Below are 114,997 nucleotides of genomic sequence, written 5' to 3' on the forward strand. Positions count from 1 at the left end.
TCAGCTTGGGCGCTGCGTTGACCATGTCCTGCATGGCAGCGTTTTTGGTATCGAGCACGCGCAGCGGGTTGCTGTACATGCGGCGCTTGGCCTCTTCGTCCATCACATCGGTGTGCTGCTCGAAGTAGGCAATCAGCGCTTCGCGGTGGGCCTTGCGCTCTTCGGGCTGACCCAGGCTGTTGAGTTCCAGACGCACGTCGTCAATGCCCAGCTCTTTCCACAGTTGCGCAGCCAGCAGAATGACTTCGGCGTCCAGCTCGGGGCCGGCGAAGCCCATGGCCTCCACCCCCACTTGGTGGAACTGGCGATAGCGGCCACGCTGAGGGCGCTCGTGGCGGAACATGGGGCCGATGTAGAACAGGCGCTTGCCGCCGTCATACAGCAGATTGTTTTCGACAATCGCACGCACCACGCCCGCCGTGCCTTCGGGGCGAATGGTCAGGTGTTCTCCGTTGAGCTTGTCTTCAAAGGAATACATTTCCTTTTCAACAATATCGGTCACCTCACCCAGACCGCGCACGAACAGGGCCGTGGGCTCGACGATAGGCGTGCGGATATTGCGATAGGCAAAGCGCCCCATCAGATTGCGAACCTTGTCCTCAAACCATTCCCAGCGGGCCGAGTCCGGCGGGAGGATGTCGTTCATGCCTTTGATGGCGGTCAGTTTTTCGTTCTTGGCCACGTAAAAGTCTCTTACTGGGTTACTAGCAAAATAAGAGCGTGCAGCACACCATCTCTCTATTTATTAACTAGAAACCTTGTTCAAATCCATACAGATAGTGCGAAGGCAGCTATCAATTCTCATTCTCGCTTGATGGCATTGTGCCAGCAAGCCACCTGACAGCCCACTCGCGCAGGCTATCTTTACTTAGCTTGCAGAGCCGTAGCGGCGCTGCACATATTGCAGCACCAGCGTCTGGAACTCTTCGGCAATGTGCTCGCCGCGCAGCGTCAGGGCTTTTTCACCATCAATGAACACAGGCGCAGCAGGTGCTTCACCATTGCCAGGCAGGCTGATGCCGATGTCGGCATGCTTGCTCTCGCCAGGGCCGTTGACGATGCAACCCATCACGGCCACTTTCATGGCTTCCACACCGGGGTACTGGGTGCGCCACACGGGCATTTCACCGCGCAGAAAGTCGTCAATCTTCTTGGCCAGCTCCTGGAAAGTGGTGCTGGTCGTGCGGCCGCAACCCGGGCAAGCGGTGACGCTGGGCACAAACACGCGCAGACCCAGGGCCTGCAGAATCTCGGACGCGACCACCACTTCCTGCGTGCGAGCCTCGCCGGGCTGGGGCGTGAGCGAGACGCGAATCGTGTCGCCAATGCCTTCCTGCAGCAGCACGGACAGCGCGGCGGTGGATGCCACCGTGCCCTTGGTACCCATACCCGCCTCGGTCAGACCCAGGTGCAGCGCATAGTCGCAGCGGCGGGCCAGTTCGCGGTAGACGGAGATCAAATCCTGCACACCGCTGACCTTGCACGACAAGATGATGTTGTCGGGGTTCAGGCCGATGTTCTTGGCCAGCTCAGCCGAGGTAATGGCCGAGGTAATCAATGCCTCGTACATGACCTGACGCGTTTCCCAGGGCTTGGCACGCTTGCTGTTCTGATCCATCAGCTCGGCCATGATTTCCTGGTCCATCGAGCCCCAGTTCACGCCAATGCGCACGGCTTTGTCGTACTTGGCGGCAATCTCGATCATCTGGCCGAACTGCTTGTCCTTTTTGTCGCCCTTGCCCACGTTGCCGGGGTTGATGCGGTACTTGGACAGCGCCTGGGCGCACTCGGGATAGTCGGTCAGCAAACGGTGGCCGTTGTAGTGAAAGTCCCCCACCAGCGGCACATACTCGCCCATGCGGTCGAGTTGCTCACGGATATAGGGCACAGCAGCCGCAGCCTCGGGCGTGTTGACGGTGATGCGCACCATCTCCGAGCCAGCCTGCGCCAGCTGACGCACCTGAATCGCCGTTTCCACGGCATCCACGGTGTCGGTATTGGTCATGGACTGCACACGCACAGGCGCATCGCCACCCACGGTCACCACGTTGTTGCGCCACACCACCTTGGCCTGACGCGATTTGCGCGGCAGCGGGCTGGCGATGTCAATGGCTTTCTCTGAATCTTGCACTGTCATATTTCAATTATCCAAGTGCTGCGCGCAAACCTGGCGCACGCCAAAGGCAGGCAGCCAAGCAAGGGCCGCCCCGCACAGAGGCTGTCGCTCCCCTCCCCCTAGCACGCAGCGCGTAGAGAGAGGGCGCCGTGCACACGGGGAAGGCGCGAAGCGACTCAGGGGGAGCTTCATTTATTTCACTTCGAAGCGGGCCACGTTGTCACGCGTAGTCGAAATATCAAAAGGCTCGCCACGCACCATCACCTGGGTGCCCTTGGCGTTACCCACGATCACGGACAGAGGCAGCGTGCCCTCGGCGGTCACAGACTCATCCTTGGCCAGCGTCTTTTCCAGAACCACCTTGCCCGATGCATCCTTGACTTTGACCCAGGATTGCGTCACGGCTTTGAATTCCAGCACCGATCCCTTGGTTGCAGCAGAGGGACTGCCTGTCGCAGCCTCAGGCACAGCCGCAGCGGCCACCGCAGGTGCGGCAGGCGCTACAGGTGACTCTGGGGCGGCAGGAGCCGCAGTAGTTGCTGGAGCAGCGGGGGCTGTTTCATTCGCAGCCAGCGCAGATGGCAAAGGCGCAGCACCTTCGGCAGGCGTCTCCGAAGGCGTCACCACCGAACCGGACTCCACCACCACACCAGTGGCGGGAGGCTGGGCGCCAGACTGCGCGGCTTCCTGGCTGGCACTACCACCTTCAGCAGACTGCTGCAAAGGCACAAAGTACACGGCAGCAGCAGCGGCCAGCAGCAACAGAACACCAGCGATGATCTTACGCGAGCTGCCCTCACGCGAGTCCAGCGGGGTTCCCGAAGACTTGAAGTGGCTGCGCTCCTTGACTGTTTCGTTGATGCCGCCGCCCGCATTGCTCAGACTTTTGAGCGCTGTGCGTGGCAGCAAGGCCAGAACGGACTCTGCATCAATATGCAGATTGCGGCACATGCCCATGGCCAGAGCGCGCATGAACACATGATCGGGGAAGGCTTCGTATTGATCGGCCTCCAGTGCCTCCAGCTTGTGCTGGGGCACCTTGAGCATTGCTGCCATCGTTGGCAATTGCATGCGGGCTGCTTCCCGCGCCTGACGCAAGATGGCGCCGGCGGTTGTCTGGGTTTGCGCCTGCTCTTCGCTTTGCATAGTCACCTCTTTCACCACACCGTCACTCATTGAAGGCTCCACGCTCATAGGCCAGCCACTGGCGTGACTGCGGGTAGCGATCACGCAGCTGGTTGGCCAGCTGACGCACTCCAATATCGTCGTGCAATGCCCTGTTTATTTTGATTCCCAGCCACAGGCTTTCTGCGCTGGCTTGGTTGCTATTGTTATTCAGACGGCGGATGTAGAACTGCGCCTTGTTCAGATCACCCTTGAGCCACAGTACATTGGCCAGGTTGTAGCCTGCTGCCGCATTGCCCAGGTCCATCTCATAGGCGCGCAGCATGCTCTCATAGGCCTGATCGAGCTGACCTGCCTGCTGATAGCACATGCCCTTGGCCAACAGGGTTTTGGGCTGCTCGCGGTAGCCGGGGGCTGCCAGCGCCTTGTCAAACCAGGGCTGCGCCACATCGAAGCGTTTTTGCTGGCACAGCATCCAGCCGTAGTTGTGAATCTGGTTGCCGTCTTTGGGGTTCAGGTCAATGGCTTTGCGCATGGCAACGTCAGCCTGCGTCCAGTCCTGGTTCTGCATCAGGATCAAGCCCAGCAGACCGTAGGCGTCGGCATAGTCAGGTTTGGCCGTCAGTGCCTGCCCCACCTCTTCCATGGCCACATCCAGACGACCTGCCTGGTAGTAGTTGGCCGCCAGTTCCAGACGAATCTGCGCACGCCGGCTGGCATCCGCAATTGAGGGCGTACCGGTACCCATGACCGAAGTCTGCGGCACCGAGGTGGAAGAAGTTGTCGTGGTGGTCGTGCTGGTGCAGCCAACCAACGCGGCAGCAACAACCGGAACGCCCCACCGGGCCAGCAGACCCCAATGCTTCAAAACCGGCTGGCTTACCACTGCCCTCATGTAGTGTCCTTTATTCAAAACTCCGTCAAGACACCTGCTTGAGCGGGATAGTGCGCTGCTTGGCCATACGCTCGGCAGCGCGCGTTCTGTCCTTCACATCCCCTGCAAGCTGACCGCAGGCGGCATCGATATCGTCACCCCGGGTCTTGCGCACCGTGGTCACAATGCCAGCATTGCTCAACAAGGTTGCGAACTCGGTCACGCGGGCCGAAGGCGAGCGCAACAGACCCGATGCGGGGAAGGGATTGAACGGAATCAGATTGAACTTGCACCAGCTCTTGCCATCCCCCCGGGCGCGCACCAACTCTATCAGCTGGCGTGCGTGCTCAGGCTGATCGTTAACGCCGTCCAGCATGCAATATTCAAACGTGATGAAGTCGCGTGGCGCGAACTCCAGATAGCGCTCGCAGGCATCCAGCAACTCAGCAATCGGGTACTTCTTGTTCAGCGGCACCAGGTTGTCACGTAGCGGATCGTTGGGCGCGTGCAGCGACACAGCCAGCGCCACGGCGCAGTCCTGCGACAGGCGATCCATCATGGGCACCACGCCCGAGGTGGATACCGTCACGCGGCGGCGCGACAGGCCGTAGCCATGGTCGTCCAGCATCACACGCAAGGCAGGCACCAGCGCGCTGTAGTTCTGCAGCGGCTCGCCCATGCCCATCATCACCACGTTGGAGATGATGCGGTCCTCCGTGCCAAAACGCTTGCGCAGCGAGTGCTCGGCATACCAGAGCTGGGCCAGAATTTCACCAGTATTGAGGTTGCGGCTGAAGCCCTGATGCCCGGTCGAGCAAAAGCGGCAGCCCACGGCGCAACCTGCCTGGGACGAGACACACAGCGTGCCACGGTCGTCCTCAGGAATAAAAACAGATTCAACGGCATTGCCGTCACCCACATCAAACAGCCACTTCACGGTGCCATCAGCGGAGACATGTTCTGTCACCACGGGCAAAGCGGTAATGTGGGCCCGGCTTTTGAGCTTTTCGCGCAGGGACTTGGCCAGATCAGTCATCTGGTCAAAATCGGATGCGCCACGCTGGTGAATCCAGCGGAACAGCTGCGTCGCACGGAAACGCTTCTCCCCGAGCTGCTCGCAATAAGCGGTCAGTCCTTCGAGGTCAAAATCAAGCAAATTCGTTGTCATATCGGCAAGTGGTAACGACGTAACCACGCCGTCGCCTGCATTCGCTCAAAGGCTGATGCCGGAAACCAGTCCCGGGCATCAGCAACCAAGCATGCGGCTAAAGCCCAGCGTGGATTAACGCGAGTAAACGTTCATGCCGGGGAAGAAGAAGGCAACTTCCACAGCAGCAGTTTCAGCCGCGTCAGAGCCGTGCACGGCGTTGGCGTCGATGCTGTCGGCGAAGTCGGCGCGGATGGTGCCCTTCTCAGCCTTCTTGGGGTCGGTAGCGCCCATCAGTTCGCGGTTCTTCAGGATGGCGTTTTCGCCTTCCAGAGCTTGAATCATCACGGGGCCGGAGATCATGAAGTCCACCAGGTCCTTGAAGAAAGGACGAGCAGCGTGCACAGCGTAGAACTGTTCAGCTTCAACGCGCGACAGGTGCACCAGCTTGGCAGCCACGATCTTCAGGCCAGCAGCTTCGAAGCGGGCGTAGATTTGGCCGATCACGTTCTTGGCAACTGCGTCGGGCTTGATGATGGAGAGGGTACGTTCGATAGCCATGATGATTATTTCCTAATCAGGGTTACTATGGGTTTTTGCCGAAAAAGCAAAACAGTTGATTTTAGCGGTGCCGCCAGAGACCTTGAAGTCCTGACAGCACTCAAATCCTTACGAACGCCTTTTTAACGACCGCCGCGGCGGCCACCACCGCCGCCACCAGGGCGACGCTTGGCATTCTGTCGGGCACGCGACAGACTGTCGCTGCCGATGTAGCCCACTGAAGTGCGCATGGGATCGGGCTGACCGCCTTGCGAGCGACCGGTGTTGTTACCGCCACGATTGACACCGGGGCTGCGCTGCGCGCCACGCGGGTTGTCGCCCAGCATGCCGCTGGGTGCGGGGCGGTTGCCATCCCACTCACCACGGCGCTGACCACCGCCTTCACGGCGACCTTGCGGCGCGCGGTTGGGATTGGCACCTTCACCGCGAGCGATGCTGCGGCCGGTTGCACGAGGGGCACCACCGCGGTTGTTGGCACCACGGGTGCCGCCGTTATTGCGCTCGACAGGCGCACGCTCCTTGACGCCCGCTGCCGACATCAGGGCCTGAATATCAGCCTGATCCAGCTCCACCCAGGCACCGCGCTTCAAGCCACGGGGCAGCATCATGGCGCCGTAGCGAATACGAATCAGGCGGCTGACGGCGTGGCCCACGGCCTCGAACATGCGGCGCACTTCGCGGTTACGGCCTTCGGAGATGGTGACGCGGTACCAGTGGTTGGCACCTTCGCCGCCGCCGTCTTCCACAGCGCCAAAGCTGGCTTCGCCGTCTTCCAGCTGCACGCCATCCAGCAGGCGTTGCTTTTCTTCCTTGCTCAGCGCGCCCAGCACGCGGGCAGCGTACTCACGCTCCAGACCGAAACGGGGGTGCATCAGGCTGTTGGCCAGCTCGCCCGAGCTGGTGAACAGCAGCAGACCTTCGGTGTTCAAGTCCAGACGGCCGACCGACTGCCACTTGCCGTGCTGCAGCTTGGGCAGCTTGCGGAACACGGTGGGGCGGTTCTGGGGGTCGTCATGCGTCACCACCTCACCCACAGGCTTGTGATAGGCAATCACGCGCGCGGGTGGTGGGTCGATACGGAAGCGAATGGGCTGGCCGTTGACCTTGACGATGTCGCCAAACTGAATGCGCTGGCCGACGTGGGCGGGCTCGTTGTTGACCGAGATACGGCCTTCCAGAATCAGCTGCTCCATCTCCAGACGCGAGCCCATGCCGGCCTGGGCCAGTACCTTGTGCAGCTTGGGCGAATCGACCTGAGGCGCCAGCACGCGCTTGGCGGGCATGACACTGCCGTTTTCTTCTTCGTCGTCAAAGTCGCCCGAGATCACATCGGCAAAGTCGATGTTCTGACCTTTGGGGGACTTTGGAGATTTTTGGGGCTCAGCGCTTTGTGCATCTGCGCTGTCAGCTACCAAATCTGCAGCATCCTGCTTTGGCTCATCTGCTGCTTCAAGCGTTTCAGCAGCTTGTGCTTCTTCAGCGCGGGCTTCGGCACGCTTGCGGGCCAGCTTGGCCTCGGCAGCAGCCGTCTTCTTCACGCCTTGCTTGCGCGTTGCGCCGGGCTTGGGGGCTTCGGCGGCGGGCTTAGCCACGCGGGGCTTACGTACTTTCTTGGTCGGCTCGGCTTCGGGCGAAGCAGCTGCGGACTCTGGCATCGGGTTCGATGTCTCGTTGTTCATTCCGGTTTTCCTTCGGGGATGACGCCATCGTCATCCTCCACAATTCGCTCGTTTGCGGGGCCACTGTGCATTGCATCATCGGCCAGCGCAGTGTTCTTATCGTCCACGACTTCTTCTTCGTCGTCGTAGTCATCTTCGAGAAACGCTTTCAAGCCCACCCATTCCGCACGACCTGACTTCTTGGCCGCCGGTTTGACTTCAGGCTCGCTCGCCTTCGCCAATGGCTTGGCAGCTTTCGCAGGCTTTACAGGCCTGGGTCGGCTGACGGGTTCTGGCAAAGGCTCTGGCAAAAGCTCTGGTTCGTGCGCGGACTTTTGCGCTGACTCCAGCACCGACGCTTGCACCTCAGCCTCTTCAATTTCAATAGCATCCTGCGCTTGATCTGCCTTGGCTCCCACCTGATTGGGCTCAGATTCTGGCAAATCCAGCTGCGGCTGCAGTTCCTGAGGCTCCGCCGCAGGCTCAGCAATAGTTACTGCCTCGGCTGCTTGCGCAGGCAACTGTGCTTGCAGCGCTGCCAAATCCTGTGCAGAAGCATCGGCTTGCACCTCGGCCTGCGCCGGTTCTGGCTCTGCGGCCTGAGCGGAAGCATCCTGCACTTCACCCTGCCCAGCCAGCTCTGCATCAGCCCCCTCCTCTGCAGGCACTTCTGCGGACACTTCTGCGACCTGCCCCTCCACCGCAGGCGCTTCAGCGCCCTCTTCCCCATCCAGCGCCTTGAACAGGCTTTGCTGGGCCTGGGTTTCTTCCAACATAGGCAACTGATCCAGCGACTGCAGGCCCAGATCGTCCAGAAACTGGCGCGTGGTGGCAAACAGTGCCGGGCGGCCCACGGTTTCCCGGTGGCCAATGACTTCAATCCAGCCGCGATCTTCAAGCTGCTTGATGATCAGACTGTTCACGGTCACGCCGCGAATGTCTTCAATATCACCCCGCGTGACGGGCTGACGGTAGGCAATGATGGCCAGCGTCTCCAGCGTGGCACGCGTGTATTTGGGTGGCTTTTCGGGGTGCAGCTTATCCAGATACACCCGCATTTCGGGGCGGCTTTGAAAACGCCAGCCCGAAGCCACCTGCACCAGTTCCACGCCCTTGAGGGCCCAGTCCTTTTGCAAGTCCAGCAGCAAATCCTTGATCGTGTCCGAGCCCAGCACATCATCAAAAAGTGAGCGCAATTCCCGCAGCGTGGCGGGCTGCGGGGCACAAATCAATGCTGTTTCAAGAACCCGCTTGGCATCTACCGTATTCATGGGCGCAGCGTTTCGGGAGCGGCTGTCGCACCAGGTGTGGTGGGACGCCAGATTCTAAGAAGTGAGAGAAGCGCCCCAGAGATGCCATGCGAGTGATGGTCAGAGGCTTTCGGGGGGATTGTAACGCAGACCCCATAAATCCAGCGCTGCAGCCATGTCTTGTGGCAATGGCGCGTAGTGAACCAGCGGCTTTTTGGTCACAGGATGCTCAAAGGCCAGCCTGAACGCATGCAAAGCCTGTCGCTCCAGCCCGCCTTCCGGATGACCTCCGTACAGCGCATCGGCCACCAGCGGGTGCCCCAGCGAAGCCATGTGCACGCGAATCTGGTGCGTGCGCCCAGTGTGCAGCGTGCAGCGCACCAAGCTGTGCGTGGCATCCCCATCCAGCAAATCAAAGTCTGTCTGCGCAGCCTTGCCGGGGTGCAGATTCAGGTCCACCACCGCCATGCGCAGGCGGTTGCGCGGGTCGCGACCAATGGGCGCGCTGACTTCGCGGTGCTTGCGTGCGCCCCAGTCCTTGTGGGCAATGGCCAGGTACTGGCGGCTCACATCTCGCGCGGCAATCATTTTGATGAGCGCATCCATGGTGCTACGGTTGCGCGCCACCACCATCAGGCCGCTGGTGTCTTTATCCAGACGGTGAACAATGCCCGCGCGCGGCACCTGGCGCGCTTTTTCGTCGCGCGCCAGCAGGCCGTTGAGCAGCGTGCCCGTCCAGTTACCGGGCGCAGGGTGCACCACCAGACCGGCAGGCTTGTTGATGACGAGCAGGTCATCATCTTCATAGACCACCTGCAAATCCATGGCTTCGGGCTGGAAGGCCATGCTCTGCTGGGTGGGGCGCATTTCCACGCACAGCTTGTCGCCCACCGCCACTTTGGCCGAAGGCTTGGCCAGCACCTTGCCGTTGAGCGTGACCGCGCCATCGGCCAGCAGTTGCTGCAGATAGCTGCGCGAGAACTCGGATACGCCCAGCGCCAGCACCTTGTCGGCGCGCTGGCCATGGTGTTCAGTGGTGGCGACCAGCTCGCGCCGCTCGACTTCAGGACCGCCAATCGAGTCTTCAGCCGATTCATCCCAGCTGGATTCAGCGGTGTCTGTCATGTTCTGCGCCTCAGAAGACACAAGCCCCTGCGGGGCAGGGGCTTGTGTCGCTTGCGAGGCTTTTTTACCTTGCGATGCCATGCTTAGCGCGAAGGCAGATAGCGCGATGGATCGACAGGCTTGCCCTGGCGACGCACTTCAAAGTGCAGCTTGACGCGGTCCGCATCGGTGCTGCCCATTTCGGCAATCTTCTGGCCCTTCTTGACCGACTGGTCTTCCTTGACCAGCAGCGACTGGTTGTGGGCGTAGGCCGTCAGATAGGTGTTGTTGTGCTTGAGGATGATGAGGTTGCCATAGCCACGCAGGCCGGCACCGGCATACACCACACGGCCGTCGGCCGCTGCAACCACGGGGTCACCCGCCTTGCCGCTGATGTCATAACCCTTGTTGCGGGCTTCATCAAAGCCTGCAATCAGCGAGCCGCTGGCAGGCCAGATGAAGTTCACATCATCAGCACCCTTTGCCACTGGCGCGGAAGGCGCAGCAGGCGTCGATGTCACAGGCGCTGTCGTTGCAGCCGTGCCACCACCCACCACCACAGGCGCTACCGTGCGACCGGAGCCGCCCGACGAGGACGAAGCCATATCACGTCCTGGTGGCACCACGCGCACCACCTGACCGACTTCGATCACATTGGGGTTGTCCAGATTGCTCCAGCGAGCAATGTCTTTCCAGCTCTGACCGTGCTCCAGGCCGACCTTGATCAGCGTGTCACCGGGCTTGATGGTGTAGTAACCGGGCTTGCCCGCGTTTTCGGCACCGGGCAGCGATTTGACGTCCACAGTGGACGATGAGGAGGCCGACTGTCCGCGATCCTCCACAGGAGCCCTGTTTGCCTGGGTGGAGCAACCGGCCAGGATGACACCTGCCAGCACAGCCGTTCCCAATGCACCAAGACTTCGCGATACCAACATAAGCTATTCCCTTCTAGGCGATCCCCGATTTTAGAGGGACAAAGTTGACTGCTTCCAAAACTGTCTGTTTTAAACCGTGTGAACTCTTGTCAATCACCAGTAGTGCCTGCTTACCTGCACCGACAACTACTGGCGCAACAAGACGCCCACCGACAGCCAGCTGGTCACACCATGCCTGCGGAACGGTTTCTCCGCCCGCGGCCGAAATAATGCCTGCATACGGCGCACCACTGGCAAAGCCCACCATGCCGTCCCCCAGAATCAGGTGGACATTGGGCAACCGCATGGGCCGCAGATTGCTGCGCGCCTTTTCATGCAGGCCGCGCAGGCGCTCTATCGAATACACCTCTTTGGCCACCATGGCCAGCACGGCTGCCTGATAGCCGCAGCCCGTGCCAATTTCCAGCACGCGCCCCAGCCCCGCCTTGCCCGCATCCGAGTTCAGCAGCAGCTCAATCATGCGCGCCACCACGCTGGGCTTGGAGATGGTCTGGCCCAACCCGATAGGCAGGCTGGTGTCTTCATAGGCCTGATTGACCAGGGCGCTATCGACAAAACGGTGACGCTCCACCGTGGCCATGGCCTGCAGCACAGCGGCATGGCTGACACCGGCCGCGCCAATGCGCTGGGCCATGCGGGCACGCACGGTCGAAGAATCCAGCCCCACCCCCACGGGCGAAGCCGCTACATGCAAAGGGTTGATAGGCTTGGGCGCTGCGGGCGCACGCGCCGCGCTGGAGCCGGTCTGCACAGAGCGTGCGATCCAGCCCGGAACCTGTGGCGAGCGACGTTCGCTCACGATGCTGCCGCCACGGTTGCGGGCTGGCCAGCCAGCTTGCTGGCAGTCTGCGCCCAGTAGCCCAGATTGTCGTGATCGGTCAGATCGACCTTCAGCGGCGTCATGGCCACATGGCCGTGGGCCGTGGCGTGGAAATCCGTGCCTTCGGAGTCATCCTTGGCGGCACCTGCACTGCCAATCCAGTACATGGTCTCGCCACGCGGGCTTTGCTGAACAATGGCCTGCTCTGCCGAATGACGGCGCCCGAGACGGCAGAGCTTGACGCTCTTGAGCGCATCCAGCGGCATATTGGGAATGTTGACGTTCAGCAGCCAGGGCGCAGTGCCAATCAGCTGCTGGGCTTGCATGTCCTGCACCAGCTGGCGGGCAGTGGCGGCAGCAGCCTCCAGCTCGGCCCAGCCCTTGTCCACCTGGGAAAAGGCAATCGAAGGAATGCCGAACAGATAGCCTTCCATGGCCGCGCCTACGGTGCCCGAGTAAATCGTGTCGTCGCCCATATTGGCGCCGTTGTTGATGCCCGAGACCACCAGATCGGGCCGGTAGCCCAGCAAACCGGTCAGCGCGATATGCACGCAGTCGGCCGGGGTGCCGTTCACATAGCGAAAACCGTTGTAGGCCTTGTGCACATACAGCGGCGCATTCAGCGTCAGCGCGTTCGACTTGGCACTGTTGTTGTGCTCAGGCGCCACCACTTCAACGTCTGCCACGGTGCGCAGCGCATCGTGCAAAGCCACGATGCCGGGGGCCTGAAAGCCGTCGTCATTGCAAATAAGAATCTTCATGGATGAGGCGGATTGTAGGCGTGCCGAAGGTCACGACAGAGACACGCGGCATTCGCACCACACTTCTATCATCTGCTGCGCATTTCCCAACCGCTGAAGATCAGGAGACCCTTTTATGCACGCTTGGCTCTGCACCACGCCTACCGGTGTTGAAACCCTGAACTGGACCGAACTTCCCACCCCGCAGCCCGGCCCCGGCCAGGTGTTGCTGGAAGTGAAGGCGGCCAGCCTGAACTTTCCTGATCTGCTCATCGTGCAGAACAAATACCAGATCAAGCCGCCCCTGCCCTTTGTGCCCGGCTCCGAGTACGCGGGCGTGGTGCAGGCGGTGGGTGAAGGCGTCAAGCATCTCAAGGTTGGCCAGCACGTGGCCTGCCTGTCTGGCACCGGCGGCTTTGCTACGCATACGCTAGCGCCTGCCGCTTTATGCATGCCGCTTCCTGCGGCTTTTCCCTTTGTGGATGCCGCCGCATTCATCATGACCTATGCCACCAGCCACCACGCGCTGATTGATCGCGGCCAGCTCAAGGCGGGCGAGACCGTGCTGGTGCTGGGCGCAGCAGGCGGCGTGGGCACGGCAGCCATTCAGATTGCCAAGGCCGCTGGCGCACGCGTGATTGCCGCTGCATCCACCGACGAAAAATGCGCGCTGTGCAAGGAGCAAGGGGCTGATGCCACCATCAACTACAGCCAGGGCGATCTGCGTGAAGCCATCAAGGCCGCAACGGATGGCAAAGGCCCGGACGTGATCTACGACCCCGTGGGCGGCGACTTTGCCGAACCCGCGTTCCGCTCCATCGCCTGGCGCGGCCGCTATCTGATCATCGGCTTTGCCTCTGGCCCCATTCCTGCGCTGCCGCTGAACCTGCCGCTGCTCAAGGGCGCATCGCTGGTCGGCGTGTTCTGGGGTGACTTCGCCAAGCGCGAGCCACAGAACAATGCCGCCATGATGCAGGAGCTGGCCCAGTGGTATGGCCAGGGCAAGATCAAGCCCGTGATTGACCGCACCATGCCCATGAGCGAGCTGTTTGCCGCCTACGAACGCATGGGCTCACGCCAAGTGCAGGGCAAGCTGGTGATGGTCAACGACTGAGACCCATCAGGCGGCGTTAAAGCGAACGTACAGGCATGGCGATGCTGAATAGTCAATGGTCCATTGCTCAGGGCCATACTGAGCTCTGGCCTTCAGCATCACAACCACAGCATCGCCATGTTTGCAGACCTCTCCACTCCTGCGCCAGAACGCCGCCGCTTTCTGATCGCCTCCAGCCTGGCGACAGCGCTGGGCGCCCTGCCCGTCTGGGCCCGGGCCGATGAAACGCTGGCTCACAACCCTTTCACGCTGGGTGTGGCCAGCGGCGACCCGCAGCCCGACAACATTCTGATCTGGACCCGGCTGACCGCGCCGCTGGACTATCTGGGCGGCGATGCCCCGCCAGACTTGCCGCCGCGGCCTGTGCGCTGGGAAGTGGCCCATGACGCGCAATTTCGGCGCATCGTGGCCCAGGGTGAAAGCGTGGCACGCGCCGAATCCGGCCACGCGCTGCACATACAGGTCAACGGTCTGGCCCCGGACCGCTGGTATTTCTACCGTTTCAGCCATGGCAATGCCCAGAGTGCCACGGGCCGCTGCCGCACGGCCCCGGCTGCAGAGGCAAGGCCGCAAAAGCTGCGCATGGCCGTGGCTTCCTGCCAGCGCTGGGAACATGGCTTCTACACCGCCTGGGCCGATGCAGCGCAGGCCGCGCCCGATCTGGTGCTGTTTCTGGGCGACTACATCTATGAATACGCCCAGCCCGCCAAACCCGAGGGACTGGCCCGGCCCCAGCCACTGCGCACCGCCCAGACCCTGCAGGACTACCGCGACCGCTATGCGCTGCACAAAAGCGATGCCCATCTGCAAGCCGCCCATGCAGCCTGCAACTGGTCCGTCATCTGGGACGACCATGAAGTAGAAAACGACTATGCAGGCCAGTATGGGCGTGGGGATAGCGCTCACTTTTTGGTAAAGCGCACCGCCGCCTGGCAAGCCTTCTACGAAAACATGCCGCTGCGCGCCAGCGCTTTGCAGCGCGGCTTTCAGGGTCTAGGCCTGTATCGCAGCCTGCAATGGGGCAATCTGGCGCGGCTGCACTTGCTCGACGGCCGCCAGTACCGTGATCTACAGGCCTGCCGTCCCGAAGGCAAGGCCAGCACCGGTACGGTGGACCCGCAGCAGTGCGCCGCTTTGCACGACCCGGCCCGCAGCTTTCTGGGCTGGGAACAAGAGCGCTGGCTGGGCCAGCAACTGCAGGCAGACGCTGCCAGCGCCAGCAATGCCCCGCGCTGGAGCCAGCTGGTGCAGACCACGCTGTTCGCCGCCCGCAAACACCCCAACGGCAAGCAATCCACCGACAGCTGGGACGGCTACCCCGAAGCCCGCCAGCGGCTGGTGCGCCAGATCAGCGAAACCCGCCCGCGCAACGCCGTGCTACTGGGCGGCGATATTCACCAGAACTATGTCTGCAGCATTCCGGCGCTGAGCGACGAGGCTCCCGGCCAAGACAACCCGGTCGTTGCCAGCGAGTTCTGCGGCACCTCCATCAGCTCGCACAGCGGCACCACTCAGGCCAAGGCAGATGCCATCGCCCGCAACAGCCCGCAGGTGGTCTATGCCCGCAGCGAGGAACGCGGCTACAGCCTGGTGGAGATCACACCGCAGCGCATGACCACAGAGCTGCGCGCCGTGCAGGACCCGCTCAAGGCCGACAGCAGCCTCTACACCCTGGCGCGCTTTGTGGTTGAAGACCGCAAGCCGGGGCCCGTCCAGATCGGCTGAGGCGAGAGGTCAGAAGCCGGAGGCAGGAGTCCGGAGGCAGGAAGCGGTCGGGCATACTTCCTCACCATGCAGTCATGCCCTTGTCTTTGCCCTCCACAGAATCTGCTGCGCCGCCCTCTGCTGGTCGTCACCCTGGCCGCAAGCACCTTGCTCACTGCCTGCAGCCTGCCGCCCATGCCTCAGCGCTCGCCCTCAGAGGCGCTGAGCACCGAGGCCGCCAGCGCCACCCTGCTGGGTCAGGCTCTGGCCCCGCTGCAGCAGGAAAACCCCAAACTCAGCGGCATCTACCCCCTGACGGATGCCTACGCTGCCTATGCCGCCCGGGCACTGCTGGCCCGTGCGGCCCAGCGCACGCTGGATGTGCAGTACTACATCTGGCGCAATGACACGACCGGGCACCTGCTGCTCAACGAGCTGCTGCAGGCCGCAGACCGCGGCGTGCGCGTGCGCCTGCTGCTGGACGACGGCGGCACATCCGGCATGGATGCCGTGCTGGCCGCGCTGGACCAGCACCCGCACATTGAAGTGCGCCTGTTCAACCCCTTTGCCGTGCGCACCCCCAAGGCGCTGGGTTATGTCACGGAATTCAGCCGCACCCAGCGGCGCATGCACAACAAAGGCTTCACGGCGGACAACCGGGCCTCCATCGTGGGGGGGCGCAATATCGGTGACGAGTACTTTGCCGCCACCGATGGCGTGCTGTTTGCCGACCTGGATGTGGTTGCCGTGGGCACCGTGGTTCCCGATATCGGCCATGATTTCGACCGTTACTGGAACAGCCCCTCGGCCTACCCCGCCTCCAGCCTGCTGCCGCCCATGCCCGAGCAGGCGGTCAACAAAATCTACAGCAGCCTGCAGACCGATGCGCAGCGCCCGGAATCTCAGGCCTATATCCAGGCCGTGCAGCAAAGCCGCTTCAGCCAGGAATTGCTCTCAGGCCAGTTGCCGCTGCAATGGGCCGCAACCACACTGGTCAGCGACGACCCCGCCAAGGTGCTGAGCCAGGCCGAGCAGCAGGCTTTGATGCTGGCCCAGCTGCATCCGGTGATTGGCGAGCCCGCCAAATCGCTGGACCTGGTTTCGCCCTACTTTGTTCCCACGCAAGCGGGGGTGGATGCCTTCGCCCACATGCGCAAGCAAGGGGTGCGCGTGCGCATTCTGACCAATAGCCTCGAAGCGACTGACGTTGCCGCCGTCCACGCAGGCTATGAAAGCTATCGCAAGCCTTTGCTGGAGCTGGGTGTGGAGCTGTATGAAATGCGCCGCCAGATCAATCTGCGCCCGCATGCGCCAGCGCCCGTTGCCTCGCCAGCCAGCAGTGCCCAGGGTGCACCCCCATCCCCCGCCGCCTTCAGCGGCAGCAAGGGCGGTCTTACCGGCAGCTCTGGCGCCAGCCTGCACGCCAAGACCTTTGCGGTGGACGGACAGCGCCTGTTTGTCGGCTCGTTCAACTTCGATCCGCGCTCGGCCCTGCTCAATACCGAGCAAGGTCTGGTCATCAAGCACCCGGGCATGGCTTCCGAGGTCACGAAGTCTCTGAACCAGTACCTGCCCATGCTGGCCTATCAGGTGCAGCTCGACGACAAGGGCAAGCTGCGCTGGTCTGCCGAGATCCCGGAGCAGCCCGGCCAGACCCAAACCTTCAGCCAGGACCCCGGCACCAGTTGGTTCAAGCGCGCCATGGTGCGGGTGCTGAGCTGGCTGCCCATCGAAGGACTTTTGTAAGCTCAGTCCAGACGAATCGAAGGGCGCAGGCGCGAATTCATCAGGTCAATCAGCCACAGCAAACCGCCGCGCCAGAAGCCGTACAGCCGCGCCTGGTGCGACCGGTACAGCATGATGTGACTGAGCATGGCCAGGCGCCCGCGAATCACGCCGCCGTTGAACAGGCCAAACTTGCCCAGCGAGCCATAGGCGTCATAGTGGGCCAGCGAAACCAGCGCGCCAAAGTCTCGGTAGGCAAAGCCCACAGGCTTGGCGCCGGGCCGCTCCAGCACATGGGGCAGGGTCTCGATCAGATAGCGGGCCTGCTGGTGCGCCACCTGTGCGGTGGGCGGCAGCGGCTCTTCCTTGCCCGGCAGGGTGTAGCTGGCGCAGTCGCCCAGAGCGTAAATGTCGGGGTCGCTGGTTTGCAGCGCATCGTTGACCAGCAGCTGGTTGTTGCGCGTGGTCTGCAAACCCAGCTGGGTCAGAAACTCTGGCGCTTTCACGCCCGCCGCCCATACCCGCAGGCTGGCAGGAATCAACTCACCATTGGCCAGCTCAAAACCCTGCTCCGTTGCCCGGCTGACACGCCCGCCCACAATGACAGACACCCCCAGCGCCTGCAGGCGCACGCGGGTGGCTTCGGCAATTTCTTCCGGAAAGCTGGGCAGCAGGCGGGCACCGGCCTCTATCAGCACGATACGGAACTTGGCGGCCTCGCCCAATGCACCGTAAGCAGTAGCACTTTCCGCAAGCTGCACAAGCTCTGCAGCCAGTTCCACGCCCGTAGCGCCACCACCCACAATGGCCACCTGCAGCGGCTCGCCGCTGGCCATGCAGCGCACCATGCGCAGGCGAATTTCCTGGTTGAAGGCGTCGGCCTTGCGACGGGAGTCAATCATGAAGCAATGCTCGTTGACGCCCTGGGTTCCAAAGTCGTTGGCCCCGCTACCCACGGCGATGACCAGCTTGTCATAAGGCAGGCGGCGGCCCGCAACCAGCTCACGGCCATCAGGGGCATGAATGGGTGCCAGCAAAATCTCGCGGGCCTCGCGGTCCAGGCCGCACATCTCTCCGGGCTGGTAGGCAAACTGCGCATCGCTGGCCTGCGCCAGATACGTGGTCTGCTGCTGAGCCAGGTCACGCGTGCCCGCCGCAATGGTGTGCAGCATGGGCTTCCAGACATGGGCCGAGTCGCTGTCCACCAGCATCACGCTTTCTATGCAATCGCTGCCCAGCTTGCCCAGCGCCGTGGCCACCTCCAGCCCGGCCACTCCACCGCCCACCACCACAACGCGCGCCGCATGAGAGGACGCATGGGATGCATGGGGTTTAGGCGCTGCAGGAGTTACCTGAACATCACTGGAATGGGGGTGATCGACGATGTTTTCCATGAATCGCTGCCTGCTTGGTTGCCTGAAGGTTTGCACGCTGTGCCCCGGACTCGAAACAGCCGGGGCTATTTCCAATTTTTCTTTCAATTTGATAGCAGGAAACGCAAAAGGGGCATAGGAAATTCAGATGAAATATATCTTTTATAAGACTTGAAGATCTCTGCGCTCTTGCCCCAGCCATCAGTCTTGCAGAGAACAATGCATAAACCGCATCAAGCCCTTGATAAACATAGGATTCCAGCTATCAAAATTATTCTTAACTTGGCAGTTTTCTGACAAATTTCTTGCACCCGAGGATGCAAGACCTGTCATCCCCTGAAAAATCCGTGCGCGCATTGGTGCAATTGCCAGTTGTCAATATATGAAACGTATATCACCAGTATGATCGCGCCCCATGGGAATCGTCAAAATTTCAGACCAGCTGCACGATCAGGTGCGGTTGTCCAGCGCGGCACTTGGCCGCTCCATCAACGCCCAGGCTGAGCACTGGCTGCGTGTCGGCCAGATGGCCGAGCACCACCCCCAGCTGAACTACGAGGGCATTTGCGCACTGCTGCTGCAGCAAGCCGAGCACGAGTTGCAAATCGGCGCCTCCCGCCAGGACGCAGCCGACGCACACACCGAAATGCGCCGCCCCCGCCCCGTACGTCTGGTCGGAGGCATGCAATGAAGCGCGGAAAGCAAAAAGTCGTTCCTATCAACGACGCATCGGACATCTACCTCTCGCGCAAGGCCGGTGGTCTGGCTGCCAAGGTGCTGGCCATGCTGACGCCGCATGTGCAACCCGGCGTCAGCACGGGAGAGCTGGACAAGCTGTGCCATGACTACATCGTGGACGAGCTCCAATGCGTGCCGACCAATGTGGGCTATTACGGCTTTCCCAAGACGGTGTGCACCTCGGTCAACCATGTGATCTGCCACGGCATTCCCGACGACAAGCAAATCCTCAAGGAAGGCGACATCGTTAACGTGGATGTGGCCGTGACCACGCCCGAGGGCTGGATTGGCGACACGAGCCGCATGTATTACGTGGGCCAGCCCAGCAACCTGGCCAAGCGTCTGGTCAACACCACCTACGAAGCGCTGGTGGCTGGCATTCACGCCGTCAAGCCCGGCGCCACGCTGGGCGATGTGGGCCACGCCATTCAAACCGTAGCCCAGCGCGAGCGCTTTTCCATCGTGCGTGAGTACTGCGGTCACGGCATTGGCAAGGTCTATCACGACGAGCCCCAGGTGCTGCACTACGGCACGCCCGGCCAGGGCCTGGTGCTGCAGCCCGGCATGATCTTCACCATCGAACCCATGCTCAACGCGGGCAAGGCCGCCACGCGCGAGCTGGCCGACGGCTGGACGGTGATTACCAACGACAAGTCGCTGTCTGCCCAGTGGGAGCATATGGTGGTGGTGACCGAAACCGGTTTTGATGTGCTCACGCCCTGGCCCGAAGGCACGGGCGACTATCCCGCGATCTAAGCCGCCGCAGACCTGCCCATCATGAGCAATTACCTGTATCTGGGTCTGGCCATCATCAGCGAGGTGATTGCCACCTCGTTTCTGGCCAAATCCAACGGCTTTACCAATCTGGCGCCCACCGCCATTGCGCTGGTGGGCTACACCATCTCGTTTTTTCTGCTGTCGCTGACGCTGCGCACCGTGCCCACGGGCGTGGCCTACGCCATCTGGTCGGGCGTGGGCATTGTGCTGGTGTCTGCCGTGGCCTATTTCTGGCAGGGCCAGAAGCTGGATATGCCCGCCATCGTTGGCATGGGCATGATTGTGTGCGGCGTGCTGGTGATCAATCTGTTTTCAAAGACCGCCGGTCACTGATCGACATCTGCTGCAGGTTTGGTCAAGTCCTGCAGCCACTGCATGCTGGCCTTGAGTTCCTCGGGGCGAATTTCATGCGCACCGGGGTACTCGTGATAGACCAGACTTAGCGGCAGCGCACCCAGCTTGTCACGAATGGCGTGGGCGCTGGTCAGTGGAATCACGTTGTCATAAGTGCCGTGGCTGACCCACGCGCTTTTGCCCTCAAACGCCTGCGCAGGTGCATGCAGCGATGCGATCTCGGGCAGCAAGCGGCTGTGCCAGACCAGCGCGCCACGCAGCGTCTGCGGCTGGGTCAGCAACTGGCTCAGCGCCATGATGCCGCCCTGGCTGAAGCCCCCCAGCACAATGCGCTCTGGCGCAATGCCCAGTTGCGCGGCCTTGTCGGCCACCGTCTGCTGCACCAGGGCGCGGGCCTGCTGCTCCTGCGGCACATGAATATGGCGCGTGCCATCGGCATCCACCGTGAACTGAAACCAGGCATACGCCCCCTGCCCCATGGCAAATGGCGCACGCAGGCTGATGACGTGAAACTGCGGCGGCACATAGGGCGCTAGGCCAAACAGGTCTTGCTCATTGCTGCCCACGCCGTGCATCAGCACCAGCAGCCAAGGCTGCTGCCCCGCAGCGGGCTGGGCGGGGCGCTCCAGAAAGCCCAGAGATGGTGAATTCATGACAAAACTCCTTCAACCCTTTATGGGTCAAGCGCTAGCAGCTATATATTTGTGAGGAATGAAGTGCAGCAGCCTTGCCGCTGAACCGCTTCCATATTGTCGATCAATATTATTTTGATAGCAGTCAGCGCCTGTGTGCGTAGGTTTGATGCCACAAAAGGCACTAATCCCTGTCCGCAGGCCGCTGGCGCAACTGTTTGATGCCGCTGCGCAGGCTTTTGCCCTGCAAACGCCGCTGCTGCGAAGACCAGGTGGGCTTGGTTGCCTTGCGCAGCGTGGGTGGCTTGGCCACGCTGGCCACCAGTGCATTCAGGCGCTGCAAACCATCCCACAGATTGTGTTCCTGCGTGCGGTATTTCTGCGCCTTGATGACCACCACGCCTTCGGTGGTGATGCGTGAGTCGCCCTGTGCCAGCAGCCGCTGCTGCACATCCTCGGGCAGGCGCGAGCTGCGCACATCAAAGCGCAGATGCACAGCGCTGGCGACCTTGTTGACGTTCTGACCGCCGGGCCCCTGCGAGCGCACGGCTGTCCATTCGATATCCTGCTCGAACAGTTCAAAGGCGGCGGGCTTTGTCATGCCAGCACTTTCAGCAGCGCTGCCGTGGTGACAGCCGGGTCTTCGTGCTGCACCCAGTGACCCAGCCCGTCCAGCATCTGCCAGTTCACACCGGCAGGGTGACTGCGCTGCAGCGCCGCCTGCAACTCATCCAGGCGGCCAATATAAAGCGGGTCAAACTCGCCATAAATCGCCGCAACACGGGCTTTCACCTTGGGCAGCGCCTGCGCCAGGATGTCTGTGCGCGACAGGCGGCGGCGTGGCAGCCGATCTCGCGCAACGTTCAGCGCATGCAGGGCCAGGGTTTCTTCGTCAATACGACTGGCGTCATGCAGCATCAGCTCCGCCAGATTGTGGTGATGTGCCTGCATCTGCGCGGGCAGCCCCTGCAAATGGCGCCAGCCCTTGAGCCTGACCACGCGCCCTTCGGTAATGCCCATGGCCGGAGCGCCAACGAGCACCAGTTGGCGGATATGCACAGGAAACTGCGCTGCCAGCAAACCGGCAGCCATGCCGCCAAAGGAAAAACCGATGAGATCACAGACGGACGAGCCGCTTTGCTGCGCCAGAAGTTGCGCCAGGCCATGGGCCAGCGGCGCGATGAGCGTATCCACATCCATGCCGCCGGGCACGCCGTCCGATTCGCCAAAACCCGGCAAATCTGCAATCCAGATGCTGTAGCCCGCTTGCGTCAGCGGCTCAATCACGCGCAACCAGTGCGTCCAGCTGCCGCTGCCGCCGTGCAGCAGCACCAGCGGAACAGGCTTGCGCGCCACCCCCGCGGCTGGCTCCCAACCATGCCACACCATGCGGCCAGCGCCTGGCTGCTCGCTCAGCGGCGTGGTAACCCGCTGGCTGCGGGCCTGCAGCTCTTGAATGCTGGCGGGCACAGCCAGCCCCAGCGCATCGGCCACGGCCTGCAAGGACTGTGGCTGATCAGCCGTGGTTACCACTGAGCCACCGCCTCAATTGCCAGGCCGTAGCCAGCCACCCCCAGGCCGCACATCACAGCGCGTGCTGTGGCAGACAGGTAGGAGTGGTGGCGAAAGCTCTCACGCGCATGAACATTGCTGATGTGCAGCTCCAGCAGCGGCACGCCCGTGCCTTTGACAGCATCCAGAATTGCCACGCTGGTGTGGGTGTAGGCCGCAGCATTCATCACCACCGCAGCCAGCTCACCCTTGGCGTGCACACGGCCCGCTTCGTGCACCCAATCCACCATCTCGCCTTCGTGGTTGGTCTGGCGAAACACCAGCGCCAAGCCGTTGCGGGCGCAAGCCTCTTCGCAGAGCTTTTGCACATCCGCCAGTGTGGACGAGCCGTAAATCGCAGGTTCGCGCATGCCCAGCAGATTGAGGTTGGGGCCATTGAGGACGTAAACGGTTTTCACGGACTAGCTCTCCTTGTTCTGAAACTGCCCCGGATTATGCGAGTGTCCAGACTGGGCGCAGGCATAAAAAAACGGCTGCCGAAGCAGCCGCGCACTTAAATTTTCACAACACAGAGCCTGATCCCGGCTCAGGCCTCAGCGGCGGTGGCCGTAACCATGGCCATGACCGTGGCGATAGCCGTGACCATGCCAGCGCGGGCCGCCACCGTAGTAGCCGTAGCCCGGTGCCACATACACGGGTGCAGGGCGGTAAATGGGGCGAGGTTCGTAATAAACCGGTGCGGGAGGTGCGTAGTACACGGGACGGGGAGGCGCCACATACACGGGAGGGGGAGGCATGTACACAGGGGCCGGTGTACCTACCACAACGCCTGGCACACCCACGCCGATGGACAGGCTCACACCACCATGGGCCTGTGCGGACACGGCTGCCATCAAACCAGCGGCGGCCACCGCAGCGGCAGCCAGAAACTTTGTCATCTTGGGGGAAGTTGTCTTGAACATCACAATCTCCTCTTTCTCATTGAACGGACAGGCCTGCCAAAGCATGCAAAACCTGCGGCCCTGCCTATACAACGCATGAGAATACGATTTGGATGTCAAGGTTCCTCAAAAACATTGTGTCCGCAGGTAAATGCGAGGTCATGAGGCTCGTCCTAAAATGGCGCGATGAGCTCTGCTGACGCATCCAAATCCAATAACGCTGCCCCCGAGGCAGTCAAGCCCACCAACTTCCTGCGCCAGATCATCGAATCTGATCTGGAAAAGGGTACGCATTCCCAGCGCCGCTGGGGCGGCACCCCTGGCGACGCCCAGCATCACAAGCAGGGCCAGCCCGATCCCGCCAAGATCCGCACCCGCTTTCCCCCAGAGCCCAATGGCTATCTGCACGTAGGTCACGCCAAGAGCATTTGCGTGAACTTCGGTCTGGCGCGCGACTTTGCCGGCACCTGCCACCTGCGCTTTGACGACACCAACCCCGTCAAGGAAGACCAGGAGTACGTGGACGCCATCATTGAAGCCGTGCGCTGGCTGGGCTTTGACTGGAAAGATGCAGACGGGCACGAAAACCTTTACTTCGCCAGCAATTACTTCGACTTCATGTACCGCGCCGCCGTGTACCTGATCGAACAAGGTCTGGCCTATGTGGACGAGCAATCTGCTGACGACATGAAGGCCAACCGTGGCGACTTCACCCGTCCCGGCGTGAACAGCCCCTTCCGCGATCGCTCTGTGGCCGAGAACCTGCAGCGCTTTGCCGACATGAAGGACGGCAAGCTCGAAGACGGCGCTGCCGTGCTGCGTGCCAAGATCGACATGAGCGCGCCCAATATCAATTTGCGCGACCCTGCTATCTACCGCGTGCGCCATGCAGAGCACCACAACACAGGTGACAAGTGGTGCATCTACCCGATGTACACCTTTGCGCACCCCATTGAAGATGCGCTGGAGCACATCACCCACTCCTTGTGCACCCTGGAGTTTGAAGACCAGCGCCCCTTCTACGACTGGCTGCTGGACCACCTGCGCGAGGGCGGCCTGATCGATGCGCCCCAGCCTCGTCAGTATGAGTTCGCCCGCCTGAACCTGACCTATGTGGTCACCAGCAAGCGCAAGCTCAAGCATCTGGTGGACAGCGGCCTGCTGAGCGGCTGGGACGACCCCCGCATGCCCACCATCTTCGGCCTGCGCCGCCGCGGCTACACGCCCGCATCGATCCGTAACTTCTGCGAACGCATTGGCGTGACCAAGGATTACAGCTGGATTGACTACGGCACGCTGGACGGCTGCCTGCGAGAAGACCTGGAAAATCAGGCCCATCGCGCCATGGTGGTGCTGGATCCCATCAAGCTCGAACTCACCAACTGGGCCGAAGTGTTTGGCAGCGCCGATCATCTGGAAGCCTGCTCTCTGCCCGCCTTGCCTCACCATGCAGAAGGTGAAGTGGTGCCAGAGCGCCACTTCACACTGGGCCGCGAAGTCTGGATCGAGCGCGAAGACTTTGCCGAAGTGCCGCCCAAGGGCTACAAGCGCCTGTTCCCCGGCAACAAGGTGCGCCTCAAGGGCGGCTACGTGATTGAGTGCACCGGTGCCGAAAAAGATGCCGATGGCAATGTGACCAAGGTGCTGGCCACCGTGGTGCCAGACACCAAGAGCGGCACCCCGGGCGCCGACAGCGTCAAGGTCAAGGCTGCCATCACCTGGGTGGGTGCAGTTGATGGCGTAGAGGCTGAAGTGCGCCTGTACGACCGTCTGTTCACCGATGCCCAGCCCGATGCCGGTGGCAAGGACTATCTGGCCCTGATGAATCCGGACAGCCTGAAAGTGATCACCGCCTATGTGGAGCCATCGCTCAAGGCGGCCCAGCGCGACGACAAGTTCCAGTTCGAGCGCTTTGGCTACTTTGTGGCCGATCGCAAGGACCACAGTGCCGAAAAGCCGGTGTTCAACAAAATCACGGGCCTCAAGGACAGCTGGGGCAAGTAAGCTGCCCCACCGCTGACTCCAGCCCCAAGGCTGCCCTTTTCACAAGGGCAGCCTTTTTTCTTGGCCGTTCATTCCTGATGTCATCAAGATGCCCCGCTTTGGCATCACAACAGAGCCAGGGCCTCTGCGAACTTGCCACAGATGCCCCCAAAGCGCTGGGCAGTATCGCCTTGCACCGCCTGGAGTTGCATCAGCCGCTACTTTTGAAGGACAAAGAGCCGTCCAGCATCAAAAAGCGTGATTCGACTCGTTTTCTTTCTACAATTGATCGTAAAGAATCGCTATCGAACGTTATTTATCAACTGTTTTATTCAATATTCAAGGGACACAATGAGCAAGAAAGTGGGCATCGGTATTGCGGCAGTGGTCGTCGTCGTGGCGGCAGGCGCCATGGGCACCAGCTATTACATGGGTGGCAAGCTGGAGCAGGAGTTCACCAGCAACATTCCCAAGCTGGAGATGCAGGGCGTATCCGTCAAGGTCGTCAGCTATGAGCGCGGTGCTTTCTCGTCCACCGCCAAGACCAGCTGGACCATTGAAGGCACGGATGAGCCTACACAGTTCACCGCTGAACACAAAATCTCGCACGGCCCCCTGCCCATGGGGCATGCTGCTCAGATTCACACCAGCTTCCAGCTGCCAGACAATGCCGATGAGGGGCTCAAGACCGCGCTCAATGGGCGCTCGCCACTGGAAATTGACACCAAGCTTGGCTGGAGCCGCAGCAGCTCCAACGTCATGACGTCGCCCGCCATCACCGCCCGCATCAAGAACAGTGATATGAACTGGGGCGGCATGAAGGCCGAGTGGGATATGCCCGCCGGAATGAAGGGCGCCAAGGGCACTGCCAATTTCGCCGCCCTGCACTTCAAGGATGAAGAAGGCAGCGCGGGTATGGACAAGGCCGTCATGCGCTTTGATATCAAGCAGCCTGAAGGCCAGAAGTTCTGGATTGGCCCATTCGCCATGACCATTGACAAGGTCACAGCCCTCAAAAAGGAAGAAGAAGGCAAGACCTCGGCCTCCAGCTTTGAAGGCATCAGCATGGACAGCGACACCAAGCTCAGCGGCGATGTGGTGGAGATGACGCTCAAAAGCGGCATCAAGAGCCTCAAGCTGGAAGACGCCAAAGCCGACGATCTGCTGCTGGATGTCAGCTTTCACAACATTGACTCAAACTGGGTCAACGATGTCATCGACATGAGCCGCCGCAAATCTGCCGAACCTGCGGAAGGCGAAAGCGACGAGGCTGAAGACAGCCTGTCCGACCTGCGCACCAGGCTGATGCAGAACCTGCCCCAGGCGCTGGCCCGCAAGCCATCCATGGAAATCAACCGCATTTCCATGCGTACCAACGATGGCGTCAGCGAGTTTGGAGCCTCTCTGGCCTATATCGGCGACGGCCAGAACAGGCGTAATCTGCTGGAAGACATCAAGCTCAGCTTCAAGGCGGATGTGCCATCCAAGGCACTGGACACCTTCCTGATCTCCCGCAAGAAAAGCGCCATGCTGGCGCTCTTCGAGGACGACAGCGACTACAAGCCTGAAGAAATCGCAGCAGCTGCCAAGGAGCAGGCACAGGCCAGCGTGCATGCCCTGAAGGAACAAGGCATTTTGGTGGAAAAAGACGGCAAGCTGAACACGCAGATCGTTTATACCAACGGTGAAATTCAGGTCAACGGCAAGACGCTGGATGCAGACGGCACAGCGGTGCTGATGAGCGAAGCCCTTTAATCAAGGAAGAAAGGAGATGAGCGTGACATTCATACTGGCTGTGGTGGTCGTGGTCGCCATCGTGGTGTGGCTCATCATGCGCTGAGTCCTCTCACCCACCTTTCTTACTCTTTCGCACTCAAGCCCAGGTAACGCCTGGGCTTTTTGCTATCAAAAGCAGTGTTTCATTACTCAGCTTTTGCTTACAAACTCCTGTCAACAACAAGCACATGATGGCGTTGAAAAGAACATACGGTTCCAGGAGAGTTTCATGTCTCATCCATACGCCAGCCGCAGCAGCCATCGCACACAGTCCTGGCCCATTGCTGCAATTGCCTGTGCAGCGCTGCTGTCTCTGAGCGCCTGCAATGACAAGGACAGCCCCAAAGCCAGCGATGCAGCGCCACCGCCAGCCAACGCAGCCGCAGACACATTGCCTGCCCCTGTGGCCCAGCCTGTTGCATACAGCCCGCCTTCCGCCGATGTGCTCTACCAGATGGTGGCGCCGATTGCCCTGTACCCCGACAAGCTGATTGCCCAGATACTGGCCGGTGCAACCTACCCCGATCAGGTCACCGCTGCTGAAGCCTGGCTGGGACAGAACCCCGCGCTGCCCAAGACTGCCATGGTCAACGCCATCAATGCTCAGAGCTGGGATCCCTCCATCAAATCGCTGACCCAGTTCCCCAATGTTCTGGAACAGATGGCATCCAACCTGCCGTGGACCAAGGCACTGGGCAAGGCGTACTACAACGACCCCGCAGATGTGCTCAACGCCATCCAGGTCATGCGCAACCGCGCGTACAAGGCTGGCTCGCTCAAAAGCTCAAAGCAGCTCAACGTCAAGGCCAGCAGCACGCCAAGCCAGATCAATTACGCCCCCGCTGACGCCATGGTCACGCCCATCCCGCAGGCCGTGATTGCGCCGCCCACGCAGTACATCGAAATTGCCCCGCCAGACATGAACGCGGTTTACGTGCCCCAGTACAACCCCGCTGTCGTCTATGGGCAACCCCTGCCTGTCTACCATGGCTACAGCTATATGTCCGCCCCGCCGGTAGTGGGCGTAGGTGTGCCTATTGCCGCGGGCGTACTGGGCTTTGGCGCCGGAATTTTGCTGGCCCAGGCAACCGAACGTCACCCCTCCTGGGGCTGGCATTCCTGGGATATGCACTGGGGTGATGGCGAGCGTCGTGAATGGCGCCCCGGCACGCCTCCGCCGCCCCCCATGGCCCGACCTGCCGTGGTTTACAACCAGCAAACCTATATCTCGCAGTCACGCACCGTGGTGCAGAACATTCAGCGCACAGACAACGTACGGGTCACCAACGTCTATAACAACAGCCCACGCGATGCGGGTGCACCGACTGGCGGCATGCCTGCGCAAATTATGGGCGCCGAGCCCCATCACGGACTGCCACCGGCCGCCGTGGCAGCAGGTATTGCAGGAGCAGGCATTGCCGCTGCCACTGTGGCGGGCCCCCACCGAGGTGACCCTGCCCAGAACCACCGCCCCGATGCCAATCCGGGTATGCGCCCTGCGCCCGCCGCCGCACCGCCCGAGATGCGTGCCATGCTGACGCAGCATCAGGCTGACGCCCAGCGGCAGCAACAGATGCAACAGGCACAGCAGGCACAACAACAGGCCCTGCAGCAACAGCATCGCCAGCAGCAAGCACAGATGCAGAGCCAGCAGCAGGCCCAGCGAGAAGCTGCGCAGCAACAGCGCCAGCAGCAACTGGCCCAGCAACAGCACGATGCCCAGCAGGCACAGATGCAGCAGCGTCAGCAACAAGCTCAACGAGACGCAGCACAGCAACAACGCCAGCAGCAAATGGCTCAGCAACAACAACGCGAGGCACAACAGGCGCAGATACAGCAACAAATGCAGCAGCGCCAGCAGCAAGCACAAAGAGAAGCCGCGCAGCAACAGGCGGCCCAGCAGCATCAAGAGCAACAGCGCCAGCAGGCGCAGATGCAGGCCCAGCAGCAAGCACAGCAAAATGCCCAGCGCCAGCAAATGCAGGCGCAAAGAGAAGCCGCACAGCAGCAGCGCCAGCAGCAAATGGCACAGATGCACGCTGCCCAGATGCAGCAGCGCCCTCAGGCCCATGCAGATGCACACCCCCATGGCGGACGCGAGGAACACCCGCATCGCTGATGCACACGCCCCAATCGCCATCCGGTTTAGCATGGGCGGTCAAGATGCTTTTTTCCACCGCTCATGTATCTGCCCAGTCACTTTGAAGTCAACGACCAGCCAGCCTTGCTCGCGCTGATACGCCAGCACCCGCTAGGCTGCCTGGTCATGCACACTCAGGAAGGACTGGACGCGAACCACCTGCCTTTCGAGCTATTGCAGCAAGACGATGGAAGCCTGCGCCTGCTGGCCCATGTGGCCCGTGCCAACCCGCTGTGGCAGCAACTGGCCAGTGGCGATCGGGTGCTGGTGATCTTCAAGGCGGCCGACGGCTATATCTCGCCCAACTGGTACCCCAGCAAGCACCAGACACATGAGCAGGTACCCACCTGGAATTACCAGGTGGTTCACGCCCATGGTCACATTCAGATACGGGACGACGAGAAGTTTGTGCGCGGCGTCATCGGGCGACTTACACGCACGCATGAAGCCCGTGCCAGCCAACTGCCTGGCAATGCTTTTGCGCCCTGGAAAATGAACGATGCGCCCGCGCCCTATCTGCAGAAAATGCTGGGCGCCATCGTGGGACTGGAGATTGAAGTTGAGCGTCTGGAAGGCAAGTTCAAGCTCAGCCAGAACAAGCAGGCCAGCGATCGTCAGGCATTGATGAACACGCTCGAATCCACGGGACAGCCTGCAATGGCTCAGGCCATGAAGAATTCAGATTGAAATTTAGATGAAAAATACTTGAAGCGCTTATCTATCAAACGCTTCAAGCTATCAATTCAGAACTTCATGCCCTGCCACAGGCACCGCATTTACTGCAGCAGCCCCGCCAGAAAATCGCTGGCCCGGTTGAAACGATAGCGCTCATAAGCGCGTTGCCTGTAGGTCAGCACCGTGGCGGGCTTGATGGAAAGCGCTGCCCCGATCTCCGCCGCACTCTCACCCAGCAGCGTCAGCGCCACAATGCTGCGCTCACGCTCGGTCAGCTGGGGAAAGCTGCGCTGCAATCGCTGCAGCAGTAGCTGCCTGGCATCTGTCGGCGCAGCCTGCACCGGGGCCATTGCCGGGGATGAATGGGCCTGCGCATGCAGATTCAGCGCCGCCATGGCCAGTTGCCCCAGTGACCAGAGCTGGCTGGCCGATTCGCCCTGTGCATGCAGGCCCCGGTAAAAGCTCAATACCATCAGCTTGCCGGGCTCGTGCCAGCCAAAGCTGACCTTGTCCAGAAACCCTGGTTGATCAAAACACAGCTCGCGGTATTCGCCCTTGGGAATATCGGCGGCGCGCACACGGCGGCTAAAGCCCAGAGCCTTGCCTGGGTGGGCACCGGCCAGCAGCGGATCTTTGGCATGAAAGCGGCGCGCATATTCACCCGTGCGCTCGGCAATGCCTTTGCGCTCACCCGATGCCAGCAAGGTCTGCACATCGCCCTTGCCGGTATCAACCTGATAGGCAAAGACCTCGTCGATGCACTCAAACTGCCGCGCAGTCCCCAGCAATACGGTGGCGAAATGAGGGGTCGCAGCAGCTTCGATCAGCGCCTGCCCAAGGCTGGGGCTGAGCAAAGCGGGTTGAGAAGAGCTTGCGGCCATGGCTTGTCTCGCTGTGAGAAGAGAGGCAAGAATAGCGCATCAGCCCCAAACTGCTGCGAGGTGTTTCCCCCGTTTCTGGCGCACCAAGTCAGGCCGCAGAAGCCACACCAGTGCCCCTGCCCTGCGCCAGAGCGATGGCCTCCAGCACCACGGCGCTGCTGCCGATATGGTTGGACAGTGCCAGTATCAGCCGAGCGCAGACCTTGAGGCTTTGCGCCTCGTCCAGCCCCTCGTGCATCTGCAGCAGTTGCTGATACACATCATCGACATGGTCCAGATTGGGCTCGCGAATCAGTTGCGTCATTGCTGCACTCCTTTGGCGCGGGCCACGCTGGCCTGCACAGCGGCGGCAGACACCGGCGACTGCCAGCGCGCTGCCACATAGTGGTCGGGGCGAATCAGATACCCGCAGCCGCTTTGCAGCGCATAGCGCGACTGCAGCAAGCGGTGCTCACCCGGCCATTGGGCAATATCGATCAGATCGACATCGGCAGGCACGCTCTGCGTCCAGCCATTGGCCAGCAGCACAAACCGGCCTCCCAGATGCGGCAGCAGCCATGCTCCGTTTGCAGGAGCATCCAGCGCAGGCGAACCGGGCGCCACGCCCCCATTCCATAGCTGAGAATCCGGGGTATTGAGCCGGCTTTGCGGGTAGTGAACCGCGGTGGACAAGCGCCCCGAATTGACAAAGGGGCGCGCGAAGGCCTCGGTACTTGCCAGCTCCAGCACCGCATCGCGCAATGCCTTGCTGACCGTGGTCTTGGGCGTGAGAAAGTCGGTCGATCGTGTGGAGTTGAGGATGTTCTCATCCGCCGTGGCAATGGCCTCGTCGTTATAGCTCTCCAGCAGCGGCTCGCCCGCCTCGCCGCGCAAGACCAGATCCAGCTTCCAGCCCAGGTTGTCGATGTCGGCAAAGCCGCCATTGCAGCCCCGCGCGCCAAAGGGCGAGACCAGATGTGCACTGTCACCGGCAAACAGCACCCGGCCGTGAACAAAGCGCTTCATGCGGCGGCACTGGAAGGTATAGACGCTGTACCACTCTTCGCTGAACTGCACATCCGGGCCCAGCATGGCGCGCACATAGCGCTCCACATTTTCGGGCTGGGCAAAGGCCTGACGATCAATGCCCCAGCCCAGCTGAAAGTCCAGACGCCACACCCCATCGGGCTGACGGTGCATGAGCGCAGACTGACCGGGGTTGAACGGCGGATCAAACCAGAACCAGCGCTCTGCAGGGCGCTCCTGCTCCATGCGGATATCGGCAATGAGGAAGTTTTCCTCGAACACACGGCCATCAAAATCCAGGCCCATGAGGTTGCGCACTGCGGACTTATTGCCATCGCAGGCAATCAGCCAGTCCGTCTTGATCTCGTAATGCACATCCCCTGCGGCAATCTCCAGCTCGACATGGCCGGGCAGATTGCGCACGGACTCGATCTGCTGGCCCATGCGCAACTCCACATTGGGCAGACGCTCGACCGCGCGCAGCAAGGCGTCTTCCACGTAGTACTGCTGCAGATTGATGAAGCCGGGGTATTGCTGGTCCTTCACGGGCAGCATGTCGAACTGATAGACCGGCTCTTCGCTATTGCCCCAGAAGACCTTGCCCACATTCCAGGTCACGCCTTTTTCCAGCAGTTCCTGGCCCACGCCCAGCCTGTCAAGGATGTCCAGTGAGCGTTTGGAAAAGCAGATGGCCTTGGAGCCACCGGGAATGAAGTCAAACTTGCTGATCACCAGCACCTGGTGACCGCGCAGACCCAGATCCAGCGCCATGGCCAGACCTACGGGGCCAGCGCCCACCACAACCACCGGCACATGTTCTACAGCCCCGGCAGCGGGGGCTGCCTTGGCACCGATGTGACGCCAGACTGGCACGCCCCGGTGATGGGTGACGGGCTGCGGGGCCAATCCTGCACTGCTTGTGTTTGCTGTATTGGCCATGATGCTTACCCTTGCAGTTGCGCCCAGACGGCCTGATCACGCTCGGCCGTCCAGATGCGGGGCCAGTCAATGCCGTCAAACTCATCCCACAGGCGCTGCACATCAAACGGCAGGCAGTGCTCAAAAATGGGCCAGCGCCCAAACTTGGGCGCCAGCGCCTTGTGTGTGGCCTCAAACGCTTCCTTGAGCGTGCCGCCGCGCTTGTGCACCGCCCCCACGTTGTCGATCATGCCGTTGAGGAATGCGCGTGTCTGCTCGATGGCGGCATCGGTAGCCTCCGTGCCCTTGGCCACGGCGCCGCGGCCGCCCACGATGAACTCGGCACGGTACTTCTTCAGGTTATCCAGCGTCTTGCTGGCCCATTCCATGTGAAAGGCATCGCCCGTGTACAGCGCGGCCTCGGCCTCTACCAGGTCACCGGCAAACATAGTCTTGGTCTTGTCGTGCCAGACGATGATGTCGCCCGCCGTGTGACCACGGCCTTCAAAGCGCAGATCCAGCTTGCCGCGATTGCCGCCCAGATCAATTTCAAAATGGGTATCAAAGGTCTGGGTGGGCCATGTCAGGCCAGGAATGCCCTCAGGCTCCTTGAACAGGCGCGGCATGCGGCCGTATTCGCTGTCCCAGTCCTGCTTGCCGCGCTCCTCGATCAGCTTGCGCGTGGCTTCGCTGGTGATGATGTGCTCGGCATCAAACGCCGAGGCACCCAGCACGCGCACCGCGTGGTAGTGGGTCAGGATCAGATATTTGACGGGCTTTTGCGTGTGCTCGCGCAGCTTGACCAGCCAGTCACGCGCCGCCGCAGGGGTGGCCCTTGCCTCGACCGCGACGATGAAGTCTTCGCCTTCGAAGGCTCCCACATTGGGGTCGCCCTCGGCGGTAAGCGCATAAACGCCATCCGCCAGAATTTCCAGCGTTTCTTTTTTGACTGCCGTGTCGGCCGACGATGCAAAAGGCTTTGCCATGGTGTATTGCTCCTTGAATCCAGATGAAACGAATCAGCCAGCCGGTCTTGTTGCCAGACCTGTTCTTGATTCGCGACAAACCTAGTTTGGGCAAAGACGGCCCGGGTGTCTGTCCATAGATCTATGGACAAAATCGCTTTTCCTGCGCGGTCCCTGCTGCACGGTTCGTGCTATGGTTCCTGTATCAGCAAGCGCTTGATACACCTGCGCTTCGCAGCCTTTTTCACTGCAGGATTTTTGAATGAAAACAGCTTTTGACAGGCGCCATCTGCTGCAATGGATGACTCTGGCAGCCGGTGCCAGTGCACTGCCCTCCTGGGCGGCCAGACCTGCCGCCGATCCCTGGCCCGATGACAGCCGCGTGCCCGGCGGCATAGCACGCCTGTCGCTGGGCCCCGCCTCGGCACGCCCTACCCTCAGCTTCAACGATGCACCCGTACTGGTGCTGGGTGACATGATCGAGTGGACGGCCATCATCGGCATTCCCCTGTCCACCACGCCGGGCCAGTACCCATTGCAGGTGCAGGCCGACGGCCAGACACGCGAGAAATCCTTCACTGTCACCGACAAGAAGTATGTGGAGCAGAGCCTCAAGGTCTCGCCCAAGACCGTGGACCTTTCGCCCGAGGACAACGCCCGCTATGAACGCGAGGCCGCCCACCTCAAGACGGTAATGGCCACCCTGTCTCAGCCCCTGCCCATGACGTCCAGCCTGCGCATGCAGGTGCCCGTGCCGGGCCGTCGCTCCAGCAGCTTTGGCCTGCGCCGCGTCTTCAACGGCCAGTCCCGCAATCCTCACAGCGGCATGGACATTGCCTCCCCGACCGGCACCCCGGTCAAGGCGCCGCTGCCAGGCAAGGTGATTGACGTCGGCGAATATTTCTTCAACGGCGGCACCGTCTGGCTGGACCATGGCGGCGGCCTGCTCACCATGTACTGCCACCTGAGCCAGATGGACTGCAAGGTGGGCGACATGATTCAAGCCGGTCAGGCTTTCTGCAAGGTGGGCGCCACAGGCCGCGTCACCGGCCCGCACCTGCACTGGAGCGTGATGCTCAACCGCGCCATGGTGGACCCCGCGCTGTTCATCTGAGCACGATTCGCGCACACAAAAAAGCGGCACTCAATGCCGCTTTTGCTATGAATTTCAAAGTCCCTGCGCTTGCTCATCAAGCGCTGCGGGCTGATTTCCTTCAAACCCAACCCATTCAGGGTGTGTCCCTGTCCTGCTTCAGATAGCTCTCCACCAGCTCAAAAAAACTGTCGTAGAAACTGCGCACCGCAATGGTTTCACTGCCCACCTTGACCAGCGAATCATTGCTGGAAGAAAACGGCAGAGACAGCGACCCCAGAGCCCCTACGCCCACGCTGGCCGAGCTGGCACTTTTCTTGAGCGCGTAACGATCCTGCAAGGCCGTCGCAAAGCCCAGACTGACCTGGCCATCGCTGGTCTGCGGCACGCAAACCACGCGAAAGTTGATCTCCAGATTCGTCTCCATATTGGGCTGAAAGCTCTTGCGCCCCTCGATCAGCTCCTGCGTCTTGGACGTGGCGATATAGCCCTGGCTCAGCAGCGCCCTGCGTGCAGCCTCACAGGTCTGGGAAGGCGTGGCATCAAAGCCGCGCGAGAACGTGGAGCTGGAGTCGAACGTCTCCTGCATGACCACAGGGCTCGGGGCATGAGATGCGCATGCGCTCAACACCAGCGCCAGCATGCCCGCCAGCGCCAGACGCGGCGCTCTTCTTTCTGACATAGCCACTCCACTTGCGCGCACAAAACCTCCTTGAATGCTAACTTCACCAAGCGTAGCAGCTTGGCAAGCGGCCACTGGACCAACACCTGCAAGCCTACGTATTTTTTCGATCTTTACATGCCAGATAAAGTGAGGTTCTGCATAAGCTGACACTCTTTGCAGATCCTTGATATTCAGTGCCAGCTTCGTCGGTTATGGTTAGGTGTGCCCGAGTCCCGCTTGTAAGACCATGCAGACATCCGAGATGCTGCAGGGAACTGTTGGCAAGTCATGGACTCCTAAACCGCACAACTCTTTTTTATTCATCTTGAAGGAACACTTATGAAATCTCGCTGGACTTGGTGCCTCCCCCTCATCGCTTCCGTGACGCTGGCTGCCTGCGGCACCACTGGCGGTGGCGGCACCAGCAAGCCCGGCCCCAGTGGCCCTGCAGGAGATGCAAGCTCCCTGACCGCCTACCACTGGAAACTGCAGCAGGCGTTCACGCCCGCCGGTACCGAAGACCAGTCCTGGTTCGTGGATTCGACCCACGCACCGATCGAGCTGAACTTCATCGAGCAGCGCGCACTGGTCAAAAACCTGTGCAACACCATGTCTGCGGCTTACAGCGTGGAAGGCCAGCGCCTGAACCTGCAAAAGCCCATGAGCACGCTGATGGCCTGCAACAACAACCAGCTGATGATGCTGGAGCAAAAAGTGGCGCGCATTCTGCCCACCACCAAGCAATGGAATGTGCAACTGGGTGCAAGCACCAGCGAACAGCCTCGCCTGACCATTCAGTTCATTGACGGCACACGCTGGCAGCTGGAAGGCCGCCCCACCGCACAGACCAAGTATGGCGGCGCCCCCGAACGCATCTTTCTGGAAGTCGGCCCCCAGCGCAAGACATGCAGCGCAGGTGCAGGCCGTCAGGAATGCCTGCAAGTGCGTGAGTTGCGCTACGCAGACACGGGTGTGAAGACCTACACCGGTCAGTGGGAGAACTTCTACAGCGAAATTGAAGGCTACAAGCATGTGGCCGGAACCAGTAATATTCTGCGCATTGATCGCTACAAGCACCAGAACGTGCCCGCCGATGCATCCAGCTACGCCTATGTGCTGGACATGGTGATTGGCACCAGCATCGAGAGCCCTGGCAAATAAGCCTGTGGGTGCAAAAAATGAAGCCGACCCAAGGGTCGGCTTTTTTCATCTGTCACCAATGTTTCACGAACTTGGCATAGCGCATGAACAAGCGCTCTTACTGACACAGCATTCAGCAAATACCCTTTTCCGACAGCGACTTGCCTACACAAGAGAAGAAAAAAAGCTGCGATAGGCACTTTGTAAAGTTATACCCATCTGCTGTGGGCGGTCCTGTGGACAAGCGGCGCCAGCACCTCGCAAACCCGCATGAAACCTAGGGCGAGGTTCAACGATCAAAAAATATGCAGTGCATTGCTGCACTTGGTAATGTTTCACGGAATGATGTGAAGCAAAAAAAAGCCGGCACCTTTCGGATGCCGGCATAGAGGAGAGACACTGACCTAACACTCAAAACACAGGGTTACAGCAACTGCCTCCGGCCACCAAACCAGAGCAATTACCGAAATTCATATCAGCGCAGGCTGAAGCGACCTTCCACAAACATGGAAGATCGATGACCGGAATCACACTGCTCGTCTGCATAAGACCAGAAAGCCTGCACGGTTCCCTGCGAAGAGTCGATAACCTGGCTGACGGTAAAGCCGGTTTTTTCGATCCAGTTCAGGAAATGCAGATGGTCACTGAGCTGCAGATAGCTCAGGCGTTCGCAACCTTCAGAGACATGGCCTTGGGAATCCACCACGCGCCAGCGCATTTGTCCTTTTGCTGTGTAACGAACTTCAGCGCGGCTATCGGGGAATTCGATAACCGCTTCGCGACCCAGCAGCGTTCCGGCGTATTGCATGGAAAGCATGGACATGATGACGACTCCTTAGCGCTGCACTGTCTGTGCCAGCAAGATTTATTAATTAACTTGCAGCTATGGTGGCTTGCCACTGCAAACCAGCGTGTGGGAATGAACCGCATGCAACCGTCGGCAAACATTTTTTAACAAATAGGGTGTATGCAGCAGTGGCCGTCAGCGCCCGCCGCATTGCTGTCACTCTGGCCCTACAGCACAGATTCGATAGATCACTGATACTTGCAGCCTCTTCCGACCGCCATCACCGCTATCACTGCGCCCGTTCGCACTGCTTTGGCAAGCCCTGCTACGCAGCGAATCTGAATTCCACCGTGTCCAGCATCACCTCCAGACCTCCTTTGCGCGATAGCGCTTTCATCTCTTTCGTCCTGGCGCGCATGCTGGCCATGTTTGGCCAGCAGATGCAGGCGGTGGTGGTGGCCTGGCAGGTGTACGACATCACGCGCGACCCGCTATCTCTGGCCTATGTCGGCTTGGCCCAGTTTCTGCCCATGATGGGTCTGCTGATTCCGGCCGGTGATTTGAGCGACCGCATGAGCCGCAAGCGCCTGCTGGGCATGAGCTGGCTGCTGGCCACGGTGTGCTCTGGCCTGCTGTGGCTGCTGGCGGAAACCGGCGCTCACAATGTGCAGTGGATTTATGCGGTGCTGGTGCTGTTTGGCTGCAGCCGCGCCTTCAGCGGGCCTGCGCTGCAAAGCCTGCTGCCGCAGATTGTGGCCCGCGACCAGTTGGCCAAGGCGCTGGCCACCAACAGCATGCTGATGCGCATCTCTGCCATTGCCGCGCCTGTGCTGGGCGGCGTGCTGTATGCGCTGGGCGGCGGTGTGCTGACCTATGCCATCTGCGGGCTGGGCTTGCTGCTGGGCACGGCACTGCTGAGCCAGGTGCCCGTGCGTTTTGCCGATGTGAAGCAGCCTGCTGAGGACGATCAAAGCTCGATGTGGCAGCGCTTTGCCGAGGGCATTCACTTCATGCGCACGCGGCCCATCATTCTGGGCACGATTTCGCTGGATCTGTTTGCCGTGCTGCTGGGCGGTGTGGTGGCGCTGCTGCCCGTGTATGCGCACGAGGTGCTCAAGGTCGGGCCGCAGGGCCTGGGCCTGCTGCGTTCATCCATGGCGGTGGGCGAGGTCTGCATGGGCCTGTGGCTGGCGTCGCGCCCCATCAACCGCCATGTGGGCAAAGTGATGTTTGCCGCCGTGGCCGTGTTCGGTCTGGCGAATATGGTGTTTGCGCTGTCGCACTGGTTTGTGCTGTCCATGCTGGCACTGGCGCTGGCCGGTGCGGCCGATATGGTCAGCGTTTATATCCGCGGCGCGCTGGTGCAGTTTTCCACGCCCGACCATATGCGGGGCCGTGTGAATGCGGTGAATATGCTGTTCATCGGCTCATCCAATGAACTGGGCGAGTTTCGCGCGGGCAGCAGTGCATCGTGGTTTGGCGCAGTGCCTGCCGCCATTCTGGGCAGCCTGTGCACGCTGGGCGTGGTGGGCGGGTGGATGACGCTGTTCAAGCCACTGCGTGATGTGGACCGGCTGGAAGATGCGGCACGTGTGGGAACGGGCAAAAGCGAAGTCAGTAATTCCTGATTTGATAGCTTTCTGCGCTTGATAGATAAGCGCTGCAAGCCTGTTCGATACAAAAAAAGCCTCATCAATCGATGAGGCTTTTTGCATGAACGCTGCAGGTTTACAGCAGCTCTGCACGCAGCTCGGCTGCGCTCTTGGGCGACAGCATGCCGGGGGCCACGTCAAACACGGTCTTGCAGCCGAACTGACCGGCCTGGGCCATGCGGTGCACAGCGCGGGCATAGGCCACGAGCACGCTGGAGGTGAACTCGGGGTTGCTGTCCAGCTGCAGGCGGTATTCGATGACCTGCTTGTTCTCGGCACTGGTGTTGCCGCTGCGAATCACAAAACCGCCGTGGGGCATGGCGGCGTGGTCGCGGGCCAGTTCTTCGGCAGTGATGAAGTTCACCGTAGTGTCGTACTGGTCGAAGTAGTGGGGCATTTCCACAATGGTCTTGCGCACGGCTTCGGCGTCGGCACCGGCTTTCAGCACCACATGGCATTCACGCTTGTGCTTTTCGCGGGTGGACAGTTCGGGACGCACGCCAGAGCGCACCTTGTTGACGGCATCTTCCACCGGGATGGTGTACTGCACGCCACCGGCCACGCCTTCAACGCGGCGAATCGCGTCGGAGTGACCCTGGCTCAGGCCCTTGCCCCAGAAGGTGTAGGTAGCGCCGTCGGGCAGCAGGGCTTCGCCCATCACGCGGTTGATGGAGAACATGCCGGGGTCCCAGCCCGCCGAGATCAGCGCCGTGCACTGGCCACCCTGGGCCGCCTTGTCCACGTTGGCAAAGTGCTCGGGAATGCGGGCGTGCGTGTCAAAGCTGTCGATCAGGTTGAAGTGCGCTGCCAGCTCGGGGGCCTGCTTGGGCAGATCGTCCTTGGAGCCGCCACACAGAATCAGCACATCGACCTGGCCCTTGTGCGAGAGCAGGCTGTCCATGGCGTGCACGGGCGTGCCAGCGTGCAGGGGCGTGAGCTGGGAGGGATCGCGGCGTGTGTAAATCCCCGTCAGCTGCATATCGGGGTTCTTGGCGATAGCGGCTTCTACGCCACGGCCCAGATTACCGTAACCGACGATAGCAACTCGAATAGGGGATGAGGTCGATGCCATGACAAGCAATTCCTTCAAAAAGACAAAAAAGCAATTATTGCCGCCCGATGCACCAATACCGGGCAAATGCGCACCAATTCAGTGAATCCTCTTTGGCAAGCGCCCTCGCCATAAATGCCATAAGCCATCGCAGATCAGCAACCCCACCGCCGCGAAGATCAATCCATAAGTCAGCACTTGCTGCGGCGCAATACTTTCGCCCAGCAGCCAGGCCACCACCACCAAAAGCGCAGGCTCTACATAGGACAGCAGCCCAAACAGGCCCAGAGGCAACCAGCGGCTGGCAATCATGTACATGGCCAGTGCCACTGCGCTGACCACGCCCAGCACCACCAGCAGCACCCACAATTCAGAATGCCCCACCACCAGCGGCCAGCTGTTCGGTGCGCGCAGCGTGAAAGCAATCGCTGCAGGAACCAGCAAAGCCATATCCATCCAGTGGCCCGCCAGCGTGTCCGTCTTCATCCAGCGGCGCAGCGAGAAATACACCGTATAGCCCAGCGCCACCACCCAGGTCTCCCACGACATGCCACCGGCCTGCCAGAACTCATGACCCACGCCAGCCGCTGCCACCAGCGTGGCCAGGGTCTGGCCGGGTGTCAGCCTCTCGGCAAACCACAGCCGCCCTGCGACCACCATCACCAGCGGCAGCAGAAAATAGCCCAGCGACACCGGCAGCGCCCGCCCATTCATCGGCGCCCACATGAAAATCCATAGCTGCACGCCCAGCAGTGCGGCGCTCAGCAGCAGTTGCAGGCCAAACAGCGGCTGCCGCAGGGCACGCAGCAGCAAGGTGCGCACCGCTGCCGCTTCCTTGAGCGCAAACAGCAGGGCCGTGGTGAAAGGCAGTGTGACCAGCACGCGCCAGCCAAAGATCTGCTCACCATCCAGCGGAGCCAGAAATGGAGAGAGGTAATACAGGGAAGCGAACAGCACGGACGCCAGAACCGAAACAACAACGCCCTTGAACATCACGACTGAAATACCAATGAAAAAAGCCTCAGACGCTTATACATAAAGCGCAAGAAGCTATGAATAAAGAAGCATTGCAGCAGGCAAGCACCGCTGCAGACTGAAGCGACATTGTCCGTGAACGCCGCCTGATAAATGCCCGCTGCCACGCATGACAGCCCTGACCGCCAGGAATGCCCAGGCAGGCGCGCACAGGCGCCGCTGCTGGGGTAGAGTGCGCCTCGCCCTGCACCGCTCACCTTGCCCCATGACTGAAATCGCCCTGCCCGACCATCCCCCTTTGCACATCCTCTGGCAGGACGAACACCTGGTGGCCGTTTACAAACCCGCTGGCTGGCTGGTGCACCGCACGGGGCTGGATGCGCATGAAACCCGCTTTGTCATGCAGGCCCTGCGCGACCAGCTGGGTCGCCATGTCTGGCCTGTACACCGGCTGGACAAGGGCACTTGCGGCGTGCTGGTCATGGCCTTGCACAAGGAGGCGGCGCAAGCGCTGGCCGCCAGCTTTGCCGCGCATGAAACCCGCAAGGAATACCGGGCGCTGGTGCGTGGCTGGCTGCCTGATGAGATCGAGGTGGACCACGCACTCAAGCCCGACGATGCCCCGGAAGACGCCCCGGTGCAGGAAGCCCACACCACGCTGCGCTGCCTGGCGCGCCTGTCCTGGCCCGAGAGCTATGACGGCCGCCACCCCGAAACCCGTATCAGCCTGGTGCAGGCCCTGCCCACCACAGGCCGCAGGCACCAGATTCGCCGCCACTTGAAGCATGTAGCTCACCCCATCATTGGCGACGCCACACACGGCAAGGGGCCGCTGAACCGCTGGTGGGCCGGACGTCTGGGCCTGCAGCGGCTGTGGCTGCATGCCCAGTCGCTGGAGATTGCCCACCCCATGAGTGGCGAGCCGCTGCGCTTTGAGGCTGACTGGGCCGCCCTGCCCCACCTGCAGGAAGCGCAGGACTGGCTGCGGATTCTGGCGCTGCCAGGCTGGGCGCCTCTTTCACCAGCGCGCTGACTCACTGCGCAATGATGCGCGCCTGCACATTGAGCATGAGATTGCGGCCCTTGCGCCCTTTGGCCGGAGCCCCCAGACAGGCGCTGTTTTCACCCGCATTGCCCGGCAGGCGGCGCGGGTTGGAGACAACGGCAAACACCTTCCAGCGGCCCCTGGCGTTCTCGCCATAGAAGGCATGGCTGCCCAGCCCGTACTGTTCAAAATCGGCCTCGCCATAGCCCGCAAAATGATCGAGCGGCATTTTCAGCAGCGACATGGTGCCCGCAGGCGATTGCACGGCAATGCCCAGTGCGCCCAGGCAGATGTTCTTGCCATCGAGCCGAACCTGAAAGCTGTCCACCACTGCATCGCTCCCGTTCAGCTCGGCCAGCAGGCTGACTTGCTGGTAGTCAAACTGCTTCAGGCGTGCCAGCTGCACAAATTCTGGAATCTCTTGCACCGCACTTTTGCGCAGCGCTGGCTCAGCCTTGTAGCGCAGCGCCCATTGCACGGCTTTCTCGGCATCTGGCAGGCCAAAGCCGTACCAGTTGGCATAGGCATTGCCCGCTGCATTGGTCTGCCAGCCCAGCTCCAGCGGCACCGCCTGCGCGCCGGGGCGAATATCGCTCACGCGGCCTGAGCGCGGCAGCAGGCTGTTGCTGCGCAGGTCCAACAGCGCGTCATAGGGCTTGTCCAGCTTCTGGCTCACATCATTGCGCCTGCGCTTTTCATAGCCCTGGTCCACTGGGCGCGCAGACAGCCGCAGAATGTCGCGCACATCGCGCCAGCTCAGATCGGGATTGACGCCCAGCAACAGCGCCGCCAGCCCGCTGATGGTGGGCGCAGCCACCGATGTACCGTTCATATAGGAATAGTCGCAGCGGGCGTTATCCAGCACGCCAGCCTCGTTACGGCTCTCGCCGCGCATAAAGGCTGTCGGCGCACCAGCGGCTGCGGGGCCTGCATCGCAGCCCGAAATATCGGTAGAAAACAGCGTGGGCCCATCCCCCGTTTTACCCTGCGCAATATCCTGTGCAGACAAGCCTGAGCTTTCGCCATAGCCGCCATGCAGGCCGCTCTCGCCACCCAGGCCTGTAACCCAGATGACCGAGCCTGCACTGCTGTAGCTGCTGGCCTGTCCCTTGGCATTGAGCGCTGCGGTAACGATGGCATTGGGCTCCAGCGACTGGGCATCATTGGCCGGATTGGTGCAGTCGTAATAGCCTGTGAGCGCACCGCAGAGGTTGATTTTGTCCAGGTCATCAAAGGCATTGCCCGCCGCCTTGACAAAGACCGCCCCTTTGCCGCCCCGCAAGGTTTTGAGGTGCCGCAGCCCCCGCACTTTGACATTGCGTGCGGGGTCGTAATTCTCCGTCTCGTGAATGATGCCGAATGAGGCGTTAATCACATCGGCCTGCGCAGACCATGGCGTGCCACCATAGGCCTGGCGGATGTTTTCCTCGGACTGCACCGCTGCATCCTGCAGTACCAGTGCCACGCCACCAACACGCGCCAGTGGCGCGATGCCCATCATGCCTTTGCCGTTCTGCGCGGCCGCAATAATGCCTGCCACATTGCTGCCATGGGCCTGCTTGTCTGCCGTCAGCATGGGGTTGGGGTCATGGCTGCCGGTGACGAAATTCCACGACATGCCCAGATCAGCGTTGGCCGCCAGGTCTTCATGGGCCAGATCCACGCCGCTGTCTATCACCAGCACCTTCACGCCCTGGCCTTTGAAACCCATGCGGTGCACGGGCGCGACATTCAGGTCATAACCGCCGCCGTAGGCCCCGGCGTCGGAATGCGTCTGGAAATAGCTGTGGGCGTAATCCAGACTCCATTGAAAGCGGTAAAGCGGCTCGGTCTCGCCGGACTGGCAGGCATAAGGGCCCGTTTCCGCGCAATTGCCCGCCACCGCCAAAGTGGCCTGGGTCGGCACAGCCACCGTGCTGCAAGCCTGCAGCGCCAGCAATGCCAGCGCGCAGACCGGAGCCACCACCGCGCGAAACCCAAGCGAGCCGTAGTTTTTCATGATCTTGAACGAACAAAACGCCCGAACTGAATGTTCAAGGCGTTTTGTATCAAACCGCTCCCAAGCGATTATTTCAAGTGCGCGAGGTGCTCACTTTTTTGAAGAATCTGCTCAGGCAGATTTGGGCGTGGCGCGAATCCACTTGCCTTCTTCATCAAACTGCAGGCTGGGCGCGGCCACAAATTCATACTGACCTTCGGGGTCCGCCCTGAGCTCACCCTGCAGCAACTCCACCAGTCGCTCATTGGGCATCTTGAAGCCGCAAGCCTGGGCGTGGCCACCGCCGCCAAAGCTCTCGGCCAGCGGAATGCAGTTGAACTCCGAGCGCGAACGCAGGCCCACCTTGGTGCCCTTGTGATTGGCATGCCACATCAGCGCAAAACTGCCGCTCTGGCGCGCCAGCAGGTCGCCCACCTGGCTGTGGAACATGCCGGGGCAGTTGACCATCAGGCCCTGCTTGCCGTTGAAGACCAGCACCTGCGCGCCATCAGCAATGTCTGCACACAGCTTCTGGAACTTCTCATCCATGGCACCGCCACGGGCCATGTAAACGCCTTCCTGCTCGGGCGTGAAGGCGGCGATTTCGGCCCAGCGTTCAAAGCTGCGCACAGGCTCCATGTCCAGCGCTGCCAGGAAGGCCGCACTTTCAGGGAACTCCCATTTCCAGATATCGCGGTCTTCGATGTAGCGAATCAGGCCAGGCACGGGCTTGTCGGACTGGAAAAACTCCCAGGCCAGACGGGCGCCAGACTTGTGCATATCGAAGTGCACCACACCGCACTGGCACTGGTAGCCGCTGAGCTTTTCAGCCGCGCTCTTGTGGTGGTCCAGCACCACGAGCTTGGCCACGCGTGATTCGATCTCGGCCATCAGCGCGGGCTCGAAAGCAAAGTCCAGCACATAGACGGCACGGCCTGCCAGATCGCCCAGGTCGTCAGCGCTCAGAATTTCGCCATGGTCCAGCCCGCGAAACTCGGCCTGACCTTCGTAGAACAGCCAAGCCGCCAGTGCAGCGCCGTAGCCATCAGGGCAGCGGCGGCCGTGATAGAGGATCAGCGGATTGGGATCATTGCGGTCGGGGCGCACCAGCAGTTGCTGGAACAAAGAAGGTTTGGCGTTCTGTGCGGTCATAGCCTCCTATTCTCGCTTTTTGCGGCGGCGCCCGAAGTCACGTGGGCATTGAGAGAGGCCTCCACCCAGAAATATGCGCGTAGAGATGCCTTCCGCACCTAAAAACCCAGCGGTGAGTCACCGCTTGCTTGCAAACGAGTTAGCACAAGCACTGAAATCCCTGATTTCGGTATCTACCTAATCGCATGTCAGCCGCATGCGCCTATGATGGGGGTCTTGCTATTGAAATGCTGCGGTCACCGGCAGGCCCGCAACGCTTGCCTGCCACGACAGTTTCAGCGCTGGGTGCTCCGCGGCCCCTGTATGCGATCTACTCCCGACATCACTCCTCATCTCGGCACGCTGCTCAATTTCCGCCGCGACCTGCACGCCAACCCTGAGCTCAAATACGAAGAGCATCGCACTGGCGACAAGGTTGCCGCATACCTCACCGCCCTTGGCCTGACCGTTCACCGGGGCCTTGGCCAGACTGGCGTCGTCGCCAGCATCTACGGCAAGGGCCGCAGCAAGGACAACCCCGGCCGCAGCATCGGCATCCGCGCCGATATGGACGCCCTGCCCGTCACGGAAATCAATACCTTTGGCCACATCAGCCAGAACAAGGGTCGCATGCATGCCTGCGGCCACGATGGTCACACCACCATGCTGCTGGGCGCGGCCACCACACTGGCCCAGCACCCCGACTTTGACGGCACAGTGCACCTGATCTTCCAGCCCGGCGAAGAAGGCGGCGCTGGTGCCAAGGCCATGATGGACGACGGCCTGTTCGAGAAATTTCCCTGTGAAGCCGTGTTTGCACTGCACAACTGGCCATCGCTGCCAGCCGGTCAGATGGCCGTGCGCGTGGGGCCCATCATGGCGTCCACCCTGCGCTTTCAGATCAAGGTTATCGGCAAGGGTGGCCATGCCGCCATGCCTCACACCACGCTGGACCCGATTCCCGTGGCCTGCGCCATCGTCAGCCAGTTGCAGACGCTGGTTTCGCGCAGCACCGACCCACTGGATTCCGCCGTGCTGACCGTGGGCAAGATCACCAGTGGCACCGTCGAAAACATCATCCCCGATGAAGCCATCATTGCAGGCACCGTGCGCACCCTGAAAAAGGAAACGCGCGAGATGTTTGTGGAAGGCATCAAGCGCATCAGCAGCCATGTGGCGGCTGCGCACCTGTGCAGCGCAGAATTCACGCTGCGCCCCGGCGCCTACCCCAACACCACCAACCATGCCCGCGAAGCCAAGTTCATGGCTGGCGTGATGCGCGAAGTTGTTGGCAATGACAATGCCTTTGACGACGTACTGCCCGCCATGACCGCTGAAGACTTTGGCTTCATGCTGGAAGCCGTTCCCGGCGCCTATGGCTGGATTGGTAACGGCCCCGCCAACGGTCAACCCGGTGTGAGCCTGCACAACCCGGCCTACGACTTCAACGATGACAACATCAGCCGCGGCTCCCGATTCTGGGACCTGCTGGCCCGCCGCTACTTCGAGCAGCCAGCCACATAAGCCCCCCGGCTGCTGCCCATGAAAAAAGCCCGCCTTCTTTGCAAGTGCGGGCTTTTTCATGGCGGCGGTCACATCAGTCTGAGGCGCTTGGCTGCTCGCCCAGCACCTCCTCCAGCCACTGCTGCTGCGGTATGGGCTTGCCCAGCAGCAAGCCCTGCAGCACGATATCAGGGCTCCACTGCATCAGCTGCTCAGCCTGCTCCTGCAGTTCAACGCCTTCTGCCACCACACGCAGCTTCAGCCGCTTGGCAATCAGCAGCATGGCTTCGACCATCACCGCATCGGTATCGGAACGGTGGCTACCGCGCACAAAGCTCTGATCGATCTTGAGCTCCTGAATCGGCAGGTGCTTCAGGCTGTACATGGAAGAGTAGCCCGTGCCAAAGTCATCCAGCGCAATCTCGATGCCCATGTCCCGCAGCTCCTGCACCAGATTACGCGCCGCGTTCATATCCCGCAGCACCACGCCTTCGGTGATCTCCAGCGTCAGTTGATGCGGGTTGGCGCCTGTCTCACGCAACACGTTCTTGAGCATGGGCATGAACTCCTCATGCCCGAACTGAATGGCGCTGATATTGACTGACAGGCGCAGGCCCCGATCGGCGAATGCAGGCTGGGCCAGCAGCACGCAGGACTGGCGCATCACCCATTCACCCAGACGCAGAATCAGCTCTGACTCTTCGGCAATCGGAATGAACTCCACAGGGCTGACCAGCCCCCACTGGGGATGCTGCCAGCGCACCAGCACCTCAGCCCCCACACAGTGACCACGGGCATCGGCCTGCGTCTGCAGAAACAGGCGCAGCTCACCCAGCGGAATCCCGTTGCGCAAATCCTTGGCAATACGCACGCGCTTGATCATGTCTTCCGCCATGCGCGGCTCGAACAGGCGCACGCTGCCGGGGCCGTTTTGCTTGGCGTCGTGCAGGGCCACACTGGCAAAGCGCAGCACATCGCTGTTGTCCTGCGCATCGGCGTCCGGCTCCATCACAGCACCGCCCATGCAGCAGCTGACGGATTCAGCCTCATTCCAGCCCAGCAGCGAAAAAGGCCGCTGCACGGCTTTTTTCAGTATGCGGGTGTAGTGGTTCAGCTGATCTTCTGCCCCGCTGATGCTGGCGTCCAGATTCTCAAAAAGAATAGCAAACTCCGCAGCAGCAATACGACCTACCCAGACATCCTCTGGCAAAACATCGACCAGGCGCGCACCAATGGCATGCACCAGTTCATCGCTGTGCTGCATGCCGTGCACATCGTTGAACAGGGAAAAACTGTCCATATCCAGCAGCAGCAAGCCGTGGCAGGCGCGCTGCTTGCTATGCGCCAGCGCTCGCAGATGCAGCGCCAGCGAATAACGGTTGGGCAGACCCGTCAGAGAATCCAGATACACCAGATCATGAATGCGGCGAGCCGCCAGCATGCGCTCTGACAGATCGCGCTTGAGTTCTACATAGTTGACGACTTCGCCCTGTGGCGTGCGAATGGGGGCCACGATCACAGACTCGCGCAGCGACGCGCCATCGCGGGTGCTGTTCGTCATCTCGCCGCTCCAGACTTCGCCGGACAGCAGTTGCTCCATCGCCTTTTGCCGGTTGGCGCCCGTCAGGCCCACGGTCGAGACGTTTTCCGTCAGCTGATCCAGCACCTCATCACGGGCATAGCCGGTACGCTTCAAAAAGGCTTCATTGACATAGACGATCTTCTGTTCTGGATCGGTGATGACAATACTTTCGGGGTGCTGCTCCACAGCGCGCTGAAACTTGCGCAGCTCGTGCTGACTGGCTTCCAGCGAAGCCAGCATGTCCAGACTTTTTTGCTCACGACGGCTGAGGCTGGCGCGGGCAATCAAAGTGCTGATCAGCGCCAGCCCCAGCATGCCCAGCACGTAGATCAGTGCCGTCAGCGGAAAAGATCGGCTTTCTGTGACGTTGAAGGTATCAAAGCCCCAGAGCCCCACCAGGGTGAGGGTGGACAGCAGCAGCATGCCCACCACCTGCGATGCCCCCAGCAGCCAGGCTGTGATGACCACCCAGACGGGAAAGGCAATCGTGGCTTTGCTGACCATGCCCCCGGAGGCCAGAATGGTGGCCACGACCAGTACCCAGTTCGTCCAGACAAAAAACAGCGAGGCCATCTGCCAGCGCCGAGCCTTGACCATCAGCCGCGTCACCAGGGCCACGGGCAGCAGCAAAAAGCACAAAACTGCCAGCGCCCAGGAAACCTTGGGGGACAGTAGTGCGGCGGCAGTCAGCACCAAACTCAGCCCGCTCATCCAGAGGCAGGCAAAGCGCAGCACATGCCGCATGGACTGGCGGTTTCTGAACTCTAGTAGATGACCCTGCATGCGAGGTTCGCACCTTTGGTGTTGCTGCCAAGCCTATATGCTAGCCGCAGTCAGGGCAGGAACTCCAGCCCTTCACACAGGGATATATGGGGGATCAGCGCTTGGGGCCAGCCGGCTTGGCGGCGCTTTTCGCGGTGCCCTGAGCACCGGATTTGGCCGCAGTTTTTGCAGCAGCCTTGGCTGGTGCGGGCTTCTTGACCCCGCCATCCTCGCGCGGCGGGCGCGGTGCGCGATTTTTCTTGCGGGCTGCGGCCAGCGCATCTTTCTTGGCCTGGCGCTCAGCATCTTTTTGCTGGCCGGCTGCCAGCCAGACCTCAAACTCGGCCGGTGTCTCCAGCGTGATGCGGCCCAGAATGGCATCACGGAAATCAGTGAGCACCAGCTCTGCCGCCTTTTGCAGATTCACACGGCCACCGCTCATCACTGCGCCGCGCTTTTTGCCAATCAGGGTCAGCAGTTCATCATCATGCAGCGCCGCGATTTCCTCGGCACTCAGGCCCAACTTGTAGCGCGCTTCCAGCATGGGGGCGTAATGCTTTTGCAGATACAGCAGCAGCTCCAGCACCACCAGCTCTTCATCGTAGGCATTGCGGCCCACGGCGCCGCTGGCAGCCAGATTGAAGCCGCTTTTTTCCACAATGATGCGCGGCCACAGCATGCCGGGCGTATCCCACAGATAGAAGTCGTCGGCCAGCACAATGCGCTGCTCTATCTTGGTGATGCCCGCTTCGTTGCCTGTCTTGGCCTGGGTCTTGCCGCTCATGGAGTTAATGAGCGTGGACTTACCCACGTTAGGCACTCCGCAGATCAGCACGCGCATGGGCTTGGCCATGCCGCCACGCGTGGGCGCCAGCAGCTTGCACTGCTCAATCAGGCGCTTGGTGGGCGCGGGCTCGGAAGCATCAAGCGCAATGGCACGGGTTTCGCTCTGGGCGTTGTACCAGTCCATCCAGGCTTTGGTGTGCACCGGGTCGGCCAGATCCTGCTTGTTGAGAATCTTCAGGCGCGGTTTGTGGCCCGTCATTTCCTGCAGCAGCGGGTTGGCGCTGGAGCCCGGCAGGCGCGCATCCAGCACCTCGATGACCACGTCGATTTCCTTGACGCGCTCGGTGATGGCCTGACGCGTCAAATGCATGTGACCGGGAAACCATTGGATGGCCATAAGCGGAAATCTTTCTTTTGTAGGGCTGCAGGAGCTGCGCGACATAGAGAGCACAGAAGCCACATGGGCTACTGCACCACCTCAAACACCCTCTATCTCGCTAATTTCAGGGCCGAAAGCATAATCGCCCTTCGCGTTTCTGACCCGTCTGCCTCACTATGCCCCTGCCTTCCGCCCCCAAAAAGTCCAAATCCAGCAATGAAATCCTGATCAAGGGCATGACGATTGCGCTGATTGGCGTCATTATTTTGCTGGCACCGGTCTTCAAGCCCGAAAGCGGCGTTGGCCAGCTGTTTGCCCAGTCTTATCTGGTGGGCTGGTTTGCACTGGTCCTGGGCCTGGCATTTATCGGGCAGCACCTGTTCAAGCGCTTCAAGAAATGAGCGATTCCGACTTGCAGCAACCGCTGGCTCAGGCCCGCAGCCAGATTGCGCTGTGGCAGGGCCGCGCCGCCGCTGCAGGCCGCACGCTGCGCAATCCCCCGCCCGAGCCCACCAGCTGCTGCGGGCGTGGCTGCAATGGCTGTGTGTGGGAAGGCTATTACGGCGCACTGGGCTTCTGGCTGGAAGATGCCGCCGAGGCGCTGGCCAGCAACTGAGCCAGCCCCGGCGTTCAAGCCATTTCAGCCTCCAGCCTAGGCTGTTCATTGGCAAGCGCTTTGTTTTTCATAGCAAACACCTGCTGCTGCACCTGTGCCTGGGCCTCTGCTTGTGCGTATTCGCTGATGCGAAAGCGCCCCGCCCCCGCCTCCAGTCTTTGCGCCTGGGTAAACAGCTCTTGCGCTGCGGCGCTGGATTCAGCCACCAGCCCCGCGTTCTGGCTGGTCATATGGTCCAGCGCCTGAACGGCCTCGCTGATCTGGGCAATGCCCTGATTCTGAGCCTGAGCCGCTTCGGTAATCGAGGCGATCAAACCGCTGACCGTCTGCACATCACGCACGATGTGCTCCATGCGCTGGCCAGCCTGCAGCGCCAGCGTCTGCCCGGACTTCATCTGCCGGGTGGAGTTCTCCATGAGCTGGCGAATCTGCTTGGCCGCTTCGCTGCTGCGCTGGGCCAGTTCGCGCACCTCGGCCGCGACAACAGCAAAGCCCCGGCCCTGTGATCCTGCACGCGCAGCCTCTACGGCGGCATTCAGGGCCAGGATATTGGTCTGAAACGCGATGCCATCAATCACACCCACAATCGCGGCAACCTGCTGGTTGCTTTGCGCCATCTGCTGCATATTGCTGACCACCTGCTGCACCACGGTGCCGCCGCTTTCTGCCGCCTCGGCCGCGCTGCGCGCACTGTGATCGGCGTGACGGGCGCTGTCAGCCGATTGAATAACCAGCGTCACCATGCTCTCTATGCTGCCCACCGTGGCCTTGAGCTGATCGGAAGCCTGCGCCGTGCGCTCAGAAAGATCGCTGTTGTCCTGCGCCATCTGGCTGGAGGCGGCGGCGACGGCTTCCACACCGCCCTGCACCTCTCCCACCAGCGTGCGCAGTTGCTGCGTCATCTGCGCCAGCGCCTGCATCAGCTGGCCCGGTTCATCGCGCCGCTGCGCCGCATCGGTGGCGGGCGCGTAGCTCAGATCACCTGCCGCAATGGTCTGCGCCAGCTGCACCGCCTGCGCCAGCGGCGTGGTGATGGAGCGAATGGTGGCCAGCGACAGCAGCGCGCCCAGCAGCCCCATGAAAGCGCCCACACCCACCGCCATGCGCTTGGCCATGGCGCTCTGGGTCTGTGCCTGCTGCTCGGCCTGCTGGCGCTGCTGCTGCTGCGCGGCAATGAAGGCATCCTGCGCTTGCACATAGCGTTTGGCAGCAGGCGTCAGTTGGTCATCCACCAGTTTTTGCGCCTCCCAGGCCTTGCCCAGGTCACGCGCCTGATAGGCTTGTTCGTAGATGGACAGCACGGCCTTGCGCTCTTTTTCCACGCGTGCCAGGCCGCTTTGATCGACCTCGCTCTGCGCACCAGCCAGCACCTGCTGCTGCAGACCGTCCGCCTGCTGCATCAGCGCCCGCGCTTTTTGCGAGAGCTGGGCAATCAGGTGCTCTTCTGAGGAGAGCACGCTGGCCAGCGCGGCTTCCACGCTTTGCAGCGTCAAGCCCTGCCAGCGCAGCGCCAGATTGATGCGCTGATCTGTGGCCTGCACGGCCGCGCCCACGCGCTGCTCCACACTTTGCAAATAGCTGAACAGGCCACCGGCCACCAGCACACAGCACAGCAGCAGGCCCAGGAACAAGGCCCACATTTTTCGGGCCACCGAGAGATTCTGAAATTGTTTCAAAGACATGCTCACACCGTCCATCACGCACGGGCTCTTGTGGCGCCCGCAGGTGGTTACGATATGAAACACTGATGACAGTGTCGTGACAGCCCGCCTAATAAAAAAAGCGCCTGCAGCCCAATGGATGCAAGCGCTTTCAGCTATCAACTTTATGAATTACAGCAGGCTAGCCGGGTCCATATACCGCTGGCGCCACTCCTCAAAAGTCAGGGTGTCTGCAGCTTCGATGGCGGACTGCGCCGCAAAAGATTTCTCGCTCATCTGCTCAAAGCGCTGTTGCTGCTCAGCCGTCCAGGGCATGGCCAGCAAGGCGTCGCGCGACTTGGCGGACTGCGCTGTCATGAATTCGATGAAACGGTTGCCATAAGGGCCGGTCAGCTGCTCCAGCACATGGGCCGAGGGCGTGGTCTGTGCGCCGCTCACGCGGTCCAGCGCCTGCTGCAGCGCTGCGCTGTAGTCGCCACAGCCATGCGCCGCATCCAGCGCCTGGGCATAGGGCTTGCACTGCTGCAGCACTTCCTGCGCCCAGTCCGTCAGCAGCACCTGCTGGCCGTTACGCGCCAGCGTCAGGCCCGGCTCGCGCCCCTGCTCTGCCGCCAGATGCTGGTTGTGCTTGAGGTCGGCAATTTCCTGCGGGGTGTCAGGCGGGCTGTCCGTGTGCAGGCAATGCAGCAAAAAGACATCGATCATGCGCATGGTGGCCGGGGCGATGCCCACGGTCTCGAAGGGATCGATATCCATGAGGCGCACTTCCACATACTCCACACCGCGCTCGCGCAGCGCGTGCAGCGGGCGCTCGCCGCTCTTCACAGTGCGCTTGGGGCGGATGGTGCCGTAGAACTCGTTTTCAATCTGTAGCAGGCCGGTGCCCAGCTGGTTGTAATCGCCGCCAGGGTTCTTCACGCCCAGCTGCTCATACGCAGGATAGGGACGCGTCAGCGCTTCGTGCAGGGAATCGGCATAGCCGTCCAGCCCGTTGTAGCTGACATTGATGCTGGACTGCGCATCGCTCTGATAGCCCAGACGGCCCATGCGCAGCGACGTGGCGTAGGGCAGATACAGCGCATCCTTGCCATCGCCCAGCTTTTGCAGGCGGTGCTCGCGCCCCTCGACAAAGCAGGGGCACAGCGCGGGCGATGCGCCATACAGGTACAGCAGCACAAAGGCGTTGCGGCGGAAATTGCGAATCAGCGCAAAGTATTCATCGCTGCTGACACCGGGCAGCGACCAGTTGTAGTGAATGCCGGAGATGGTCTGCATGCGGCGGCCATAGCGGTGGCCCAGACCCATGCGATAGACGCTCTTGGAGCGGCCAGAGTGCGAGCTGCCATAGCGGCCCAGCGGAATCGTTTCATCAATGGGCAGCCGGCAGGGCATGCTGGAATTCCACATCAGCTCGCCGCTCTCGCTGAGATTGCGCAGCACGAACTGATGGACTTCAGTCAGCTCATCCAGGCATTCCTGCACGCCCAGACGTGCGCCGGTGATGAGTTCCAGCTGCGACTCGCTGTAGTCGGTGGTGATATGGGGATGGGTCAGAGCCGAGCCCAGCACCGAAGGGTGCGGAGTCAGCGCCAGAGACCCATTGGCCAGTGAGCGCAGTCCCTCTTTCTCAATCCCACGACGGATGCCCAGCAGCCTTTCGGCAGAGGGCATGTTCATGGCAGCCTGCGATGTCTTCATTCTTGTTTACCTTGTGTTGAAGACGCTAAAGACAAACTTTGTCTGCCCGGATGCGCCCAGACGGCGAATCATAGAGAAACACGGCGAAACGCGATGTGCGCCGTCCGCTTAACCACGTTTTTTGGCCTGTTGTAGGCGTATAGCCTCCAAAATGCGCCAGAAAACTGTCAGATTCAGAAGGCATCAGAGGGTGAGCAAATGCCCACATCCAGCAAACAAAAAGCCCTCGTCAGAGGGCTTGTTCAAGTCGTGCTAGCAGGCACCGAAGCGCAGCATCAGTGACCGTGGGCCTTCATCGCCTTGCCCACTTCCACCTGGCCTTGCACCCCGCCGCTTCCAGGAACCTGATCGCCTTCACGGGCCGTAACTTCCGCCAGGCGTGCAGCCAGCGCTTCGGGCACTGCATCGCCCATGCCCAGATAAATGCCTTCCGTCATGGTGATATTGGCCGCCTCAAAGCCACCAGCACCTGCACACAGAATGGTGCGCGTGGGTGCGCCCTCGTGGGCCAGCACCAGCATGGCGGGCACCACCGCCTCGGGCTTGAGCGCTTCCAGCACAGGCTCTGGCAGCAGGCCTGCCGTCATGCGCGTGGCGGCTGTGGGCGCCAGGGCGTTGACGCGAATATCGTGCTTGGCGCCTTCAATGGCCAGGGTCTGCATCAGGCCCACCTGCGCCAGCTTGGCGGCGCCGTAGTTGGCCTGGCCAAAGTTGCCATACAAACCGGTGGACGAAGTCGTCATCACGATGCGGCCATAGTTCTGCGCCTGCATATGCGGCCACACGGCCTTGCAGCAGTTGGCCGCGCCCATCAGGTGCACATCAACGACCAAGCGGAAGTCAGCCATGTCCATCTTGGCAAAGCTCTTGTCGCGCAGAATGCCCGCGTTGTTGACCAGAATGTCCACCCGGCCCCAGGTATCAACGGCCTGCTGCACCATGGCCTGCACGGCCTCGAAGTCAGTGACCGAAGCGGCGTTGGCAATGGCCTCGCCACCGGCTGCACGAATCTCATCAACCACCTTCTGCGCTGCCGTCGCCGAGCTGCCCGAGCCATCCACCGCGCCACCCAGATCGTTGACCACCACCTTGGCGCCGCGCTGCGCCAGCGCCAGCGCATGCAAACGCCCCAGGCCGCCGCCCGCACCGGTCACGATGGCCACACGGCCTTGAAAATCCATTGCCATGATGTCTAGCTCCTTGCTCTGTGCATTGATGCAATTCACTGTAAGCGCTGCATGCTGCAGTGCAACGTAGCTTTGGTGACTCATTCGGGTAAATCTGGAGCAACGACTATTAATTCAGGAGCACCAAGCGCCTATCCATCATTGACTATGAATTGATTGAACTACTAATTGAATGCATGGCAAGCGCATACAGCTCATGTATTCATAGCAATTAAATTTCATGCACAGCCGATGTGCTTTTCCCCATTTTTTCGCTACAAGCCTGTGGACAAGCTTGAATAGCCTCTGCAATGCAAAAGCAAGTATTTGATTTTATTAACATTAATTTAATTGATGATTTTTTAGGCACCACCACTCATATCCGGTCAACTTATCCTGAGTCCCGTTGAACAAGCTTGTGAACAACTTCATTGTGAAGATGAATAATCAATACAAGTCTTTGATTTCAAATGATTTAATTATTTACGCTTATTTTTTAAGCACAAAAAAGCCAAAAAACCGCCACCAAGCCATCCACAGGGCCGCCAGCGCACTCGCCAGGAATTACCCCCATTTCTGCTGAACAAGCATGTGGACAAACTGCCCCCGGGCAGATGTAAACGCTGCAAGTCCTTGTTTTGTAAAGAATCACCTCCGAGTGATTAAAAAACAGGCAAGCCACGCAAGCACCACGGCCTTGGCAAAGCCGTTACAAACACGGGTTTTGCATGTCTTGAACATCCCAGCCCCATGTCCAACGATTCCCCTTTTGCCCCACCTTTTTTCATTGCCAAATGCGAGCCCAGCGGCCAGCAGGTTGACGCCTGGGCAGACCAGTCGCTGCTTGATTCGCTGGAGAGCGGTGGCGTGAACTGGCCCAGTTCCTGCCGCAACGGCACCTGCCGCACCTGCCTGGGGCAGATGGTCTCGGGCACTGTGCATTACGACATTGAATGGCCGGGCCTGACGCCCGAAGAAAAGGCCGAGGGCTATGTGCTGCCCTGCTGCGCCTATCCGGACAGCGACATCGTGCTCAAAGACGCCATCTGAAATAGATTTCTCCTGGCAACATCGCAGCGAGACGCTGGGGGCACCTGTGCTCTTGCTTACTGCTTCTGAGGCGCATCGCGCCAGTTCACACCGCAGCGCTTTGCACTGGATCATGGTTTCAGGGGCAACTGGAGCGACGAAAGCCCACACTGCAATAGAATGAGCACTTTCCGCAAGGCCCTGCCCTGCCGAAAGCGGCTCTGCTCTGGCGGACTCCCGCCTTACACGTTCTTTGGAAGTCCTGCCAGCGCCCTTTGGCGACGCTGGCAATGCCTCACTGGTGCGTGCAAGCGCCAGCCGCTGACTGCAATGCATCGCAATCACGTCCAAGAAGGCAATCCATGAACAGTTCCCTCCAACCCGTGCCCATCTCCCCGGTCGAAGACATCGTGGCGGAAATGCGCGCCGGCCGCATGGTCGTGCTCGTTGACGAAGAAGATCGCGAAAACGAAGGCGATCTGGTTCTGGCCTCGGACCATGTCACGCCCGAAGCCATTAACTTCATGGCCCGTTTTGGACGTGGCCTGATCTGCCTGACGCTGACCCGCGAGCGCTGCGAATTCCTCAAGCTGCCCCCCATGGCTGCGCGCAATGGCACGGTGTACAGCACGGCTTTCACCATCTCCATTGAAGCTGCCGAGGGCGTGACCACCGGTATCTCCGCCGCTGACCGTGCCCGCACCATTCAGGTTGCCGTGAACAAGGACAGCCAGCCCACCGACCTGGTGCAGCCCGGCCATGTCTTCCCCCTGCAGGCCGTGGATGGCGGCGTGCTGATGCGCGCAGGTCACACGGAAGCGGGTTGCGATCTGGCGGCGCTGGCCGGCTGCTCGCCTTCTTCCGTGATCTGCGAGATCATGAAGGACGACGGCACCATGGCCCGCCTGCCTGATCTGCAACTGTTCTGCGCCGAGCACGGCATCAAGATCGGCACCATTGCCGACCTGATCGAATACCGCAGCCGCAACGAGTCGCTGCTGCAAAAAGTGGGCAGCCGCCCCATGCAGACAGCCCACGGCGAATTCATCGCCCACGCTTTCCGCGATGTGCCCAGCGGCTCCGTGCATCTGGCACTGGTCAAGGGCGAATGGCAGACCAACACCACCATCCCTGTGCGCGTGCACGAGCCGCTGTCGGTGCTGGATGTGCTGGAAGTGGGTCGTAACCAGCACTCCTGGTGCCTGGACGAAAGCCTGCAATACATTGCCAAGAATGGCCAGGGCGTGGCCGTGCTGCTCAACTGCAGCGAATCGGGCGAGCAACTGCTGACCCAGTTCGAGGGCAAAGCCCGCTCGGCCCAGGCGCCTGAGCGCGGCCGCATGGACCTGCGCACCTACGGTGTGGGCGCACAGATTCTGCGGGAACTGGGCGTGAGCAAAATGCATCTGATGGGCCAGCCCCGCCGCATGCCCAGCATGGCCGGTTATGGCCTGGAAATCACGGGTTACATCCCCAAAGAATAAGAGACGGAAAACACTATGCAGAACGCAGAAAAAGGCCAAGGCCAGAACATGAACGGTGCCGCATTGAAGATCGGCATCGTGCAGGCGCGCTTCAACGAAAGCATTACCAACACCCTGTTTGCTTCCTGCCGCGACGAGCTGCTGAAGCTGGGTGTGAAGTCCGAGAATATCGACCATGTCACAGTCCCCGGCGCCTTGGAAGTGCCCGTGGCACTGCAGACACTGGCCGACACCGATCAGTACGACGCCCTGGTGGCGCTGGGCTGCATCATCCGTGGCGAGACATACCACTTTGAGCTGGTAGCCAATGAATCGGGCGCAGGCGTGACACGCCTTGCCCTGGACTACCGCCTGCCGATCGCCAACGCGATCATCACCACAGAAAACATCGAGCAAGCCATTGCCCGCCAGGTTGACAAGGGTCGCGATGCCGCCCAGGTCGCCGTGGAAATGGCCAATCTGCTCAACTCCTACGACGATCATGAGTGAAGAACAATCCAGCGAGTCCGGCTCGCGCCGCCCGCCCCAGAAACGCACCGGTCTGACCAGCACCGGCGCACGCAAGGCAGGCTCCAAATCCAACCGCAGCCGTGCACGCGAATTCGCGCTGCAAGGTCTGTATCAGCACATCGTGGGCCGCAACGAAATCCTGGAGATCGACCGCTTTACGCGTGATCTGGCAGGTTTTCACAAGGCAGACGTGGTGCACTACGACGCATTGCTGCGCGGCTGCGCCGAAAACGAAGCCGCACTGGATGCGCTGATCACACCCAAGCTGGACCGCGGCCTGAGCGAAATCTCGCCCATCGAGCATGCCTGCATGTGGATTGGCGTGTATGAGTTCCAGAACTGCCCCGATGTGCCCTGGCGCGTTGTGCTCAATGAGTGCATCGAGCTGGCCAAGGAATTTGGCGGCACCGACGGCCACAAGTATGTGAACGCCGTGCTCAACGGTCTGGCCCCCGAACTGCGCGCCACTGAAGTCGCGCACGACCGCGCCAAGAACCAGGCGCAATGATTGAAGCGGGCTGACGCAGCCTGCTTCAACAGGCGGGCCCAGCCCCGCCTGACACCCACTCACCCGCCCCCAACGGCAGGCGCAAGGACCGCATGGACTCCTCTCGTCAAGCATCTCTGGCCCCCAGCCCCGAGCTGACTCCTGACCTCGCTCAGGAGCTGGCGCCTTGGCTCGCGCTCAACACCAGCGCCTGCTGTGTGCTGGAAGTCGGTGGCTTCAGGCCCACAGGCGATCCTGCGGCCTCACATTTCGGGCTACCTCCACTGATGAAGCCTGAGGAAACCTGGCCGCTGGACAGCGCGGACCAGCCCATGCAGTTCATTGCCCAGCTCAATCTGGCCCAAGCCCCCTGGCGCCCGGATGCTCTCAAAGACGCAGCAATGCTGCAGTTCTTTGTGGGTGAAAAATTCATAGAAAGCAGTTGCGCACCCGAGACCTGGGCCATACGACTGCGCGCAGATCTTGCAGGCCTCGTGCCGCGCCAGCAACCACCCTTTCGTGATGATGCATGGATAGGCAAGGGCTTTGAAGCCCGCTGGCTGCAGCCGCAGCAAGATCACCCTTGCTATGACGACTCCAGCATGCGCCTTCCCGAAGGCATGGAAGACTTTCCCGAGGAGGCCCACGGCCTGTGCTCGGGCCGCACCAAGCTGGGCGGCTATGCAAAAAGCCTGCAGCACGAGATTGCTTTTCTGCGCCCGGTTCAGGATGAAGACGGCAACTGGCTGCCCTCTTCCGATGAGCCCGAATACCTGCTGCAAATCGACAGCGAAGGCAAAGCCGGCCTGAACTGGGTGGATGGCGGCATCGTCTATCTGGGTCGCAATCCCACCACCGGCCAGTGGTCGGTGCACTGTCAGTTTTATTGAGAGAACATTGCTTCATGTCCGTGATTGAGCTTTCCCAGCGCGCCCAGCGCATCGAGCCGTTTTATGTGATGGAGATGGCCAAGCACGCGCAGGAAGTGGCACGCCAGTCCAGCGCCAGCGGCTCGCCCATGATCTATCTGAACATTGGCGAACCTGAATTCAGCGCCCCGCCGCTGGTGCAACAGGCGGCCGAGCGCGCCATTCGCGATGGCCGCACGCAGTACACACAGGCTCCCGGCCTGCCCGAGCTGCGCGAAAAAATCAGCGCCTGGTACGCCAGCCGCTTTGGTGTGGACGTGCCAGCGCGCCGCATCATCATCACCGCCGGTGCTTCGGCGGCGCTGCAGCTGGCATGTCTGGCACTGATCAACCCGGGCGACGAAGTGCTGATGCCCGACCCCAGCTACCCCTGCAACCGCCACTTTGTCTCGGCGGCAGAAGGCAAGGCGGTACTGATTCCATCGTCGGCGGCAGAGCGCTTTCAGCTCAGCGCCGCCAAGGTGCAGGCCGCCTGGGGCCCGCACACACGTGGTGTGATGCTGGCTTCGCCATCCAACCCCACGGGCACATCCATTGCGCCCGACGAACTGCGCCGCATTCACGAAGTGGTGCGCGCCAAGGGTGGGCTGACCATCGTCGATGAAATCTATCTGGGCCTGTCGCACGACGAGGCCTTTGGCAAATCCGCGCTGGAACTGGGCGAGGACATCATCTCCATCAACAGCTTCAGCAAGTACTTCAATATGACGGGCTGGCGTCTGGGTTGGATGGTGGTGCCGGAGTCTCTGGTCGCCCCCATCGAGATGCTGGCCCAGCATCTGTTCATCTGCGCCAGCACGGTGTCGCAATACGCGGCGCTGGCCTGCTTTGAGCCAGAGAGCATTGCCGAATACGAGCGCCGCCGCGCCGAATTCAAGGCCCGCCGCGACTATTTCATTCCAGCACTGGAATCGATTGGTCTGCCCGTACCTGTCAAACCCGATGGCGCTTTCTACGCCTGGGCTGACTGCCGCGCCGCAGCGGAAAAGCTGGGCGTCAAGGGCAGCTGGGACTTTGCCTATGCCGTGATGAATCGGGCCCATCTGGCCATCACACCCGGCCGTGACTTTGGCCAGGCCGAGACCGCCAACTATGTGCGCTTTTCTACAGCCAACTCCATGGAGCAGTTGCAGGAAGCCATTGCACGCCTGAAGAAGCTCCTAGGCTAACCGACCATGGCCTTTGAGTTCCCCATCAGGGTGTATTGGGAAGACACCGACGCCGGTGGCGTTGTCTTCTACGCCAACTACCTCAAGTTCTTCGAGCGCGCCCGCACCGAGTGGCTGCGCTCTCTGGGCATTGCCCAGCAGCAATTGCGGGAACAAACCGGCGGCATCTTTGTCGTAACTTCAGCGCAGCTGGAATATCTGCGCCCTGCCCGGCTGGATGACCAACTCATTGTTACCGCCAGCCTGCAAAGTTCTGGCCGTGCTTCGCTCACAATTGCGCAGCAAGCACTGCTAGTGAATACTGACAATCAACCCGATGGGCCCACGCTGCTGTGCGAGGGCTCCATCCGCATTGGGTGGGTGGATGGCAAGACCATGCGCCCCACGAGAATTCCAACCGATATCCTGGAGCAACTTTCATGAACTCCCAAGACATGTCCATCCTCAGCCTCGTCATGCAGGCCAGCTGGGTGGTACAACTGGTCATGCTGATTCTGGTGATCGCCTCGATCGCCAGCTGGGCCACCATCTTCCGCAAGGCGCAGACTTTGAAGCGGGTGCGCTCGCTCAATGACAACTTTGAGCAGGACTTCTGGTCCGGTACCAGCCTCAACGACCTCTACACCACCGCCACGCAAAACGCCAAGAGCGGTGGTCCCATGGAGCGTATTTTTGCCAGCGGCATGCGCGAATACCAGAAGCTGCGCGAGCGCCGCATTGGCGATGTCGCCACGCTGATGGACGGCACACGCCGCGCCATGCGAGCGAGCTTTCAGCGCGAGCTCGACGAGATCGAGTCCGGCCTGTCATTCCTGGGCACCGTGGCTTCGGTCTCTCCGTATGTGGGCCTGTTCGGCACGGTCTGGGGCGTGATGCACGCCTTCACCGGCTTTGCCAATATGGAACAGATCACACTGGCCACCGTGGCCCCCGGCATTGCCGAAGCGCTGGTGGCCACCGCCATGGGTCTGTTTGCCGCCATTCCCGCTGTGACTGCCTACAACCGCTACGCCCACAATATCGACCGCATTGCCAGCCAGGAAGAGACCTTCATCGAGGAGTTCTCCAACATCTTGCAGCGCAATGTGGGAGCTACCGGCTCCTCGGCATCCGGCCACTGAAATGAAACACCCCCTGAGTCGCTTCGCGCCATCCCCCTTGAAGGGGGACCACACCCTCGCTACGGGGCGGCCCTTGCTTGGTGTCTCCGAGTTGAGCCTTGCCCAGCCATACCTGCTGCGCACTGAGCAAACTATCTGTAAGGAGAGTGATCCATGCCAGCCATGAGTTCACGCGGTGGTCGCAACCGCCGCACCGTCAACGAAATCAATATGGTGCCCTTCATCGACGTGATGCTGGTGCTGCTCATCATCTTCATGGTGACAGCGCCCATGCTCACGCCCGGCTCCATCAATGTGCCAAGCGCCGGCAAGTCCTCGCGCCCGCCCACCAAGAACATTGCCTATGTGATGCTGGACAAGGATGGCAGCGTCCAGTTCAAGAACGGCAGCAACACACAGACCATCAAGCTCGATGAGCTCAAGGGCATTGCCGAGTCCTGGCAGCAAGGCCAGAGCGAAGACAGTGCCATTCAGATCGTGGCGGACAAGGGTCTGCCATTTGATGACGTCATGAAGGCCCACACCACCTTGTCCAAAGCAGGTGTGAAACGCATTGCCTTTGGCGTTGTTTCCTCATCCAGCAACTGACCCCATTCATGAAGCACTGCCCCGGGTTGCGCTGCCGCAGCTGCAGCCCCGGCAGTCCACCAATTCACCATGCCTAACCAGCAAGATCACGACCAGTTTGCACCGCCGCCCAGCAAGGGCCGGGCGCGCTCCTGGTCGCTCGCTCTGGCCGCGCACGGGCTGCTGATTGCCGCCCTGCTATGGACAGTGCGCCCACCTAAAGAAGCCGACGAAGCCATGGTCGAGGCTGAGGTCTGGAGCAGCTCGGCCCCTGCCTCGGCAGCAGCCGTCACCCCGCCTCCGCCCGCTCCTGCCCCCGATCCCTCGCCCGAGCCCGCACCAGCGCCCGAGCCACCTCCTCCACCTCCTGCGCCGGAACCCGTGGTAGCCCCCGTGCCGCCTCCTGCGCCCGCGCCCAAGCCACAGGCCCATGACGATGACCATGAGGCCGAGATAGCGCTGGCCAAAAAGAAGAAGCTGGAGCAGCAGAAAAAGGAAAAGGCCGAGCAGGAAGCCCGTGAGCAGCGCGAGAAAGAGCGCAAGGAAGAGCGTGAGAAGGAACGCAAGGAAAAGGCCGAAAAAGAGAAGGCTGAAAAGGCGCACCAGGAAAAGCTGGATAAGCAAAAGGCCGAAAAAGCGGAAAAGGCAGAGAAGGCCGAGAAGGAACGCAAGGAAAAGATCGAGCACGAGAAAAAGGAAAAAGCCGAGAAAGCCGCCAAGGACAAGGCTGAAAAAGCAGCCAAGGAAAAAGCGGAAAAGGCCGAGAAGGAAAAAGCCGAGAAAGCGGAGAAAGAGAAAGCCGAGAAGGCCGAAAAAGCGGCCAAGGACAAGGCTGACAAAGAAAAGGCCGAAAAGGACAAAGCCGCAAAAGAAAAGGCTGCCAAGGACGCCAAGGAAAAAGCCGCCAAGGATGCCAAGGCAGCCGATGACCGTCGCAAGGCCGAACTGGCTCGCCTGCAAGGTCTGGCTGGCAGCGCAGGCGGCGCTGGTGGCTCCGGCGGTAGCGACCACAGCGGAAGCGGCGGCAGCCGCAGCGGTGGTGCAGGCAGCAGCGCAAGCGGCGGCCCATCTGCGGGTTACGGCGCGAAAGTCGCAGCCAAGGTCAAGCCCAACATCGTCTATCCCGATGCCATCAGCGGCAACCCGCGTGCCGAGGTTCGCGTGCGCACAGCGCCAGACGGCACCATCACGGGTGCGACGATTTCCAAGTCCAGCGGCAACGCGGCCTGGGATGAAGCCGTGGTCCGCGCTCTGCACAAGACGGACAAGCTGCCACGCGATATCGACGGCAAAGTGCCATCCGAGCTGGTCATTGGATTCAGACCCCAGGACTGATGCACTGACGCAGGCAGGCAACTATGAAAAACATAGCTGCCTGCACAATACAGAAAAGGGCTTGAAGGATAAAAACCTTCAAGCCCTTTGTTTTGGCAAGTGCAGCCTGTCGCTGCCAGCTGCTACCTGCCGTTTTTAGTTACCTGCGCTGCGCGCCGCTGCAGGTGTGAACATGGAAGCGTTCAGGTCACCCTTGTTGAGGATGGGGCCCACAGGACGCTCCTGGAACAGGTTGTAGGCCACATAGGAGCCGGACAGCAGGTCGTGATAGAAGCTGGTGCCAGCCTGCCAGACCTTGGAGTCAAAGCCGTAGTAGTGATTGATCACCGCCTGCTGCCACAGCTGACCACGGGTGTCGTAGTAATCGCTCATCGCAGCCTGGCCGGTGTCTTCGTCCAGGAACAGCACGCGCTTGCCGTAAATGTGACGGTAGCCTTCCTTGAGCGTAGCCTCCAGCACCCAGACGCGGCGCAGCTCATAGCGCGTGAAGTCCGGATTTTCGTGGCCGGGCTTGAGCAGGTCTGCGTACTTCACGGTGTTGGCGTGAATCTTGTAGGCATTGGCGGGAATGAAGATTTCCTTCTTGCCCAGATTCTTCCAGTTGTAGCGCTCTGGCGAGCCGTTGAACAGGCGGTCCGAGTCAATCGTCATCTTGCCGCTGGTGCCAATCATGGGCTGGTCAAAGCCGAATTCAGGCACCTGGCGCACACGGCGTGTACCGGGGTCGTAGTTCCAGGCCAGGCGCTTGTCCTTGCCAAAGTTCACAGGCTCGGCATTCACGTTCACCCCGCCCTTGTCGCGCTCTGGCAGCAAGGTGCGGTTCATACCCTGCGACATCAGTCCTTCCATCGGCTTGCCCGCATTGGATGGATGGTTCATCGTCGAGTACGCATAGTTGTCGGCGCGCGCCCAGACAGGGGTGCCATCGGCCATCACATTGACGTTGTCACGCAAGGTGTGATCGGTGTAGGTGCGGTAGGGAAACAGGTTGTTGAATGCCAGCTCCAGACCGCTCTTGGGGAATGGGAAAGGCATGGAGCCATTGACAGCGGTCACGCCCATGCCATCGGCATTCAGCGTTGCATCCTGCGCATTCTTGCGGGCCGATTCACAGACATGATCGGGATAGCGGAAATCACGATGCCCCGTATAGACTGGAATGCGATAGGTCTTGGGATAGACCTTGAACATACCTTTTTGCCCATCAGTCAGCTTGTCTGCGTACTGAGCCATGTTCTCTGCCGTGATGGTGAACAGCGGCTTTTCATTGGCATAGGGGTCCACCGGATGCTTGCCTTCATGGGGTGGGTAGTTGATGCCGGGCGGCGTGCCCAGCCATTTGCCCGTGTACTCCGGCACACCGCTGGCGGTACCCGCTTTTTCAGCGCCCACGCAGGTGTAGGTTTTGCCAATTTTTTCCAGCTCCTCGGGAGTTGCCTTGGCCAGAGCGGCACCTGCCATCAAACCCGCCACCACTGGAATCACGATTTTCTGCATACCCATCTTGTCTAGTCTCCTTCGCCCGAACGGCGCTCGGGGGCTTTGAACCCTGTCGATGAAAATTTGCTGCGGCTGCGCGTATTCACGACAACCTGTACCAATCAAGGATTCACGCTCGGCAGCTATGACCGACTCAAACGCAAACAGCTATTGATAACGACTTCATTCTTGGATTCCGGCTCAGCCCACCCATCGTCTGAACGAACTAGGCGCATTCCCCAAACCCAGCATTCATGCGGGTTTCAGAGCAATTCAACCCTTTAGGAAGGCTTACAAACACAGGTAAACACCTAGGAGCAAAAAGCTCAGCATCAGCACTTTCTTGAAGCGTGCAGGCGAGAGTTTCTGCCGCAGCAACTCCCCGCAGTACATGCCGGCCAATGCCGGTATCAGCATCAATGCCGATGCCAGCAACCCGGGCACCCAGCCGCTGCCTTCTGCGCCCAGGCCTTGGCCCGACCAGAGCAAACCTGCCCCCAATGCCAGTGTTGAAGTGGTAAAGCACAGGCCCATGGCTTGCATCAATGCACCTCGCGCCAGCCCCAGAGACTGCAAAAACGACACGGCAGGAACAACGAACACACCCGTCAGCGCAGTAATGCCCCCCGTCAGCAAACCACACAAGGCCCCCAGCCAGCCCTGATGGTGCGGAGGAATCTGCCAGCTTCGGCCCCACAGCCCCCAAAGGCCATAGGCCACCAGCGCCAGCCCCAGCGCCAATCTGGCCGCAGGCAAACTGCCCACGCCACCCCATAGCGCCATACCGCCCAGCGTGCCCAGCACAATGCCCAGTTGCATCCACCCCAGGCGCCCCAGCAAGGCCCGCAAACCCGACACTGGCCGCATCTGCACCAGATTAGTCACCAGCGATGGCAGCAGCAACAGCGCGGCCGCCTGTGCGGGTGGCATGAACAGCGCCAGCAAAGCCATCGAAACCGTTGGCAAGCCCAGCCCAACAACGCCTTTGACCAGGCCCGCCACACCAAACACGGCAATCGCCACCGCAGCCATCCAGCCTTCATTCCACATCATTAACCCTTCGCTTTATCCATATCTTTAAAGAACTCGGCAGCATCAAAAAATCTGCCGAACACTTCATAATCAGGTGATACAAGCCCACTGACTATCGGGATTCTTTAAACACAGACTTAGGTAAAAATGAAGTCTAAAAACCGACCGCAGACACTCTCATCCACCATGCGCTTTGACCTGACCGATCTACAGCTGTTTGTTCATGTTCTGGACTGCGGCACGCTGACCGCTGCCGCGCAGCGCAGCCACCTCACCCTGGCATCGGCCAGCGAGCGTGTGCGCGGCATGGAGGAACTACTGGGCTGCGCCCTGCTGGTGCGCAAAGCACGCGGGGTGCAGCCCACGGCGGCCGGCCACACGCTGGGCCAGCATGCGCGCCAGGTGCTGGCGCAAATGCAGCAGCTGCGCGGCGCGATGGGAGAGTTTGGCGCCGGTCTGGCCGGACAGATTCGCCTGTGTGGCAATACCTCGGCAGTGCGTGAACACCTGCCGCTGGCGGTCGGCGGCTTTTTGCTGCAGCACCCTCAAATTGCACTGGAGTTGCAGGAATGCACCAGCAGCGAGGTCCTGCGTGCTGTGCGTGAAGGCCTGTGTGATATCGGTGTGGCTGCCGCGCCAGAAGATGCCGCTTTGCTGACCGGCCTGCACTGCCAGCCCTGGCGTGCCGACCCACTGGTCGCCGTCCTGCCGCTTGGGCATCGGCTAGCCGCACAGGTGTCCGTGATGCTTGAAGACTTGTTAGACGAAAACTGGATGGGCCTGCCGCGGGACTCCGCCCTGCAGCAATTGCTGCAAAAACAGGCCATGCAACTCAGCGGCCAGTGGCTGCGCACCCAGGTACAACTGCCACACTTTGAAGGGCTATGCCAGCTGGTAGGGCAAGGGGTGGGAATTGCCGTGCTGCCGCTGGCCGCTGTGCGGCGCCACGCAGTCAGCACAGGAGTAGTGGCCGTGCCGCTGGCGGACGGGTGGGCGCAGCGGCAGTTGCTGCTGTGCACTGCGGCCCCTGCCGAGCCGCCCTTGCCCGTGCGCCAACTACGTGCGCATTTGTGTGCAGTGGTTGGTGTAGCTGCCTCAGCGTGAAACGCTATTGCAGCAACACCACCCGCGCCTCACTTCTTCTTGAGCTCTCCCACCATGGGCATCACCAGAGTGCCGTCGTCCTTGATCGTCAGCAGGGTGACGGTAGCGCCATCTTTTTGCACCTTGACCTTGTTATCTTCAATTTTGTATTCAATCTCCACGCCCATCATCTCCAGCTTATTGCCTTTAAAGGTGAATTCAGCCATTCCCGTGGGATCGGTATAAGTCCCGTCCAGGGTTTTGCCACAGGCCACCAGCAACAAGCTTGTCAAAGCCACGCACAGAATTTTCTTCATTTTTCAATCACTTTCTTGGGTTGATGCCGGACGTGCCCACACGCCCGACGGTTGAGATGCGCAGGCCTGCTTTTGCGGCATCTGCAGCACAGAAGCAGTGCTTAGACTCCAATCGTTGCGCTCGTCACCGATGGTTTCGATGGAGGTATACGCCTTGGTATCGCTTGGTGCTCATTTAGGGCTGAGTCCGGCCTGGCCCTCCTTTTCCAGACGCGCGTCCTCCTTGATTTCTTCCACCCTCTTTTGGTCTTCTGGTTTCAGTTCGGCAAGCTCCAGAACCCCTCCGCTATATCGCGAATCATCTAGTGTCAGAACTTCCTTTGTCACCTCTTTGCTGTTTGGCTGCGTGTATTCGATCACCAGTTTCTTGTCTTCCAGGGTGTATTGAAAATCAAGGGATCGATCCGTCGATATGTTCCAAAAACGCCCTTTATCACGACCGGAAAACTCAAACTGCACAGGAAATTCCCGGTCCATAAACGTCTTGCCCTGTACCTCAAGGGGACCACGGGGTTTGTCTCCGCAAGCAGCCAGCAAAACGGCTACAGCCAATGCGATTAATTGATTTTTCATAGCTGATTTCACTCTCATTACAAACTCGGCATATAGGCTTTTGCAGCGCGAACCGGTGCTATTCAAAATGACTCTCTACGCCTTATCAGCCTTTGTCAGCCTTCATCACCTTGCGCACTCAATCAGACTTTTGTGACGTATCAGCTACTTATTCGTCGCTCAACGCACCGAGGTTCAAAAAATCTGGACCACCAATTGCGTCTGTATGGAACGCACTACGGCTGTCAGACGCTACGCTGGCTGTAGCCACATCAACCCACAGTGAAAAGCGTGATGCAGGACAATACGAGGATCATGACCCTCAAAGCCCCCGAACTGCTGCTGCCTGCCGGCTCGCTCGACAAGATGCGTGCCGCCTATGACTTTGGCGCCGATGCCATCTACGCCGGCCAGCCCCGCTACAGCCTGCGCGCACGCAACAATGAATTCCGCCTGGAGCAGATCGCCCAGGGCATTCAGGAAGCCCATGAGCGCGGCAAGAAGTTCTTTCTGACCAGCAATCTGATTGCGCACAACGACAAGGTGCGCACCTATCTGCGCGACATCGAGCCCATCATTGCCATGAAGCCTGACGCCATGATCATGGCCGACCCCGGCCTCATCATGATGGTCAAGGAAAAGTGGCCCGAGCAGGAAATTCACCTCTCCGTTCAGGCCAACACCACCAACCACGCCACCGTGAAGTTCTGGCAGAAGATGGGCGTCTCGCGCATCATCCTCTCGCGTGAGTTGTCGCTGGACGAGATCGAAAAGATCCGCCAGGAATGCCCCGATATGGAGCTGGAAGTGTTTGTGCACGGCGCGCTGTGCATTGCCTACTCGGGCCGTTGCCTGCTGAGCGGCTACTTCAACCGCCGCGACCCCAACCAGGGCACTTGCACCAACGCCTGCCGCTGGGACTACAAGACGCACGACGCGGCTGTGGACCCCAACACCGGCGAGGCGCTGGGCCAGACCATGGAAAACGGCTTCAACTTTGAAGAAGCCAAGAACGATCTGGACAACCAGTTCACCAGCACCTGCGGCGATCAGAAGCGCCACCCCAAGGCCGATGCCATCTATCTGCTGGAAGAAAAAGGCCGTCCCGGCGAGATGATGCCCATCATGGAAGATGAGCATGGCACCTACATCATGAACTCCAAAGACCTGCGGGCCGTGGAGCATGTGGAGCGCCTGACCAAGATTGGTGTGGATTCGCTCAAGATCGAAGGCCGCACCAAGAGCCTGTACTACGTGGCCCGCACGGCACAGGTCTATCGCCGCGCGATTGACGATGCTGTGGCAGGTCGCCCCTTCAACCCCCATCTGATTACCGAACTGGAAGGCCTGGCCAACCGAGGCTACACCGGCGGCCTGCTGGAGCGCCGTCCCGCCAACGATTACCAGAACTACGAAACAGGCCACAGCGTGCTGCAGCGCAGCCATTTTGTGGGCGCCGTGCGCGGCTACGCCGATGGCATGGCCGAGATCGAGACCATGAACCGCTTTTCTGTGGGTGACACCATTGAGGTCATTCACCCTCAGGGCAATCGCCAGATCAAGCTGGAAAAAATGTTCAACCTCGAAGGCCAGCCCGTCGATGTTGCCCAAGGCAACCCCGTGCGCGTTCGCATTCCCATGGAAGGCCCGGTGGAAGGTGCGCTGATTTCGCGTCTGCTGTAAGCTCTTGCACCATGCTTTCCATCAACGCCCCAACCGCTGGGGCGTTGCTCTTTTTTATATAGCTAATAGCGCTGTTAAATGCTGGGCTACAAGCCTGTTTGACTCTAAAACCTGAATTTCAGCGCTCACACGAACACCATGGAACTCAAGATTGACGAAGGCCTCAAGGCCTATATCGACCCTCTCACCCCGGACGAATACGAATCGCTGGAGCGCAGCATCCTCGCCGAGGGCTGCCGCGACTCACTGGTGGTCTGGGGCGATCTGCTGATTGATGGCCACAACCGCTATGGCATCTGCCAGAAGCACGGCCTGCCCTTCAACACCATCCAGGCCACGCAGTTCAAGAATATGGACGATGTGCACCTGTGGATGATTGACCAGCACCTCGGCCGCCGCAGCGTCTCTGACTTTCAGCGCGGCGTGCTGGCCCTGCGCAAGCGCGAAATCATTGCCGAGCGCCGCGCCGCAGCCGCCGCCGCAGTAAATGCCGCCAAGGCCGCGCAGCCCGCCACGGAAGAGGCACCATGGGAAGGTGACACCGATCCCGTGGTCGCCCAGGCACTGGCCAGCGTGGCCAAGGTGCCCGATGAGGCACTGGACACCCGTGAAGCCCTGGCCCGCGCCGCCCGCCTGTCGGCTGGCCAGGTCAAGATGATCGAAACCATTCAGGAAAAAGCCGCCCCGGAAGTGGTGGCAGCAGTCAAGGCTGGTGAGCTGTCGCTGAATGCCGCAGCCGTGGTTGCCACTCTTCCTGAAGAAGAGCAGCAAGCCGTGGCCGCCGAAGGCGCCGATGCACTCAAGCAAGCTGCCAAGCGCGTGCGCGATGCCAAGAAAAAGCCCAAGGCTGAAAAGCCTGCGGCTGATGAATCCGCAGAAGCAGCACCGCTTGCCAGCGCAGAAGAGCTGCAAGCCCGTGTGACTGAACTGGAAGCCGAAAACGAGCGCCTGCGCATGCAGGTCAAGACCCTGCAGGAACTGCTGGCCGAGCAAGGCTAAGCGCTTTGAGCACGACCCCGCCAAACCAAGCTTTGCGCTTGAGACCAAGCATGTAGCCGCAGACAGTGCATTGGTAAAGCTGCGCGGGGATCACGTTTCAAGAGTGGCTCCACCGGGTTTAAGCCTCATATTGCGGGCACTCAACCCCACACCCTTACAAGCGAGGCAATGCCTCGCTTTTTTACGCCAGCCATTAGGGTCTGAAATTCTCCTGCCTCATGGGCGGGCAGCTGGCACGAAACCCGATGGCGGATTACAGCGCTCTGGATGCACGCTTGAGCGCGTCTGTCAGAAGCAGTTTTCCATTCTGCGGCTCTTCCAGCGTTTCCACATGCATCCAGCGGCCATCTTGCAGATAGACCACGTCATATACGTCATTGAAGTAATGCGCATGTACTTCGCGCACTCCGGCGTGAATCTGCGGTAATTCCAGCGGCTTTCCCGTCTCGGAAATACCAGAAACAGGTTCTGTCACATGGGCAACGGTGAACTGGTCGTTCACAACAGAAAAAGGCCGGGCGGTTTTGGCCATGTCAGAGGTCACCACCACCAGATCAGAATCCATGGGCTGCAAGGTTTTCATTACGTAGGTATCGCCGTGGTCGCCGCTCACCACAACCTGTGTGACTGTGATTTTTGTGCTTTTTTTGACATCCACCACATCTTGCGCCTGCGCTGCAAAGCTCATGGTTGCAGCTGTCAGGCACAGACCTTGAATCCAAAAAGAGAGGCGAAGCATGGAAAAGTCCTTTGAGGCGGTTTGAATAGATACGGCAACGCCCGCCCAGAAGGAAACTCCTCACAAGCTTCTGACCCGGCTAGCAGCTGCTCTTCTTGTTCGATCAGCGACTTGTTTCGGTTCAAAAATTCCCGAGAATTTTTCCCCGATGTTGTATTCAGGAAACTTTGCACTGAGAAAAATATTTTTCCACTTCCGAATACTCATTGAGGACGCATTCAAAAAGAAAAATATCGAACCCAAAGGAATAATCGCAAGTTCTCAAAAAGGCCTTTTGACTTCCGTCAATAGAAAACAGGTGTGTACTCACATAAAGGCCGCTCAATCCATTGGATTGATATATACATTTCCTTTTTGCTCCTTTTTTGCGAAAAGTCTTTTAAGACTTTTCCAGAAGTTCCATTTAAATAATAAAAACTCTGACGGACCTTCATAAAATTCATCACTTACTAGCTGTTACTGGCAGCTAGCCATTTCCACGTATTTCGATGGTGGCCTGAGAGTCCAAACACCGGCATTCGTCAGATACGGGAAACGGCACCCAAGGTGCATGGCTTTGTTGCATAAATCGGCCATAGGCCAAGGCATCCCCAATCCCAAATAGATTTACGCAGCAGCGACTGTCTGGGGCGTGCCCAGAGCGGTAAATTGATTGAGGATTGAAGCTCGGATGTGCAGCTCGGTCACCTGGCGCTCAAACGTCCTGGCCATGACCTTCTCGCCGAGTCGCTTGAAGCAATTCATCTTGGTCTCCACCAGTGACCTTCGGTGGTAGCCGCTCCAGCGTTTCCAGATAGCCCGCCCCAACTGCCTACACGCCTTGACCGCTTCATTGCGGTGAGCAAATGCCAGCCCTTTGCGCAGCTTCGCTCCTTTGCGCGGCGGGATGATTGGAATGGCTCCCCGCAGGTAGCACGCCTTATGTACATCCTGCGTGTCGTACGCCCCATCACCGGTAAAGCTAGCTATCTCTTCATTGCTTGGAATTTGACCTAGCAGGTCTGCTGCCATGGGCGAGTCGCCCACTTCATTGGTTGTTACTGCGATGGCCCGAATCTGCAGTGTCTGGGCATCAATACCCAGATGCACCTTGCGCCACTGGCGGCGGCTCTCGGCACCGTGCTTTTTGGTTTTCCACTCACCTTCGCCCAAGAACTTGATGCCCGTGGAGTCGGCCAGCATGTGCAAGCCTTTGTCACTTGCACGGTAGCGCACCTGCACATCCAAGCTCTTTTGCCTGCGACACACCGTGCTGTAGTCGGGCACTGGCCAATGCAGGCCTGCCATACCCAATAGCGACTCAACCAGGCCCAGTGTCTGGCGCAAGGGCTGGCCAAACAAGCACTTGATGGTCAGGCAAAACTGGATGGCCGCATCTGAGAACTTCTGGCAACGACCACGCTTGCCCGTGGGCCGAGCTAGCCACTGCATATCCCTATCGAGCCAAATGGTCAGCTCACCTCGCGCCTTCAACGCTGCGTTGTAAGCCTTCCAGTTCGTTGTGCGGTACTTCCAGCTCGTCTCTCTCATCTCCCGAGCCTACCTCAGCTGCGACCGGCATTTGTGCAACAACGCCAAGGTGCATCACAAGGCCTGCCGCTTTGCGATGCACTTTTTTATGTTTCCTGCCCTCTCTGTTTACCGTGCCTTCCATTCCCGCTTTCCCTCGCCATCGTCTGGCCCTGCACCTCGGTGCAGCTCTGGCCACCCTGCTTCCCCTGACTGTCCATAGTGCAGAACTTCCCGAAGTCAAAGTCGTAGGGCTGCAAGACTCGGTCATGGACTCCCAGACCACCGTTTACGACCGTGAAGCCCTGACATCCGAAGGCGATGGCACACTGCAGGAATACCTGAGCCGCCAGCCCGGCGTGAGCGTCGATGCCAATGGCTATATCTCGCTGCGCGGTATGGGTGAGGGATATACGCAAGTGATGGTCAATGGCCGCAAAGCCAACTCCGACAATGGCGACGCATCGATTGGCGATATTCCCATGGGCATGATTGAGCGCGTGGAGATTGAGCGCGGATCTTCTGCCAGCGAAAGTGGCACCGCCGTCGCTGGCACGATTCGCATCTTCACCCGCCAGGCCACGGATAAGCCCGAGAACACGGTCAGCGTGCGTGCCGGCTTTTCACCTCAAGGTCAGTTTGATCACTCGGTCTCTCTGTCGCTTGGTGGCAAGCGCGACATGCTGGAGTGGCAGACCAACACCACGCTGCGCCAGCGTGAGTACAAGGTCATCACGTCAACCGTGACGAGCAATGACTATGGCCTGGGCTATGTGTCTGAAGTACGCGATGACAAGGGTGTCAAACAAATTCGAAAAAGCCAGCTCATGCTCACTGGCGAGGTCGCTGTGCGGCCCGATGCCAACAATCGCATCGGCCTGAGCTGGATGGCCAATGTGACGCCCGAGTCTGAGCGCGCACGCAGCAATGTCGACTATCGCTACGACGCGCCCGGCTATGTGGATCACAACACCGAGCAAGCAGGCTGGTACAACCGCATCTCGCCACAATGGGACATCGCTCCCACGCTGAAATGGAATCGCCAGCTCAGCAACGGCGGCAAATTCCAAGCGGAAATCGGCACCCATCAATATGGCGCCACCGAGCGCGAGAACTACTTCAACAACGCCCCTGACTACAGCGGCGAGTACAGCTCACACTACCGCAGCCGCGAGCGCAAATGGCATTCAGCGCTGCGCTTTGATCTGCCGCTGAGCGCAACATCCGTGCTGACGCTGGGTGGCCGTATCGAGCGCGACAAGTTCATCTTCACCGAAATCGAAGATGGTGAGAGCTTCAGCGACACCATGAAGCGCCACACCAATGCCACTTTTGTGCAATGGAACTGGCGCCCCAGCAGTCAGTGGAGTGTGGAAACTGGCTTGCGCCGTGAAGAAATCAAAAACGTGATGCCACCCGACTCGGATCACGCATCCCGCAAAAACAATCTATGGCTGCCCTCTCTCAATATTGCCTGGACACCCAATGCAGACCAGCGTGCCCACCTGGGTCTGGCACGCACCTATCGCAATCCCAAGTTCAAGGAAATGATCCCGGGCTTTTATCGCGACTGGGGTGGCTGGTATCAAAATCCGCTTCTGCAAGGTAATCCTGACCTGAGGCACGAAACCTCTACCGGTCTGGAGCTGGGCTTCACCCAGGCTCTGCGCGATGAGGGCAAACAGGTCGGCAAGCTCAGCGCCAATGTGTTCGCCCGCTCTATCTCCAATGCACTGATTACCGAGCTGTACTCGATACCAAACCCAAAACCCAATCAAAACCAGCCTGTCTTGTGGATTCTGCACTCCATTAACGGACCACGCACGCGTATGCTGGGTCTGGAATTGGGTGCGCAATACGACCTCAAGCACACCGCCTTGCAACTGCCAGTCAACCTCAATGCCAACCTGACTTTGACGGAGACCAAAGTGGCGGACCGCGAATCTCCCGCACGACTGTTCGGACAATCCCCCGCCGTGCTGGATCTGGGCTTTGACGCCCGCACGCAAGGTGGTGGTCTGCCTGATGTCTGGGGCATGAGCGTACGCCTGGAGTCTGGCTACAAAGCCCGAATGAACCCCACCACCATCAGCCAGGTTCGCCCACTGCGCAGCCTGAGCATGCGCGCCATGTGGAAGCTCAACCCCTCCACGCGCCTCAGGGGCACTTTGGGCCAGTTTGGCAATAACTGGCATTCAACCGCAGTGACGCCTGCCGCCCCCTCAGGCGGCACGAGTGAGGTCAGCCTGCGCACCAAGCGCTTCTGGATGGCAGGCCTGATGCTGGAAAAGGACTTCTAAACCATGCAGCAGACAGCACGCACCCTCTCTCGCCTGCGCCGCAGTCTGGTTGCGCGGGTGCTGAGCGGGGTCTTGCTGTCTGCAGGGCTCTCATTCGCATGCACGGCACAAGCAACCCTGCGCCCCATCAGTCTGAAGCAGCAGCAACAGCTGCAGAAACTGGCGGCGACAGGTGATACCGCCGGTCTCAGAGCACTGGTTCAGACCCTGGAAAATGGTTACGACACCGACGCTTTGCCCATCTTTGGTGTGTACCGCGCCATCTTGCTTTCTGCCGACGATAAAAGCCTGCAAGGCTTGGTAGAGCTGCGCAAGTCGCTATCTTTAGTGAAGCAAGAATGGGAGCAATCTCCCAATGCACGTACTGCCGCCAGCTATGCGTTTGCTTTGGATGGGCAGGCAACGCTGCTGGACCTTCAGGCCCGAAGTGCCGAAGCTGGAGCCAGCCTTGACCAGGGCCACGAGGTGGCGCTGAAAATGCTGGGCCCCAAAGACCAGCAGACGCAATGGCTGTTGTACAAGCGCATGTACAAAGCCATTGCTGGCTCACGCTACCCGCTGGCGCAGCGGCTAGCCAAAGAGCTGCAGCAATCTCTGCCCAAGCCCCTGAACCAGTGCCGCCAGAGCATCTGCCTGGCTCTGCGCTTTCAAATGGCCAGCCTGGCAGGTTCCATGGGCCAGCAGACCCAGGCTTTGCAAATTGCCAAAGAACTGATGCCTCACCTTGATGTCGATGCCCAGCACGCCAGCTGGAACATCTATCAATTGGTCAACCTGAGTATCGGTCTGAATAAGAGCAAGGAACTGCAGTACTGGTGCCAGCAAGTACGAGCCATGGCCGCCCAGCCGCGCTTTGCCAACCTGGAGGGCATCAACCGCGCCAGCGCCAGATGCCTGCGAAGCGACAACACTGGTGAGCAACAGCTGGATGCGCTGCTGGAGCAAGAGCGTAAGACACGCGGCGCAGGCGCAGATGGCAGCGCCTATCTGCTGCTGCAGAAAGCCGAACTGCTGAGCCAAAAAAATCACCCCCTGGAAGCTGCGCAGGCCGCCGCGCAGGTCTGGGCCATCGGCGTTGCCAAGGATGTGAACTACTGGCAATGGCAGGCCCACCGCACCATGGCCCAGTCCTTGATAGATATGGAGCAAGTGTCCGAGGCCATCTATCACGCCAAGCAGGCTGTCAATGTGCAGCAGCGCATGCTGAGCGACAAAGAGCTGACATCTTCGCAACGTGAAGCCGTGATGCAGCGTGGCCGTGAGCTCTATGAAGAGCTGGCCGAATGGCTGCTGGAAGGCCAGCGCTTCAGCGAAGCGGAGCAGACACTGACCCTGGCCCGCGAGCAAAGCTATCACCAGTTGGTGCGCAGCTATCAACCTCCACAGCGCGCACTGGAACTCACCCCCGCGGAGCAGCAGCGCGATGCAGCCACGCAGTCGCTTCAATCCGCCCTGCGCCATTCCTGGCAGAACCGAGAGAACAACGCCAATGCCTTGCAGCAGGCTCTGGCGCAAGCGCCGCAGTCTTTAGACACTCCCATGGCGCAATCGCAGGCGCCCACGGATACGGGCGTCAAGCTCAAGCCACTGGCTCCTCATCAGACAGAAGTACGCTACCTGCCAGCCCCTGACCATGTCTATGTGGTCGTACGCCAAGGGCAGCAACCCGAGCAGCGCGTGCGCCTGCCCATTGCGCAAAAGCAGCTGACACAGGACATTGCGCAATTGCGCCGCGAACTGCAGCAGCGCGGCAGCAATCCGCAGCTTCAGGCTCACAAGCTTTACCAGCAGCTATGGCTGCCACTGGCGCAATGGCTGCCAGCTCCCGCGCCAGAGTCTGCCGTTGGTCAGGCACCCGAAGTGCGTGTGCATCTGGAAGGCGCCCTGCGCTACCTGCCTATGGCCGCCTTGCATGACGGCCAGCACTGGCTGGGCGAGTCCTATGCCTTGCCGCAGGACACTGGCGTTCAGGCGGAAAACAATGCGCAAGTTGCCCCCGAACGCGAGGGCTGGAGCCTGCAGGGCAGCAGCCGCGCAACCGCCGATCTGCCTGCACTTCCGAAGGTCAAGGAAGAAATTGAAGGTCTGGCCCAGCTGCCCAATACGCAAGGTATTGGGCACGACACACAGCAAGACGACGCTTTCACCGCTGATAGCCTGCGCCATGCCTTGCTAACACGCAAGGTCGTGCATCTGGCCAGCCACTTTCGCCTGATGCCTGGCAACGGGCAAGCCTCGGGTCTCTATCTGGGTAATGGCCAGTTGCTGACCTTGGGTGAGCTGAACGGCCCCAGCTTCCGCTTTGATGGACTGGACCTGCTGACGCTTTCTGCCTGTGAAACAGCGGTTCCGTCTGGCCCCGCAGAACAAGGCCTGCCAATTGATAGCCTGGCCTGGCTGGCACAGGCACGTGGCGCCCGCCATGTGCTGGCCAGCCTGTGGGCCGTGGCCGATGAAGGCACACAGCAATTCATGACTGCCTTCTATACCGCGCTCTCCAGCCCCATGGACCACGCCCAGGCCGTACGTGCTGCACAACTGGCCATGCTCAAAAACGCCTCTGCTGTGCAGCCCCATGCCCAATTGCGTGGCTTGAGCGACCAGCGCTCTGCACAGACTTCCGGCAGTGCATCCTCTGGCCTTGCTCACCCTTATTACTGGAGTGCGTTTGTGCTGCTGACTGCAGCGCAATAAGCAGCACTTGCCCCAGGCCTAAGGTCTCGCAACAGCCTGCCAGCCCAGCTGCATCTGCCAGGTTTGCGTAGGCAAGGCCACCGCCTGTGCATCGTCGATCAAGGTCTGCGCATCTGCCCGCGCCAGCACCCACAGCAGCGCCTCAGGCTGTGCCTCAGCACGATCCACAACCAGTGTCTTCTGCCAGCGCGAGGGGGCGCTGCGCGATGCGGCTGGCAGCAAGGCGGCATCTCCCGCTCTTTCCGGATAAATGGCCTGCCATCTTCCATCCGCACCAATATGGAAAATGCGTAAATACAAAGAGTTCGGAGCTTCGTTGAGCGCCTGAAACTCGAACTGGGTTCCCACAGGCAGTCGCCCCAATCCCATGCCACCGCCCGCCAGAGGCACCTGCCTGCGTGCACCATCGGGCAAACGCAGGTACAGCTGCAGGCTGACTCCTTCAGGCATGGAGGCCAGCGCCTGAGACACACGCCGCACCGCGGCCCAGGATCGCAAACTCTCCGCAGTCCACAGCGGCGCCTGCAGGCTTCCCTCAAACACTGGCGCAGGCCACAGCGATCGGGCCACCGGAGCATGCTGCGCCAGCCCGATATGAATATCCAGAGCTTTACGTGCCAGATCCGCATAGCGCGGCCCCGGGGCTCCGCTCAACAAAGCCTGCGCAACGGCATATGTGAACGCCCCCTGCTGATGCCCTTGCAGCGACCACTCGGGAGTTCGCTGCATGTCTTCACAGGCATACAGCCCCACATAACCCTTGTTGCGAGGCCTGGCTGCAGGCAGCACTGCAGGCAAGCCGCCTGCCAGCGGCGATTTCGCATCCGACTTCAGCTCATCCAGCTCTGACACACGCAAGCCCCGCCAGAGCACGCCTTCTTCAACGGAACGCGTGGCAGAGGCCGCATGACAGACATCCATCACGGCCAGCACATGTGCACCGACGGCCAGGCAATCATCAATTGCAGCGCCCAGCTCTGCATCGGCCACCGCGCCCTGCAGCGGCCAGACTTGTGCAGCGCTTGCAGGCAATCGCTGTGCATCCTGTGCCAGCAAGAAAGTACTTTTCCCATCGGGCTCTGCCACAGGCTTGCGCGGGCCGGCAGCCCGCACGGCATGGCCAGACCAGTAGATCACCACGCAGTCTCCTGCACGCACCTTGGCAGTCAACACCTTCAATGCAGCAAGCAAGCCTGCTCTGTCTGGCCTCATGGCCCCTGCCAGCGGCATTCCCTGGCCATCATCGGCCAGCACCGCCATATCCGCCGAGGCAAATCCGTGCGAGGAAAGTGCACGCTGCATATGCGCGACATCATGCAAAGGCCCTTTGAGCCACAAGGCGCGCGGCTGGTACTTCAATGCACTGACACCCACCAGCAATGCATGGCGACGAGGGGCGCTGGCAGCCTCCGCCATGAATGCATTCAGGGCCAGGAATGCAGCGCCCGTCTGCAAGCAGGTGCGTCGTCGCAATCCGGGCATCAGGGCTGCAGCTGCGGTGACTGTGCTTCTGCCCGCACCACAAAAGGCAGAGCACTCAGACGAGCCAGCAAAGCAGGCTCATCTTTGACGCCAGGAGATACCCGCAGCACCCACGTGCCCTGGGGCTGCACCTGCCATGAGACATCGGAATTCATAGCAATATCCGCAATAACCTTCTGGGCTGCAGCCATGTCCGCGCTGGATGCATCAGACCTCAGCTGCAACTGTATGCGGGTCACGGAGGAAGATGCAGGCTGCAAATCGTCAATCTCCAGCGTGCGCCAGTCTGCCGTAGTTGTCTGCGTATCAGGCCGCGTCACAATCCAGCCCGCCTGCCCCACGATCAGCACCACGGCAACCGCTGCCGCCGCATTGGCCCAACCCGGATGAATCTGCAACCATTTCAGCCAACGAGGGGCCCCACTGCGATCGGCAGGCTTGCGCGCAGAGCCATTGGTCGGAGCCAAAGCCGGTGCTGGCTTGAGCTTGTGCGCCAGCAATGCCCAGGCCTCCTGCGTGTCTTCCGTTGCCGCTTCATCACGCAGCACGGTGCGCGTATCGATCAGCCATTCCATCTGCTCTGCCAGACTGGGATAGCGCTCTTGCATCTGCTGCATCCACTGCGCCTGCTCGGGCAATAGATGGCCAGCCAGCCACTGCGGCAAATCCTGCTCAAAGCGCAGTTGATCGGCCTCACTCAGAGGCGGCTGCTGTGCTTCGGATGGCTTCTCACTCATTTCAGACCAGCTCCAGACCCAGCCATTGCTGCAGGCAGACTCTCAAATTCTTGCGCCCATGAAACAGCCGCGTCTTGACGGTGTTTTCGGGGCATTGCTGTGTCTGCGCAATATCGGCCACATGCATATCCTCCACCGCCCATAACAGCAAGGCCTCGCGCTGCAGCGGATTGCGCAGCCGCTTGAGGCAGTAAAGCACGGCTTTTTTATCCTGCGCTGTATTGAGCTGAGCCTCAGGTCCAGGCGCCTGATCGGGCACTGCGTGCAGATCTTCGTCGTCGCCCTGCTGCTCTATCTTCAAACGGCGATTACGCTTGCGCGCACAGTCCACCGCCTTATTGCGTGCAACCGCGTACAACCAAGTGTTAAAGGCCACCCGACCGTCATAGCGCAAAGGGGCAAGCCAGATCTCGTGAAAGACATCAGCTGTGACTTCCTGCGCGAGACTGTTCGCTTCCTCTCCGCAAGGAGCGAGTTGCATGCGCACGAACATCTGCACCTTTGCCGCCCATTGCTGCCACAGCACGCGCAGAGCCTGCTGATCCCCAGCGGCCATGGCCTGCAATAAATCCTGCACTGAACGAGATGGCTCCATTACCTGACCGAGTACGCGAGTCACAAGAAAAAACAGACTCTCATCATAGCGGTGAACCTTGAGAGCCCTGTTTGCTGACTGCATTTTGCAGCATCAGTGCCGAAAAAATTTTTGAACCCAAATCGCTCCTCCATCGAATAAGAGTTGAACCGATTCGATCAGCGCTGGGATGGGCCCATGCAATCGCGGTGTTTGAAAACCCACAGGAGCCGAAATGCAGCAGATTCTTTCCGCCAAACTGACCCAGATCGCGATTACCGCAGCTTGCGCAGCCATGCTGGCGGCGTGTGGAGGCGGTGGCAATGGCGATGGCGATAACGGCAACAACTCGACCACGGAACAGCCTGGCGGCGGCACTGGCGGTACTGGCGGTACTGGCGGTACTGGCGGTACTGGCGGTACTGGCGGTACTGGCGGTACTGGCGGTACTGGCGGTACTGACGGTACTGACGGTACTGACGGCGGCAGTCTGCACACCGCAGGCGACTTCACCGCAACAACTGTTAAACAAGCAGATCGCTCTGCAACCATCGATCCGGATGGAGCTAAGCTCTACTCTGAGCCACGAAACTTCCTGTATTTCAAGACCAACCGCGCAACCGAGTCCGTGGAAGGCTGGAAATACAAGGATGCTGCAGGAGTCAACTTTGCCTACGATGTGGGCCAGTATGTCTATGTCAGCAACATGAAAAAATTTGAAAATCCAGCTAGCGGCAAGGCACTCAATGCCTATTCGTTCTTCGACAACCAGTTGATCATGGGCTGCGAAGCTGCCAACTGGCAGTCCACCTTTGCGGTCAGCCTGAACGCAGTCGAAATCACCAATTTGTCAGAGCTGGATGGGAAGTCGTTCAAGCAGTACTCTTGCGACCCCGGTGAAGTGAATGGCTACGACCCTGTCACCATCGCCAACGGCAAGTTCGATGGCATCTCAGTGGCTCAGCTGTTCGGCCCATCGGGCTTCAATGATGGCAAAGACACCTACTACTACAAAGCCTACAAAATCGCCAACAAAATTTTTGCCGTTGGCCATGACAGCACCAGCGCTGGTGTGAATTTGATTATTCAAAACTAAGAAAGCTGCTGCCCATCAAAAAACCGTGCCTAAAGAGCACGGCTTTTTGTTTAGCTGAAGTGAATCAGCTCAGCAGCTGCCTCAGCACATAGGGCAAGATGCCGCCATGGCGGTAGTAATCCACCTCAATCGGCGTATCGATACGCAGCTTGACGGTGACGGTCTTCTTGCTTCCATCAGGCTTGGTGATGACCAGTTGCGCATCGCTTTGTGGTGCCAGATCGGCGGCAGGAATCACGTCAATGAATTCCTCACCCGTCAGGCCCAGGCTTTGCCAGCTGTCATTGCCCTTGAACTGCAGCGGCAGCACGCCCATGCCTACCAGGTTAGAGCGGTGAATGCGCTCAAAGCTGCGCGCTACCACGGCCTTGATGCCCAGTAGTTGCGTACCCTTGGCCGCCCAGTCGCGGCTGGAGCCTGTGCCGTATTCTTCACCCGCCAGCACTACAGTGGCGCGACCAGCGGACTGGTACTTCATGGCCGCGTCATAGATGGCCATTTTTTCGGTCTTGCCTTCGTCATCGCGATAGAGCGTGACGCCGCCCTCTTCGCGTGAGCCATCTGCGCCCGCCGGAATCATCAGATTCTTGATACGCACATTGGCAAAAGTGCCGCGCATCATCACTTCGTGGTTACCACGGCGTGAGCCGTAGCTGTTGAAGTCGGCCTTTTGCACGCCATGCTCCAGCAGCCATTTACCTGCGGGCGAGCTTTCCTTGATAGAGCCTGCGGGCGAGATATGGTCCGTGGTGATGGAGTCGCCAAACAGTGCCATGACCCGCGCACCGTGCACAGAATAAGCGTTGGAGTCTTTTTGGCCTTTAGCGCTTTGTGTATCTGCGGATGGCGCTTTCAATTCGAGAGCAAAATCCGCAAAGAATGGAGGCTGAGCGATATAGGTGCTTTCAGGCCATGTGTAGGTAGAGCCTGTCACGCCGTGGATTTTTTCCCAGAGCTTGCCTGGCTCGCTGGCTACCTGCTCGTAGTTGCTGCGGAAGGCTTTGCCGTTCATCGCGTGCTTGAGCAGCGCATGCACCTCTTCGCTGCTGGGCCAGATGTCACCCAGATAGACGTCCTTGCCGCCCTTGCCCTGCCCCACCGGCTCGGTCATCAAGTCCTTGAGGACGGTTCCGGCAATCGCATAGGCCACCACCAACGGTGGGCTGGCCAGGAAGTTGGCCTTGATGTTCGGGTGAATGCGCGCCTCGAAGTTGCGGTTGCCCGAGAGCACTGCCGCGCAGACCAGATCATTCTGGGTGATGGAAGCATTGATCTCCGGCGTCAGGTCGCCCGCATTGCCAATGCAGGTGGTGCAGCCGTAGCCTGCAACGGCAAAGCCCAGTTTTTCCAGATAGGGAAGCAAGCCGGCTTCCGTCAGGTAACGGGTAACCAGGCGGGAGCCTGGCGCCAGCGAGGTCTTGATATGCGGCTTGACCTTGAGGCCTGCCTCTACCGCCTTCTTGGCCAGCAGGCCAGCCGCCAGCATCACGCTGGGGTTGGACGTGTTGGTGCAACTGGTAATGGCGGCAATCAGCACATCACCATTGCCAATCTCAAAGCTCTTGCCCTCGCCCACCTTGATACGGGTTTCTGCCGCATCCGTGGCCGCTTGCGCATCCTTTACCTTGGGCTTGTTGCCCTCCATTTCCGCCACGTTTTGCGGCGCGCCGGATGGCAGGGACTTGGCTGCAGGTGCAGCAGCTTCAGGGCCATGCTCATGCACCACATGGCGTTTGGCCAGTTTGGCCGCTGGCTGATTGAAACCGTTATCGGCAACAGCGGCGCTGAACAGCTCGCTGAACTTGCCCGCCACATGACCGATTTCGATACGGTCCTGAGGACGCTTGGGGCCTGCCAGGCTCGGGGCCACCGAGCCCAGATCCAGCTTGACCACATGGGAGTAGTCAATATCGCCCGCCTGCGGAATGCCAAACAGCTTCTGCGCCTTGAAATAGGCTTCAAAAGCATGAATCTCGCTCTTGGTGCGCCCTGTGCCCTTAAAGTATTCGATCGTCTTTTCATCCACGGGGAAGAAGCCCATGGTGGCGCCATATTCAGGCGCCATATTGCCAATGGTGGCGCGGTCGGGCAGCGCCAGGCTGGCTGTACCTTCGCCAAAGAACTCGACGAACTTTCCAACCACTTTTTCCTTGCGCAGGATTTCAGTGACGGTCAACACCAGGTCTGTGGCGGTAACGCCTTCACGTAACTGCCCCGTCAATTCAAAGCCGACAACATCAGGCGTCAGGAAGTACACCGGCTGCCCCAGCATGGCGGCTTCGGCCTCAATACCGCCCACCCCCCAGGCCACCACACCAATGCCATTGATCATGGTGGTGTGGCTGTCTGTGCCTACCAGGGTGTCGGGGTAGTACACATCGCCCTTGGCCTTGTGTACCCCGCGGGCCAAGTATTCCAGATTGACCTGATGAACAATGCCAAAACCCGGTGGCACGACGCCAAACGTATCAAAGGCCTGCATACCCCACTTCATGAACTGGTAGCGTTCTTGATTGCGCTGGAACTCCAGCTTCATATTCAGGTCCAGCGCCTTTTTGCTGCCGAAGTAATCGACCATGATGGAGTGATCCACCACCAGATCCACGGGCACCAGCGGCTCGATGGCCTTGGGCTTCTTGCCCAGCTTGGCAGCGGTGGAGCGCATGGCCGCCAGGTCGGCTAGCAAAGGCACGCCGGTGAAGTCCTGCAGCACCACACGAGAGACGACAAACGGAATTTCATCCGTGCGCTCGGCCTTGGGCTTCCATCGCGCCAGTTGCGCGACATGCTCCTCGGTGATTTTTTTACCGTCGCAGTTGCGCAGCACCGACTCCAGCACGATGCGTATGGAAACGGGCAAGCGCTTGATTTCCGGGAACTGCTTGGCCAGCGCAGGCAAGGAGTAGAACTTGCCTTTTTTACCGCCATCCGTTTCAAAAGACTTCAGGGTATTAGCGAAAGCATGACTCATCGTGAGACTCTCCATCGAAAAAACACGGGGAAAACTCTGGTGCTTTCCATTGTGCACAGTTCATATGAAAAGTGGTGTGGGATGAGTCAGGCAGTTGACCTCACACAGTCTCAACTCAGGCAAAAACGATGCGATCGCTCACCGGTCAGCGCTTGGCGGGTGGTTTGGGCGCTGGCTTGCTCGCAGCAGCGGGGTCCTGCCAGTGGTATTCCACAAAGCGGCGAATCACCAGACAGCCCGGCGGCGAATCAATCAGCGATACCGACGATGTAGGCTCTTTGGGGTCGGTGTAGACCGCATAGGTGGGCAGCAACCTGAACATCTGGTAGCCCGGCAACTCGGACTGCGCAATGCTGGCACAGGTGAATGGAGCCACGGAGATGCGCTCCGCAGCTATCGTGCAGGTGTTTGAACTGGCGTCCGGCACCGCCGTCACCGACGCTGCTACCCCTGCATTGGGAAACTCCATGCCCACCAGCGAGAAAAACGGCCCGGCATCAGGCTGCTTGCGATCCCAGTCCAGCAAAACGTCATGACTGCGACTGCCCTGCACTGTCAGCGCACTCAAGCGCCGAATTGCGGGCAGGCATTTCTGCACACCCACGCTGGCGGCTGCCTGAGCCAGCTTGTCCTGCGGCGCTGCACCTGGTGCGACAGGTGCAGTGGGTGCAGGCTGAACCTGGGCCTGCGCGATCTGCATGCCAGCCACACCGGCGACCAGTGCAATGCAACAGACCCAGACCTGCGCGCCATTTTGAATCCAACTCTTGCTGCGCTTAGCCATGAAAAATCACTTCTGATAAAGCTGTTCAATGGCTTGCGTATAAGCCAGGATATTCGCCGCAGCCAAGGGATGCAGCGTTGCCAGAAAATCGCTGGCCTGTGAGCGATAGCTTGCAAGATTGCGGTCATGCGAAGCAAATGCTTCGCAAAGAGCGTGCCCCCCTTCCTCGCAATCAAAGCCGTGATAGCGATAGCCGCAGTCACCAATCAGGTGAGAGTTATGAATCAATGGGTAAGCGCCGTACAAAGCTTCGTAATAGACATAGTTCTGCGCGTTTTCCCACTGATGGCTGATCACGGCATCGCATTGCTTGGAGAGCAACTGCCAGATGGGAAACCGCCCTTCAAATGTGGCAATGCCGTGACGAACAATGTCCAGGCTGTGAGCGAATCCGTTGAAGACGGGGTCTTCCTTCAGATGCACGGTGTTATAGACCTGAACCCTCTCGGTAATATCGGGCTGGGTGCGGTGCGCCACCTCGCATACAAGCATGGGAATATGACTGGTCTTGACCATGCAGACATTGGGCTCGAACATACCCATGCGCCAGCGCTTTCGGCCAGGCTGGTAGCCAAACTGGCCCACGCTGCCAGCTTCCTGCATGGCCCGCTCCAGCAGCTCAGGGCTCCATAAATGCGGAACCACGCGTACCGGTGCCCTGAAAGTACTGGCAAAGTACGGCACACAGGTATTGATGTATTCCGGCAAGGTCCAGACCTCATCGTAGGGAGCACCTGTAATCAGCAAGCCGTTGGGCTTATTGAACACCATGCGTTCAATGTCGATGACGTAGTCGTTTCCCACCCTCATGGAGACCACTTTGCGCCCGGTCTCGCGAAACGCAATCATCCAGTCTTTGCTCAACTGCGCACTCATCTCGATCATCAGATCAAGCTGGTGCATCGCCGCATCCATGTTGATCACAGGAACCGGAGATTCCTTGAGGAAAGCCATGGCATCGGTCTCATCACCGCCGCCACCGCCGGCCACCAGAAACACTTCAGAGACTCTGGGTGAGCGCTGCAGCAACTGGGCCAAAAAAAGGCAGTTCTGGAAGATGCCGTTTTCCCAAAGCGACTGATTCCCTTTTCGGACAAACAGCGAGATGCCGACTTTGAGCTTTTGGTCGGAGCGCATCATGCAGCCTCCATCAAATGAGGTGCATCACTGCACAAATCCTTAAGCATCTGAATATGGGTGCGAACATTAGTCTCACAGACCGGATCCAGGGCCGCAAACAACTTTTGCGTGGCCGCTCGTTGGTCAGGCAGGCACTCGTCATGATGCGCACTGGCCCACTGCAGCTTTTTTCCACCCTCCGCGGCCTCAAACCCTGGGTAGAAATAGCCCGCGCCGAAACTATGGAGCCAAGCGGAGTTATGGACCAGCGGATAGTCGCCATACAGCGCATCCATATAGCTGTAGTTTTGCTCGTTGTCCCACTGGTGGGAGACAACGGCATCAGCGTGCTGCGCCATAAAACCTACAACGTCATGCCGTCCATGAAAGCAGGCTTTATGGTCTTTGACCAGATCCAGCGAGTTTGCAAAATGCAGCATGGTCGGGTGATCTTTCATGTGCAAAGTATTGAGCACATGCATCATTTGCAGGGCTTCACGATCTGCACGGTAAGCCTCATCACACACCAGCATGGAAATGCTTGAGGTTTTCACCACCGAGACATTAGGCTCAAAAATGGCGGCCCGCAGCGCACGAGGGCCCTTTTGCGTGGAGTCCCAGCCATAGCGATAGCCTTTCTCTGTGACTTCCTGGACGCGCTTTTCCAGAAATGAAGAACTCCAGAGATATGGGGTTTGCCTGACAGGACAGCGATTGAGCACACGCATCATCGATGCATGCTGTATGTATTCCGGAAGCAGCCAGATCTCATCGCAGCGCCCAGCAGCCGGGAAAAAACCCCGACGCCCAAAGATAGTGCCTTCAATCAATCCTGCATGGGGTTGTCCCACACAGTAATAGACGACTTTCTTGCCACGGGCACGCTGCAAAGCCAGCCATTGATGGTGTAGAGCACCGGCCAGCTCAATAATGACATCTACTTGATCACTCGCCTGCTCCTGATTAAGCAAGGTCAAGTTTTCACGCCCCAGATCAACCTGGTCAGCCATACAGCTTTGATCGCCAACGTTGATTAAAACGACGGACCGCACAAATGGGACCGCCTTGAGCGCCTTAGCCAAAAAAAACACGTTTTGCCCCATGCCGTTTTCCCAGATGTTCTGGTTGGCATGCGTGATGACAGATATACCAATTCGCATAAATTGCCTGATAGTAAAAAAACAAGGCCCTCAACACGCTGAGGGCCTTGCTGGCAACTAGCCAGTCACTCCTGACTTGAACCTATCACTTCCACTTCCAGCCTACACCAGCGTTGATGCCCCATTCGCGGCCTGTTGTGGAAATACCTGCTCCCCAAGACATATTACCTTCCCTGGACAGTGCCTTGAAGTTCACGCCCACCGCGCCATAGCCGCGGTAGCCGCCCACACCAACGCCCAGAGCCTTCTCACCGGGGTAGAGCGTTGGCATATAAGTGCCCGACATGGCAAACGCCATCGCAACACCAGAGTAGGCAATGCGAGCCACGTCACCAATCTGGCTCTGCAAAGCCCCCATCTGCATTGCCTGCTGGCCTTCCATGGCCTTGAGCTGGCTCACGTTCACAGCATCGCTATTGGCTGTACCCGCTGCCACACCCGTAATCTGACGGTACTGGCCGCTGGAGGCATCGCCCACCGAGACTGCTGCCTGTGTGCTGGTCGTCGCATTCACCGCTGCCGCCTGCTGCTGGCTGGCCCCAGCAGCCACATAACCCGCAACACCCGCAGCTGTACTGGCCACCGATCCAGCACCAACCGCAACGCCAGAGGACTGCTGCACCACTGCGCCAAAGCCAATGGCCGTGCCCTTGGAAATATTGCTACTAGCGCTTACTGGCGTTCCACCGGCGTCTGCCCCATCGCCTACTGCAACACCGCCGCCACCAGCCTTCGCACCGGCACCAATGGCTTGTGAGCCCGTTGCCAATGCCCCGGTACCAATCGCAATCGCATTGGTTCCAGTCGCTTGTGCCCCAGATCCCATCGCTACCGAAGACTCTCCGCTTGCCAGAGCAGAAGGGCCTACAGCAATGGCATCCGTCCCCGTTGCACGAGCATCCGGCGCAGACGAATTCGTCTTGAAGTACTTGGTGCCATTGGCGTACAAATTGCTCAGTGCATCGCCCACGTTATTGGCACTGACAGTGGATCCATCCGCCTTTTGCGTCGTATAGGTTGGCGCAGAAATTTCGCCGGTAACAGGGTTGTATGTAGAACCGCCACCCAGCGCAGCTGCAGTGCCGTCACCAGATCGGTCGACCTTGCCATTCACCGTACTGATTGACGTAGACAAACTGCCAATTGCCGCACCAGCAGAGCTAAGACTTGTCGACAGGCTGCTCAGGTTGCTGTTCGTTGTGCTCAGCCCCGTAGACAAGCTACCCAGCCCTGTCGATGTGGAAGTCGACAAGCTGTCCAGGTTGCTATTGGTCGTGCTCAGGCCTGTAGACAAGCTGCTCAGGCCGGTCGAAGTCGACGTCGACAGGCTGTCCAGGTTGCTATTGGTCGTGCTCAGGCCGGTTGACAAGCTGCTCAGACCAGTAGAAGTCGAAGTCGACAAGCTGTCCAGGTTGCTATTCGTCGTGCTCAGGCCCGTAGACAAGCTGCTGAGGCCCGTCGAAGTCGATGTCGACAGGCTGCCCAGGTTGCTATTGGTCGTGCTCAAGCCCGTAGACAAGCTGCTCAGACCGGTCGAAGTCGAGGTCGACAGGCTGCCCAGGTTGCTATTGGTCGTGCTCAAGCCCGTAGACAAGCTGCTCAAACCGGTCGAAGTCGAGGTCGACAGGCTGCCCAGGTTGCTATTGGTCGTGCTCAGACCCGTAGACAAGCTGCTCAGGCCCGTCGAGGTGGAGGTCGACAGGCTACCCAGGTTGCTATTGGTCGTGCTCAGGCCGGTGCTCAGGCTGCTGACGCCCGTGGACAAGCTGCTCAGGCCCGTCGATGTGGAGGTCGACAGGCTGTCCAGGTTGCTGTTCGTCGTGCTCAGACCCGTAGACAAGCTGCTCAAACCGGTCGAAGTCGAGGTCGACAGGCTGCCCAGGTTGCTATTGGTCGTGCTCAGACCCGTAGACAAGCTGCTCAGGCCCGTCGAGGTGGAGGTCGACAGGCTACCCAGGTTGCTATTGGTCGTGCTCAGACCCGTAGACAAGCTGCTCAGGCCCGTCGAGGTGGAGGTCGACAGGCTACCCAGGTTGCTATTGGTCGTGCTCAGGCCGGTGCTCAGGCTGCTGACGCCCGTGGACAAGCTGCTCAGGCCCGTCGATGTGGAGGTCGACAGGCTGTCCAGGTTGCTGTTCGTCGTGCTCAGACCCGTAGACAAGCTGCTCAGACCGGTCGAAGTCGAGGTCGACAGGCTGCCCAGGTTGCTATTGGTCGTGCTCAAGCCCGTAGACAAGCTGCTCAAACCGGTCGAAGTCGAGGTCGACAGGCTGCCCAGGTTGCTATTGGTCGTGCTCAGACCCGTAGACAAGCTGCTCAGGCCCGTCGAGGTGGAGGTCGACAGGCTACCCAGGTTGCTATTGGTCGTGCTCAGGCCGGTGCTCAGGCTGCTGACACCCGTAGACAAGCTGCTCAGACCTGTAGAAGTCGAAGTCGACAGGCTGTCCAGGTTGCTGTTCGTCGTGCTCAGGCCGGTGCTCAGGCTGCTGACGCCCGTGGACAAGCTGCTCAGGCCCGTCGATGTGGAGGTCGACAGGCTGTCCAGGTTGCTATTGGTCGTGCTCAGGCCCGTGCTCAGGCTGCTGACGCCGGTGGACAAGCTGCTCAGGCCCGTCGAGGTGGAGGTCGACAGGCTACTCAGATTGCTGTTGGTCGTGCTCAGGCCCGTGCTCAGGCTGCTGACACCCGTGGACAAGCTGCTCAGGCCGGTCGAGGTGGAGGTCGACAGGCTGTCCAGGTTGCTGTTCGTCGTGCTCAGGCCGGTGCTCAGGCTGCTGACGCCCGTGGACAAGCTGCTCAAACCGGTCGAGGTGGAAGTCGACAGGCTGCTCAGGTTGCTGTTGGTCGTGCTCAGGCCCGTGCTCAGGCTGCTGACACCCGTAGACAAGCTGCTCAGGCCGGTCGAGGTGGAGGTCGACAGGCTGCTCAGGTTGCTATTGGTCGTGCTCAGGCCGGTGCTCAGGCTGCTGACGCCCGTGGACAAGCTGCTCAGGCCCGTCGATGTGGAGGTCGACAGGCTGTCCAGGTTGCTATTGGTCGTGCTCAGGCCGGTGCTCAGGCTGCTGACGCCCGTGGACAAGCTGCTCAGGCCCGTCGATGTGGAGGTCGACAGGCTGTCCAGGTTGCTATTGGTCGTGCTCAGGCCCGTGCTCAGGCTGCTGACGCCGGTGGACAAGCTGCTCAGGCCCGTCGAGGTGGAGGTCGACAGGCTACTCAGATTGCTGTTGGTCGTGCTCAGGCCCGTGCTCAGGCTGCTGACACCCGTAGACAAGCTGCTCAGACCTGTAGAAGTCGAAGTCGACAGGCTGTCCAGGTTGCTGTTCGTCGTGCTCAGGCCCGTGCTCAGACTGCTGACGCCCGTGGACAAGCTGCTCAGACCGGTCGAGGTGGAAGTCGACAGGCTGCTCAGGTTGCTATTGGTCGTGCTCAGCCCTGTGCTCAGGCTGCTGACCCCCGTGGACAAGCTGCTCAGACCGGTCGATGTGGAGGTCGACAAGCTGTCCAGGTTGCTGTTCGTGGTGCTCAGGCCCGTGCTCAGACTGCTGACGCCCGTGGACAAGCTGCTCAGACCGGTCGAGGTGGAAGTCGACAGGCTGCTCAGGTTGCTATTGGTCGTGCTCAGGCCCGTGCTCAGGCTGCTGACACCGGTGGACAAGCTGCTCAGGCCGGTCGAAGTGGAAGTCGACAGGCTGCTCAGGTTGCTATTGGTCGTGCTCAGCCCTGTGCTCAGGCTGCTGACCCCCGTGGACAAGCTGCTCAGACCGGTCGAAGTCGAGGTCGACAGGCTGCTCAGGTTGCTGTTGGTCGTGCTCAGGCCGGTGCTCAGGCTGCTGACGCCGGTGGACAAGCTGCTCAGGCCGGTCGATGTGGAAGTCGACAGGCTGCTCAGGTTGCTATTGGTCGTGCTCAGGCCCGTGCTCAGGCTGCTGACACCCGTGGACAAGCTGCTCAGGCCCGTCGAAGTCGAGGTCGACAGGCTGTCCAGGTTGCTGTTGGTCGTGCTCAGGCCGGTACTCAGGCTGCTGACACCGGTGGACAAGCTGCTCAGGCCCGTCGAAGTCGAGGTCGACAGGCTGTCCAGGTTGCTGTTCGTCGTGCTCAGGCCGGTGCTCAGGCTGCTGACGCCCGTGGACAAGCTGCTCAAACCGGTCGAGGTGGAAGTCGACAGGCTGCTCAGGTTGCTGTTGGTCGTGCTCAGGCCCGTGCTCAGGCTGCTGACACCCGTAGACAAGCTGCTCAGGCCGGTCGAGGTGGAGGTCGACAGGCTGCTCAGGTTGCTATTGGTCGTGCTCAGGCCGGTGCTCAGGCTGCTGACGCCCGTGGACAAGCTGCTCAGGCCCGTCGATGTGGAGGTCGACAGGCTGTCCAGGTTGCTATTGGTCGTGCTCAGGCCGGTGCTCAGGCTGCTGACGCCCGTGGACAAGCTGCTCAGGCCCGTCGATGTGGAGGTCGACAGGCTGTCCAGGTTGCTATTGGTCGTGCTCAGGCCCGTGCTCAGGCTGCTGACGCCGGTGGACAAGCTGCTCAGGCCCGTCGAGGTGGAGGTCGACAGGCTACTCAGATTGCTGTTGGTCGTGCTCAGGCCCGTGCTCAGGCTGCTGACACCCGTAGACAAGCTGCTCAGACCTGTAGAAGTCGAAGTCGACAGGCTGTCCAGGTTGCTGTTCGTCGTGCTCAGGCCCGTGCTCAGACTGCTGACGCCCGTGGACAAGCTGCTCAGACCGGTCGAGGTGGAAGTCGACAGGCTGCTCAGGTTGCTATTGGTCGTGCTCAGCCCTGTGCTCAGGCTGCTGACCCCCGTGGACAAGCTGCTCAGACCGGTCGATGTGGAGGTCGACAAGCTGTCCAGGTTGCTGTTCGTGGTGCTCAGGCCCGTGCTCAGACTGCTGACGCCCGTGGACAAGCTGCTCAGACCGGTCGAGGTGGAAGTCGACAGGCTGCTCAGGTTGCTATTGGTCGTGCTCAGGCCCGTGCTCAGGCTGCTGACACCGGTGGACAAGCTGCTCAGGCCGGTCGAAGTGGAAGTCGACAGGCTGCTCAGGTTGCTATTGGTCGTGCTCAGCCCTGTGCTCAGGCTGCTGACCCCCGTGGACAAGCTGCTCAGACCGGTCGAAGTCGAGGTCGACAGGCTGCTCAGGTTGCTGTTGGTCGTGCTCAGGCCGGTGCTCAGGCTGCTGACGCCGGTGGACAAGCTGCTCAGGCCGGTCGATGTGGAAGTCGACAGGCTGCTCAGGTTGCTATTGGTCGTGCTCAGGCCCGTGCTCAGGCTGCTGACACCCGTGGACAAGCTGCTCAGACCCGTCGAAGTCGAGGTCGACAGGCTGTCCAGGTTGCTGTTGGTCGTGCTCAGGCCGGTACTCAGGCTGCTGACACCGGTGGACAAGCTGCTCAGGCCCGTCGAAGTCGAGGTCGACAGGCTGTCCAGGTTGCTGTTCGTCGTGCTCAGGCCGGTGCTCAGGCTGCTGACGCCCGTGGACAAGCTGCTCAGGCCGGTCGAGGTGGAAGTCGACAGGCTGCTCAGGTTGCTATTGGTCGTGCTCAGGCCCGTGCTCAGGCTGCTGACCCCCGTGGACAAGCTGCTCAGGCCCGTCGAAGTCGAGGTCGACAGGCTGCTCAGGTTGCTATTGGTCGTGCTCAGGCCGGTACTCAGGCTGGACGCAGTCGTCGAAAGCTGCGACACATTGACTGCATCTTCAGGATTCATACCAGGCGCCACACCTGTCACAGTGCGATTGCCCACATTCACTTCGCCAGCTGAAGAAGAAGGCCCAACGCCGTATGCCGCATATCCCGTCTGCGCTCCGGTTGCGGCACTAGAGCCTGCGCCCAAAGCGATACTGTTCGCGGCACTGGCATTAGCCCCATTGCCCATCGCAATACTGTTTGCCCCAACCGAAACAGCATTCGGCCCAATTGCGACGCTATCAGCGCCTATCGCCTGGCTGTCAGCCCCTGTGCTGTTTGCATGGAAGTACTTCGTGCCCTTGTCATAGATATTGGAAACAGTGGAGCTCAGGCTCGACAGATTACTGTTCGTGGTGCTCAGGCCGGTGCTCAGGCTGCTGACGCCCGTGGACAAGCTGCTCAGGCCGGTCGAAGTCGAGGTCGACAGGCTGCTCAGGTTGCTGTTGGTCGTGCTCAGGCCGGTGCTCAGGCTGCTGACACCCGTGGATAAGCTGCTCAAACCCGTCGAGGTGGAAGTCGACAAGCTGCTCAGGTTGCTATTGGTCGTGCTCAAGCCGGTGCTCAGGCTGCTGACGCCGGTGGACAAGCTGCTCAGGCCGGTCGAGGTGGAGGTCGACAGGCTGCTCAGGTTGCTATTGGTCGTGCTCAGGCCGGTGCTCAGGCTGCTGACACCCGTGGACAAGCTGCTCAGACCCGTCGAGGTGGACGTCGACAGGCTGCTCAGGTTGCTATTGGTCGTGCTCAGGCCGGTGCTCAGGCTGCTGACACCCGTGGACAAGCTGCTCAAACCCGTCGAGGTGGACGTCGACAAGCTGCTCAGGTTGCTATTGGTCGTGCTCAGGCCCGTGCTCAGGCTGCTGACACCGGTGGACAAGCTGCTCAGGCCGGTCGAAGTCGATGTCGACAGGCTGCTCAGGTTGCTATTGGTCGTGCTCAGACCCGTGCTCAGGCTGCTGACACCCGTGGATAAGCTGCTCAGGCCGGTCGAGGTGGAAGTCGACAGGCTGCTCAGGTTGCTGTTCGTCGTGCTCAGGCCCGTGCTCAGGCTGCTAACACCGGTGGACAAGCTGCTCAAACCTGTAGAAGTCGATGTCGACAGGCTGCTCAGGTTGCTGTTGGTCGTGCTCAGGCCGGTGCTCAGGCTGCTGACACCCGTGGATAAGCTGCTCAAACCCGTCGAGGTGGAAGTCGACAAGCTGCTCAGGTTGCTATTGGTCGTGCTCAAGCCGGTGCTCAGGCTGCTGACGCCGGTGGACAAGCTGCTCAGGCCGGTCGAGGTGGAGGTCGACAGGCTGCTCAGGTTGCTATTGGTCGTGCTCAGGCCGGTGCTCAGGCTGCTGACACCCGTGGACAAGCTGCTCAGGCCTGTAGAAGTCGAGGTCGACAGGCTGCTCAGATTGCTGTTCGTCGTGCTCAGGCCCGTGCTCAGGCTGCTGACACCCGTGGACAAGCTGCTCAAACCCGTCGAGGTGGAAGTCGACAAGCTGCTCAGGTTGCTATTGGTCGTGCTCAGGCCCGTGCTCAGGCTGCTGACACCGGTGGACAAGCTGCTCAGGCCGGTCGAAGTCGATGTCGACAGGCTGCTCAGGTTGCTATTGGTCGTGCTCAGACCCGTGCTCAGGCTGCTGACACCCGTGGACAAGCTGCTCAGGCCGGTCGAAGTCGATGTCGACAGGCTGCTCAGGTTGCTGTTCGTCGTGCTCAGGCCCGTGCTCAGGCTGCTAACACCGGTGGACAAGCTGCTCAAACCTGTAGAAGTCGATGTCGACAGGCTGCTCAGGTTGCTGTTCGTCGTGCTCAGGCCCGTGCTCAGGCTGCTAACACCGGTGGACAAGCTGCTCAAACCTGTAGAAGTCGATGTCGACAGGCTGCTCAGGTTGCTATTGGTCGTGCTCAGGCCCGTGCTCAGGCTGCTGACACCCGTGGACAAGCTGCTCAGGCCGGTCGAAGTCGATGTCGACAGGCTGCTCAAGTTGCTATTGGTCGTGCTCAGACCCGTGCTCAGGCTGCTGACGCCGGTGGACAAGCTGCTCAAACCGGTCGAAGTCGAGGTCGACAGGCTGCTCAGGTTGCTATTGGTCGTGCTCAGGCCGGTGCTCAGGCTGCTGACGCCCGTGGACAAGCTGCTCAGGCCGGTCGAGGTGGAGGTCGACAGGCTGCTCAGGTTGCTGTTGGTCGTGCTCAGGCCGGTGCTCAGGCTGCTGACACCCGTGGACAAGCTGCTCAGGCCGGTCGAAGTCGATGTCGACAGGCTGCTCAGGTTGCTATTGGTCGTGCTCAGACCCGTGCTCAGGCTGCTGACACCCGTGGACAAGCTGCTCAGGCCGGTCGAGGTGGAAGTCGACAGGCTGCTCAGGTTGCTGTTCGTCGTGCTCAGGCCCGTGCTCAGGCTGCTAACACCGGTGGACAAGCTGCTCAAACCTGTAGAAGTCGATGTCGACAGGCTGCTCAGGTTGCTGTTGGTCGTGCTCAGGCCGGTGCTCAGGCTGCTGACACCCGTGGATAAGCTGCTCAAACCGGTCGAGGTGGAAGTCGACAAGCTGCTCAGGTTGCTATTGGTCGTGCTCAGGCCCGTGCTCAGACTGCTGACGCCCGTGGACAAGCTGCTCAGGCCCGTCGAAGTCGATGTCGACAGGCTGCTCAGGTTGCTGTTCGTAGTGCTCAGGCCCGTGCTCAGGCTGCTGACACCCGTGGACAAGCTGCTCAGGCCGGTCGAGGTGGAAGTCGACAGGCTGCTCAGGTTGCTATTCGTCGTGCTCAGACCGGTGGACAAGCTGCTATTGCTGGTGCTTAGCTGGCGAACAGTTACTGCATCAGAAAGAGCTGAGCCATCGGCCACATTGGTCAGACGGCGCTCCGCGCCTGCACTGCCAATTGAGACTTCAGATGTTGGTGCAGCCGTGCCAGTGATGTAGCCTGCGCCTGTTGGTGCAGCTGCACCTGTCGCACTCCCCGAGCCGATAGCGACGGAGTTGGCGTAGTTGGCTTTTGCTGTATCACCCATCGCCACTGCGCCAGCTGCTGCGGCTGTGGAATTATTGCCAAGCGCAACAGAGCCTTTCCCAATGGCATTGTTTCCATAACCAATGGCCACCGCGCCTTGAGCCGCTGTAGAACCAGCAGTATCGCCCGCTGCGATGACGTTGTTACCCATCGCAACGGCGCCATCGCCATTCGCGGTATTCGGGTCACCGATAGCTACAGCGCCATTACCGATCGCTGTCTGAGAGCGACCAATCGCCACTGCACCGCCAGCTGCCGTGGTCGAATTCGCCTTGGCCCCAGTGCCAATGGCAACGTTCTGACCTACCGACCCGCTGAGGGCACCTGTGCCTTGTGCAATGCCATTGGCTCCAAGCACGGTTGCTTGCCCCACCGCAATTCCCGAAGTCGCAGCACTGACAACGTTCGCAGCTGTACCCAGGGCAACCGAATTTCCAGATGATGCATTGCTATATGCACCGACAGCAGTGGCATTGTCTCCACCAGTCAGCGCCAAATTACCCAGCGCAACAACGTTGTTAGCCGTAGTGGTAGGGACTGATCCTACCGCATAGGGAACACCACCTTTCACAAATGTGGCGCCATCGTTGTTGCTGGTAACTCCAGTCGCGGCGCCACGCCCCATTGCAACGTTGCCGCTGCCAACAAGACCGTAACCGCTATAAGAGCCACCACTCAAGTTATCGAAACCGGTTATGCGGGAACCCGCCCCAGTTCCCAACGCCGCATTGTTATCCCCCAGAACATTGGTGGCAGAAGCAAAGCCAATCGACGTATTGTTCCTGCCTGTAATGTATTGACCAGAATTTATGCCCAATGCTGTATTGTTGTCGCCAGAAGTTTGCTTACCCGAATTGGTGCCAATAGCAACGACACTGGCACTGCTAAGGGCAGCTCCAGAGCTATCCCCTGCACTCGTACCGATGAAAACACTCGATCCTGACGAGTTCGCACCAGTCCCTGCGCCCAAACCGATGGATACATCGCCAGTAGACTTAGTCTGAGCCTTTACACCAAGCGCAAAAGAAGATGCTGCGGAGGCATTGGATGAGGTACCGATAGCGACAGCATTTGCGCCATTGGCAATGGCGGTTAAACCAGAATCACCACCAATGGCCACCGCACCAGCCGCATTGGCTATCGCCGCAGCACCAATGGCAACTGCCGCAACACCGTTTGCCTTGGAACCCGCCCCAGCGCCACCAAAGCCCCCCAGAGCCATAGCACCATTACCACTGGCATTGGCTCCAGCCCCCAGTGCAACAGCTCCTGCGCCATTAGAAATGGTTCCGGTATTACCGGCATTGCCACCAATCGCCACGGCGTTATTGCCTGTCGCCTGTGCGCGATCACCAATTGCGACTGCCGATTGAGACCCAGAGGTATTTGCACTCCAGCCAATCGCAACCGCTCCGTTTTGCGGTGCCAATGCACTGTATCCAATGGCAATACCTGCATGAACCGCATTTGCATTTTCACCAATAGCAATAGCAGTAACACCAGAAGATCCACCCAGCATGGTTGCCTGCGCACCTTTACCAATTGCAATAGTGCTTGCCCCGGTTCCCAGGTCATTGGTATATGCATTGGTACCCAATGCTATTGCAGATGCCCCACCTGCCTGGCTTCCTGCACCTATAGCCGTCGCATATGAGGAGTTGGCTTTGGCGCCTTGCCCCATTGCAACTGAAGAGAGACCACCAGCGACAGCGTTTGCGCCGATGGCAAAAGCATTTGCATTACTCGCAGTGCTGCTTACGCCAAATGCCATGGAATTAATACCTGAGGCCAGGCCTTGACTTCCGAGTGCAATGGCGTTGGAAGCCGAAGATCCAGTACTTGCCCCACCAATTGCAGTACTAGAAGCGCCTTGCGCATTCGAATTTTGACCAATCGCGGTACTACCAGACGCAGCATTAGCCAAACGTCCGACTGCAATGGCATTAGCGCCGGAAGCGTTTGCTGCACCGATTGCCAAACTATCAGTACCGGCAGCCATTGAACCTGCACCAAAAGCAATGGCATTTGCTTGCTGAGCTTTTGATCCAACGCCCACTGAAATGGCATTAGCACCAGACGAGTTCCCGCCAGAAATGGCCAAGCTTTGAACAGCTGAAGCAACCGAACCAGCACCTAACACCATTGCACCTGATGCACCATCCGCGACAGATGCACCTACACCAATCGCCGTAGCACCAGTGGCGTTGGCCGCCACGGTCGCCCCAGCCCCGATAGCCGAGGCGCCCACAGAGTTCGCCCCCACCGCTGCTGAGCGCCCTAAAGCCAGAGCGTTCGTTGATGCAGCATAGGCGCCCGCACCCATGGCTGTCGCACCATCCTGCAGCGCATTGGTGTAGGAGCCAATTGCCGTTGCATTAGTCACTGCGGTGTTTCCAGATTGACCTGCATTAGCTTTGTAACCAATTGCAACCGTATAGTCACCATATGCTCTGGAGTTATCACTAATCGCAGTTGCCACCAAGCCCGCAGATGCAGAGTTATTACCCACCGACATTGAATAATTGCCAGTGGCAGTCGCACCTTGCCCCAGTGCAATAGCGCTATCGGCACTGCTTCTGGAGCTGACTCCAATCGCAATACCGGTGCCATTATTAGTAGAGCTAGTGACCCGGGCATCCTTGCCTATTGCGATACCCCCGCCCATAACGGTAGACGTGGACACAGTAGCGCCTGTGCCAATGGCGATTGAATTTGCCGTACCTCCTGTGGTGGCGGCAGTTCCCGCAGAACCACCACCGATCGCTATTGAGCCAGTCCCCATCCCACCCGTGGTGCTTCCACCCGCGGCATATTGCGCCTGTGCATCCCCCCCAGGCGCCGCCAACACCAGCGCCCCCAGCGCGATCTGTGCGGCAACCGCCAAAACGGAGAACGAACTGCCAGCAACCATCGAGCCCGCACTACTCCGCCCCGCCGTCACACTTGATCGCGAAGGCTTACCATGCGCCGATTGAATCTCGGACACAGCAACCCATGCACCCAGGGCTTCGTTCCAGATCGTGCGGTAAGAGCGATTCATATCCATTCCTTTGGCTTACGCCAGGGCCTTTTTTTGTGCCCAAGACTCACTTAAATATTTACTTTTTGTAATCCCAACGCTGGGTACAAAAAGCTTCTCGGTATTTGGCCTCGTTTATATATCGATACATATTTTTACGTTACATTCCCTTGTAGGACAAAATCAGACGTAAAGGTACGCCTTCACTAGATAACTAATGTAGGAGCAAACTTTTATCCGGAAAGGAATTTATCCTACAAAATACGAAATTGAATGAAATCAAATAAATTTCAATTAAATCAATGACTTACAAAAACACGCCACCTAAAGAAGAAATACACCCATCAAAAATCACTACTCGAAAAAATTACCATGAGAATGAGTTTTATGAAAAATATTATTAAAATATGTATCAATAAAATTCAAAATTGTTAAACAACTTCTTCTTATTGATGACAGTTACAAATTCATTTACATTTTCAAAATCTTCCAAGGAGTAAATATGTTTCAACGATTCCCTTTAATGCTGTGCAGCGCACTGGTGGCGGGCTTGCCCCAGCTGGTTCTGGCGCAGAGTCAGGACTCTGCTGACGAGATCATTGCGGCCGGCTTCAGCGCGCTGCAGACGATTGACCGTGCGCAAAGCGACCCCAGCCAGATGGAATCGCTGTGGACGGGCACCTCCGCCTTCGTCAAGACCAAGATGTCGAAAGACGAATTCATCTCAGGCATTCGACAGGCACGTGCGCGGTATGGCGCCATCAGCCTGCGCACCTGGGCGGGTGTGATTCGCATTCGCCATGGCGCCAACAGTGATCTGCCTGAGGGCCTGTATGCCAATGCCGACTTTTCGACACGCCTGCCCAGCGGCAGCGTGATCTTTGAAAAAGTGACTTTCCGGTTTGAGCCGAATGGTTGGCAGATGATTGGCTACGTTCCGCGCGAAAACCAGTGAACCAAAGCGGCGCACCGCGTCTACATTCAAGCCATGGCTAACAAAGAACTTTTACGCATTGGCATCACCATTGGTCTGCACAGCGCCAACGAGACGCTGTGGAACAACGGCATCAAGCAAAACGCAGTGTTTCTGGCCGAGGCCTTGCGGCATTGCCCGAATGTTGCCTCGGTAACGCTGGTGAACACTACGGCGGTAGAAGTCAGTGCCGCCCTGCCCTGGGATTTGAAGCGCTGGCCCACCCGCAGTTTCGAGCAGGCCAAGGACCAGCTTGATGTGCTGATTGAACTGGGGGGCCAGATTAGCGCAGAGCAGACAAGCTATCTGAAGCAGCGTGGTGCCAGACTGGTTTCGTATTGCTGCGGGTTTGAGTATGTGCACATGATGGAAAGCATCATGTTCGGCCGGCCCGGAGCGGGCGCAAACCTGTTTATCAATCAGCGCTATGACGATATCTGGATGGTGCCGCAGGTGGACCATATCAGCCGCTCGTATTTCGAGGTGCTGCGCCGCCAGAGCGCCAAGCCGGTGCCGTTTGTCTGGAGCCCGGTTTTTATCGAGCAGCGCAGCGCGGCGCTGCCTGCAGGTGGCATTTACCAGCCGCGCCCCGGGCAGGCCAGACGACTGAGTGTGCTGGAGCCCAATATCAATGTGGTGAAGTTCTGCCTGTACCCAGCACTGATTGCCGAGCAGGCCTATCGCAACGACCCAGAATCCATTGCTTTGCTGCAGGTGACCAATGCGCTGGAGATGGCGCAGAAGAATATGGATTTCATTGCGCTGATGAACCAGCTTGATATTGTGCAAGCGCACAAGGCGGTGTTTCTGGGGCGCTTTGACACGCCGCAGTTTCTGGCCGAGAAGACAGATATCGTGGTTTCACACCAGTGGGAGAACCCGCTGAACTATCTGTATCTGGAGGTTTGCTGGCAAGGCTATGCGCTGGTGCACAACGCACATCTGTGCCCGGATCTGGGCTATTACTACCGCGATAACGATGTCAGCGAGGGGGCGGCGCAACTGGGCCGGGCGATACGCGAGCATGACGCCAATGCCGATGCATACCGCCACCGGCAACGCGAGCTGATTCGTCGCTATTTGCCCGAAACACCGGCGGTGACTGCCCAATATACGCAGCTGCTTGAAGAGTTGATAGCACGCCCCCTACGCTGACAGGCCGGTTCAGAGAATTTACATGCCTGAACCCATTGTCTGGTAAGCGCTGGCAGCTATCAAAATCATCCAATAAAAAAGCCCGTGCAATATCTGCACGGGCTTTTCATTTCACAGGCAGGACCAGGTTTTGCAACCGGGCCTGCTGAGCGGCATTACACCTTGGCGGCGACTTCCGCGTATTCGGCGATTTCGTTGAAGTTCATGTAGCGGTAGACGGAAGCCTTGTCGGCATCGATCACGCCCATTTCCTTCAGGTACTCTTCCTTGGAAGGCAGGTAGCCCAGACGCGAAGCGATGGCTGCCAGCTCGGCCGAGCCCAGATACACATTGGTGTTCTTGCCCAGTCGGTTGGGGAAGTTACGGGTGGACGTGGAGATCACGGTCGCACCTTCACGCACCTGCGCCTGGTTGCCCATGCACAGCGAGCAGCCGGGCATTTCGGTACGCGCACCGGCAGTGCCGAATGCAGCGTAGTGGCCTTCCTTGATCAGCTCGTCCTGGTCCATCTTGGTGGGAGGAGCCACCCACAGCTTGACGGGGATGTCGCGCTTGCCGCCCAGCAGCTTGGCTGCGGCGCGGAAGTGACCGATGTTGGTCATGCACGAGCCGATAAAGGCTTCATCAATCTTGGCGCCAGCCACGTCCGACAGCGTCTTGGCGTCATCGGGGTCGTTGGGGCAGCAGACGATAGGCTCGACGATTTCGCTCATGTCGATTTCGATGACATGGGCGTATTCGGCGTTCTTGTCGGCTTCCAGCAGATCGGGCTTGGCCAGCCAGGCTTCGACCTTCTCGATACGGCGCTGCAGCGTCTTGGCGTCAGCGTAACCGTCGGCGATCATGTTCTTCATCAGAACGATGTTCGAGGTCAGGTATTCCTTGACCGGCTCGGGGTTCAGCTTGATCGTGCAACCAGCGGCAGAACGCTCGGCGGAGGCGTCAGACAGCTCAAACGCTTGCTCGACCTTCAGGTTGGGCAGGCCTTCGATTTCCAGGATACGACCCGAGAATTCGTTGATCTTGCCGGCCTTGGCCACGGTCAGCAGACCTTGCTTGATGGCGTACAGCGGAATGGCGTGCACCAGATCGCGCAGGGTCACGCCGGGCTGCATTTCGCCCTTGAAGCGCACCAGGATGGATTCGGGCATGTCCAGAGGCATCACGCCAGTGGCAGCACCGAAGGCCACCAGACCGGAGCCTGCGGGGAAGGAGATGCCGATAGGGAAACGGGTGTGCGAGTCGCCACCGGTACCGACGGTATCGGGCAGCAGCAGGCGGTTGAGCCAGCTGTGGATCACGCCGTCACCAGGACGCAGGGCCACGCCGCCGCGGTTGCTGATGAAGTTGGGTAGTTCGCGGTGGGTCTTCACGTCCACAGGCTTGGGGTAAGCGGCTGTGTGGCAGAAGGACTGCATCACCATGTCGGCGGAGAAGCCCAGGCAAGCCAGGTCCTTCAGCTCATCACGGGTCATGGGGCCGGTGGTGTCTTGCGAACCCACGGTGGTCATGCGGGGCTCGCAGTAAGTACCGGGGCGCACGCCCTGGCCTTCAGGCAGGCCAACCGCACGGCCGACCATCTTCTGGGCCAGCGTGAAGCCTGCGTTGGAAGCAGCAGGAGCCTGGGGCAGACGGAATTCATTGGATGCGGGCAGACCCAGGGCTTCGCGGGCCTTGGCAGTCAGCGAGCGGCCGATGATCAGGTTGATACGGCCACCGGCTTGCACTTCGTCCAGCAGCACGTCGGACTTCAGCTGGAAGTCAGCGATCTTGGCGCCGTTCTTTTCGATCTTGCCAGCGTAGGGGTAGACGTCGATCACGTCGCCCATTTCCAGCTTGGTCACGTCCACTTCGATGGGCAGCGCGCCGGAGTCTTCTTGGGTGTTGAAGAAGATGGGAGCGATCTTGCCGCCCAGCGTCACACCACCAAAGCGCTTGTTAGGCACAAAGGGGATGTCCATGCCGGTCGCCCAGATGATGGAGTTGGTCGCGGACTTGCGCGAAGAACCGGTACCCACCACGTCGCCCACGTAGGCCACGAGGTTGCCCTTTTTCTTCAGGTCGTCGATGAACTGCATGGGGCCGCGCTTGCCGTCTTCTTCGGGCTTGAACGCCGCGTCAGGACGCGTGTTCTTGAGCATGGCCAGGTAGTGCAGAGGGATGTCGGGACGGCTCCAGGCGTCAGGAGCGGGCGACAGGTCGTCGGTGTTGGTTTCGCCGGGCACCTTGAAGACGGTGACGGTGATCTTTTCTTCGACCTTGGGACGCGAAGTGAACCACTCGGCATCGGCCCAGCTTTGCATCACTTCCTTGGCCTTGGCGTTGCCAGCCTTGGCCTTGTCTGCCACGTCGTTGAAGAAGTCGAACATCAGCAATGTCTTCTTCAGCGCGTCAGCGGCCACGCCTGCGACCTCAGCGTCGTCCAGCAGCTCGATCAGGGGGTGGACGTTATAGCCGCCCACCATGGTGCCCAGCAGCTCGGTAGCCTTGGCTTTGGAGATGAGGCCCACGCTCAGGTCGCCGTGAGCGACAGCAGCCAGGAAGGAAGCCTTGACCTTGGCGGCATCGTCCACTCCGGGCGGCACGCGGTGGGTCAGCAGATCCAGCAGAAACGCGTCTTCGCCAGCGGGCGGGTTCTTGATCAGCTCGATCAGCTCTGCGACTTGCTTGGCATCCAGAGGCAGCGGGGGGATGCCCAGTGCGGCGCGTTCTGCCACATGGTCACGGTAGGCTTTCAACATGGGTTCTCTCCAATGGTTTTTTAAAAAAGGCTGCGCGTTCAGGCGCGAATTACAGGGATGCTGCCGAGTGCGAGGCAGCAGCATCCCTCAGCCTTGCTGGATCAGTTGTTACCCAGCAGGCTAGGAGGTGGGTTCTTGCGAATGGCTTCAGCCACTTGCTGTTGTTCAGGGGCCATGCACTCATCCGCCAGACGTTGACCCGCCTTCTGGTTCATCAGCATCGACTTGTTGGCAATCTGCAGCCAGACCGCGCCGGCGGCCTTGTCTTCCAGACGGACGGTGCCGGTGGAAGTCTTGACGGGCGACATGTGGTACTTGAAGCCACGGCCGTCCACGATGAAGTAGCCGGGGTTGGCCGAGTCAGGGGTCACATTCACGTAAGCGCCCAGCTCGCAAGGGATACGGCCCTTGAACACGCGTTCGGAAACGGCCAGATCTTCAGGGCTCAGCTGATTGGAAGCAGGACCGGCGGCCACAGCAGCGGCGCCCGCACCGGCAGTTGCCGCAGCAGCGGCCTTGGCACCCTTCTTGGTAGTGGCCTTTTTGGCAGCAGGCTTGGCGGCCGCCTTCTTGGCGGCAGTGGCTTTGGCCTTGGTGGCGGTTTCAGCCACAGCGGATTGACCAACGACCAGCAGCGGGGCTGCAAGCATCAAAGTAGCGATAAGGGTCTTCATAGGAATGGCTCCTGCAGACTTGTTATGAGTTCAATGGGTTGAATCCGGGGCAAACCAGGGTTGAACGTCAACCGGCAAGGCCTGCCCCGTCTGGTGAGCGCGCTCAAGCAACTGCCAAAAATAGCGGTAGCTGGCACGATCGTGTAGTACACCATCAAAACTGATGGGGGCCCAATTCTGCACCGCTGCAGCGGTAAGAATTTGTGCCGCCTGCTTAACTTCGTCTTCTGCGGGCGCAAATGCACGCAGGATGGGGCGAATCTGGTCAGGATGGATGCTCCACATGCGTGTGTAGCCCAGTTCACGCGCAGCTTTTTGCGCGCAAGCCTCCAAAGCCTGAGGATTCTTGAATTCTGTCACCACGCAGTGCGATGGCACTTTGCCGTGGGCATGGCAGGCCGCAGCGATCTCCAGCTTGGCACGCACAACCAGAGGGTGCTCGAACTGGCCTTGCGCTGTCATGGCCGATGCGGGAATGGCGCCGCCGTGGGCAGACACAAAGTCCATCAGCCCAAACGAGATGCTTTGCACTGCGGGGTGCGCTGCAATGGAGAAAGCCTGCTGCACAGCCGCAGGCGATTCAATCAAAACATGTAGCGGCACGCGCTTGTCTGTAGCGCGCTGCAGGGCTTTTTCGGCAAAGATGACATCGTCCACCGACTCCACCTTGGGAATCATGATGTGGCAAAGCTTGTCGGCAGCGCCGCCAGCGATGATGTCCATATCGGCCTGAAAGTGGGCATGGTCCACCGCATGCACGCGGGCCGCGACACGGGCGCCGGGCGCAGCGGCATTGGCCAGCTCCACCACCAGGCGGGCGTGCTCGGCTTCACGACCCACGGGGGCGCCATCTTCGCAGTCGAGGGTGACGTCAAACACGCAGGTGCCGAACTCGGCCATCATCTCAGCCTGCAGTTGCAGGCTTTTGCGCATGCGCACTTCCACGCCGCTGTAGTGATCGCATACAGGCAGACGCAGGGCACCGCCTTGCGCGTCCAGCAAAACCGTAGCGGGATGAACCAATTGAGTCGTCATGACTTGCGCTGCGCCACCAAGAAAAGTCGAGGAAAAGCCAGCAGACGTTTACCGTCTGCCCGCTCGGGGTAAGCCGCATCAATGCGGCTCTGGTATTGGCTCAGATAGTCGGCCTGCAGTTCAGCAGGCAGGCCTTCGACAAAGGGTTTGAGGCCCGTGCCGCGCAGCCACTGCACAATCGCAGCCGCTGAATCCATGGGATGCTGGTAGACGGTGTGCCACACATCCACGCTGGCTGCGCTGCGCTCGGGCGCCGCCAATAAATCGTAATAGGCGCCTATCGAGAGGATTTCAGTGCGCACCTTGTCTGCATCGCCAATGTACGGAGCGAACTCAGGCAGACGCGCGACTTCGCGCATGTTTCGGTGCGTTGCTTCCTGACGGTTGTCAGGCATCTGAATCGCCAGCACGCCACCGGGCGCCAGCAGCGAAAGCAGACGTGGAATCAGGGCCTCATGCTCGCCCACCCACTGGATGGAGGCATTGGCATAAATCAAATCAGGCGCTGGTTCACCTTCAGCAGGTGCCCAGGAGGCAATGTCAGCGGCCTCGAACCTGGCCTGTGGCAGCTGCTTGCGTGCAGTCTCCAGCATGGCTTCGGAGTTATCTATGCCGAGTACATCGGCATCCGGGAAACGCTCCACCAGCAGTTCGGTGGAGTTGCCCGGCCCGCAGCCCAGATCCACGATGTGGAGGCTTCGGGCCGGTTGCAAGGCTGGCACCCGCGCCAGCAACTCTGCGGCCGGGCGCGTGCGCTCATTGGCAAAGCGCAGATACAGCGCGGGGTTCCAGTCTTGCATAGGCGCTACTTACAGCAGGTGCTTGACGCCGTCTTGCTCGCCTTGCAGCTCAGCCAGGGTCTTGTCGATGCATTCTTGCGAGAAAGCGTCGATTTCCAGACCTTCGACGATCTTGTATTCGCCGTTAGCTGTGGTGACAGGGAAGCCAAACACGATGCCAGCAGGAATGCCGTATTCGCCGTTGGAAGGCACGCCCATGGTGACCCATTCGCCGTTGGAGCCCAGGGCCCAGTCGCGCATGTGGTCGATGGCAGCGTTGGCAGCCGAAGCAGCCGAGGACAGACCACGGGCAGCGATGATGGCAGCGCCGCGCTTGCCCACGGTGGGCAGGAACACGTCCTTGTTCCACACTTGGTCGTTGATCATTTCCTTGACCGACTTGCCGTCCACCGTAGCGAAACGGTAGTCAGCGTACATGGTAGGCGAGTGGTTGCCCCACACGGTCAGGTGCTTGATGTCGCCCACGGCGAAGTTGGCCTTGGCAGCCAGCTGGGAAGCAGCGCGGTTGTGGTCCAGGCGCAGCATGGCGGTGAAGTTCTTGGCGGGCAGATCAGGAGCCGACTTCATGGCGATGTAAGCGTTGGTGTTGGCAGGGTTACCCACCACCAGAACCTTGACATTGCGCGAAGCCACAGCGTTCAGAGCCTTGCCCTGAGCGGTGAAAATCTGGGCGTTGGCAGCCAGCAGGTCAGCACGTTCCATGCCTGGGCCGCGAGGACGGGCGCCAACCAGCAGAGCGTAGTCGGTGTCCTTGAAGGCGGTCATGGGGTCGGCGTGGGCTTCGATGCCAGCCAGCAGAGGGAAGGCGCAGTCTTCCAGCTCCATGATCACGCCCTTCAGAGCGTTTTGAGCCTTTTCGTCGGGGATTTCCAGCAGTTGCAGAATAACGGGTTGATCTTTACCCAGCATTTCGCCAGAGGCGATGCGGAACAACAGGGCGTAACCGATTTGGCCAGCTGCGCCGGTAACGGCGACACGGACGGGCTTCTTGCTCATGGTGAAACTCCAATATTGGAAAAAAGTTGGATGTCATGGGCGCCAGGTTGCACCAGCGTAATCACCAGTTACCCAAGCTCCTCAAACATGGCTGCAAGTGTACTGCTGAAATCAAAGCCCGGTCAATTTGTCTTATGTCTTATATAAGATATGATCCACACTAGGCCGAGCTCATCAAAGCAGCCTGTTTTGCGCATTGCATCGCGGAGGCGAATCTCTCAAATACAACTATGCCGACCCTTCACAACACAGCCCCAGACACCAACGCCACTTCTGCTGGCGGTACTGGCGTATCCACCCCCGCCTTCAGCCCTCTGTACCAACAGATCAAAGGCCTTATCCTGCAAAGTCTGGAAGCTGGGGAATGGCGCCCTGGAGAGCTGATTCCCAGTGAAATGGAACTGGCTGGCCGCTTCAAGGTCAGCCAGGGCACAGTTCGCAAGGCCATCGATGAGCTGGCCGCCGAAAATCTGGTCATGCGCCGCCAGGGCAAAGGCACGTTTGTAGCCACTCACGCCGCGCAGCAAGTCCAGTACCGTTTTTTGAAACTGCACCCTGATGCCGGTGACCTGCAGCGCGAAGGTCGCGCAGAGCGCCATATTCTGGAGTGCCGCCGCCTGCGTGCGCCCGCCGAAGTGGCCCGCGCACTGGCGCTGCGCACGGGCGACGCCGTCATGCATGTGCGCCGCACCCTGTCTTTTGCAGCAATCCCGACTATTTTGGAAGACATCTGGCTGCCCGGTCACGCCTTCAAGGGCCTGACTGCAGAGCAGATGTCCAACTACCAGGGCCCCACCTACGCCATGTTCGAGCTGGACTATGGCGTGCGCATGGTGCGTGCCGACGAAAAAATTCGCGCCGTGCTTCCCGACACTGAACAGGCACAGTTGCTGAGCATTCCCAGCACCACACCCCTGCTCAGTGTTGAGCGCACGGCCTACACATACAACGATGTTCCCATGGAGTTACGACGCGGTCTGTACCGGACCGACACCCATCATTACCGCAATGATTTGAACTGAATCCCTCCGGAAAAGCGTTGATTGCGCCAATGCCCAATCAACGCTATGCAAATTCGGCTAACGGATTCTGCTGCATTGCAATAGAATTTTGTGTCGCTTCGCACTAGCGATTACAACGCAGTTACATCCACGAAAGTACCCTGCCATGACAGAGCAAAAAGCCAAACAGCGGCCAGAGTTCCGCAATATCAACTTCTTTTCGGATCTTCCGACCTATCGCCTGCCCCTGGCAGGCATTGTGTCCATCCTGCACCGCGTCAGCGGCCTGCTGATGGCGCTCCTGCTGCCGTTCATCATCTGGATGTTCGACAAGTCGGTGTCGTCGGAAATTTCGTTTGAGTCCTTTACCGCGGTATTCGCAGGCCAATTTGGCTGGTTTGCCAAGCTCGTGTGCCTGGCTCTGATCTGGGCTTATCTGCACCACTTCTGCGCTGGCGTCCGCCACCTGATCATGGACGTGAACCATCACGCCGTGAACAAGCAGACCGGCAAGTCCACTGCTGTGACCGTGCTGGTCATCAGCGTTGCACTGACCGTGGTGCTGGGTGCCAAGCTGTTCGGCCTGTTCTGATCAGCAGCCATCAATAACACCTCACGATAAGGAAAAACCATGTCCGTGAATTACGGCTCCAAGCGCACCGTCGTCGGCGCGCACTATGGCACTCGCGACTTTCTGGCTCAACGCTCCACAGCCGTCCTGATGGCTCTGTTCACCGTTGTTCTGCTGGTGCGCTTTTTGATGGGTGGCCCTGTGGGCTACGAAATGTGGGCTGGCATCTTTGCCCCCCAATGGATGAAATTTCTGACCCTGGCCCTGTTCGTGGCTCTGGGCTGGCATGCCTGGATCGGCGTGCGTGACATCTGGATGGACTACGTCAAGCCCGTGGGCCTGCGTCTCACCCTGCAAGTCATCACCATTGTCTGGCTGGTCGGTTGCATCGGCTGGGGCATCCAGGTTCTGTGGCGTCTCTGATCGAGACACAGTCTCCACGATTGAAGGTTAAGAATGAGCTACACCAAAGCAAATATCACCAAGCGCAAGTTTGACGTCGTCATCGTCGGTGCCGGCGGCTCCGGCCTGCGCGCTGCGCTGGAACTGTCGCGTGCCGGTCTGTCGGTCGCGTCCCTGTCCAAGGTTTTCCCCACACGTTCGCACACTGTGGCTGCCCAAGGTGGCGTGTCCGCTTCGCTGGGCAATATGTCGGACGACAACTGGCACTACCACTTCTACGACACTATCAAGGGCTCTGACTGGCTGGGCGACCAGGACGCCATCGAGTTCATGTGCCGTGAAGCACCGAACGTCGTGATCGAACTCGAACACTTCGGCATGCCTTTCGACCGCAATGCCGACGGCACCATCTACCAGCGTCCCTTCGGTGGCCACACTGCCAACTACGGTGAAAAGCCTGTGCAACGCGCCTGCGCTGCCGCTGACCGTACCGGCCACGCCATGCTGCACACGCTGTACCAGCAAAACGTCAAGTCCAAGACCAACTTCTTCGTGGAATGGATGGCTCTGGACCTGATCCGCAACACCCAGGGTGATGTGGTGGGCGTGACCGCGATCGAGCTGGAAACCGGCGACCTGTACGAGCTGCACGCCAAGGCTGTGCTGCTGGCTACCGGCGGTGCTGGCCGTATCTTCCAGGCTTCCACCAACGCCTTCATCAACACCGGCGACGGCCTGGGCATGGCAGCGCGCGCTGGCATTCCTCTGCAGGACATGGAATTCTGGCAGTTCCACCCCACTGGCGTGGCCGGTGCTGGCGTGCTGCTGACCGAAGGCTGCCGTGGTGAAGGCGCTATCCTTTTGAATAGCGAAGGCGAGCGCTTCATGGAGCGTTACGCTCCTACGCTGAAGGACTTGGCTCCGCGCGACTTCGTGTCCCGCTCCATGGACCAGGAAATCAAGGAAGGTCGCGGCTGCGGTCCCAACAAGGACTACATCCTGATGAAGCTGGACCACCTGGGTGCCGAAACCATCCGCAAGCGTCTGCCTTCCGTGGAAGAAATCGGTCACAACTTCGCCAACGTGGACATCACCAAGGAACCCATCCCCGTGGTTCCTACCATCCACTACCAGATGGGCGGTATCCCCACCAACATCAACGGCCAGGTTGTCACCTGGAACGGCGAATCCAACCAGGTCGTCAACGGTCTGTACGCTGTGGGCGAATGCTCCTGCGTGTCCGTGCACGGCGCCAACCGCCTGGGCACCAACTCGCTGCTGGACCTGCTGGTCTTCGGCAAGTCTGCTGGCAAGCACATCGTCGAATTCGTCAACGGCTTCGGCGCTCACCACGAAGTGCCTGCTGACGGCGCTGACCGTACTCTGGCCCGCCTCAACCAGCTGCAAGACTCCAAGGAAGGCACTTACGCCCAGGACGTCGCTGGCGAAATCCGTCAAAGCATGCAAACGCACGCTGGCGTGTTCCGTACGCAAAAGTCCATGGACGAAGGCGTGACCAAGATCAACGCTATCCGCGACAAGGTCGGCTCCGTGACCCTGAAGGACAAGTCCATGGTGTGGAACACCGCACGTATGGAAGCCCTGGAAGTGGACAACCTGATCGAAGTGGCACAGGCCACCATGACCTCGGCTGCAGCCCGTAAGGAATGCCGTGGCGCACACACCGTGTACGACTACGAGCACCCTGCCGACCACGCCGAATTCCCGCTGGGCCGCAACGACAAGGAATGGCTCAAGCACACCCTGTGGGACAGCGCCACCAACAGCCTGTCTTACAAGCCTGTGAACCTCAAGCCCCTGACCGTTGCCAGCGTTCCTCCCAAGGTTCGTACGTTCTAATCCAGCAGCCCACGAGAAAAGATCAAAATGAAGCGCACATTCAAAATCTACCGCTACGATCCCGATGTGGACACCAAGCCCTACATGCAAACCGTGCAAGTAGAGCTGGACGGCCACGAACGCATGCTGCTGGATGCACTGGTCAAGCTCAAGGCCATGGACCCCTCCATCGCCTTCCGTCGCTCCTGCCGCGAAGGCGTGTGCGGCTCTGACGCCATGAACATCAACGGCAAGAACGGCCTGGCCTGCCTGACGAACATGAACACCCTCAAGGGCGACATCGTTCTCAAGCCCCTGCCCGGTCTGCCCGTGATCCGCGACCTGATCGTGGACATGACCCAGTTCTTCAAGCAGTACCACTCGATCAAGCCTTACCTGCAAAGCGATGTGTACGCATCGCCCAGCAAGGAGCGCCTGCAGTCTCCCGAAGAGCGCGAAGAGCTCAACGGCCTGTACGAGTGCATTCTGTGCGCCAGCTGCTCGACCAGCTGCCCATCGTTCTGGTGGAACCCCGACAAGTTCGTGGGCCCGGCCGGTCTGCTGCAGGCTTACCGCTTCATCGCGGACAGCCGCGACACCGCTACGGGCGAACGCCTTGATAACCTGGAAGATCCGTACCGCCTCTTCCGTTGCCACACCATCATGAACTGCGTGGACGTGTGCCCCAAGCACCTGAACCCCACTGCAGCCATTGGCAAGATCAAGGAATTGATGGTTCGTAGAACCGTCTGATGCTGATGACGAATACCCTGCTTGAAGAACGTGAGCGCGACCTGCTGCGGTGGCGCTGCCGCCGTGGCCTGGTTGAAAACGATCTGTTCATCGAGCAGTTCTTCGCCACCTACGGAAGCCAGCTCACGCGGAGACACGCGGCTGGCATGTCTGCCTTGATGGATCTGGCAGACAACGACCTGATGGATCTTTTCTTGCGTCGCAAGGATCCCGAAGGACAACTCGATACCCAAGAAGTCAGGGAAGTGCTGGAGATGGTGCGCAAGCGCCAACCTGGCGGCACTGCCCAGTAGGCTAGGCAAACTAGAGAAGGAAGTTTGGAAATGAAACTCGCTGACAACAAAGCAACGCTGTCTTTCAGCAATGGCGCACCTAGCGTCGAATTGCCGGTTTATCAGGGCACCATTGGCCCCGATGTGATCGACATCCGCAAGCTGTACGGTCAATCCGGCAGTTTCACCTATGACCCGGGCTTCCTCTCTACTGCTGCCTGCCAATCCGCCATCACCTATATCGATGGCGACAAGGGCGAGCTGCTGTACCGCGGCTACCCCATCGAACAACTGGCCAAGAACTGCAACTTCCTGGAAACCTGCTACCTGCTGCTGTACGGAGAGCTGCCTAACGAAGCCCAGAAGGCTGAGTTCGAAAACACCGTGACCCAGCACACCATGGTGAACGAGCAGATGCAGTTCTTCCTGCGTGGCTTCCGCCGTGATGCACACCCCATGGCTGTGCTGACTGGTCTGGTGGGCGGCATGTCTGCCTTTTATCACGACAGCACCGACATCACCAACCCTGAGCACCGCAACATCGCCGCGATCCGTCTGATCGCCAAGATGCCTACGCTGGTTGCCATGGCATACAAGTACGGTGTGGGCCAGCCCTACATGTACCCCAAGAACGATCTGTCGTATGCAGGCAACTTCATGCGCATGATGTTCGGCAACCCTTGCGAAGAGTACAAGGTCAACCCCGTGGTTGAGCGCGCTCTGGACCGCATCTTCATCCTGCACGCAGACCACGAGCAAAACGCTTCGACGTCCACCGTGCGCCTGTGCGGTTCGTCCGGCACCAACCCCTTCGCCGCGATCTCCGCTGGCGTGGCCTGCCTGTGGGGCCCTGCCCACGGCGGCGCCAACGAAGCTTGCCTGAACATGCTGGAAAACATCCAGGCTAACGGCGGCATCGAGAAGGTTGGCGAGTTCATGGAACAAGTCAAGGACAAGACCAGCGGCGTGAAGCTGATGGGCTTTGGCCACCGCGTGTACAAGAACTACGACCCCCGCGCCAAGCTGATGCAGGAAACCTGCAACGAAATCCTGTCCGAACTGGGTCTGGAAAACGATCCCCTGTTCGCACTGGCCAAGAAGCTGGAGAAGATTGCTCTGGAAGACGACTACTTCGTTTCCCGCAAGCTGTACCCCAACGGGGACTTCTACTCCGGCATCGTTCAGCGCGCTATCGGCATCCCCCTCAAGCTGTTCACCGGCATCTTCGCTCTGGCCCGCACCGTGGGCTGGATCGCTCAGCTCAACGAACAAATGGCTGACCCCGAGTACAAGATTGGCCGTCCTCGCCAGCTGTACACCGGCGCCGCTGCCCGCGACGTCAAGCCTATCGCTCAGCGTTAATGGCTGCTCTCAGGCCCGGCTTGCCGGGTCTGATGAAGGCAAAAAGCCCGCAGATTGCAAAGTCTGCGGGCTTTTTCTTTGTCTTGGCTCTTTAAAAACCACTCTCAAAACAGAAGCTACTGGCGCTTGTTGATATTCAGTTTCAGCATTGTTTCATCAAATAACCAATACACATAAAGCGCCATCAGCTCCTATCTTGATAGCCGATCGTCTATCTCAAGGCACCAGCAAAATCGGCTGTACTGCGCCCTGTGCCTCCAGTTGGCGGTGAGCACCCGCTGCATCGGCCAGCGCAAACTCCTGCGGCTCGGCCATGCGGAAATGTTTTTTGCGCAGCGCTTCAAATACTCGGGCGGCCATGGCATCGCGCTCCTTGGCTTTCTTCACGAAATGAAACACCATGGGTCGGCTCACGCTGTTCGAGCGTGCAGCCAGGCGCGGAATCTCCAGCGGTGCGACAGGCCCAGAAGACTGGCCGTACATCACCAACTGGCCGCCAAACGTGAGGCTGGCCAGCGAACCATCAAAGCTGTCCTTGCCCACACCGTCATAAGCTACATCCA

Annotated in this window: 95 protein-coding genes and 1 pseudogene (2 of these 96 only partly in view); 42 read left to right on the forward strand and 54 right to left on the reverse strand. The window is 59.9% G+C overall.

The window, feature by feature from the left end; all coding sequences use genetic code 11:
* The 12 genes from hisS to surE all read right to left on the reverse strand — a co-directional run.
* Positions 1-646, reverse strand: the 5' portion of a protein-coding gene (gene hisS / locus JDW18_RS14965) for a histidine--tRNA ligase (RefSeq protein WP_218243925.1). It extends 623 nt beyond the left edge of the window; only the first 646 of its 1,269 coding nucleotides appear in the window; it begins with the start codon at positions 644-646; its stop codon lies beyond the left edge, outside the window.
* A 222-nt stretch (positions 647-868) separates the two neighbouring features.
* Positions 869-2,137: a flavodoxin-dependent (E)-4-hydroxy-3-methylbut-2-enyl-diphosphate synthase gene (gene ispG, locus JDW18_RS14970; RefSeq protein WP_218240198.1), complete on the reverse strand. Its 1,269-nt coding sequence runs from the start codon at positions 2,135-2,137 to the stop codon at positions 869-871.
* A gap of 171 nt (positions 2,138-2,308) precedes the next feature.
* Entirely contained in the window at positions 2,309-3,292 is a 984-nt protein-coding gene (locus JDW18_RS14975) for a helix-turn-helix domain-containing protein (protein ID WP_218240199.1), read from the reverse strand.
* Positions 3,285-4,136: a type IV pilus biogenesis/stability protein PilW gene (gene pilW / locus JDW18_RS14980; protein WP_218240200.1), complete on the reverse strand. Its 852-nt coding sequence runs from the start codon at positions 4,134-4,136 to the stop codon at positions 3,285-3,287. Before pilW ends, JDW18_RS14975 begins: the two co-directional genes overlap by 8 nt.
* A 25-nt stretch (positions 4,137-4,161) precedes the next feature.
* Positions 4,162-5,283, reverse strand: a complete 1,122-nt coding sequence (gene rlmN / locus JDW18_RS14985) for a dual-specificity RNA methyltransferase RlmN (RefSeq protein WP_034376389.1) — start codon at positions 5,281-5,283, stop codon at positions 4,162-4,164.
* Positions 5,284-5,397: 114 nt separating this feature from the next.
* A complete protein-coding gene (ndk, locus tag JDW18_RS14990; protein WP_218240201.1) occupies positions 5,398-5,823 on the reverse strand; it encodes a nucleoside-diphosphate kinase in 426 nt (141 codons plus the stop codon).
* 122 nt (positions 5,824-5,945) lie between these two features.
* Positions 5,946-7,502, reverse strand: a complete 1,557-nt coding sequence (locus JDW18_RS14995) for a pseudouridine synthase (protein WP_218240202.1) — start codon at positions 7,500-7,502, stop codon at positions 5,946-5,948.
* The gene (gene scpB, locus JDW18_RS22795; protein ID WP_218240203.1) at positions 7,499-8,752 is read right to left on the reverse strand and encodes an SMC-Scp complex subunit ScpB; all 1,254 of its coding nucleotides are present in this window, start codon (positions 8,750-8,752) and stop codon (positions 7,499-7,501) included. Before scpB ends, JDW18_RS14995 begins: the two co-directional genes overlap by 4 nt.
* Before the next feature lie 99 nt (positions 8,753-8,851).
* Positions 8,852-9,937, reverse strand: a complete 1,086-nt coding sequence (locus JDW18_RS15005) for an RluA family pseudouridine synthase (RefSeq protein WP_218240204.1) — start codon at positions 9,935-9,937, stop codon at positions 8,852-8,854.
* Between the two features lie 2 nt (positions 9,938-9,939).
* Positions 9,940-10,770, reverse strand: a complete 831-nt coding sequence (locus tag JDW18_RS15010; RefSeq protein WP_218240205.1) for a peptidoglycan DD-metalloendopeptidase family protein — start codon at positions 10,768-10,770, stop codon at positions 9,940-9,942.
* Between the two features lie 13 nt (positions 10,771-10,783).
* Positions 10,784-11,569: a protein-L-isoaspartate(D-aspartate) O-methyltransferase gene (locus tag JDW18_RS15015; protein ID WP_218240206.1), complete on the reverse strand. Its 786-nt coding sequence runs from the start codon at positions 11,567-11,569 to the stop codon at positions 10,784-10,786.
* On the reverse strand, positions 11,566-12,351 hold the full coding sequence (gene surE / locus JDW18_RS15020) for a 5'/3'-nucleotidase SurE (RefSeq protein WP_218240207.1): 786 nt from the start codon (positions 12,349-12,351) through the stop codon (positions 11,566-11,568). The genes JDW18_RS15015 and surE overlap by 4 nt, the downstream gene beginning before the upstream one ends.
* Positions 12,352-12,466: 115 nt before the next feature.
* Between surE and JDW18_RS15025 the strand changes: the two genes are divergently transcribed.
* The 3 genes from JDW18_RS15025 (at position 12,467) to JDW18_RS15035 (ending at position 16,894) form a co-directional block, all read left to right on the forward strand.
* Entirely contained in the window at positions 12,467-13,444 is a 978-nt protein-coding gene (locus JDW18_RS15025; RefSeq protein ID WP_218240208.1) for an NADPH:quinone oxidoreductase family protein, read from the forward strand.
* 117 nt (positions 13,445-13,561) lie between these two features.
* Positions 13,562-15,169: an alkaline phosphatase D family protein gene (locus tag JDW18_RS15030; RefSeq protein ID WP_218240209.1), complete on the forward strand. Its 1,608-nt coding sequence runs from the start codon at positions 13,562-13,564 to the stop codon at positions 15,167-15,169.
* 66 nt (positions 15,170-15,235) lie between these two features.
* A complete protein-coding gene (locus JDW18_RS15035) occupies positions 15,236-16,894 on the forward strand; it encodes a phospholipase D family protein (RefSeq protein ID WP_218240210.1) in 1,659 nt (552 codons plus the stop codon).
* Between the two features lie 2 nt (positions 16,895-16,896).
* On the opposite strand, the gene JDW18_RS15040 is transcribed toward JDW18_RS15035, so the two are convergent.
* Positions 16,897-18,267: an NAD(P)/FAD-dependent oxidoreductase gene (locus JDW18_RS15040; protein ID WP_246609953.1), complete on the reverse strand. Its 1,371-nt coding sequence runs from the start codon at positions 18,265-18,267 to the stop codon at positions 16,897-16,899.
* Positions 18,268-18,661: 394 nt separating this feature from the next.
* On the opposite strand from JDW18_RS15040, the gene JDW18_RS15045 reads away from it, so the two are divergent.
* The 3 genes from JDW18_RS15045 to JDW18_RS15055 are packed head-to-tail and all read left to right on the forward strand — an operon-like array spanning position 18,662 to position 20,094.
* The gene (locus JDW18_RS15045; protein WP_218240211.1) at positions 18,662-18,937 is read left to right on the forward strand and encodes a ParD-like family protein; all 276 of its coding nucleotides are present in this window, start codon (positions 18,662-18,664) and stop codon (positions 18,935-18,937) included.
* Positions 18,934-19,740, forward strand: a complete 807-nt coding sequence (gene map / locus JDW18_RS15050; protein ID WP_218240212.1) for a type I methionyl aminopeptidase — start codon at positions 18,934-18,936, stop codon at positions 19,738-19,740. The genes JDW18_RS15045 and map overlap by 4 nt, the downstream gene beginning before the upstream one ends.
* Before the next feature lie 21 nt (positions 19,741-19,761).
* Positions 19,762-20,094 carry an SMR family transporter gene (locus JDW18_RS15055; RefSeq protein WP_218240213.1) on the forward strand — a complete coding sequence of 111 codons (333 nt, stop codon included), beginning with the start codon at positions 19,762-19,764 and terminating at the stop codon, positions 20,092-20,094.
* Here the strand turns inward: JDW18_RS15055 and JDW18_RS15060 are convergent.
* From JDW18_RS15060 to JDW18_RS15080, 5 genes are all read right to left on the reverse strand, one after another.
* Positions 20,088-20,768, reverse strand: coding sequence for an alpha/beta hydrolase (locus tag JDW18_RS15060; protein WP_218240214.1), 681 nt, complete (start codon positions 20,766-20,768; stop codon positions 20,088-20,090). The genes JDW18_RS15055 and JDW18_RS15060 overlap by 7 nt on opposite strands.
* A gap of 163 nt (positions 20,769-20,931) precedes the next feature.
* Positions 20,932-21,348 carry an alternative ribosome rescue aminoacyl-tRNA hydrolase ArfB gene (gene arfB / locus JDW18_RS15065; protein ID WP_218240215.1) on the reverse strand — a complete coding sequence of 139 codons (417 nt, stop codon included), beginning with the start codon at positions 21,346-21,348 and terminating at the stop codon, positions 20,932-20,934.
* Positions 21,345-22,280 carry an alpha/beta fold hydrolase gene (locus JDW18_RS15070; protein WP_425514741.1) on the reverse strand — a complete coding sequence of 312 codons (936 nt, stop codon included), beginning with the start codon at positions 22,278-22,280 and terminating at the stop codon, positions 21,345-21,347. Before JDW18_RS15070 ends, arfB begins: the two co-directional genes overlap by 4 nt.
* The gene (locus JDW18_RS15075; RefSeq protein ID WP_246610566.1) at positions 22,274-22,669 is read right to left on the reverse strand and encodes a type II 3-dehydroquinate dehydratase; all 396 of its coding nucleotides are present in this window, start codon (positions 22,667-22,669) and stop codon (positions 22,274-22,276) included. Before JDW18_RS15075 ends, JDW18_RS15070 begins: the two co-directional genes overlap by 7 nt.
* 183 nt (positions 22,670-22,852) lie before the next feature.
* Positions 22,853-23,221: a hypothetical protein gene (locus tag JDW18_RS15080; RefSeq protein ID WP_246609955.1), complete on the reverse strand. Its 369-nt coding sequence runs from the start codon at positions 23,219-23,221 to the stop codon at positions 22,853-22,855.
* 165 nt (positions 23,222-23,386) lie between these two features.
* Between JDW18_RS15080 and JDW18_RS15085 the strand changes: the two genes are divergently transcribed.
* The 4 genes from JDW18_RS15085 (at position 23,387) to JDW18_RS15100 (ending at position 29,786) form a co-directional block, all read left to right on the forward strand.
* Positions 23,387-25,204: a glutamine--tRNA ligase/YqeY domain fusion protein gene (locus JDW18_RS15085; protein WP_218240217.1), complete on the forward strand. Its 1,818-nt coding sequence runs from the start codon at positions 23,387-23,389 to the stop codon at positions 25,202-25,204.
* A 330-nt stretch (positions 25,205-25,534) separates the two neighbouring features.
* A complete protein-coding gene (locus JDW18_RS15090; RefSeq protein ID WP_218240218.1) occupies positions 25,535-26,938 on the forward strand; it encodes a YdgA family protein in 1,404 nt (467 codons plus the stop codon).
* 250 nt (positions 26,939-27,188) lie between these two features.
* Positions 27,189-29,078 (forward strand): DUF3300 domain-containing protein, encoded by a 1,890-nt coding sequence (locus JDW18_RS15095; protein ID WP_218240219.1) that lies wholly within the window; start codon positions 27,189-27,191, stop codon positions 29,076-29,078.
* A gap of 63 nt (positions 29,079-29,141) precedes the next feature.
* Positions 29,142-29,786 (forward strand): FMN-binding negative transcriptional regulator, encoded by a 645-nt coding sequence (locus JDW18_RS15100; RefSeq protein ID WP_218240220.1) that lies wholly within the window; start codon positions 29,142-29,144, stop codon positions 29,784-29,786.
* An 89-nt stretch (positions 29,787-29,875) separates the two neighbouring features.
* Here JDW18_RS15100 and JDW18_RS15105 read toward each other — a convergent pair whose 3' ends face one another.
* The 4 genes from JDW18_RS15105 to JDW18_RS15120 all read right to left on the reverse strand — a co-directional run bounded on the left by JDW18_RS15105 (position 29,876) and on the right by JDW18_RS15120 (position 33,564).
* Positions 29,876-30,655: a helix-turn-helix transcriptional regulator gene (locus JDW18_RS15105; protein ID WP_218240221.1), complete on the reverse strand. Its 780-nt coding sequence runs from the start codon at positions 30,653-30,655 to the stop codon at positions 29,876-29,878.
* An 88-nt stretch (positions 30,656-30,743) separates the two neighbouring features.
* Complete coding sequence (locus tag JDW18_RS15110) at positions 30,744-30,959, reverse strand: DUF2783 domain-containing protein (protein ID WP_218240222.1); 216 nt, start codon at positions 30,957-30,959, stop codon at positions 30,744-30,746.
* Positions 30,956-32,599 carry an FAD-dependent monooxygenase gene (locus JDW18_RS15115; RefSeq protein ID WP_218240223.1) on the reverse strand — a complete coding sequence of 548 codons (1,644 nt, stop codon included), beginning with the start codon at positions 32,597-32,599 and terminating at the stop codon, positions 30,956-30,958. The genes JDW18_RS15110 and JDW18_RS15115 overlap by 4 nt, the downstream gene beginning before the upstream one ends.
* Positions 32,600-32,604: 5 nt before the next feature.
* The gene (locus tag JDW18_RS15120) at positions 32,605-33,564 is read right to left on the reverse strand and encodes an MBL fold metallo-hydrolase (protein ID WP_218240224.1); all 960 of its coding nucleotides are present in this window, start codon (positions 33,562-33,564) and stop codon (positions 32,605-32,607) included.
* Between the two features lie 241 nt (positions 33,565-33,805).
* On the opposite strand from JDW18_RS15120, the gene JDW18_RS15125 reads away from it, so the two are divergent.
* Positions 33,806-34,657 (forward strand): M23 family metallopeptidase, encoded by an 852-nt coding sequence (locus tag JDW18_RS15125; RefSeq protein WP_218240225.1) that lies wholly within the window; start codon positions 33,806-33,808, stop codon positions 34,655-34,657.
* A 115-nt stretch (positions 34,658-34,772) separates the two neighbouring features.
* Here JDW18_RS15125 and JDW18_RS15130 read toward each other — a convergent pair whose 3' ends face one another.
* Positions 34,773-35,279: a DUF2242 domain-containing protein gene (locus tag JDW18_RS15130; RefSeq protein WP_425514807.1), complete on the reverse strand. Its 507-nt coding sequence runs from the start codon at positions 35,277-35,279 to the stop codon at positions 34,773-34,775.
* A 360-nt stretch (positions 35,280-35,639) separates the two neighbouring features.
* Here JDW18_RS15130 and JDW18_RS15135 point away from each other — a divergent pair, with 360 nt between their 5' ends.
* Positions 35,640-36,461 (forward strand): META and DUF4377 domain-containing protein, encoded by an 822-nt coding sequence (locus JDW18_RS15135; RefSeq protein WP_218240227.1) that lies wholly within the window; start codon positions 35,640-35,642, stop codon positions 36,459-36,461.
* A gap of 454 nt (positions 36,462-36,915) precedes the next feature.
* On the opposite strand, the gene JDW18_RS15140 is transcribed toward JDW18_RS15135, so the two are convergent.
* The gene (locus JDW18_RS15140) at positions 36,916-37,263 is read right to left on the reverse strand and encodes a MoaF-related domain-containing protein (protein ID WP_218240228.1); all 348 of its coding nucleotides are present in this window, start codon (positions 37,261-37,263) and stop codon (positions 36,916-36,918) included.
* Positions 37,264-37,643: 380 nt separating this feature from the next.
* Between JDW18_RS15140 and JDW18_RS15145 the strand changes: the two genes are divergently transcribed.
* Entirely contained in the window at positions 37,644-38,855 is a 1,212-nt protein-coding gene (locus JDW18_RS15145) for an MFS transporter (RefSeq protein ID WP_246610568.1), read from the forward strand.
* Between the two features lie 100 nt (positions 38,856-38,955).
* On the opposite strand, the gene JDW18_RS15150 is transcribed toward JDW18_RS15145, so the two are convergent.
* Positions 38,956-39,951: a diaminopimelate dehydrogenase gene (locus JDW18_RS15150; RefSeq protein ID WP_218240229.1), complete on the reverse strand. Its 996-nt coding sequence runs from the start codon at positions 39,949-39,951 to the stop codon at positions 38,956-38,958.
* A 78-nt stretch (positions 39,952-40,029) separates the two neighbouring features.
* Entirely contained in the window at positions 40,030-40,923 is an 894-nt protein-coding gene (rarD, locus tag JDW18_RS15155; RefSeq protein WP_218240230.1) for an EamA family transporter RarD, read from the reverse strand.
* 247 nt (positions 40,924-41,170) lie between these two features.
* Here rarD and JDW18_RS15160 point away from each other — a divergent pair, with 247 nt between their 5' ends.
* The gene (locus JDW18_RS15160) at positions 41,171-41,938 is read left to right on the forward strand and encodes a pseudouridine synthase (RefSeq protein WP_218240231.1); all 768 of its coding nucleotides are present in this window, start codon (positions 41,171-41,173) and stop codon (positions 41,936-41,938) included.
* 1 nt (position 41,939) lies between these two features.
* On the opposite strand, the gene JDW18_RS15165 is transcribed toward JDW18_RS15160, so the two are convergent.
* Complete coding sequence (locus JDW18_RS15165; RefSeq protein WP_218240232.1) at positions 41,940-43,949, reverse strand: S8 family serine peptidase; 2,010 nt, start codon at positions 43,947-43,949, stop codon at positions 41,940-41,942.
* 111 nt (positions 43,950-44,060) lie between these two features.
* Positions 44,061-45,080, reverse strand: a complete 1,020-nt coding sequence (locus JDW18_RS15170; RefSeq protein WP_218240233.1) for a DHH family phosphoesterase — start codon at positions 45,078-45,080, stop codon at positions 44,061-44,063.
* 303 nt (positions 45,081-45,383) lie between these two features.
* Between JDW18_RS15170 and JDW18_RS15175 the strand changes: the two genes are divergently transcribed.
* On the forward strand, positions 45,384-46,583 hold the full coding sequence (locus JDW18_RS15175) for a M20 aminoacylase family protein (RefSeq protein ID WP_218240234.1): 1,200 nt from the start codon (positions 45,384-45,386) through the stop codon (positions 46,581-46,583).
* 73 nt (positions 46,584-46,656) lie between these two features.
* On the opposite strand, the gene JDW18_RS15180 is transcribed toward JDW18_RS15175, so the two are convergent.
* Both JDW18_RS15180 and ylqF read right to left on the reverse strand, forming a co-directional pair.
* Positions 46,657-48,927: a putative bifunctional diguanylate cyclase/phosphodiesterase gene (locus JDW18_RS15180; protein ID WP_218240235.1), complete on the reverse strand. Its 2,271-nt coding sequence runs from the start codon at positions 48,925-48,927 to the stop codon at positions 46,657-46,659.
* Between the two features lie 94 nt (positions 48,928-49,021).
* Positions 49,022-50,089: a ribosome biogenesis GTPase YlqF gene (gene ylqF / locus JDW18_RS15185; protein WP_246609957.1), complete on the reverse strand. Its 1,068-nt coding sequence runs from the start codon at positions 50,087-50,089 to the stop codon at positions 49,022-49,024.
* Between the two features lie 158 nt (positions 50,090-50,247).
* On the opposite strand from ylqF, the gene JDW18_RS15190 reads away from it, so the two are divergent.
* Together JDW18_RS15190 and JDW18_RS15195 are read left to right on the forward strand one after the other, a co-directional pair.
* Positions 50,248-50,472 (forward strand): hypothetical protein, encoded by a 225-nt coding sequence (locus JDW18_RS15190; RefSeq protein ID WP_218240236.1) that lies wholly within the window; start codon positions 50,248-50,250, stop codon positions 50,470-50,472.
* Positions 50,469-50,687 (forward strand): oxidoreductase-like domain-containing protein, encoded by a 219-nt coding sequence (locus tag JDW18_RS15195; protein ID WP_218240237.1) that lies wholly within the window; start codon positions 50,469-50,471, stop codon positions 50,685-50,687. The genes JDW18_RS15190 and JDW18_RS15195 overlap by 4 nt, the downstream gene beginning before the upstream one ends.
* Positions 50,688-50,701: 14 nt before the next feature.
* Here the strand turns inward: JDW18_RS15195 and JDW18_RS15200 are convergent, their stop codons facing one another.
* The 3 genes from JDW18_RS15200 to JDW18_RS15210 form a co-directional block, all read right to left on the reverse strand.
* The gene (locus tag JDW18_RS15200) at positions 50,702-52,369 is read right to left on the reverse strand and encodes a methyl-accepting chemotaxis protein (RefSeq protein WP_246609960.1); all 1,668 of its coding nucleotides are present in this window, start codon (positions 52,367-52,369) and stop codon (positions 50,702-50,704) included.
* Between the two features lie 150 nt (positions 52,370-52,519).
* Positions 52,520-54,046 carry a glutamate--cysteine ligase gene (gshA, locus tag JDW18_RS15205; protein WP_218240239.1) on the reverse strand — a complete coding sequence of 509 codons (1,527 nt, stop codon included), beginning with the start codon at positions 54,044-54,046 and terminating at the stop codon, positions 52,520-52,522.
* A gap of 275 nt (positions 54,047-54,321) precedes the next feature.
* Positions 54,322-55,233 carry an SDR family NAD(P)-dependent oxidoreductase gene (locus JDW18_RS15210; RefSeq protein WP_218240240.1) on the reverse strand — a complete coding sequence of 304 codons (912 nt, stop codon included), beginning with the start codon at positions 55,231-55,233 and terminating at the stop codon, positions 54,322-54,324.
* 729 nt (positions 55,234-55,962) lie between these two features.
* Between JDW18_RS15210 and JDW18_RS15215 the strand changes: the two genes are divergently transcribed.
* From JDW18_RS15215 to tolA, 10 genes are all read left to right on the forward strand, one after another.
* Positions 55,963-56,262: a 2Fe-2S iron-sulfur cluster-binding protein gene (locus JDW18_RS15215; protein ID WP_218240241.1), complete on the forward strand. Its 300-nt coding sequence runs from the start codon at positions 55,963-55,965 to the stop codon at positions 56,260-56,262.
* 341 nt (positions 56,263-56,603) lie between these two features.
* Positions 56,604-57,725: a bifunctional 3,4-dihydroxy-2-butanone-4-phosphate synthase/GTP cyclohydrolase II gene (ribBA, locus tag JDW18_RS15220; RefSeq protein WP_218240242.1), complete on the forward strand. Its 1,122-nt coding sequence runs from the start codon at positions 56,604-56,606 to the stop codon at positions 57,723-57,725.
* A gap of 15 nt (positions 57,726-57,740) precedes the next feature.
* Positions 57,741-58,214 (forward strand): 6,7-dimethyl-8-ribityllumazine synthase, encoded by a 474-nt coding sequence (gene ribH, locus JDW18_RS15225; protein WP_218240243.1) that lies wholly within the window; start codon positions 57,741-57,743, stop codon positions 58,212-58,214.
* Positions 58,207-58,743 carry a transcription antitermination factor NusB gene (gene nusB / locus JDW18_RS15230; RefSeq protein ID WP_218240244.1) on the forward strand — a complete coding sequence of 179 codons (537 nt, stop codon included), beginning with the start codon at positions 58,207-58,209 and terminating at the stop codon, positions 58,741-58,743. Before ribH ends, nusB begins: the two co-directional genes overlap by 8 nt.
* A 92-nt stretch (positions 58,744-58,835) precedes the next feature.
* Positions 58,836-59,612, forward strand: a complete 777-nt coding sequence (locus JDW18_RS15235; protein WP_218240245.1) for a DUF1963 domain-containing protein — start codon at positions 58,836-58,838, stop codon at positions 59,610-59,612.
* A 14-nt stretch (positions 59,613-59,626) separates the two neighbouring features.
* The gene (locus JDW18_RS15240) at positions 59,627-60,820 is read left to right on the forward strand and encodes a pyridoxal phosphate-dependent aminotransferase (protein WP_218240246.1); all 1,194 of its coding nucleotides are present in this window, start codon (positions 59,627-59,629) and stop codon (positions 60,818-60,820) included.
* Between the two features lie 6 nt (positions 60,821-60,826).
* Positions 60,827-61,243, forward strand: a complete 417-nt coding sequence (ybgC, locus tag JDW18_RS15245) for a tol-pal system-associated acyl-CoA thioesterase (RefSeq protein ID WP_218240247.1) — start codon at positions 60,827-60,829, stop codon at positions 61,241-61,243.
* Complete coding sequence (tolQ, locus tag JDW18_RS15250) at positions 61,240-61,941, forward strand: protein TolQ (RefSeq protein ID WP_218240248.1); 702 nt, start codon at positions 61,240-61,242, stop codon at positions 61,939-61,941. The genes ybgC and tolQ overlap by 4 nt, the downstream gene beginning before the upstream one ends.
* 153 nt (positions 61,942-62,094) lie before the next feature.
* On the forward strand, positions 62,095-62,529 hold the full coding sequence (locus JDW18_RS15255; protein WP_218240249.1) for an ExbD/TolR family protein: 435 nt from the start codon (positions 62,095-62,097) through the stop codon (positions 62,527-62,529).
* Between the two features lie 69 nt (positions 62,530-62,598).
* Entirely contained in the window at positions 62,599-63,843 is a 1,245-nt protein-coding gene (gene tolA, locus JDW18_RS15260) for a cell envelope integrity protein TolA (protein ID WP_218240250.1), read from the forward strand.
* Positions 63,844-63,978: 135 nt separating this feature from the next.
* On the opposite strand, the gene JDW18_RS15265 is transcribed toward tolA, so the two are convergent.
* Positions 63,979-65,340, reverse strand: a complete 1,362-nt coding sequence (locus JDW18_RS15265; RefSeq protein WP_218243930.1) for a DUF1329 domain-containing protein — start codon at positions 65,338-65,340, stop codon at positions 63,979-63,981.
* Positions 65,341-65,613: 273 nt separating this feature from the next.
* Positions 65,614-66,372 (reverse strand): sulfite exporter TauE/SafE family protein, encoded by a 759-nt coding sequence (locus JDW18_RS15270; RefSeq protein WP_218243931.1) that lies wholly within the window; start codon positions 66,370-66,372, stop codon positions 65,614-65,616.
* 168 nt (positions 66,373-66,540) lie between these two features.
* Here JDW18_RS15270 and JDW18_RS15275 point away from each other — a divergent pair, with 168 nt between their 5' ends.
* A complete protein-coding gene (locus JDW18_RS15275; RefSeq protein WP_218243932.1) occupies positions 66,541-67,458 on the forward strand; it encodes a LysR family transcriptional regulator in 918 nt (305 codons plus the stop codon).
* Positions 67,459-67,487: 29 nt separating this feature from the next.
* Here the strand turns inward: JDW18_RS15275 and JDW18_RS15280 are convergent, their stop codons facing one another.
* Together JDW18_RS15280 and JDW18_RS15285 are read right to left on the reverse strand one after the other, a co-directional pair.
* A complete protein-coding gene (locus JDW18_RS15280; RefSeq protein ID WP_218240251.1) occupies positions 67,488-67,754 on the reverse strand; it encodes a hypothetical protein in 267 nt (88 codons plus the stop codon).
* 171 nt (positions 67,755-67,925) lie between these two features.
* Positions 67,926-68,327 (reverse strand): hypothetical protein, encoded by a 402-nt coding sequence (locus JDW18_RS15285; RefSeq protein WP_218240252.1) that lies wholly within the window; start codon positions 68,325-68,327, stop codon positions 67,926-67,928.
* 273 nt (positions 68,328-68,600) lie between these two features.
* Between JDW18_RS15285 and trhP the strand changes: the two genes are divergently transcribed.
* Positions 68,601-69,989 carry a prephenate-dependent tRNA uridine(34) hydroxylase TrhP gene (gene trhP, locus JDW18_RS15290; protein WP_218240253.1) on the forward strand — a complete coding sequence of 463 codons (1,389 nt, stop codon included), beginning with the start codon at positions 68,601-68,603 and terminating at the stop codon, positions 69,987-69,989.
* 138 nt (positions 69,990-70,127) lie between these two features.
* On the forward strand, positions 70,128-70,988 hold the full coding sequence (locus tag JDW18_RS15295; protein ID WP_218240254.1) for a plasmid replication/partition related protein: 861 nt from the start codon (positions 70,128-70,130) through the stop codon (positions 70,986-70,988).
* 253 nt (positions 70,989-71,241) lie between these two features.
* Here JDW18_RS15295 and JDW18_RS15300 read toward each other — a convergent pair whose 3' ends face one another.
* Positions 71,242-71,727 (reverse strand): hypothetical protein, encoded by a 486-nt coding sequence (locus JDW18_RS15300; protein WP_218240255.1) that lies wholly within the window; start codon positions 71,725-71,727, stop codon positions 71,242-71,244.
* Between the two features lie 606 nt (positions 71,728-72,333).
* Positions 72,334-73,257, reverse strand: coding sequence for an IS5-like element ISAav2 family transposase (locus JDW18_RS15305; protein ID WP_218240256.1), 924 nt, complete (start codon positions 73,255-73,257; stop codon positions 72,334-72,336).
* Between the two features lie 113 nt (positions 73,258-73,370).
* Between JDW18_RS15305 and JDW18_RS15310 the strand changes: the two genes are divergently transcribed.
* Together JDW18_RS15310 and JDW18_RS15315 are read left to right on the forward strand one after the other, a co-directional pair.
* A complete protein-coding gene (locus JDW18_RS15310; protein ID WP_218240257.1) occupies positions 73,371-75,536 on the forward strand; it encodes a TonB-dependent receptor plug domain-containing protein in 2,166 nt (721 codons plus the stop codon).
* 3 nt (positions 75,537-75,539) lie between these two features.
* Positions 75,540-78,230, forward strand: coding sequence for a CHAT domain-containing protein (locus JDW18_RS15315; protein WP_218240258.1), 2,691 nt, complete (start codon positions 75,540-75,542; stop codon positions 78,228-78,230).
* A gap of 18 nt (positions 78,231-78,248) precedes the next feature.
* Here JDW18_RS15315 and JDW18_RS15320 read toward each other — a convergent pair whose 3' ends face one another.
* The 3 genes from JDW18_RS15320 to JDW18_RS15330 are packed head-to-tail and all read right to left on the reverse strand — an operon-like array spanning position 78,249 to position 81,005.
* Positions 78,249-79,712 (reverse strand): caspase family protein, encoded by a 1,464-nt coding sequence (locus JDW18_RS15320; protein ID WP_218240259.1) that lies wholly within the window; start codon positions 79,710-79,712, stop codon positions 78,249-78,251.
* Positions 79,712-80,449 carry a hypothetical protein gene (locus tag JDW18_RS15325; protein WP_218240260.1) on the reverse strand — a complete coding sequence of 246 codons (738 nt, stop codon included), beginning with the start codon at positions 80,447-80,449 and terminating at the stop codon, positions 79,712-79,714. Before JDW18_RS15325 ends, JDW18_RS15320 begins: the two co-directional genes overlap by 1 nt.
* A 1-nt stretch (position 80,450) precedes the next feature.
* Entirely contained in the window at positions 80,451-81,005 is a 555-nt protein-coding gene (locus JDW18_RS15330; protein WP_218240261.1) for an RNA polymerase sigma factor, read from the reverse strand.
* A gap of 253 nt (positions 81,006-81,258) precedes the next feature.
* Here JDW18_RS15330 and JDW18_RS15335 point away from each other — a divergent pair, with 253 nt between their 5' ends.
* The gene (locus JDW18_RS15335; protein ID WP_218240262.1) at positions 81,259-82,119 is read left to right on the forward strand and encodes a hypothetical protein; all 861 of its coding nucleotides are present in this window, start codon (positions 81,259-81,261) and stop codon (positions 82,117-82,119) included.
* Between the two features lie 64 nt (positions 82,120-82,183).
* Here JDW18_RS15335 and JDW18_RS15340 read toward each other — a convergent pair whose 3' ends face one another.
* From JDW18_RS15340 to JDW18_RS22855, 6 genes and pseudogenes are all read right to left on the reverse strand, one after another.
* Positions 82,184-85,090: an aconitate hydratase gene (locus JDW18_RS15340; protein ID WP_218240263.1), complete on the reverse strand. Its 2,907-nt coding sequence runs from the start codon at positions 85,088-85,090 to the stop codon at positions 82,184-82,186.
* A gap of 145 nt (positions 85,091-85,235) precedes the next feature.
* Positions 85,236-85,874 (reverse strand): hypothetical protein, encoded by a 639-nt coding sequence (locus JDW18_RS15345; protein WP_246609962.1) that lies wholly within the window; start codon positions 85,872-85,874, stop codon positions 85,236-85,238.
* Between the two features lie 6 nt (positions 85,875-85,880).
* On the reverse strand, positions 85,881-87,011 hold the full coding sequence (locus JDW18_RS15350; protein WP_218243933.1) for a DUF2827 domain-containing protein: 1,131 nt from the start codon (positions 87,009-87,011) through the stop codon (positions 85,881-85,883).
* Positions 87,011-88,153 carry a DUF2827 domain-containing protein gene (locus tag JDW18_RS15355; protein WP_218240264.1) on the reverse strand — a complete coding sequence of 381 codons (1,143 nt, stop codon included), beginning with the start codon at positions 88,151-88,153 and terminating at the stop codon, positions 87,011-87,013. Before JDW18_RS15355 ends, JDW18_RS15350 begins: the two co-directional genes overlap by 1 nt.
* Before the next feature lie 85 nt (positions 88,154-88,238).
* On the reverse strand, positions 88,239-97,337 hold the full coding sequence (locus JDW18_RS22805; RefSeq protein ID WP_425514808.1) for a BspA family leucine-rich repeat surface protein: 9,099 nt from the start codon (positions 97,335-97,337) through the stop codon (positions 88,239-88,241).
* 546 nt (positions 97,338-97,883) lie between these two features.
* A pseudogene (locus JDW18_RS22855) lies at positions 97,884-99,887 on the reverse strand (YadA family autotransporter adhesin); the annotation flags it as partial.
* A 475-nt stretch (positions 99,888-100,362) separates the two neighbouring features.
* Here JDW18_RS22855 and JDW18_RS15375 point away from each other — a divergent pair.
* Entirely contained in the window at positions 100,363-100,815 is a 453-nt protein-coding gene (locus JDW18_RS15375; RefSeq protein WP_218240265.1) for a DUF4019 domain-containing protein, read from the forward strand.
* Positions 100,816-100,848: 33 nt separating this feature from the next.
* Positions 100,849-101,988: a DUF2827 domain-containing protein gene (locus JDW18_RS15380; protein WP_218240266.1), complete on the forward strand. Its 1,140-nt coding sequence runs from the start codon at positions 100,849-100,851 to the stop codon at positions 101,986-101,988.
* A gap of 155 nt (positions 101,989-102,143) precedes the next feature.
* On the opposite strand, the gene acnB is transcribed toward JDW18_RS15380, so the two are convergent.
* From acnB to JDW18_RS15405, 5 genes are all read right to left on the reverse strand, one after another.
* The gene (gene acnB, locus JDW18_RS15385) at positions 102,144-104,729 is read right to left on the reverse strand and encodes a bifunctional aconitate hydratase 2/2-methylisocitrate dehydratase (RefSeq protein ID WP_218240267.1); all 2,586 of its coding nucleotides are present in this window, start codon (positions 104,727-104,729) and stop codon (positions 102,144-102,146) included.
* Between the two features lie 101 nt (positions 104,730-104,830).
* Entirely contained in the window at positions 104,831-105,403 is a 573-nt protein-coding gene (locus JDW18_RS15390) for a hypothetical protein (protein ID WP_218240268.1), read from the reverse strand.
* 30 nt (positions 105,404-105,433) lie between these two features.
* Positions 105,434-106,438: an HpcH/HpaI aldolase/citrate lyase family protein gene (locus JDW18_RS15395; protein ID WP_218240269.1), complete on the reverse strand. Its 1,005-nt coding sequence runs from the start codon at positions 106,436-106,438 to the stop codon at positions 105,434-105,436.
* On the reverse strand, positions 106,435-107,238 hold the full coding sequence (gene tam, locus JDW18_RS15400) for a trans-aconitate 2-methyltransferase (protein ID WP_218240270.1): 804 nt from the start codon (positions 107,236-107,238) through the stop codon (positions 106,435-106,437). The genes JDW18_RS15395 and tam overlap by 4 nt, the downstream gene beginning before the upstream one ends.
* 9 nt (positions 107,239-107,247) lie before the next feature.
* Positions 107,248-108,234 carry a malate dehydrogenase gene (locus JDW18_RS15405; RefSeq protein ID WP_218240271.1) on the reverse strand — a complete coding sequence of 329 codons (987 nt, stop codon included), beginning with the start codon at positions 108,232-108,234 and terminating at the stop codon, positions 107,248-107,250.
* 230 nt (positions 108,235-108,464) lie between these two features.
* Between JDW18_RS15405 and JDW18_RS15410 the strand changes: the two genes are divergently transcribed.
* The 7 genes from JDW18_RS15410 to JDW18_RS15440 all read left to right on the forward strand — a co-directional run bounded on the left by JDW18_RS15410 (position 108,465) and on the right by JDW18_RS15440 (position 114,434).
* Entirely contained in the window at positions 108,465-109,256 is a 792-nt protein-coding gene (locus JDW18_RS15410) for a GntR family transcriptional regulator (protein ID WP_218240272.1), read from the forward strand.
* Positions 109,257-109,401: 145 nt separating this feature from the next.
* On the forward strand, positions 109,402-109,827 hold the full coding sequence (gene sdhC / locus JDW18_RS15415; protein ID WP_218240273.1) for a succinate dehydrogenase, cytochrome b556 subunit: 426 nt from the start codon (positions 109,402-109,404) through the stop codon (positions 109,825-109,827).
* 39 nt (positions 109,828-109,866) lie between these two features.
* The gene (gene sdhD, locus JDW18_RS15420) at positions 109,867-110,229 is read left to right on the forward strand and encodes a succinate dehydrogenase, hydrophobic membrane anchor protein (protein ID WP_218240274.1); all 363 of its coding nucleotides are present in this window, start codon (positions 109,867-109,869) and stop codon (positions 110,227-110,229) included.
* A gap of 33 nt (positions 110,230-110,262) precedes the next feature.
* A complete protein-coding gene (gene sdhA / locus JDW18_RS15425; RefSeq protein WP_218240275.1) occupies positions 110,263-112,068 on the forward strand; it encodes a succinate dehydrogenase flavoprotein subunit in 1,806 nt (601 codons plus the stop codon).
* Between the two features lie 27 nt (positions 112,069-112,095).
* The gene (locus JDW18_RS15430; RefSeq protein WP_218240276.1) at positions 112,096-112,800 is read left to right on the forward strand and encodes a succinate dehydrogenase iron-sulfur subunit; all 705 of its coding nucleotides are present in this window, start codon (positions 112,096-112,098) and stop codon (positions 112,798-112,800) included.
* A complete protein-coding gene (locus JDW18_RS15435; protein ID WP_218240277.1) occupies positions 112,800-113,093 on the forward strand; it encodes an FAD assembly factor SdhE in 294 nt (97 codons plus the stop codon). The genes JDW18_RS15430 and JDW18_RS15435 overlap by 1 nt, the downstream gene beginning before the upstream one ends.
* Before the next feature lie 30 nt (positions 113,094-113,123).
* Positions 113,124-114,434 carry a citrate synthase gene (locus tag JDW18_RS15440; protein WP_218240278.1) on the forward strand — a complete coding sequence of 437 codons (1,311 nt, stop codon included), beginning with the start codon at positions 113,124-113,126 and terminating at the stop codon, positions 114,432-114,434.
* Positions 114,435-114,650: 216 nt separating this feature from the next.
* Here the strand turns inward: JDW18_RS15440 and JDW18_RS15445 are convergent, their stop codons facing one another.
* Positions 114,651-114,997, reverse strand: the 3' portion of a protein-coding gene (locus JDW18_RS15445) for a quinone oxidoreductase family protein (RefSeq protein ID WP_218240279.1). Its footprint extends 649 nt past the window's final position; 347 of the gene's 996 nt are visible here — the last part of the coding sequence; the start codon falls outside the window, past its right edge — the gene reads right to left on this strand; the stop codon is at positions 114,651-114,653.

Source organism: Comamonas fluminis, from assembly GCF_019186805.1.
Taxonomy (GTDB): Bacteria; Pseudomonadota; Gammaproteobacteria; order Burkholderiales; family Burkholderiaceae_C; genus Comamonas; species Comamonas fluminis.

What these genes read in the sequence shown, in the direction of transcription:
- JDW18_RS15025 (WP_218240208.1), top strand. Translation starts at nt 12,467, where the DNA reads ATGCACGCTTGGCTCTGCACCACGCCTACCGGTGTTGAAACCCTGAAC.
- ybgC (WP_218240247.1), top strand. Translation starts at nt 60,827, where the DNA reads ATGGCCTTTGAGTTCCCCATCAGGGTGTATTGGGAAGACACCGACGCC.
- JDW18_RS15265 (WP_218243930.1), bottom strand. Translation starts at nt 65,340, where the DNA reads ATGCAGAAAATCGTGATTCCAGTGGTGGCGGGTTTGATGGCAGGTGCC.
- JDW18_RS15430 (WP_218240276.1), top strand. Translation starts at nt 112,096, where the DNA reads ATGAAGCGCACATTCAAAATCTACCGCTACGATCCCGATGTGGACACC.
- tolQ (WP_218240248.1), top strand. Translation starts at nt 61,240, where the DNA reads ATGAACTCCCAAGACATGTCCATCCTCAGCCTCGTCATGCAGGCCAGC.
- sdhD (WP_218240274.1), top strand. Translation starts at nt 109,867, where the DNA reads ATGTCCGTGAATTACGGCTCCAAGCGCACCGTCGTCGGCGCGCACTAT.
- JDW18_RS15255 (WP_218240249.1), top strand. Translation starts at nt 62,095, where the DNA reads ATGCCAGCCATGAGTTCACGCGGTGGTCGCAACCGCCGCACCGTCAAC.
- JDW18_RS15295 (WP_218240254.1), top strand. Translation starts at nt 70,128, where the DNA reads ATGGAACTCAAGATTGACGAAGGCCTCAAGGCCTATATCGACCCTCTC.
- JDW18_RS15110 (WP_218240222.1), bottom strand. Translation starts at nt 30,959, where the DNA reads ATGACGCAACTGATTCGCGAGCCCAATCTGGACCATGTCGATGATGTG.
- JDW18_RS15080 (WP_246609955.1), bottom strand. Translation starts at nt 23,221, where the DNA reads ATGTTCAAGACAACTTCCCCCAAGATGACAAAGTTTCTGGCTGCCGCT.
- tolA (WP_218240250.1), top strand. Translation starts at nt 62,599, where the DNA reads ATGCCTAACCAGCAAGATCACGACCAGTTTGCACCGCCGCCCAGCAAG.
- JDW18_RS15215 (WP_218240241.1), top strand. Translation starts at nt 55,963, where the DNA reads ATGTCCAACGATTCCCCTTTTGCCCCACCTTTTTTCATTGCCAAATGC.
- JDW18_RS15410 (WP_218240272.1), top strand. Translation starts at nt 108,465, where the DNA reads ATGCCGACCCTTCACAACACAGCCCCAGACACCAACGCCACTTCTGCT.
- JDW18_RS15150 (WP_218240229.1), bottom strand. Translation starts at nt 39,951, where the DNA reads ATGGCATCGACCTCATCCCCTATTCGAGTTGCTATCGTCGGTTACGGT.
- JDW18_RS15190 (WP_218240236.1), top strand. Translation starts at nt 50,248, where the DNA reads ATGCCCCTGCCTTCCGCCCCCAAAAAGTCCAAATCCAGCAATGAAATC.
- JDW18_RS15085 (WP_218240217.1), top strand. Translation starts at nt 23,387, where the DNA reads ATGAGCTCTGCTGACGCATCCAAATCCAATAACGCTGCCCCCGAGGCA.
- ribH (WP_218240243.1), top strand. Translation starts at nt 57,741, where the DNA reads ATGCAGAACGCAGAAAAAGGCCAAGGCCAGAACATGAACGGTGCCGCA.
- arfB (WP_218240215.1), bottom strand. Translation starts at nt 21,348, where the DNA reads ATGACAAAGCCCGCCGCCTTTGAACTGTTCGAGCAGGATATCGAATGG.
- JDW18_RS15170 (WP_218240233.1), bottom strand. Translation starts at nt 45,080, where the DNA reads ATGACCGCACAGAACGCCAAACCTTCTTTGTTCCAGCAACTGCTGGTG.
- JDW18_RS15270 (WP_218243931.1), bottom strand. Translation starts at nt 66,372, where the DNA reads ATGTGGAATGAAGGCTGGATGGCTGCGGTGGCGATTGCCGTGTTTGGT.
- surE (WP_218240207.1), bottom strand. Translation starts at nt 12,351, where the DNA reads ATGAAGATTCTTATTTGCAATGACGACGGCTTTCAGGCCCCCGGCATC.
- JDW18_RS15305 (WP_218240256.1), bottom strand. Translation starts at nt 73,257, where the DNA reads ATGAGAGAGACGAGCTGGAAGTACCGCACAACGAACTGGAAGGCTTAC.
- JDW18_RS15125 (WP_218240225.1), top strand. Translation starts at nt 33,806, where the DNA reads ATGAAAACAGCTTTTGACAGGCGCCATCTGCTGCAATGGATGACTCTG.
- rlmN (WP_034376389.1), bottom strand. Translation starts at nt 5,283, where the DNA reads ATGACAACGAATTTGCTTGATTTTGACCTCGAAGGACTGACCGCTTAT.
- JDW18_RS15130 (WP_425514807.1), bottom strand. Translation starts at nt 35,279, where the DNA reads ATGCTGGCGCTGGTGTTGAGCGCATGCGCATCTCATGCCCCGAGCCCT.
- JDW18_RS14975 (WP_218240199.1), bottom strand. Translation starts at nt 3,292, where the DNA reads ATGAGTGACGGTGTGGTGAAAGAGGTGACTATGCAAAGCGAAGAGCAG.
- JDW18_RS15375 (WP_218240265.1), top strand. Translation starts at nt 100,363, where the DNA reads ATGTTTCAACGATTCCCTTTAATGCTGTGCAGCGCACTGGTGGCGGGC.
- JDW18_RS15095 (WP_218240219.1), top strand. Translation starts at nt 27,189, where the DNA reads ATGTCTCATCCATACGCCAGCCGCAGCAGCCATCGCACACAGTCCTGG.
- trhP (WP_218240253.1), top strand. Translation starts at nt 68,601, where the DNA reads ATGCAGGACAATACGAGGATCATGACCCTCAAAGCCCCCGAACTGCTG.
- JDW18_RS15275 (WP_218243932.1), top strand. Translation starts at nt 66,541, where the DNA reads ATGCGCTTTGACCTGACCGATCTACAGCTGTTTGTTCATGTTCTGGAC.
- JDW18_RS15010 (WP_218240205.1), bottom strand. Translation starts at nt 10,770, where the DNA reads ATGTTGGTATCGCGAAGTCTTGGTGCATTGGGAACGGCTGTGCTGGCA.
- JDW18_RS15115 (WP_218240223.1), bottom strand. Translation starts at nt 32,599, where the DNA reads ATGGCCAATACAGCAAACACAAGCAGTGCAGGATTGGCCCCGCAGCCC.
- nusB (WP_218240244.1), top strand. Translation starts at nt 58,207, where the DNA reads ATGAGTGAAGAACAATCCAGCGAGTCCGGCTCGCGCCGCCCGCCCCAG.
- JDW18_RS15200 (WP_246609960.1), bottom strand. Translation starts at nt 52,369, where the DNA reads ATGTCTTTGAAACAATTTCAGAATCTCTCGGTGGCCCGAAAAATGTGG.
- ispG (WP_218240198.1), bottom strand. Translation starts at nt 2,137, where the DNA reads ATGACAGTGCAAGATTCAGAGAAAGCCATTGACATCGCCAGCCCGCTG.
- JDW18_RS15090 (WP_218240218.1), top strand. Translation starts at nt 25,535, where the DNA reads ATGAGCAAGAAAGTGGGCATCGGTATTGCGGCAGTGGTCGTCGTCGTG.
- JDW18_RS15325 (WP_218240260.1), bottom strand. Translation starts at nt 80,449, where the DNA reads ATGAGTGAGAAGCCATCCGAAGCACAGCAGCCGCCTCTGAGTGAGGCC.
- JDW18_RS15040 (WP_246609953.1), bottom strand. Translation starts at nt 18,267, where the DNA reads ATGGAAAACATCGTCGATCACCCCCATTCCAGTGATGTTCAGGTAACT.
- JDW18_RS15340 (WP_218240263.1), bottom strand. Translation starts at nt 85,090, where the DNA reads ATGAGTCATGCTTTCGCTAATACCCTGAAGTCTTTTGAAACGGATGGC.
- acnB (WP_218240267.1), bottom strand. Translation starts at nt 104,729, where the DNA reads ATGTTGAAAGCCTACCGTGACCATGTGGCAGAACGCGCCGCACTGGGC.
- JDW18_RS15335 (WP_218240262.1), top strand. Translation starts at nt 81,259, where the DNA reads ATGCAGCAGATTCTTTCCGCCAAACTGACCCAGATCGCGATTACCGCA.
- JDW18_RS15285 (WP_218240252.1), bottom strand. Translation starts at nt 68,327, where the DNA reads ATGAAAAATCAATTAATCGCATTGGCTGTAGCCGTTTTGCTGGCTGCT.
- JDW18_RS15175 (WP_218240234.1), top strand. Translation starts at nt 45,384, where the DNA reads ATGCGATCTACTCCCGACATCACTCCTCATCTCGGCACGCTGCTCAAT.
- JDW18_RS15280 (WP_218240251.1), bottom strand. Translation starts at nt 67,754, where the DNA reads ATGAAGAAAATTCTGTGCGTGGCTTTGACAAGCTTGTTGCTGGTGGCC.
- JDW18_RS15195 (WP_218240237.1), top strand. Translation starts at nt 50,469, where the DNA reads ATGAGCGATTCCGACTTGCAGCAACCGCTGGCTCAGGCCCGCAGCCAG.
- JDW18_RS15100 (WP_218240220.1), top strand. Translation starts at nt 29,142, where the DNA reads ATGTATCTGCCCAGTCACTTTGAAGTCAACGACCAGCCAGCCTTGCTC.
- JDW18_RS15140 (WP_218240228.1), bottom strand. Translation starts at nt 37,263, where the DNA reads ATGTCCATGCTTTCCATGCAATACGCCGGAACGCTGCTGGGTCGCGAA.
- JDW18_RS15145 (WP_246610568.1), top strand. Translation starts at nt 37,644, where the DNA reads ATGCTGGCCATGTTTGGCCAGCAGATGCAGGCGGTGGTGGTGGCCTGG.
- JDW18_RS15165 (WP_218240232.1), bottom strand. Translation starts at nt 43,949, where the DNA reads ATGAAAAACTACGGCTCGCTTGGGTTTCGCGCGGTGGTGGCTCCGGTC.
- JDW18_RS15210 (WP_218240240.1), bottom strand. Translation starts at nt 55,233, where the DNA reads ATGGCAATGGATTTTCAAGGCCGTGTGGCCATCGTGACCGGTGCGGGC.
- JDW18_RS15060 (WP_218240214.1), bottom strand. Translation starts at nt 20,768, where the DNA reads ATGAATTCACCATCTCTGGGCTTTCTGGAGCGCCCCGCCCAGCCCGCT.
- JDW18_RS15055 (WP_218240213.1), top strand. Translation starts at nt 19,762, where the DNA reads ATGAGCAATTACCTGTATCTGGGTCTGGCCATCATCAGCGAGGTGATT.
- JDW18_RS15135 (WP_218240227.1), top strand. Translation starts at nt 35,640, where the DNA reads ATGAAATCTCGCTGGACTTGGTGCCTCCCCCTCATCGCTTCCGTGACG.
- ndk (WP_218240201.1), bottom strand. Translation starts at nt 5,823, where the DNA reads ATGGCTATCGAACGTACCCTCTCCATCATCAAGCCCGACGCAGTTGCC.
- JDW18_RS15180 (WP_218240235.1), bottom strand. Translation starts at nt 48,927, where the DNA reads ATGCAGGGTCATCTACTAGAGTTCAGAAACCGCCAGTCCATGCGGCAT.
- JDW18_RS15005 (WP_218240204.1), bottom strand. Translation starts at nt 9,937, where the DNA reads ATGGCATCGCAAGGTAAAAAAGCCTCGCAAGCGACACAAGCCCCTGCC.
- tam (WP_218240270.1), bottom strand. Translation starts at nt 107,238, where the DNA reads ATGCAAGACTGGAACCCCGCGCTGTATCTGCGCTTTGCCAATGAGCGC.
- JDW18_RS15075 (WP_246610566.1), bottom strand. Translation starts at nt 22,669, where the DNA reads ATGCGCGAACCTGCGATTTACGGCTCGTCCACACTGGCGGATGTGCAA.
- JDW18_RS15345 (WP_246609962.1), bottom strand. Translation starts at nt 85,874, where the DNA reads ATGGCTAAGCGCAGCAAGAGTTGGATTCAAAATGGCGCGCAGGTCTGG.
- JDW18_RS15300 (WP_218240255.1), bottom strand. Translation starts at nt 71,727, where the DNA reads ATGCTTCGCCTCTCTTTTTGGATTCAAGGTCTGTGCCTGACAGCTGCA.
- JDW18_RS15405 (WP_218240271.1), bottom strand. Translation starts at nt 108,234, where the DNA reads ATGAGCAAGAAGCCCGTCCGTGTCGCCGTTACCGGCGCAGCTGGCCAA.
- JDW18_RS15160 (WP_218240231.1), top strand. Translation starts at nt 41,171, where the DNA reads ATGACTGAAATCGCCCTGCCCGACCATCCCCCTTTGCACATCCTCTGG.
- JDW18_RS15035 (WP_218240210.1), top strand. Translation starts at nt 15,236, where the DNA reads ATGCAGTCATGCCCTTGTCTTTGCCCTCCACAGAATCTGCTGCGCCGC.
- JDW18_RS15350 (WP_218243933.1), bottom strand. Translation starts at nt 87,011, where the DNA reads ATGCGCTCCGACCAAAAGCTCAAAGTCGGCATCTCGCTGTTTGTCCGA.
- JDW18_RS15380 (WP_218240266.1), top strand. Translation starts at nt 100,849, where the DNA reads ATGGCTAACAAAGAACTTTTACGCATTGGCATCACCATTGGTCTGCAC.
- JDW18_RS14995 (WP_218240202.1), bottom strand. Translation starts at nt 7,502, where the DNA reads ATGAACAACGAGACATCGAACCCGATGCCAGAGTCCGCAGCTGCTTCG.
- sdhA (WP_218240275.1), top strand. Translation starts at nt 110,263, where the DNA reads ATGAGCTACACCAAAGCAAATATCACCAAGCGCAAGTTTGACGTCGTC.
- gshA (WP_218240239.1), bottom strand. Translation starts at nt 54,046, where the DNA reads ATGAAGACATCGCAGGCTGCCATGAACATGCCCTCTGCCGAAAGGCTG.
- JDW18_RS15330 (WP_218240261.1), bottom strand. Translation starts at nt 81,005, where the DNA reads ATGGCCGCTGGGGATCAGCAGGCTCTGCGCGTGCTGTGGCAGCAATGG.
- JDW18_RS15105 (WP_218240221.1), bottom strand. Translation starts at nt 30,655, where the DNA reads ATGGCCGCAAGCTCTTCTCAACCCGCTTTGCTCAGCCCCAGCCTTGGG.
- rarD (WP_218240230.1), bottom strand. Translation starts at nt 40,923, where the DNA reads ATGTTCAAGGGCGTTGTTGTTTCGGTTCTGGCGTCCGTGCTGTTCGCT.
- scpB (WP_218240203.1), bottom strand. Translation starts at nt 8,752, where the DNA reads ATGAATACGGTAGATGCCAAGCGGGTTCTTGAAACAGCATTGATTTGT.
- sdhC (WP_218240273.1), top strand. Translation starts at nt 109,402, where the DNA reads ATGACAGAGCAAAAAGCCAAACAGCGGCCAGAGTTCCGCAATATCAAC.
- JDW18_RS15315 (WP_218240258.1), top strand. Translation starts at nt 75,540, where the DNA reads ATGCAGCAGACAGCACGCACCCTCTCTCGCCTGCGCCGCAGTCTGGTT.
- JDW18_RS15320 (WP_218240259.1), bottom strand. Translation starts at nt 79,712, where the DNA reads ATGCCCGGATTGCGACGACGCACCTGCTTGCAGACGGGCGCTGCATTC.
- JDW18_RS15120 (WP_218240224.1), bottom strand. Translation starts at nt 33,564, where the DNA reads ATGGCAAAGCCTTTTGCATCGTCGGCCGACACGGCAGTCAAAAAAGAA.
- JDW18_RS15395 (WP_218240269.1), bottom strand. Translation starts at nt 106,438, where the DNA reads ATGACGACTCAATTGGTTCATCCCGCTACGGTTTTGCTGGACGCGCAA.
- map (WP_218240212.1), top strand. Translation starts at nt 18,934, where the DNA reads ATGAAGCGCGGAAAGCAAAAAGTCGTTCCTATCAACGACGCATCGGAC.
- JDW18_RS15030 (WP_218240209.1), top strand. Translation starts at nt 13,562, where the DNA reads ATGTTTGCAGACCTCTCCACTCCTGCGCCAGAACGCCGCCGCTTTCTG.
- JDW18_RS15235 (WP_218240245.1), top strand. Translation starts at nt 58,836, where the DNA reads ATGGACTCCTCTCGTCAAGCATCTCTGGCCCCCAGCCCCGAGCTGACT.
- JDW18_RS15435 (WP_218240277.1), top strand. Translation starts at nt 112,800, where the DNA reads ATGCTGATGACGAATACCCTGCTTGAAGAACGTGAGCGCGACCTGCTG.
- JDW18_RS15240 (WP_218240246.1), top strand. Translation starts at nt 59,627, where the DNA reads ATGTCCGTGATTGAGCTTTCCCAGCGCGCCCAGCGCATCGAGCCGTTT.
- JDW18_RS15390 (WP_218240268.1), bottom strand. Translation starts at nt 105,403, where the DNA reads ATGAAGACCCTTATCGCTACTTTGATGCTTGCAGCCCCGCTGCTGGTC.
- pilW (WP_218240200.1), bottom strand. Translation starts at nt 4,136, where the DNA reads ATGAGGGCAGTGGTAAGCCAGCCGGTTTTGAAGCATTGGGGTCTGCTG.
- ribBA (WP_218240242.1), top strand. Translation starts at nt 56,604, where the DNA reads ATGAACAGTTCCCTCCAACCCGTGCCCATCTCCCCGGTCGAAGACATC.
- JDW18_RS15440 (WP_218240278.1), top strand. Translation starts at nt 113,124, where the DNA reads ATGAAACTCGCTGACAACAAAGCAACGCTGTCTTTCAGCAATGGCGCA.
- ylqF (WP_246609957.1), bottom strand. Translation starts at nt 50,089, where the DNA reads ATGGCCATCCAATGGTTTCCCGGTCACATGCATTTGACGCGTCAGGCC.
- JDW18_RS15355 (WP_218240264.1), bottom strand. Translation starts at nt 88,153, where the DNA reads ATGCGAATTGGTATATCTGTCATCACGCATGCCAACCAGAACATCTGG.
- JDW18_RS15045 (WP_218240211.1), top strand. Translation starts at nt 18,662, where the DNA reads ATGGGAATCGTCAAAATTTCAGACCAGCTGCACGATCAGGTGCGGTTG.